The 115343-nt window shown below is 62.6% G+C and carries 103 protein-coding genes (2 of these 103 cut by a window edge); 61 read left to right on the top strand and 42 right to left on the bottom strand.

The features are described from left to right. A protein-coding gene (locus V7S54_RS25875; RefSeq protein WP_065374719.1) for a trans-3-hydroxy-L-proline dehydratase crosses the window boundary here: on the top strand, positions 1-73 show its 3' portion. The gene continues 959 nt to the left of window position 1, outside the view; only the last 73 of its 1032 coding nucleotides appear in the window; the start codon falls outside the window, past its left edge; its stop codon occupies positions 71-73. 56 nt (positions 74-129) lie between these two features. Here the strand turns inward: V7S54_RS25875 and V7S54_RS25870 are convergent, their stop codons facing one another. Further along, positions 130-750 (bottom strand): helix-turn-helix domain-containing protein, encoded by a 621-nt coding sequence (locus V7S54_RS25870; protein ID WP_083203659.1) that lies wholly within the window; start codon positions 748-750, stop codon positions 130-132. A gap of 227 nt (positions 751-977) precedes the next feature. Here V7S54_RS25870 and V7S54_RS25865 point away from each other — a divergent pair, with 227 nt between their 5' ends. From V7S54_RS25865 to V7S54_RS25795, 15 genes are all read left to right on the top strand, one after another. Beyond that, entirely contained in the window at positions 978-2555 is a 1578-nt protein-coding gene (locus V7S54_RS25865; protein WP_065374720.1) for an ABC transporter substrate-binding protein, read from the top strand. Between the two features lie 63 nt (positions 2556-2618). Continuing rightward, positions 2619-3560: an ABC transporter permease gene (locus tag V7S54_RS25860; protein ID WP_336409016.1), complete on the top strand. Its 942-nt coding sequence runs from the start codon at positions 2619-2621 to the stop codon at positions 3558-3560. Continuing rightward, positions 3557-4426 (top strand): ABC transporter permease, encoded by an 870-nt coding sequence (locus V7S54_RS25855; protein ID WP_065374722.1) that lies wholly within the window; start codon positions 3557-3559, stop codon positions 4424-4426. Before V7S54_RS25860 ends, V7S54_RS25855 begins: the two co-directional genes overlap by 4 nt. A gap of 1 nt (position 4427) precedes the next feature. After that, positions 4428-5441, top strand: coding sequence for an ABC transporter ATP-binding protein (locus V7S54_RS25850; RefSeq protein ID WP_065374723.1), 1014 nt, complete (start codon positions 4428-4430; stop codon positions 5439-5441). 2 nt (positions 5442-5443) lie between these two features. Next, positions 5444-6451, top strand: a complete 1008-nt coding sequence (locus V7S54_RS25845) for an ABC transporter ATP-binding protein (protein WP_141679420.1) — start codon at positions 5444-5446, stop codon at positions 6449-6451. 25 nt (positions 6452-6476) lie between these two features. Then, complete coding sequence (locus V7S54_RS25840) at positions 6477-8279, top strand: aminopeptidase P family protein (protein ID WP_065374725.1); 1803 nt, start codon at positions 6477-6479, stop codon at positions 8277-8279. 233 nt (positions 8280-8512) lie between these two features. Beyond that, positions 8513-9244 (top strand): DeoR family transcriptional regulator, encoded by a 732-nt coding sequence (locus V7S54_RS25835; protein WP_058325026.1) that lies wholly within the window; start codon positions 8513-8515, stop codon positions 9242-9244. 178 nt (positions 9245-9422) lie between these two features. Next, the gene (gene deoC / locus V7S54_RS25830; RefSeq protein ID WP_065374726.1) at positions 9423-10436 is read left to right on the top strand and encodes a deoxyribose-phosphate aldolase; all 1014 of its coding nucleotides are present in this window, start codon (positions 9423-9425) and stop codon (positions 10434-10436) included. 5 nt (positions 10437-10441) lie between these two features. Next, positions 10442-12826, top strand: coding sequence for an aldehyde dehydrogenase family protein (locus tag V7S54_RS25825; RefSeq protein ID WP_065374727.1), 2385 nt, complete (start codon positions 10442-10444; stop codon positions 12824-12826). Positions 12827-12959: 133 nt separating this feature from the next. Further along, positions 12960-13412, top strand: a complete 453-nt coding sequence (locus V7S54_RS25820; RefSeq protein ID WP_065374728.1) for an RbsD/FucU family protein — start codon at positions 12960-12962, stop codon at positions 13410-13412. 106 nt (positions 13413-13518) lie between these two features. After that, complete coding sequence (gene rbsK / locus V7S54_RS25815; protein ID WP_065374729.1) at positions 13519-14451, top strand: ribokinase; 933 nt, start codon at positions 13519-13521, stop codon at positions 14449-14451. Beyond that, the gene (locus V7S54_RS25810; RefSeq protein WP_065374730.1) at positions 14448-15323 is read left to right on the top strand and encodes a carbohydrate ABC transporter permease; all 876 of its coding nucleotides are present in this window, start codon (positions 14448-14450) and stop codon (positions 15321-15323) included. The genes rbsK and V7S54_RS25810 overlap by 4 nt, the downstream gene beginning before the upstream one ends. After that, positions 15320-16348: a carbohydrate ABC transporter permease gene (locus V7S54_RS25805; protein WP_065374731.1), complete on the top strand. Its 1029-nt coding sequence runs from the start codon at positions 15320-15322 to the stop codon at positions 16346-16348. The genes V7S54_RS25810 and V7S54_RS25805 overlap by 4 nt, the downstream gene beginning before the upstream one ends. Positions 16349-16389: 41 nt before the next feature. Further along, entirely contained in the window at positions 16390-17844 is a 1455-nt protein-coding gene (locus V7S54_RS25800) for an ABC transporter substrate-binding protein (RefSeq protein WP_065374732.1), read from the top strand. A gap of 84 nt (positions 17845-17928) precedes the next feature. Continuing rightward, positions 17929-19020 (top strand): ABC transporter ATP-binding protein, encoded by a 1092-nt coding sequence (locus V7S54_RS25795; protein ID WP_065374733.1) that lies wholly within the window; start codon positions 17929-17931, stop codon positions 19018-19020. A gap of 44 nt (positions 19021-19064) precedes the next feature. On the opposite strand, the gene V7S54_RS25790 is transcribed toward V7S54_RS25795, so the two are convergent. From V7S54_RS25790 to V7S54_RS25770, 5 genes are all read right to left on the bottom strand, one after another. Continuing rightward, positions 19065-19571 (bottom strand): GAF domain-containing protein, encoded by a 507-nt coding sequence (locus V7S54_RS25790; protein WP_065374734.1) that lies wholly within the window; start codon positions 19569-19571, stop codon positions 19065-19067. A 74-nt stretch (positions 19572-19645) separates the two neighbouring features. Beyond that, positions 19646-20386 carry an ABC transporter ATP-binding protein gene (locus tag V7S54_RS25785; protein WP_065374850.1) on the bottom strand — a complete coding sequence of 247 codons (741 nt, stop codon included), beginning with the start codon at positions 20384-20386 and terminating at the stop codon, positions 19646-19648. After that, positions 20383-21216, bottom strand: coding sequence for an ABC transporter ATP-binding protein (locus V7S54_RS25780; RefSeq protein WP_065374735.1), 834 nt, complete (start codon positions 21214-21216; stop codon positions 20383-20385). The genes V7S54_RS25785 and V7S54_RS25780 overlap by 4 nt, the downstream gene beginning before the upstream one ends. Beyond that, positions 21216-22121: an ABC transporter permease gene (locus V7S54_RS25775; RefSeq protein ID WP_065374736.1), complete on the bottom strand. Its 906-nt coding sequence runs from the start codon at positions 22119-22121 to the stop codon at positions 21216-21218. The genes V7S54_RS25780 and V7S54_RS25775 overlap by 1 nt, the downstream gene beginning before the upstream one ends. Positions 22122-22133: 12 nt before the next feature. Then, positions 22134-23126 carry an ABC transporter permease gene (locus V7S54_RS25770; protein WP_234793047.1) on the bottom strand — a complete coding sequence of 331 codons (993 nt, stop codon included), beginning with the start codon at positions 23124-23126 and terminating at the stop codon, positions 22134-22136. A 195-nt stretch (positions 23127-23321) separates the two neighbouring features. Between V7S54_RS25770 and V7S54_RS25765 the strand changes: the two genes are divergently transcribed. From V7S54_RS25765 to V7S54_RS25755, 3 genes are all read left to right on the top strand, one after another. Then, positions 23322-24005, top strand: a complete 684-nt coding sequence (locus V7S54_RS25765) for a helix-turn-helix domain-containing protein (protein ID WP_234793033.1) — start codon at positions 23322-23324, stop codon at positions 24003-24005. Between the two features lie 10 nt (positions 24006-24015). Next, entirely contained in the window at positions 24016-25605 is a 1590-nt protein-coding gene (locus V7S54_RS25760; RefSeq protein WP_065374739.1) for an ABC transporter substrate-binding protein, read from the top strand. 128 nt (positions 25606-25733) lie between these two features. After that, positions 25734-26162 (top strand): OsmC family protein, encoded by a 429-nt coding sequence (locus V7S54_RS25755; protein ID WP_065374740.1) that lies wholly within the window; start codon positions 25734-25736, stop codon positions 26160-26162. An 84-nt stretch (positions 26163-26246) separates the two neighbouring features. Here the strand turns inward: V7S54_RS25755 and V7S54_RS25750 are convergent, their stop codons facing one another. The 4 genes from V7S54_RS25750 to V7S54_RS25735 form a co-directional block, all read right to left on the bottom strand. Further along, positions 26247-27542, bottom strand: a complete 1296-nt coding sequence (locus tag V7S54_RS25750) for an MFS transporter (protein WP_336409018.1) — start codon at positions 27540-27542, stop codon at positions 26247-26249. Positions 27543-27665: 123 nt separating this feature from the next. Next, on the bottom strand, positions 27666-28061 hold the full coding sequence (locus tag V7S54_RS25745; RefSeq protein WP_065374742.1) for a MarR family winged helix-turn-helix transcriptional regulator: 396 nt from the start codon (positions 28059-28061) through the stop codon (positions 27666-27668). Positions 28062-28169: 108 nt separating this feature from the next. After that, positions 28170-28691 (bottom strand): hypothetical protein, encoded by a 522-nt coding sequence (locus V7S54_RS25740; protein WP_065374743.1) that lies wholly within the window; start codon positions 28689-28691, stop codon positions 28170-28172. A gap of 53 nt (positions 28692-28744) precedes the next feature. Continuing rightward, entirely contained in the window at positions 28745-29170 is a 426-nt protein-coding gene (locus tag V7S54_RS25735; RefSeq protein WP_065374851.1) for an Lrp/AsnC family transcriptional regulator, read from the bottom strand. A 92-nt stretch (positions 29171-29262) separates the two neighbouring features. Here V7S54_RS25735 and V7S54_RS25730 point away from each other — a divergent pair, with 92 nt between their 5' ends. From V7S54_RS25730 to V7S54_RS25695, 8 genes are all read left to right on the top strand, one after another. Then, positions 29263-30345, top strand: coding sequence for an ornithine cyclodeaminase (locus V7S54_RS25730; RefSeq protein WP_336409077.1), 1083 nt, complete (start codon positions 29263-29265; stop codon positions 30343-30345). 1 nt (position 30346) lies between these two features. Then, positions 30347-31318: a citrulline utilization hydrolase CtlX gene (gene ctlX, locus V7S54_RS25725; RefSeq protein ID WP_336409019.1), complete on the top strand. Its 972-nt coding sequence runs from the start codon at positions 30347-30349 to the stop codon at positions 31316-31318. A gap of 31 nt (positions 31319-31349) precedes the next feature. Continuing rightward, on the top strand, positions 31350-32153 hold the full coding sequence (locus V7S54_RS25720; protein ID WP_336409020.1) for a dimethylarginine dimethylaminohydrolase family protein: 804 nt from the start codon (positions 31350-31352) through the stop codon (positions 32151-32153). Between the two features lie 28 nt (positions 32154-32181). Then, positions 32182-32982 (top strand): transporter substrate-binding domain-containing protein, encoded by an 801-nt coding sequence (locus V7S54_RS25715; RefSeq protein WP_336409021.1) that lies wholly within the window; start codon positions 32182-32184, stop codon positions 32980-32982. 159 nt (positions 32983-33141) lie between these two features. Beyond that, the gene (locus tag V7S54_RS25710; RefSeq protein WP_065374747.1) at positions 33142-33855 is read left to right on the top strand and encodes an ABC transporter permease; all 714 of its coding nucleotides are present in this window, start codon (positions 33142-33144) and stop codon (positions 33853-33855) included. Then, positions 33855-34556: an ABC transporter permease gene (locus V7S54_RS25705; RefSeq protein WP_057249177.1), complete on the top strand. Its 702-nt coding sequence runs from the start codon at positions 33855-33857 to the stop codon at positions 34554-34556. The genes V7S54_RS25710 and V7S54_RS25705 overlap by 1 nt, the downstream gene beginning before the upstream one ends. A 37-nt stretch (positions 34557-34593) precedes the next feature. Then, positions 34594-35358: an ABC transporter ATP-binding protein gene (locus V7S54_RS25700; protein WP_336409022.1), complete on the top strand. Its 765-nt coding sequence runs from the start codon at positions 34594-34596 to the stop codon at positions 35356-35358. Positions 35359-35368: 10 nt separating this feature from the next. Then, a complete protein-coding gene (locus tag V7S54_RS25695) occupies positions 35369-36520 on the top strand; it encodes a M20 aminoacylase family protein (protein WP_336409023.1) in 1152 nt (383 codons plus the stop codon). 30 nt (positions 36521-36550) lie between these two features. Here the strand turns inward: V7S54_RS25695 and V7S54_RS25690 are convergent, their stop codons facing one another. After that, positions 36551-37927: an FAD-containing oxidoreductase gene (locus tag V7S54_RS25690; protein WP_336409024.1), complete on the bottom strand. Its 1377-nt coding sequence runs from the start codon at positions 37925-37927 to the stop codon at positions 36551-36553. Beyond that, complete coding sequence (locus V7S54_RS25685) at positions 37924-38391, bottom strand: DUF4126 domain-containing protein (RefSeq protein WP_336409025.1); 468 nt, start codon at positions 38389-38391, stop codon at positions 37924-37926. The genes V7S54_RS25690 and V7S54_RS25685 overlap by 4 nt, the downstream gene beginning before the upstream one ends. Positions 38392-38726: 335 nt before the next feature. On the opposite strand from V7S54_RS25685, the gene osmF reads away from it, so the two are divergent. The 10 genes from osmF (at position 38727) to V7S54_RS25635 (ending at position 49175) form a co-directional block, all read left to right on the top strand. Beyond that, positions 38727-39638: a glycine betaine ABC transporter substrate-binding protein OsmF gene (gene osmF, locus V7S54_RS25680; protein WP_336409026.1), complete on the top strand. Its 912-nt coding sequence runs from the start codon at positions 38727-38729 to the stop codon at positions 39636-39638. A gap of 98 nt (positions 39639-39736) precedes the next feature. Further along, complete coding sequence (locus V7S54_RS25675) at positions 39737-40906, top strand: ABC transporter permease (protein ID WP_336409027.1); 1170 nt, start codon at positions 39737-39739, stop codon at positions 40904-40906. Continuing rightward, positions 40903-41841 (top strand): ABC transporter ATP-binding protein, encoded by a 939-nt coding sequence (locus V7S54_RS25670; protein WP_065374752.1) that lies wholly within the window; start codon positions 40903-40905, stop codon positions 41839-41841. The genes V7S54_RS25675 and V7S54_RS25670 overlap by 4 nt, the downstream gene beginning before the upstream one ends. Then, the gene (locus tag V7S54_RS25665) at positions 41841-42578 is read left to right on the top strand and encodes an ABC transporter permease (RefSeq protein WP_065374753.1); all 738 of its coding nucleotides are present in this window, start codon (positions 41841-41843) and stop codon (positions 42576-42578) included. The genes V7S54_RS25670 and V7S54_RS25665 overlap by 1 nt, the downstream gene beginning before the upstream one ends. Positions 42579-42650: 72 nt before the next feature. Next, on the top strand, positions 42651-43463 hold the full coding sequence (locus tag V7S54_RS25660) for a pirin family protein (protein WP_336409028.1): 813 nt from the start codon (positions 42651-42653) through the stop codon (positions 43461-43463). Positions 43464-43704: 241 nt separating this feature from the next. Continuing rightward, positions 43705-44862 carry a Gfo/Idh/MocA family protein gene (locus V7S54_RS25655; protein WP_057249168.1) on the top strand — a complete coding sequence of 386 codons (1158 nt, stop codon included), beginning with the start codon at positions 43705-43707 and terminating at the stop codon, positions 44860-44862. A 12-nt stretch (positions 44863-44874) separates the two neighbouring features. After that, positions 44875-45759, top strand: coding sequence for a carbohydrate ABC transporter permease (locus V7S54_RS25650; RefSeq protein ID WP_058324994.1), 885 nt, complete (start codon positions 44875-44877; stop codon positions 45757-45759). After that, positions 45756-46613 carry a carbohydrate ABC transporter permease gene (locus V7S54_RS25645; protein WP_336409029.1) on the top strand — a complete coding sequence of 286 codons (858 nt, stop codon included), beginning with the start codon at positions 45756-45758 and terminating at the stop codon, positions 46611-46613. Before V7S54_RS25650 ends, V7S54_RS25645 begins: the two co-directional genes overlap by 4 nt. Before the next feature lie 37 nt (positions 46614-46650). Continuing rightward, complete coding sequence (locus V7S54_RS25640; protein WP_336409030.1) at positions 46651-47880, top strand: ABC transporter substrate-binding protein; 1230 nt, start codon at positions 46651-46653, stop codon at positions 47878-47880. 161 nt (positions 47881-48041) lie between these two features. Continuing rightward, positions 48042-49175: an ABC transporter ATP-binding protein gene (locus V7S54_RS25635; RefSeq protein ID WP_336409031.1), complete on the top strand. Its 1134-nt coding sequence runs from the start codon at positions 48042-48044 to the stop codon at positions 49173-49175. 108 nt (positions 49176-49283) lie between these two features. On the opposite strand, the gene V7S54_RS25630 is transcribed toward V7S54_RS25635, so the two are convergent. Together V7S54_RS25630 and V7S54_RS25625 are read right to left on the bottom strand one after the other, a co-directional pair. Beyond that, positions 49284-50765 (bottom strand): M81 family metallopeptidase, encoded by a 1482-nt coding sequence (locus V7S54_RS25630; RefSeq protein WP_336409032.1) that lies wholly within the window; start codon positions 50763-50765, stop codon positions 49284-49286. A 21-nt stretch (positions 50766-50786) separates the two neighbouring features. Next, positions 50787-51278, bottom strand: a complete 492-nt coding sequence (locus tag V7S54_RS25625; RefSeq protein ID WP_336409033.1) for a hypothetical protein — start codon at positions 51276-51278, stop codon at positions 50787-50789. Positions 51279-51391: 113 nt separating this feature from the next. On the opposite strand from V7S54_RS25625, the gene V7S54_RS25620 reads away from it, so the two are divergent. From V7S54_RS25620 to V7S54_RS25595, 6 genes are all read left to right on the top strand, one after another. Beyond that, positions 51392-51781 (top strand): RidA family protein, encoded by a 390-nt coding sequence (locus V7S54_RS25620; RefSeq protein WP_336409034.1) that lies wholly within the window; start codon positions 51392-51394, stop codon positions 51779-51781. A 24-nt stretch (positions 51782-51805) separates the two neighbouring features. Further along, positions 51806-52669, top strand: coding sequence for a MurR/RpiR family transcriptional regulator (locus V7S54_RS25615; RefSeq protein ID WP_336409035.1), 864 nt, complete (start codon positions 51806-51808; stop codon positions 52667-52669). Between the two features lie 21 nt (positions 52670-52690). Then, positions 52691-53467, top strand: coding sequence for an SDR family oxidoreductase (locus V7S54_RS25610; RefSeq protein WP_336409036.1), 777 nt, complete (start codon positions 52691-52693; stop codon positions 53465-53467). 22 nt (positions 53468-53489) lie between these two features. Then, positions 53490-55409: a beta-N-acetylhexosaminidase gene (locus V7S54_RS25605; protein ID WP_336409037.1), complete on the top strand. Its 1920-nt coding sequence runs from the start codon at positions 53490-53492 to the stop codon at positions 55407-55409. A gap of 11 nt (positions 55410-55420) precedes the next feature. Beyond that, positions 55421-56863: a M81 family metallopeptidase gene (locus V7S54_RS25600; RefSeq protein WP_336409038.1), complete on the top strand. Its 1443-nt coding sequence runs from the start codon at positions 55421-55423 to the stop codon at positions 56861-56863. A gap of 183 nt (positions 56864-57046) precedes the next feature. After that, positions 57047-58273 (top strand): MFS transporter, encoded by a 1227-nt coding sequence (locus V7S54_RS25595; RefSeq protein ID WP_336409039.1) that lies wholly within the window; start codon positions 57047-57049, stop codon positions 58271-58273. On the opposite strand, the gene V7S54_RS25590 is transcribed toward V7S54_RS25595, so the two are convergent. The 15 genes from V7S54_RS25590 to V7S54_RS25520 all read right to left on the bottom strand — a co-directional run bounded on the left by V7S54_RS25590 (position 58270) and on the right by V7S54_RS25520 (position 74743). Further along, positions 58270-58908: a hypothetical protein gene (locus V7S54_RS25590; protein ID WP_058326346.1), complete on the bottom strand. Its 639-nt coding sequence runs from the start codon at positions 58906-58908 to the stop codon at positions 58270-58272. The genes V7S54_RS25595 and V7S54_RS25590 overlap by 4 nt on opposite strands. A gap of 269 nt (positions 58909-59177) precedes the next feature. Then, a complete protein-coding gene (gene hutU, locus V7S54_RS25585; RefSeq protein ID WP_336409078.1) occupies positions 59178-60851 on the bottom strand; it encodes a urocanate hydratase in 1674 nt (557 codons plus the stop codon). 2 nt (positions 60852-60853) lie between these two features. Then, positions 60854-61672 (bottom strand): N-formylglutamate deformylase, encoded by an 819-nt coding sequence (gene hutG, locus V7S54_RS25580; RefSeq protein ID WP_336409040.1) that lies wholly within the window; start codon positions 61670-61672, stop codon positions 60854-60856. Position 61673: 1 nt separating this feature from the next. Continuing rightward, positions 61674-63209 carry a histidine ammonia-lyase gene (gene hutH / locus V7S54_RS25575; protein WP_336409041.1) on the bottom strand — a complete coding sequence of 512 codons (1536 nt, stop codon included), beginning with the start codon at positions 63207-63209 and terminating at the stop codon, positions 61674-61676. Continuing rightward, a complete protein-coding gene (gene hutI / locus V7S54_RS25570; RefSeq protein WP_336409042.1) occupies positions 63206-64441 on the bottom strand; it encodes an imidazolonepropionase in 1236 nt (411 codons plus the stop codon). The genes hutH and hutI overlap by 4 nt, the downstream gene beginning before the upstream one ends. A gap of 322 nt (positions 64442-64763) precedes the next feature. Beyond that, complete coding sequence (gene phnN / locus V7S54_RS25565; protein ID WP_336409043.1) at positions 64764-65348, bottom strand: phosphonate metabolism protein/1,5-bisphosphokinase (PRPP-forming) PhnN; 585 nt, start codon at positions 65346-65348, stop codon at positions 64764-64766. Continuing rightward, positions 65345-66484 (bottom strand): alpha-D-ribose 1-methylphosphonate 5-triphosphate diphosphatase, encoded by a 1140-nt coding sequence (locus tag V7S54_RS25560; RefSeq protein ID WP_336409044.1) that lies wholly within the window; start codon positions 66482-66484, stop codon positions 65345-65347. Before V7S54_RS25560 ends, phnN begins: the two co-directional genes overlap by 4 nt. Position 66485: 1 nt before the next feature. Further along, a complete protein-coding gene (locus tag V7S54_RS25555) occupies positions 66486-67193 on the bottom strand; it encodes a DUF1045 domain-containing protein (protein WP_336409045.1) in 708 nt (235 codons plus the stop codon). Between the two features lie 127 nt (positions 67194-67320). After that, the gene (gene phnE, locus V7S54_RS25550; RefSeq protein WP_065374770.1) at positions 67321-68838 is read right to left on the bottom strand and encodes a phosphonate ABC transporter, permease protein PhnE; all 1518 of its coding nucleotides are present in this window, start codon (positions 68836-68838) and stop codon (positions 67321-67323) included. Positions 68839-68847: 9 nt separating this feature from the next. Continuing rightward, positions 68848-69810: a phosphonate ABC transporter, permease protein PhnE gene (gene phnE, locus V7S54_RS25545; protein ID WP_065374771.1), complete on the bottom strand. Its 963-nt coding sequence runs from the start codon at positions 69808-69810 to the stop codon at positions 68848-68850. Between the two features lie 184 nt (positions 69811-69994). Beyond that, a complete protein-coding gene (phnD, locus tag V7S54_RS25540) occupies positions 69995-70900 on the bottom strand; it encodes a phosphonate ABC transporter substrate-binding protein (RefSeq protein WP_058324975.1) in 906 nt (301 codons plus the stop codon). 86 nt (positions 70901-70986) lie between these two features. Then, a complete protein-coding gene (gene phnC, locus V7S54_RS25535) occupies positions 70987-71829 on the bottom strand; it encodes a phosphonate ABC transporter ATP-binding protein (RefSeq protein ID WP_336409046.1) in 843 nt (280 codons plus the stop codon). Between the two features lie 262 nt (positions 71830-72091). Further along, entirely contained in the window at positions 72092-72469 is a 378-nt protein-coding gene (locus V7S54_RS25530) for a YciI family protein (RefSeq protein WP_336409047.1), read from the bottom strand. Between the two features lie 97 nt (positions 72470-72566). Beyond that, positions 72567-73694 (bottom strand): NAD(P)/FAD-dependent oxidoreductase, encoded by a 1128-nt coding sequence (locus tag V7S54_RS25525; protein ID WP_336409048.1) that lies wholly within the window; start codon positions 73692-73694, stop codon positions 72567-72569. A 95-nt stretch (positions 73695-73789) separates the two neighbouring features. After that, positions 73790-74743: a LysR family transcriptional regulator gene (locus tag V7S54_RS25520; RefSeq protein ID WP_065374775.1), complete on the bottom strand. Its 954-nt coding sequence runs from the start codon at positions 74741-74743 to the stop codon at positions 73790-73792. A 229-nt stretch (positions 74744-74972) separates the two neighbouring features. On the opposite strand from V7S54_RS25520, the gene V7S54_RS25515 reads away from it, so the two are divergent. Together V7S54_RS25515 and V7S54_RS25510 are read left to right on the top strand one after the other, a co-directional pair. Beyond that, positions 74973-76160, top strand: a complete 1188-nt coding sequence (locus V7S54_RS25515; RefSeq protein ID WP_065374776.1) for an acyl-CoA dehydrogenase — start codon at positions 74973-74975, stop codon at positions 76158-76160. Positions 76161-76171: 11 nt separating this feature from the next. Continuing rightward, entirely contained in the window at positions 76172-77356 is a 1185-nt protein-coding gene (locus V7S54_RS25510) for a CaiB/BaiF CoA transferase family protein (RefSeq protein ID WP_065374777.1), read from the top strand. A 92-nt stretch (positions 77357-77448) separates the two neighbouring features. On the opposite strand, the gene htpG is transcribed toward V7S54_RS25510, so the two are convergent. After that, positions 77449-79338, bottom strand: a complete 1890-nt coding sequence (gene htpG, locus V7S54_RS25505; protein WP_065374778.1) for a molecular chaperone HtpG — start codon at positions 79336-79338, stop codon at positions 77449-77451. Between the two features lie 361 nt (positions 79339-79699). Between htpG and V7S54_RS25500 the strand changes: the two genes are divergently transcribed. Genes V7S54_RS25500 through fabI form a run of 4 tightly spaced genes read left to right on the top strand, consistent with a single transcriptional unit; the run spans position 79700 to position 84875 of the window. Next, positions 79700-81910: a DUF3141 domain-containing protein gene (locus V7S54_RS25500; RefSeq protein WP_065374779.1), complete on the top strand. Its 2211-nt coding sequence runs from the start codon at positions 79700-79702 to the stop codon at positions 81908-81910. An 18-nt stretch (positions 81911-81928) separates the two neighbouring features. Then, a complete protein-coding gene (locus tag V7S54_RS25495; protein ID WP_065374780.1) occupies positions 81929-82885 on the top strand; it encodes a phosphate acetyltransferase in 957 nt (318 codons plus the stop codon). A 2-nt stretch (positions 82886-82887) separates the two neighbouring features. Next, on the top strand, positions 82888-84072 hold the full coding sequence (locus tag V7S54_RS25490) for an acetate/propionate family kinase (RefSeq protein WP_065374781.1): 1185 nt from the start codon (positions 82888-82890) through the stop codon (positions 84070-84072). 17 nt (positions 84073-84089) lie between these two features. Further along, entirely contained in the window at positions 84090-84875 is a 786-nt protein-coding gene (gene fabI / locus V7S54_RS25485; RefSeq protein WP_065374782.1) for an enoyl-ACP reductase FabI, read from the top strand. Positions 84876-84903: 28 nt separating this feature from the next. On the opposite strand, the gene V7S54_RS25480 is transcribed toward fabI, so the two are convergent. Both V7S54_RS25480 and V7S54_RS25475 read right to left on the bottom strand, forming a co-directional pair. Further along, positions 84904-86379, bottom strand: coding sequence for an NAD-dependent succinate-semialdehyde dehydrogenase (locus tag V7S54_RS25480; RefSeq protein WP_065374783.1), 1476 nt, complete (start codon positions 86377-86379; stop codon positions 84904-84906). Between the two features lie 221 nt (positions 86380-86600). After that, on the bottom strand, positions 86601-87869 hold the full coding sequence (locus V7S54_RS25475) for a 4-aminobutyrate--2-oxoglutarate transaminase (protein WP_065374784.1): 1269 nt from the start codon (positions 87867-87869) through the stop codon (positions 86601-86603). 227 nt (positions 87870-88096) lie between these two features. Between V7S54_RS25475 and V7S54_RS25470 the strand changes: the two genes are divergently transcribed. From V7S54_RS25470 to V7S54_RS25450, 5 genes are all read left to right on the top strand, one after another. Then, a complete protein-coding gene (locus V7S54_RS25470; RefSeq protein ID WP_065374785.1) occupies positions 88097-88909 on the top strand; it encodes a MerR family transcriptional regulator in 813 nt (270 codons plus the stop codon). Positions 88910-89235: 326 nt separating this feature from the next. Then, the gene (locus V7S54_RS25465) at positions 89236-90435 is read left to right on the top strand and encodes an acyltransferase family protein (RefSeq protein ID WP_065374786.1); all 1200 of its coding nucleotides are present in this window, start codon (positions 89236-89238) and stop codon (positions 90433-90435) included. 15 nt (positions 90436-90450) lie between these two features. Continuing rightward, positions 90451-91554, top strand: coding sequence for a glycosyltransferase family 2 protein (locus tag V7S54_RS25460; RefSeq protein ID WP_065374787.1), 1104 nt, complete (start codon positions 90451-90453; stop codon positions 91552-91554). Between the two features lie 46 nt (positions 91555-91600). Further along, entirely contained in the window at positions 91601-92584 is a 984-nt protein-coding gene (locus V7S54_RS25455) for a glycosyltransferase family 2 protein (RefSeq protein WP_065374854.1), read from the top strand. 11 nt (positions 92585-92595) lie between these two features. Next, positions 92596-94392: an ABC transporter ATP-binding protein gene (locus V7S54_RS25450; protein WP_065374788.1), complete on the top strand. Its 1797-nt coding sequence runs from the start codon at positions 92596-92598 to the stop codon at positions 94390-94392. Between the two features lie 171 nt (positions 94393-94563). On the opposite strand, the gene fba is transcribed toward V7S54_RS25450, so the two are convergent. Further along, positions 94564-95607: a class II fructose-bisphosphate aldolase gene (gene fba, locus V7S54_RS25445; protein WP_057248781.1), complete on the bottom strand. Its 1044-nt coding sequence runs from the start codon at positions 95605-95607 to the stop codon at positions 94564-94566. Positions 95608-96375: 768 nt separating this feature from the next. On the opposite strand from fba, the gene V7S54_RS25440 reads away from it, so the two are divergent. From V7S54_RS25440 to V7S54_RS25425, 4 genes are read left to right on the top strand one after another with little or no spacing between them, the layout of a single operon-like run. Continuing rightward, positions 96376-97974, top strand: a complete 1599-nt coding sequence (locus V7S54_RS25440) for a peptide ABC transporter substrate-binding protein (RefSeq protein ID WP_057248532.1) — start codon at positions 96376-96378, stop codon at positions 97972-97974. Between the two features lie 53 nt (positions 97975-98027). Then, positions 98028-98951 (top strand): oligopeptide ABC transporter permease OppB, encoded by a 924-nt coding sequence (gene oppB / locus V7S54_RS25435; RefSeq protein WP_057248531.1) that lies wholly within the window; start codon positions 98028-98030, stop codon positions 98949-98951. Beyond that, the gene (locus V7S54_RS25430; protein ID WP_057248530.1) at positions 98944-100074 is read left to right on the top strand and encodes an ABC transporter permease; all 1131 of its coding nucleotides are present in this window, start codon (positions 98944-98946) and stop codon (positions 100072-100074) included. The genes oppB and V7S54_RS25430 overlap by 8 nt, the downstream gene beginning before the upstream one ends. A 1-nt stretch (position 100075) precedes the next feature. Continuing rightward, entirely contained in the window at positions 100076-101677 is a 1602-nt protein-coding gene (locus tag V7S54_RS25425; RefSeq protein ID WP_065374789.1) for an ABC transporter ATP-binding protein, read from the top strand. Between the two features lie 87 nt (positions 101678-101764). Here the strand turns inward: V7S54_RS25425 and V7S54_RS25420 are convergent, their stop codons facing one another. Together V7S54_RS25420 and V7S54_RS25415 are read right to left on the bottom strand one after the other, a co-directional pair. Further along, positions 101765-103123, bottom strand: a complete 1359-nt coding sequence (locus V7S54_RS25420) for a sigma-54-dependent transcriptional regulator (RefSeq protein ID WP_065374790.1) — start codon at positions 103121-103123, stop codon at positions 101765-101767. Continuing rightward, the gene (locus V7S54_RS25415; protein WP_065374791.1) at positions 103120-104946 is read right to left on the bottom strand and encodes a sensor histidine kinase; all 1827 of its coding nucleotides are present in this window, start codon (positions 104944-104946) and stop codon (positions 103120-103122) included. Before V7S54_RS25415 ends, V7S54_RS25420 begins: the two co-directional genes overlap by 4 nt. A gap of 238 nt (positions 104947-105184) precedes the next feature. Between V7S54_RS25415 and V7S54_RS25410 the strand changes: the two genes are divergently transcribed. Continuing rightward, the gene (locus V7S54_RS25410) at positions 105185-106117 is read left to right on the top strand and encodes a VOC family protein (protein WP_065374792.1); all 933 of its coding nucleotides are present in this window, start codon (positions 105185-105187) and stop codon (positions 106115-106117) included. Positions 106118-106280: 163 nt separating this feature from the next. Then, positions 106281-106883 (top strand): alpha/beta hydrolase, encoded by a 603-nt coding sequence (locus V7S54_RS25405; protein ID WP_065374793.1) that lies wholly within the window; start codon positions 106281-106283, stop codon positions 106881-106883. 2 nt (positions 106884-106885) lie between these two features. On the opposite strand, the gene V7S54_RS25400 is transcribed toward V7S54_RS25405, so the two are convergent. From V7S54_RS25400 to V7S54_RS25370, 7 genes are all read right to left on the bottom strand, one after another. Then, a complete protein-coding gene (locus tag V7S54_RS25400) occupies positions 106886-107998 on the bottom strand; it encodes an ABC transporter permease (RefSeq protein ID WP_065374794.1) in 1113 nt (370 codons plus the stop codon). 1 nt (position 107999) lies between these two features. Next, a complete protein-coding gene (locus V7S54_RS25395; protein ID WP_141679415.1) occupies positions 108000-109148 on the bottom strand; it encodes an ABC transporter permease in 1149 nt (382 codons plus the stop codon). Further along, positions 109145-110875: an ATP-binding cassette domain-containing protein gene (locus V7S54_RS25390; protein WP_065374795.1), complete on the bottom strand. Its 1731-nt coding sequence runs from the start codon at positions 110873-110875 to the stop codon at positions 109145-109147. The genes V7S54_RS25395 and V7S54_RS25390 overlap by 4 nt, the downstream gene beginning before the upstream one ends. Continuing rightward, complete coding sequence (gene hlyD / locus V7S54_RS25385) at positions 110872-111879, bottom strand: secretion protein HlyD (protein ID WP_065374796.1); 1008 nt, start codon at positions 111877-111879, stop codon at positions 110872-110874. The genes V7S54_RS25390 and hlyD overlap by 4 nt, the downstream gene beginning before the upstream one ends. Next, positions 111876-112580 (bottom strand): CerR family C-terminal domain-containing protein, encoded by a 705-nt coding sequence (locus tag V7S54_RS25380; protein ID WP_065374797.1) that lies wholly within the window; start codon positions 112578-112580, stop codon positions 111876-111878. The genes hlyD and V7S54_RS25380 overlap by 4 nt, the downstream gene beginning before the upstream one ends. Positions 112581-112814: 234 nt before the next feature. Further along, on the bottom strand, positions 112815-114167 hold the full coding sequence (locus V7S54_RS25375; protein ID WP_065374798.1) for a sensor histidine kinase: 1353 nt from the start codon (positions 114165-114167) through the stop codon (positions 112815-112817). After that, on the bottom strand, positions 114164-114838 hold the full coding sequence (locus tag V7S54_RS25370) for a response regulator transcription factor (protein ID WP_065374799.1): 675 nt from the start codon (positions 114836-114838) through the stop codon (positions 114164-114166). The genes V7S54_RS25375 and V7S54_RS25370 overlap by 4 nt, the downstream gene beginning before the upstream one ends. 272 nt (positions 114839-115110) lie before the next feature. Here V7S54_RS25370 and V7S54_RS25365 point away from each other — a divergent pair, with 272 nt between their 5' ends. After that, positions 115111-115343, top strand: partial view of a phosphoethanolamine transferase gene (locus V7S54_RS25365; protein WP_065374856.1) — the start only. It continues 1480 nt past the right edge of the window; the window shows 233 of its 1713 coding nt (coding positions 1-233); its start codon is at positions 115111-115113; the stop codon falls past the right edge of the window.

Raw genomic sequence — 115343 nt, 5'->3', positions numbered from 1 at the left:
GGTGATGCTCGACCCGGCCGATCCGTGGCCGGCCGGCTATCGGCTTGCCGATACCTGGCCGCGCAAGCAGTAAGCGATATCGGAGCGGGCCGCGTTATGCGGCCCGCCTTTCGGTTTGGCGTTGCCGCCCTAGTCGTCCTTGATGATCCGGGTGGTGCCGACCCAGAGTTCGCGGGCCGGCCCGGCGCCGACATTGCGGGCGCGATGGGGCAACGAGGCTGGGAAGTGCAGCGTGTCGCCAGCCTTCAACAGATATTCCTTGCCGTCGATCTCGTAGAGCATCTCGCCCTCGATCAGGTAGAGGAAGTCCTCGCCTTCGTGGCTCGTCAGTTCGGAGGCGTAACCCTTGGGCATATGGGTGATGCAGCCGTTGAGCGCGGCGCCCGGAAAGCCGCGTTCGATCAGTTCGTAGACACGCTCCTTGGTCTCGACATTGTAGCCGGGCCGTTCGCCGGCATGCGATACCATGGAATGCCCGTGCTGCGGCGGCTGCGACAGGAAGGTGTCGACGCTGGTACCCAGCGCGTTGGCGACGTTGTAAAGCGAGATCAGCGACGGGGTGGAGATGCCACGCTCGATCTGGCTGATGAAGCCTTCCGTCAGACCGGCCTCGCGTGCCACGTCCTTCATGGTCTTGCCGATTTCCTTGCGGCGCGCCCTGAGCATTTGCCCGAGCGAGGCGGGCGTCGAGGTTTCGGGAAGGGAGGCGCCACCGGCTACTTCTGGCGCCTCTTCGATCTTCAGGGGCATGATTTTCTTTCCGCTTGACTCACGTCTATCGATGTACTTTAGTCCAGCTAAAGTTGGTTCGGCAAGCGATCAGATCGCATGCCGGCCTTCTTGAAAAGGGGAACTACAAGAACGTCTTCGCGGCAATCCGTCGGCGTCCAAAAACATTAAGAAAAATTGGATCCAATATCCAATTGAACGTGTTGAGCGCGCGATCGATGCTGGCTGCGGTCAAAAGGAGGAGTGAGATGAAACGTATATTGCCAATCATGCTCGGCGCGACGCTCGGGCTGCTTGCAGCCACCTCGGCATTTGCGATCGAACGCGGCGGCGCGATGACCTTCGCGCGCTATGACGATTCGACCGTCATCGATCCCGTTTACGCCGACCGAAATCCGGATCTCTGGATGGTGAACGGCCTCTATGAAACGCTGCTGCGCAATGGTCCCGATGGTTCGATCGTGCCAGGGCTTGCCGAAACCCATGAGGTCTCCGCCGACGGCAGGACCATCACACTGGCGCTCCGAAGTGGCCTGAAATTCTCCGACGGCTCGGATCTGACCGGTGCCGACGTCGTCTTTTCGCTCGACCGTGCCCGCGACGCCAATCTCGGCCCCTGGGCCGGCCTGCTTGGCGCCGTCGACAAGGTGACAGCCGATGGCAACAAGATTACCGTGTCGCTGAAGAACCCCGATCCGACTGTTATCTCGATCCTCGCGACCTTCAACACCGGCATCATGCCGAAGGCTGCCTTCGAAAAGGCGGCTGGTGCAACGGACCAGGAAAAGGCACGCGCCTTCTTCGCAGCCGGACCGGTAACCTCTGGTCCTTTCGTCATGAAGAGCCACGTGCAGGGCTCAAGCATGAGCTTCGAGCGCAACCCGAACTACTGGCGCCAGGGTGAAGACGGCAAGCCGCTGCCCTATCTCGACCGGGTGGAATTCCTCGTCATTCCCGATGACGCCACTCGCATTCTCAAGCTTCAGGCCGGCGAAGTCGATGCGGCCGAGTTCATTCCGTTTGCTCGCGTCGGCGAGTTGGGCGCCGACCCGAACCTGAAGATGGAGCTCTTCCCGTCGACCCGTATCGTCTACGCGCCGATCAACACGCGCGAGGCGAAGAAGGATGGCTCGAAGAACCCGCTTTCCGACATCAAGGTCCGCCAGGCGCTGAACTATGCGACCGACAAGAACGTGCTGATCAAGCTCGTGACCTTCGACACCGGCAAGCCGATGACCTCGCTGATGTCGGCGGCAACTCAGCTTCACTACGGCCCGGCGGCGCTTTATCCGTACGATCCGGAAAAGGCCAAGCAGTTGCTTTCGGAAGCCGGCCTCAGTGGCGGCTTCGAGGTGAAACTCACGACGCTTGCCGGCAGCGCCGACGATGCGACGCTGTTTACAGCCCTTCAGCAGATGTGGGCGCCGCTCGGCGTCAACCTCAAGGTCGAGCAGGTCGACAACCCGACCCGCGGCGAGAAGAACCGCTCCGGCGATTTCGACATCCACACCTATGGCTGGGCGAACGACGTCAACGACCCGGCGCAGGTGACCGGCTGGCTCGGCTACTACAAGCAGCGCCAGGCCGTCGGCACCGGTTGGAACAACCAGGAATTCAACACGCTCTTTGAAGCCTCCAACGTCGAAACCGATCCGGCCAAGCGCAAGGACGAATACAAGCGCATGCAGGAGATCTATGCGGCGGAGGCGCCGCTGCTCTTCCTGTTCGAAACGCCCTTCGCCGTCGCCGTTTCCAAGTCGATCGAAGGCTACGTGCAGACGCCGCTCGGCGCCAACGACTTCTCTGAAGCCTGGCGCGCCGACTGATAGCGGAACGATCTTTGAAGGCCGGGCGGAGACCCGCCCGGTCTTCCGTTGAAGGTTGGAACCATGCCCTCATTTTCCTATCTCGTGGCGCGGCTGTTGCAGATCATCCCGACGTTTCTGTTGGTGATGATCTTCATCTTCCTGCTCGTGCGCCTCTTGCCGGGCGATCCGGCGATCGCCATGGCCGAAGCCAAGGCGACCGATGCCCAGCTCGAACAGATCCGGCACAATCTCGGCCTCGATCAGCCGCTGCCGGTTCAGTTCCTCGTCTTCGTCAAGAACACACTAACCGGCGATCTCGGCCGCTCGATCATGCTGAAGGCGCCGGTGGCGGAGATCATCGTTGCCCGCCTGCCGACGACGATCTTCCTTGCGCTCTATTCGATCGCGCTCGCTGTCCTGCTTGCAGGCCCGCTCGCCTTCCTTGCAGCGTCGCGCGTCAACAGCCCTGTTGATGTCGCCATCCGCAGCGTCTTCCAGGTCGGCCTTTCCATGCCCGTCTTCTACATCGGGCTGCTGCTACTGACGGTGCTGGCGGCGCAACTGCGCTGGTTTCCCGTCGGCGGCTACGGCAAGACTTTTCTTGCCAATCTCTACCATCTGATCCTGCCGGCGCTCAGCGTCGCGCTCTATACCTCGGCGATCATCCTGCGCAATCTGCGCGCCTCGCTGATCGAGGTACTCGACGCAGACTATGTGCAATTCGCGCGGGCCAAAGGGCTTTCGCCGCGCATCATCATGACCCGGCACGTGCTGCGAAACGCGCTCGTCTCAACAGTGACGCTGCTGGGCCTGTCGATCGGCAACCTGATGAGCGGCACGCTGGTGACCGAGACGGTCTTTGCCATCCCCGGCGTCGGCCGGCTGATGCTGGAGGCGATCTTTGCCCGCGACTACCCGTTGATCCAGGGCCTGACACTGACCTTCGCCGTGCTCGTCTCCGTCGTCTTCCTTTTGACGGATGTCGTGCAATCCTGGCTCGATCCGAGGCTTCGCCAATCATGAGCGTGCTGACCCAAACCCAATCGCGCAAGCGGGGGCGGCTCGCTGCCTTTCTGGCCCGCGCCTTTTCCCGTCCGTCCTTTGCCGTTGGCATCGTCATCCTTGGCCTGTCGCTTTCACTCGCGTTGTTTCCGCAGGTCTTTGCGCCCTACGATCCGCTCGCCTTCGACCTCCAGGCGATCCAGCAGGGGCCGAGCCTTGCGCATCCGTTCGGCACCGACAATTTCGGCCGCGACGTGCTTTCACGGGTCATCTGGGCCTATCGTGTCGATATGCAGATGGCCTTCTTCGCGACGATCTTCGCGCTTCTGATCGGGATCACCGTCGGCGCCTTCGTTGGCTATTATGGCGGAATCGCCGACGTCATCTTCGGCCGCTGCGTCGACGCAATCATCACCTTTCCCTTCCTGGTTCTGGTGATCGCGATCGTCGCGGTGCTCGGTCCCGGCCTCGTCAACATGTATGTGGCGATCACCGCGGTGAACTGGGTCTATTACGCCCGGCTGACGCGCGCCGAAATCATGGCGCAGAAGGCCAACGACTATGCTGCCGCCGGCCGGGTGCTCGGCTATTCCGACCGACGCATCATCTTCCGGCATCTGTTGCCGAATGCGATTTCGCCGATCCTCGTCTACTGGATGACCGACATGGCGCTCGCGATCTTGCTCGGGTCGTCGCTCGGCTATCTCGGCCTCGGCGCGCAGCCGCCGTCTGCCGAATGGGGGGTGCTGATCGCCGAGGGCCGCAACTTCCTGATGACGGCCTGGTGGATGAGCCTGATGCCGGGCATCGCCATCGTCTTGACCGGGCTCGGCTTCAGCCTCGTCGGCGACGCGCTTGCCGATCTGCTTCGACCGAAAGGGCGCTGAGATGGGAACGCAAGAAAAACCCGCCGTACTCGACGTCCGGCACCTGCGCACCGAGTTCGGTACGCGAGAGCGGCCGCTGGTCGCGGTCGATGACGTTTCGTTCCAGGTAGGACAGGGCGAAATCCTCGGGCTCGTTGGCGAATCCGGCTCGGGCAAGAGCATCACGCTGCGCTCGATCCTCGGCATCGTCCGCCCGCGGGGGCGGGTCGCTGGCGAGATCCTCTGGAACGGTCAGGATCTCGTCGCGCTTTCCGAGGCGCAGCTGCGGCGCATCCGTGGCCGCGAGATCGCGATGATCTTTCAGGAGCCGATGTCGTCGCTCAATCCGCTGCTGACGGTCGGCCTGCAGATCTCGGAAAATCTCGTGGCGCATACGGATCTCGATGCCAGGGCGCGAAAGGCGCGCGCAATCGAGCTTCTCGATCTCGTCGGCATCCCCGCGGCGCGCAATCGTCTTGATGATTTCCCGCACGAATTTTCGGGCGGCATGCGACAGCGGGTGATGATCGCGATCGCTCTTGCTTCCAATCCTAAGCTTCTGCTTGCGGACGAGCCGACAACGGCGCTTGACGTTACGATCCAGGATCAGATCCTGCGGCTGATCCAGTCGCTCAGCCGCGACCTCGGCATGGCGGTGGTCCTCGTCACCCATGACATGGGGGTCGTTGCGGAGACCTGTGACCGCGTCGCCGTGATGTATGGCGGCAGGCTTTGCGAAGTCGGTCCGACGACCGATGTCATCGGCGACGCACGCCATCCCTATTCGCTGGGACTGCTGCGCTCGATACCGCGCGACGTGGCGCCGCGCACGCCGCTCTATTCCATCCCCGGCGCACCGCCGGCGCTGAACGCGCTACCGCCCGGCTGTGCCTTCTGCGCGCGGTGTCCCGTTGCCGGTGCCGAATGCGCCGATGTCCGACCCTGGCTCGAGAGCGTCGGCACCCTGCGTCAGGTCGCTTGCCATCACCTTGCAGACGCACAAACGCATTTCAGACCGCGGGAGGCAGCGCAATGACCATGCCAGCTTCAGCACACAATTCTCCTTTGCTTTCGCTACGCGCACTATCCATGCGGTTCGAGAAGCGGCGTTCGCTCTCCGACACCCTGGCCAGACGCCCACATCAGGTCGTTTCGGCGGTCAACGGCGTCGACCTGGACGTGATGCCGGGTGAGACGCTGGGCATCGTCGGGGAATCCGGTTGTGGCAAGTCCACGCTCGCGCGCCTGATCGCCGGACTGCACCGCCCAACCGCTGGCGATATCCTGTTTGAGGGCGAAAGCGTCGTCGGCCTCAAGGGGGCGCGGAGGCGGGCCTATAACAGGCGCGTCCAGATGATGTTTCAGGATCCCTATACCTCGCTCAACCCGCGCATGACCGTGCGCGACACGCTGCGAGAAGCGATATCCGTGCATCGCATGCGCGAGGGGGCCGCGATCGACCAGCGCGTGGACGAGCTGCTGGACCTTGTCCGGCTGCCTGAGGGGGCTGCCGACAAATATCCGCACGAATTCTCGGGCGGCCAGCGCCAGCGCATAGGCATCGCCCGCGCGTTGTCGCTGGAGCCGACCTGTCTTGTTGCGGATGAGCTGGTCTCGGCACTCGACGTCTCGGTGCAGGCGCAGGTCGTCAATCTTTTGATCGAGCTTCAGGACGAATTGGGCCTGACAGTGCTGTTCGTGGCGCATGATCTGCGGCTAGTGCGCCACGTCTCGCACCGCGTCGCCGTCATCTATCTTGGCGCGATCGTCGAGATCGCCCCGTCGGAGGCGCTGTTTTCGAGGCCGATCCATCCCTATTCCAAGGGGCTGCTTGCTGCCGCGCCTTCGCTCGATCCCGGCGCAAGACGTCGCGCCCCGGCGCTATCGGGCGAGTTGCCGAGCCCGCTCGCCATCCCGCCCGGCTGTCCGTTCCACGTGCGCTGCCCGCACGCGACCGAGCTTTGCCGCCGCGAAAAGCCGGCGCTGCGTCCGGTCGGTGCCGGCATGACCGCCTGCCATTTCGCCGAGACCATTGGCGACGCCTGAAACTCCACTCGATAGGGAAAGACTCATGGATACAACAGCAAGGCCGGATATCTCCGGCCGGATCGGCGCCCTGCGGCGCAAGCTTGCGGAAACCGGGCTCGACGGCTACGTCGTGCCGCGCTTCGATGAGCATCAGGGCGAATATTGCGCGCCGCACGACAATCGCCTGGCTTTCGTCACCGGGTTCACCGGTTCCGCCGGCGTGGCGATCGTCATGCGCGACCGCGCCGCCATCTTCGTCGATGGCCGCTACCAGGTGCAGGTGCGCGACGAAGTGGATCTCGACACCTTTGCGATCGAGCACTTTTACGATGCGCCGCTCAAGGAGTGGCTGAGGAACAACCTGCGCAAGGGCGAGCGCGTCGGCTTCAATGCCATGCTGCTGCCGTCGACCTGGGACGTGGATTGCGGCCGGTCGGTGAAGGCTGCGGGCGGTTTTTGGACGCCCGTCGACGAGGATCTTGTCGACGCGATCTGGGCCGATCAGCCGGAAAAGCCGCTCGGCAAGATCATGGCCTTTCCGGTTGCCTATTCCGGCGAAAGCGTCGCCGAGAAAAAGCGCCGCATCGCCGAGATGCTGGCGGAGCAGGGGGCGGATCTGCTGATCGAGGCGCAGCCCGACAACATCGCCTGGTTCCTCAATGTCCGTGGCCGCGACGTCGCCTTCAATCCCATGCCGCAATCCTTCCTGATCTTCGACCGCAACGGCAAGACGGAATGGCTGGTCGATCATCGCAAGCTGCCGAACGACCTCTCGGATTTCGAACTCGACGATGTCGCGATCGCCGAGCCGGGGCAGTTGCTTGAGCGCGTGCGGACGATAGCGGCGGGGCGCACGGCATTGATCGATCCCAGTTTCGCGCCGTCGGCGACGGCGCATGCGACGCGGGCCGCCGGCGGAACTGTGCAGCTTGCCCGAAGCCCGATCACGCTTGCCAAGATGCACAAGAACACGACCGAGCTTGCCGGCTTTCGCGATTGCCACCGTCTTGATGGCGCGGCCTGGATCCGCTTTTTCGCCTGGCTTGAACAAAATGCCGCCGATCGGGATGCGAGCGGCCGGCCGGTGAGCGAACTGGAGGCGGAGGAGCGCATCCTCGGTTACCGGCAAATGGAGGAAAGCTTCGTTGAGCCGAGCTTCCGATCGATCTCGGCGGCCGGCAGCCATGCGGCGATGTGCCATTACGCGGCGACGAGCGAGACCAGTGCGCCGATCGCGAGAGGCGGGATCTATCTGCTCGATTCCGGCGGGCAATACCTGACCGGCACCACCGATGCCACCCGCACGACCGCGATCGGCCCGGTCTGCGACGAGATCCGGCGCGCCTACACCGCCGTTCTCAAGGGGCTGATCTCCATGGTAACGCTGAAGTTCCCCAAGGGCACCTATGGCCACCAGCTTGACGCTTTCGCCCGTCGTCCCCTGTGGGATCTCGGGCTCGACTACGATCACGGCACCGGTCACGGCGTTGGCCACTTCCTTTCGGTCCATGAACAGCCCCAGCGCTTCGACCGTCGCGTCAACGAGATCGAGCTGAAGCCCGGCATGGTGACGACGATAGAGCCCGGCTATTACAAGGCCGGCGCCTACGGTATCCGCATCGAGAACCAGGTGGAGGTGGTGGACGATGGCGACGGTTTCCTGAGCTTCCGCAGCCTGACGCTGGTGCCTATCGACCTGCGGCTCGCCGACATGGATTTGCTGACCGCGGCCGAGCGGAGGTGGATCGATGCCTATCATGGCCGCGTGGTGCAGGAGTTGGACGGACTGCTCGATCAGGAGACGGTCGGCTGGCTAGCCGAACGGACGGCGCCGGTCGGAGCGTGATTGTTCCTTGGCCGTCTTTCCTTTCGCGGCCTTACATGACGGATAGCATTGTGGCGGCGGGCCGATCGGTCCGCCGCTATTCTCTTTCTGATGGGCGGTCGCTCGGCGGTCGTGTGCGGTGCCTTTCATTCAAATGTGACTCCTCTTGCTCGCACGGTACCGTTTGTGATATTTTTCACAAAGATTGTTCGGGCCGCGCAAGGCTGCAGGACTTTTCTGGCACGGAAGAAATCATGGTCAGCCGCAAGACAGCCCGCATCATCCAGCTCGCCGACGCGCTTTCGGGGCGGAGAGTTCTGCATCTGCGCGATGCTGCGGCCCTGCTTGGCGTCTCGGAAATGACGATCCGCCGCGACGTTGCCGACAATCCCGGCCAGTTCGCCTTTCTCGGAGGGCATATCGTGCCGGCGGGAGAGATTGAGCCCGATGCGCCCTATGAGCTTGCGCGCGAAGCCGACAGCCATGCGGCCGCCAAGCGCGAGGCCTGCGTCCACGCCGCCCGCCATATCCGGCCGGACGAGACGATCTTCATCGATTGCGGCACCACCTTGGAATACCTCGTCGATCTCATTCCGGAGGATTATTCAATAACGGCAGTGTGTTATTCGCTCAACGTGGCGGAGAAGCTGACGCACAAGCCCAATGTCCGCATCGTCATGCTGGGCGGCGTCTATCACCCGTCATCGGCATCCTTCTCCGGCAATTCCGGGCTGGAAACGCTCGATTCGCTCGGCATCAACGTTGCCTTCCTTTCGGCGGCGGGCGTTGATCCGGGCCGAGGGGCGACCTGCGTGCATTTCCACGAGGTGTCGGTAAAGCAGAAGGTCATTTCGCTTGCCCGCGAGAACCATCTCGTCATCGATCTCAGCAAGATCGGCAAGCTGAAGCCGGCGTTTTTCGCGCCTCTTCACGTCTTTCGATCTGTCATTACCGAAGAGGGCGAAACCCTGGTGCCGGGGCAGTAATCGCGGCTGGATCAAAAATATTACGAATTCGTCAAAATCCGGACGCTTCGCTTGACACCCTCAGTATTTGATGGAATAGTCACAAAAAATCGGTAGAAAAATAACAAAATTGACGATCTCCACGGCTGCGCCCCGGGTGTAGAGTTGTGCCGTGACAGGGAGTTCAAGGAGCCATCGCTTGGAAGACCTAGCTGTGAAGTCAGGCGCGACGAAAGCCGCGCATTCGCCGGCGGCGGGCCATAACTGGCCGCGCAACAACGGCATCGATCTCGACCTCGGGTGGGTGCTGGACCAGCGCGTCAACCTGTCTGCCGCCGAGCGCCGCGTTGCGACGCTGCCCGGCCGTCGGACGGTCAAGAAGGACGCCCAGGCCGCCTGGCTGCTGAAGGCCGTCACCTGCGTCGACCTCACCACCCTTAATGGCGACGATACGACGGAGCGCGTCAAGCGTCTCTGCGCCAAGGCGCGGCAGCCCGTGCGCCAGGATCTGCTCGACGCGCTTGGCATGGGCGGTCGCGGTATCACGACCGGTGCTGTCTGCGTCTATCATCGTTTCGTTTCGACCGCCGTCGAGGCGCTTGACGGTTCGGGCATTCCCGTCGCCGCGGTTTCCACCGGCTTTCCGGCCGGTCTTATCCCGCACGATGTGAAGCTGCGCGAGATCGAGGCCTCGGTTGCCGATGGCGCCAGGGAAATCGACATCGTCATTACCCGCGAGCATGTTCTCACTGGCAACTGGCAGGCGCTCTATGACGAGATGCGTGACTTCCGCGCCGCCTGCGGCGATGCCCATGTGAAGGCGATTCTTGCCACCGGCGACCTGAAGACGCTGCGCAATGTTGCGCGCGCTTCGCTCGTCTGCATGATGGCGGGTGCGGATTTCATCAAGACCTCGACCGGCAAAGAGGGCGTCAATGCCACGCTGCTGGTGACGCTCGTCATGTTGCGCATGATCCGCGCCTATCAGGAGCAGACCGGCCTCAAGGTCGGCTACAAGCCGGCAGGCGGCATCTCCGCGGCCAAGGACATCCTGAACTACCAGTTCCTGATGAAGGACGAACTCGGCCGCGAATGGCTCGAGCCGGATCTCTTCCGCATCGGTGCGTCGAGCCTGCTTGCCGACATCGAGCGGCAGCTCGAACACCACGTGACCGGCGCCTATTCGGCCCTCAACCGACACCCGATTGGATGATCCCGATGACCGTCGCAAGGTATTTTGACGAAATGTCCTATGGTCCAGCACCGGAAGCCGACACCGAAGCCCGCCAATGGCTGGCGCGCCACAAGGGCGAATTCGGTCACTTCATCAACGGCGCCTTCGTCGCTTCCGCGTCCGGCAAGTCTTTCGACACGAACGAGCCGGCCACGGGCAAGCTCCTGGCGAAAATTGCGCTCGGCGGCTCCAAGGACGTCGACGATGCGGTTGCCGCTGCCCGCAAGGCGCAAGGACCCTGGGCGAAGCTTCCGGGTCATGCCCGGGCGCGGCACCTCTATGCACTCGCCCGCATGATCCAGCGCCATGCGCGTCTGATTGCCGTCGTCGAGGCGATCGACAATGGCAAGCCGATCCGCGAAACCCGCGACATCGATATCCCGCTTGCCGCCCGCCACTTTTATCATCACGCCGGCTGGGCGCAGCTGCAGGAAAGCGAATTTGCCGATCAGGTGCCGGTCGGCGTCGTCGGCCAGGTCATCCCCTGGAACTTCCCGTTCCTGATGCTCGCCTGGAAGGTTGCGCCGGCTCTGGCGCTCGGCAATACCGTCATCCTGAAGCCCGCGGAATTCACGCCGCTGACGGCGCTGCTCTTCGCTGAACTCGCGTCCGCTGCCGGTCTGCCGGCCGGTGTGCTCAACGTCGTGACCGGCGAAGGCGAGACCGGCGCACTGATCGTCGAGCATTCGGATATCGACAAGATCGCCTTTACCGGCTCGACTGAGGTCGGCCGCCTCATTCGCGAACGCACGGCCGGCACCGGCAAGTCGCTGACGCTCGAACTCGGCGGCAAGTCGCCGTTCATCGTCTTTGACGATGCCGATATCGACGGCGCTGTCGAAGGTGTTGTCGATGCCATCTGGTTCAACCAGGGCCAGGTCTGCTGCGCCGGCTCGCGCATCCTCGTGCAGGAAGGCGTGGCGCCGCTCTTCTACGAGCGGCTGAAGCGCCGCATGCAGACGCTACGCGTCGGCCATCCGCTCGACAAGGCGATCGATATGGCGGCGATCGTCGCTCCCGTGCAGCTGCAGCGGATCGAAAGCCTGGTCGCCAAGGGCGTTGCCGAAGGCGCTGCCCTGCACCAGCCGTCGATCGAACTGCCGAAGGGCGGCAGCTTCTATCCGCCGACCTTGCTGACCGGCGTGCAGCCAACCTCGATCGTCGCGACCGAAGAGATCTTCGGGCCGGTCGCCGTCTCGATGACTTTCCGCACTCCGGAAGAGGCGATCCAGCTTGCCAACCACACGCGCTACGGCCTTGCCGCCAGCGTCTGGAGCGAGACCATCGGCCTGGCGCTGCACGTCGCGGCAAAGCTCGCCGCCGGCGTCGTCTGGGTCAACGCCACCAATCTCTTCGACGCGTCCGCCGGTTTCGGCGGCAAGCGCGAGTCCGGGTTCGGCCGCGAGGGCGGTCGCGAAGGCTGCTATGAATATCTGAAGCCCAAGGCATGGCTCGGCCGCAAGCTCAGGGCGGCGGTTGCCGAACCGACGCTTAAGCCGGTCGCTGGTGAGTTTGCCATGCCGACCGTCGACCGCACTGCCAAACTCTACGTCGGCGGCAAGCAGGCGCGGCCGGACGGCAATTACAATCGCAACGTTCTTTCGCCCAAGGGCAAAGTGCTCGGTGAAGTCGGCGAGGGCAATCGCAAGGATATCCGCAATGCCGTCGTCGCGGCGCAGGCGGCATCCGCCTGGTCCTCGGCAACGACGCACAACCGCGCCCAGGTCCTCTATTACATCGCCGAAAACCTCAGCGGTCGCGCCGATGAGTTCGCCGATCGCATCGCTGACATGACCGGTGCCTCTGCCGCCAACGCCAAGGCGGAGGTCGAAGCCTCGATCGCGCGCCTCTTCACCTACGGCGCCTGGGCGGACAAGTACGAAGGTGCCATTCACCAGCCGCCGCTGCGCGGCGTCGCGCTCGCCATGCCCGAAGCCATCGGCGTCGTCGGCGTGATCTGCCCGCCGGAAGCGCCGCTTCTCGGTATGATCAGCCTCGTCGCGCCGTTGATCGCCACCGGCAACCGGGTCGTCGTCGTGCCGAGCGAGCCGCATCCGCTGGCGGCGACCGATTTCTACACCGTTCTGGAAACGTCCGACGTTCCGGCCGGCGTCGTTAACATCGTCACCGGGTCGGCGATCGAGCTGGCAAAGACGCTTGCAAGCCACAACGACGTCGACGCCCTCTGGGCTTTCGGCACGCCTGAACTTTCGACGCTGGTCGAGAAACTCTCGTCCGGCAACCTGAAGCGGACCTTCGTCGATTACGGCAAGGTGACGAACTGGCTCGACCGTGACGCCGCGGAAGGCCCGGCCTATCTGCGCCGCGCGACCGACGTCAAGAACATCTGGATCCCCTACGGCGAGTAGGGGGTATCCCATGCGCGAGGCGGGGGGAGCCGGCTCGCGCGATGGAGCAATGAACGGTTAGGGAGACGCGTTTGCCCCAAGAGCAAGCGCATAGGGCGCGGCCGCGACGGCATTGCGCTTGGAGGAGGACTGTATGCTGAAGAATATCGACCCCGCTCTCAATGCCGACGTGCTGCACGCGCTGAGATCCATGGGGCACGGCGACACGCTGGTCATTTCCGATACCAATTTTCCCTCTGACGCCATCGCCCGTAAGACGACGCTCGGTACGCTTCTGCGCATCGACAATGTCTCGGCTGCGCGCGCCGTCGAGGCGGTGCTTTCGGTGCTGCCGCTCGACACGCCGCTGCAGCCTTCCGCCGGCCGCATGGAGGTGATGGGCGCGCCGGACGAAGTTCTGCCGGTCCAGCAGGAAGTCCAGGCGGTGATCGATCGCGCCGAAGGAAAGCCGGCACCGATGTACGGCATCGAACGCTTCAAGTTCTACGAGGAAGCCAAGAAAGCCTATTGCGTCATCACCACGGGTGAGACGCGGTTTTACGGCTGCTTCCTCTTCACCAAGGGCGTCATTCCGCCGAAGACCTGACGAGCCCGCTGCGCTTCCCGTGCAGCGTCCGAAAGACTGACTGAAATCGCGAGAGATTACCTGGGCACGCCGTTTCCTTGCGGTGCGGTCGCAGGGGGAGGCTTGAATGAAGACTGGTGTTTCCATCCTTGGTATTTTCGTCGCCGACACGGCCTATCTGGCGCGGCGCATGCCGGTTGTCGGTGAAACGATTACCGGCAGCGGCTTTTCCGTCGGACCAGGCGGCAAGGGTTCGAACCAGGCGGTAGCTGCAGCGCGGGCCGGCAGTCCGGTCTCCTTCATCTCCAAGCTCGGTCGCGACACCTTCGGCGAGATGGCCTTGCGCACCTATGCCGAAGCGGGCGTGACGCCGAAGATCGTCGAGATGGACGACCTGCCGACGGGGGCCGCCTTCATCTATGTCAACGACCAGAACGGCGAAAACGCCATCATCGTCTATCCGGGCGCTGCCGGTTCGATCGGGATCGATGACGTCGAGGCCGCGCGGGAGACGATAGAGGCTTCGCGTATCTTCGTCACTCAGCTGGAGCAACCCGTTGCAGCGGCCCAGCGCGCGCTCGAGATTGCGCGCGCCGCGGGGGTTACCACCGTCTTCAATCCGGCGCCGGCCGAACCCTTCCCGGATGCGTTCTACCCGCTTTGCGACTATTTGGTGCCGAACGAGACCGAGGCCGCGGCCATCGTCGGCTTCGCGCTTTCCACTGAGGATGACATCAGGCGCGCTGGCGACGTGCTGTTGAAGAAAGGCGCCAGAACGGCGCTGATCACGCTTGGCGAACGCGGCGTGCTCTATCACAACCACGACCAGTCGGTGCTCGTACCAGCGGTTGCCAGTGGACCGGTAATCGATACGACCGGGGCAGGGGATGCCTTCGTCGGCGGCTTTTCTGCAGCGCTGGCGCGTGGGCTCGCGCCGGTCGAGGCGGTGCGCTTCGGTTGCGCGACCGCCGGCATCGCGGTCACCCGTCGTGGCACGGCGCCGGCCATGCCGACGCTTGCCGAGATCGAGGCGCTGCTGGCGAGAGGGGCGGCCGCATGACGCGCAACGACCCAATCAAGCATTTCTTCATCTGGCCCGCCCTCATCATCGTCCTGCTGATCTCCATCTTCCCGCTCGTCTATTCGCTGACCACCAGCTTCATGAGCATGCGGCTTGTGCCGCCGACACCAGCCCGCTTCGTCGGCTTCGGCAACTATCTTGATTTGCTGCAAAACCCGCGCTTCTGGCATGTGGCGGGAACGACGACGTTGATCGCCTTCATCTCTGTCGGGCTGCAATACGTCATCGGTCTCTCGGTGGCGCTGGCGCTGAATTCGCGGGTCCCGGGCGAGGGCATCTTTCGCGTCAGCTTCCTGTTGCCGATGCTGGTGGCACCGGTTGCCGTCGCGCTGATTGCCCGCCAGGTGCTCAATCCGACCATGGGGCCGCTCAACGAGCTGATGTCCGCGCTCGGATTTCCCAATCTGCCTTTCCTCACCCAGACGAGCTGGGCGCTCGGCTCGATCATCGCCGTCGAGGTCTGGCAGTGGACGCCGTTCGTCATCCTCATGCTGCTTGCGGGGCTTCAGACCTTGCCTGACGATGTCTACGAGGCAGCCGCGCTCGAAAACGCCACGCCCTGGCAGCAGTTTCGCGATATCACCTTTCCGATGCTGCTGCCGATCTCGGTCGCCGTCGTCTTCATCCGCCTGATCGAGAGCTACAAGATCATCGACACGGTCTTCGTCATGACCGGCGGCGGGCCGGGGATTTCGACGGAGACGCTGACGCTGTTCGCCTACCAGGAAGGCTTCAAGAAGTTCAATCTCGGTTACACCTCGGCGCTTTCCTTTCTGTTCCTGATCGTCATCACCGTGATCGGCCTCGTCTATCTGGCGGTCCTGAAACCCTATCTGGAGAAGCACAAATGAGCGTGCGTACTCTCAAGGGAAAACGGCGCTGGCTGGCGCTCGGCGGCTGCCTGATCTGGCTCGCCATCACCTTCTTTCCGCTCTACTGGGTGTTGATCACCTCGTTCAAGACGCCGATCGCCGTCGTTGGCGGCCCGACCTATCTGCCGTTCGTCGATTTCGAGCCGAGCCTGACAGCCTGGAGCGAGCTTCTGTCGGGCCAGCGCGGTCAGTTTTTCAACACCTTCCTGGCGTCGACGATCATCGGTCTTTCGGCATCGATCGCCGCGACATTCATTGGCGCCATGGCGGCCTATGCCCTGGTGCGCTTCACCTTCCGCTTCCGGTTGCTCTCGGCGCTGATTTTCGTGGTGATCGCCTTCGGCGGCTTCCTTGTTGGGCGCAACGTGCTTGGCTACGGCCAGGGCATATCGCTGATCTGCGCCTTTGTCGCGGCGCTTGCGCTTGCGGTGATCTCAAGCCGGTTTCGGCTGCCCGGGCCGGAGCTCGGCAACAACGACATCGTTTTCTGGTTCGTCAGCCAGCGCATGTTCCCGCCGATCGTCGCCGCCTTCGCGCTCTTCCTGATGTACACGGAGATGGGCAAGCTCGGCTTCAAGCTGGTCGACAGCTATATCGGCCTGACCTTCGCCTATATCGCCTTTTCGCTGCCGATCGTCATCTGGCTGATGCGCGACTTCTTCGAGGCGCTGCCGGTCGAGGTCGAGGAAGCGGCGATGGTCGACAACGTGCCGTCCTGGCGGATCTTCTTCGGCATCGTGCTGCCGATGTCGAAGCCGGGGCTGATCGCCACCTTCATGATCACGCTTGCCTTCGTCTGGAACGAGTTTCTGTTTGCGCTGTTCCTGACCAATTCCAAATGGCAGACGCTGCCCATCCTCGTCGCCGGCCAGAACAGCCAGCGCGGCGACGAATGGTGGGCGATTTCCGCTGCCGCTCTCGTTGCCATCATCCCGATGATGGTCATGGCCGGACTTTTGAGCCGGCTCATGCGCTCCGGCCTGCTTCTTGGAGCGATCAAGTAACCAACCCGCTTTGGCATGCATTCATTCACAGGGAGGATAGAATGAGGAAATCGCTACTGGCTTCTGTATCTCTTGCCACACTCGCGATGGGGAGCGCGGGAACGGCGCTCGCCTGCGATCCGGATTACACCGGCGTCGAATTGACGGCGACCACACAGACCGGCCCATACATCGCCTCGGCGCTGCAGCTTGCAGCCAAGGGCTGGGAAGAAAAGACCTGCGGCAAGGTTAAAGTCGTCGAGTTCCCGTGGTCGGAACTCTATCCGAAGATCGTGACCTCGCTGACATCGGGCGAAGACGCCTTCGATGTCATTGCCTTTGCCCCGGCCTGGGCGCCCGACTTCACCGACTTCCTGTCGGAAATGCCGGCCGACATGCGCAAGGGCGCCGACTGGGAGGATATCGCCCCGGTCTATCGCGAACAGCTGATGGTCTGGAACGGCAAGGTGCTGTCGCAGACGATGGACGGCGACGCCCATACCTACAGCTACCGCATCGACCTCTTCGAGAACGCCGACAACCAGAAGGCGTTCAAGGCCAAGTACGGCTACGACCTGGCGCCGCCGAAGACCTGGAAACAGTATCTCGACATCGCCGAGTACTTCAACCAGCCGACCAACAACCTCTGGGGCACGGCGGAAGCCTTCCGCCGTGGCGGCCAGCAGTTCTGGTTCCTGTTCAGCCACGTTGCCGGCTATACCAGCCACCCGGACAATCCCGGCGCCATGTTCTTCAATCCGGAGACGATGGACGCCCAGGTCAACAATCCCGGCTGGGTTCGTGGCCTCGAGGAGTACATTCGCGCGTCCAAGCTAGCACCGCCGAACGCGCTGAACTTCTCCTTCGGTGAGGTCAACGCTGCTTTCGCGGGTGGCCAGGTGGCGGAATCGATCGGCTGGGGCGATACCGGCGTCATCGGCGCGGACCCGAAGCAGTCTAAGGTGGCGGGCAATGTCGGCTCGGCACCGCTGCCGGGATCGGATGAGATCTGGAATTACAAGACAAAGACGTGGGACAAGTTCGACCATGTCGTCCAGACCTCCTTCATGGCCTTCGGCGGCTGGCAGGCGGCGGTCCCGGCCACCTCGACCAAACAGGAAGCGGCCTGGAACTATATCCAGTACCTGACGAGCCCAGCGGTTTCCGGCCAGGCGGCGATCACCGGCGGCACCGGGGTCAATCCCTATCGCATCTCGCACACGACCAATCTCGATCTCTGGTCGAAGATCTTCTCCGAGCGTGAAGCGAAGGAATATCTCGGTGCGCAGAAGGACGCGGTGACCGCGAAGAACATCGCGCTCGACATGCGCCTGCCGGGCTACTTCTCCTACACGGAAGTGCTGGAGATCGAGCTTTCCAAGGCGCTTGCCGGCGAAGTGACGCCGCAACAGGCGCTCGATAGCGTCGCCGAGCAGTGGAACAAGCTGACCGACGAGTTCGGCCGCGACAAGCAGCTTGCGGCCTATCGCGCATCGATGGGGCTGCCTCAGGAATAACGACACCGCGCCCGCCCCGAGACGATCGGGGCGGGCCCCAACGTCCCGGATAGACCGGGTATCGACAGCAGCAAAGGTTTCCGCATGTCACAGGTCCGACTGGAGCAGATCACCAAGTCCTTCGGGAACGTCACCGTCATTCCGCCGCTCGATCTTCAGATTGCGGATCGCGAGTTCGTGGTGCTCGTCGGGCCGTCCGGCTGCGGCAAGACGACGACGCTTCGGATGATTGCCGGCCTTGAAACCGCGACCTCGGGTTCGATCCGAATTGGCGAACGCGACGTAACGGATCTGCGCCCTGGCTTGCGCAATTGCTCGATGGTATTTCAGAACTACGCGCTCTATCCGCATATGACCGTTGCAGAAAACATCGGCTACGGCATGAAGGTGCGCGGCACGCCCAAGGCCGAGATCGACAAGGCGGTGACGGACGCCGCCCGTATTCTCAACCTCGGCGCCTATCTCAATCGCAAGCCGAGCGCGCTTTCCGGCGGCCAGCGCCAGCGCGTGGCGATCGGTCGGGCGATCGTGCGCCAGCCCGATGTCTTTCTTTTCGACGAGCCGTTGTCCAACCTCGACGCCAAGCTGCGCATCGAAATGCGCACCGAAATCAAACTGTTGCATCGGCGTCTTCAGACGACCGCCGTCTACGTCACCCACGACCAGGTGGAAGCCATGACCATGGCCGATCGCGTCGTCGTTATGAACCAGGGGCGTATCGAGCAGGCAGCCGACCCGATCACGCTTTACGAGGCGCCCGCCAATCTCTTCGTCGCCGCCTTCATCGGCGCGCCCAGCATGAATTTCATCGAAGGGCGGCTTGAAGGCGGTGATGGCGGTTTGCAGTTCAAGGGTGATGGTGATGTGGCCATCAAGGTTCCGGAGCACCGCGCCGGAAAGCTCGGCGCTTTTGCGGGCAAGGACGTCGTCCTCGGCATCCGCCCGGAACATACGATGGCCGCGGACGCTGGAGCGCCGACCGTGAAGCTGACGGTGCGCGACGTCGAGCCGCTTGGGCCTCACACGCTGGCGCTCGGCAAGGTGGGCCAAGCCGCCTTCACGGCGCAGATTCACGCTGCGTCACGCATCGGCCCAGATGACCAGATCGAGGTGCCGATCGAGGCGGCGAAGATACACTTCTTTCTGAAGGAAACTGGCAAAGCGATCGGCCGCTGACCGGAAAGGGGGGCCGAAGGCGGTGACGCCCCCGGCCTGCCGTATTACTTCTGCTCGGCGCGCGCGGCGGCGAGGAAGGCGAGTTTCGCCGGCATTTCCAGATGCTTGGAGAGTGCGACGCGCTCAGGCGTGTAGTGATGCTCGACGTCGAGGCAGTTGACCGTGCCGAGCAGTTCGCCGCCGACAACAACCGGGATGTTCGCAACCGAACCGCAGCCGAGCGACCAGATGGTTTCATGATCGCCGAAGACCTTGGAGATGTCGGCGATGGTGTTGGCGACGAAGGTCTGGTGCGCCTTGTGCACGATGTCGAACCAGCTGTCGTAGCGGATCGGCTTGGTACCTGAGGTCGGGTATTCCTCGGGGTGCGAGGTGTAGGCGCGGCGGGCGACTTCATTGACCATGTCGACCGTCATGATGGTGAAAAGCTTGGCGCCGATCACCTGGCGGCAAAGCGTCTGCAGCGCGGTCCATACCGCATCGGCATCGGTGGTCTTGGCAATCGCCGCGTCGAATTCCGCCAGCGCGGCAGCGATCTGTTCACTGTTCATGCTATGTCCTTGGGGTTACTCGATATTGTAGAGCGGGACGCGGGCGGAGAACCACCTGCGCTTTCTGTCCCGCTCTAGTTGGCGTGCGCGGCGCTGATCTGCATCAGCTCACGCGAATAGGCATCCTTGAGGTCTCCGCGCTTGAGATCGGCGACATCGGCCACTTCGACGATACGACCCTGCCGCATGACGGCCAGCCGATCGCAGAGGAAGGAAACGACGGCCAGATTGTGGGTGACCATCAGGAAGGTCAGGTTCTGCTCGCGCCGCAGGCGCTTCAGCAGGTTGAGGATCTCGGCCTGGACCGAGACGTCGAGCGCCGAGGTCGGCTCGTCGAGCAAAAGCACCTTCGGCTTCAGCATCAGCGCGCGGGCAATGGCGACACGCTGGCGCTGGCCGCCGGAAAGCTGATGCGGGAAGCGGAAGCGGAACTTGCGGTCGAGACCGACCGAGGCCATGACCTCCTCGATCCGCGCATTGCGGTCGCCGATGCCATGGATCGTCAGCGCCTCGCCGAGCGTGGCGTCGACGGTCTTGCGCGGGTGCAGCGAACCGTAGGGATCCTGGAACACCATCTGGCACTGGCGCGAGAAGGCCCGGTCGATGCCGTGGCCACGCGGCGAACCGAGCACGGTGATTTCGCCCGTCCATTCCGGCGCCAGACCGGCGATCGCCTTCAAGACGGTCGATTTTCCCGAGCCGCTTTCGCCGACAAGCGCAAAGCTCTCGCCGTCGGCAATGTCGAGATTGACGTCGTGGGTGATCTGCACGTCGCCATAGGAGATGTCGAGATTCTTCAGAGAGAGCGCGGTCATGACTTGGCCCATGCGCTGCGGTCGAGCACCGGCAGCTCGTCCCGTGTTTCGTCGAGGCGCGGGATCGAGGCGATCAGCCCCCGCGTATAGGGGTGCTTTGCCGCCATCAGCTCGCCGGCCTTGCACTCCTCGACCACCTCGCCGGTGTTCATCACGAGGATGCGGTCGCAATAGCTGGAGACGAGGTTCAGGTCGTGGCTGATAAAGATCAGCCCCATGCCCTTGCGCTTCACCAGTTCGTCGATGATGTCGAGCACCTGGGCCTGGACGGAGACGTCGAGTGCCGAAGTCGGCTCGTCGGCGATCAGAAGGTCGGGCTCCGGGATCAGCATCATCGCGATCATCACGCGCTGGCCCATGCCGCCGGAGACCTCGTGCGGATAGAGCTTGGCGACGCGTTCCGGATCGGCGATGCGCACCGATTCCAGCATCGCGAGCATGCGGCTGTTGACCTCACGGCGCGGCAGCCTCTGGTGCGTCAGCAGCGCCTCGGCAATCTGCTCGCCGATGGTCATGACCGGGTTCAGCGAGAACTTCGGATCTTGCATCACCATGGAGATGCGGGCGCCGCGAATGGCGCGCATCTGCCGCTCGGACTGCTTCAGAAGATCGATGCCGTCGAAGATGAGCCTGTCGGCGGTGATGCGGCCTGGCGCCCGGATCAGCTGCAGGATCGAGCGGCCGGTCATCGACTTGCCGGAGCCGCTTTCACCGACGATGCCGAGGCGCTCGCGGCCGAGCGTGAAGGAGATGCCGCGTACCACCTCCAGATCGCCACGGGGCGTCGGGAAGGTGACCCGCAGGTTTTCGATTTCGAGAAGATTGCTCATCAGCGCTGCTCCCCGCTCTTCGGATCCAGCACGTCGCGCAGACCATCGCCCAGGAAGCAGAAACCGAGGCTGACGAGAATGATGGCAAAGCCCGGCATGGTCGCAACCCACCACTGGTCGAGAATGAAGGACCGGCCACGCGAGATCATCGCACCCCATTCGGGAAGCGGCGGCTGAGCGCCAAGGCCGATGAAGCCGAGCCCGGCGGCCGTCAGGATGATGCCCGCCATGTCGAGCGTGACGCGGACGATCATCGACGAGGTGCAGAGCGGCAGCACGTGGCCGAGATTGACGCGCAGGCTGGAGGCTCCCAGCAGCCGCACCGCCGATATGAACTCGGAGTTCTTGAAGGTGAGCGTTTCGGCGCGGGCGACGCGGGCATAGCCGGGCCAGGACGTAATCGCGATGGCGATGATTGCGTTCTCGATGCCCGGACCCAGCGCCGCGACGAAGGCGAGCGCCAGGATCAGCTTCGGCAGCGACAGGAAGATGTCGGTGATGCCCATGAGGATGCGGTCGACCCAGCCGCCGAAGTAACCGGCGGCAACGCCGATCACCAGGCCGGCGGGGGCGGCGAGCACGGCAACGAGCGTGACGATCGCCAGTGTGATGCGCGCGCCGTAGACGACGCGGGACCAGATGTCGCGGCCGAGTTCGTCGGTTCCCATCCAGTGGGCGCCACTCGGCGGCAGCAGGCGTTCGCCGAGCGACTGGCGCAGCGGATCATGGGTGGCGAGCCAAGGCGCGAACAGAGCCGTCAACACCAGGGCCAGGATGATGATAGCGCCGACGACGGCAAGCGGATTGCGCATCAGCGCGCGGAAGATGCGGTAGAAACGTCCGAGGCGCGCCTGCATCGGCGAGGCGGGGCTGTCGTCGATCAGCCAGTCGCGAAGTGTGGTCATGTCCGCCTCCTCTTAGCGTGCACGCGGATCGAGCACGCGATAGAGCACGTCCGAAATCTTGTTGATGCCGATGAAGACCGCACCGATGACGAGGGTCGAGCCGAGCACCGCCGACATGTCGGCGTTGAGCAGGGCGACGGTCAGGTAGTTGCCGATGCCCGGCCAGGAGAAGATCGTCTCGATCATGACGGAGCCTTCGAGCAGGCCAGCATAGGAAAGGCCGATGACGGTGATCAGCGGCACGCGGATCGGTCGGAAGGCGTGGCGCCAGATGACGAGGCGTTCCGGCACACCCTTGACCCGCGCGGTGGTGACATATTCCTGGCTCAACTGGTCGAGCATGAAGGAACGGGTCATGCGGGCGATGTAGGCAAGTGAGAAGAAGCCGAGGCAGGAGGCCGGAAGGATCAGGTGCCAGACGGCGTTGCGGAAGATCTCCCATTCGCCGGCGATGATGCTGTCGACAAGGATGAGCCCGGTGATCGGCGTCACCATGCCGTCATAGAAGATGTCGACCCGCCCCGGGCCGCCGACCCATTTCAGCCGCGCATAAAAGACGGCAAGGCCGACAAGGCCGAGCCAGAAGGCGGGCACCGAATAGCCGAGCAGGCCGATGACGCGGATGCCCTGATCGAGCCACGAGCCGCGGCGGGCGGCTGCAAAAACGCCGAGTGGGACGCCGATCAGCACGCCGAGGATGATGCCGAGTGTCGCCATCTCGAGCGTCGCCGGGAAGACGCGGGCAAGGTCCTCGATAACCGGCTTGCCGGTGGAAACCGAGGTGCCAAAATTGCCGGTGGCCACATCGCCGACATAGCTGACGAACTGGGTGATCAGCGGCTGGTCGAGCCCCATTTCCTGACGGACGCGCTCATAGACCGCAACGGGCGCGCGGTCGCCGACGACAGCGAGAACCGGGTCGATCGGCACGATGCGGCCGATGAAGAAGGTGATCGCGAGCAGGCCAAGGAAGGTTATCGCGAGTGTAACCAGGAAGCCCGCCAATGAGGTAAGGCGCTGCCGGCTCCGGCTAGGTCTGGAGGCGCGGCGTACCGGCGTTGCTGCAGTGGTGCTGTCATTTGCCACGTGGCGATTCCATCCCTCTTCGCTTGCGGTCTGTCCTGTCGATACCGCAAAAATTTGCTTGGAGTATATAAATAAGTTTGCTTAAATCAAAAAAATTTTACTGGGGAGGAAATGGTGAGCGACTCGTCGGAGGATGCGGGCTCAGCACCGGGCAAAGCCATAGGAGCAGGGCAGCCGAAGGTGGGCGCGCTGGTGCGCGCGCGACGGCGGCAGATGCATATGACGCTGCAGGCGCTCAGCGATGCGGCGGGCGTTTCCGTCGGTTATCTCAGCCAGATCGAGCGCGATCTGGCCATGCCTTCGCTTGGCACGCTGGCCCAGATTGCCCAAGGCTTGGGCGCAGAACTCAATCATTTCATCCTCGCGCCGGCGATCGACACCGGGCTTTCGCGCGCCGAGGGGCGCATGGTCTTTTCGGTCGGCGGTTCACCGGTTTCCTATGAGCGGATCGGCGCCGATTTCGCCGGCAACCAGCTTTCGAGCTTCGTCATCACCATTCCGCCAGGACACCGTTCCGAGGTCTTCAGTCATGAGGGCGAAGAGCTCGTCTACATGCTGGAGGGCGAAATCCTCTTTGGGCTCGACGGCGACGAGACCACGCTTTCCCCGGGCGACGGCCTGCATTTCCGCGGTATCCAGCCCCACTACTGGTGGAACAAAACGGACACGCCCGTGCGGCTGATCTGGACCGGCACGCTGCCGCTCTTCCGGTTGCGCGCATCCCAATCCAACGAGACCGGTACGCCGAAATCGGCGCTGAAGCCGGCGATGACAAAAACCAAGCCTCATCGAAAATAGGAGAATGATGATGAGAATGTTCAAGGCCGCGGTGTTCGCGGCGTCCCTGATGATGAGCGTAGCGCCGGCGGCGCTCGCGGAAACGCCGGCGGAAGTGCTGGTCGTGGCGCAGAACATCGACGACATCGTCAGCATCGACCCGGCCGAAGCCTATGAGTTTTCCTCGGGCGAATACGTCACCCAGACCTATGACCGCCTGGTGCAGTACGATGCGCCCGACGTGAAGAAGCTGGCGCCGGGCCTTGCCTCCGAATGGACGGCCGACGATGCCGCCAAGACGATCACCTTCACGCTGCGTGACGGTGTCACGTTCACTTCCGGTAACCCGCTGCGCGGCGAAGACGTCGTCTATTCCTTCAAGCGCGTCGTCGTCCTTAACAAGGCTCCAGCCTTCATTCTGACGCAGCTCGGCTGGACCCCTGAGAACATCGACAAGATGGTGACGGCCGACGGCAACAAGGTCACGATCAAGTATGAAGGCGACTTCTCGTCGGCATTCGTCCTCAACGTTCTCGCTGCCCGTCCGGCATCGGTCGTCGATGCTGAAACCGTCAAGGCGAACGAAGCCGATGGCGACTTCGGCAATGCCTGGCTCAAGGCCAATTCGGCCGGTACTGGTCCCTTCGTGCTGAAGGCCTTCCGCGCCGGCGAACTCTTGAACCTGCAGAGCAACCCGAACTACTTCGGCGGCGCTCCTGTCATCAAGGGCGTCATCATCCGTCACGTGGCCGAAGCCGCCACCCAGCAGCTGATGCTGCAGACCGGTGACGTCGACATGGCCAAGAACCTGACGCCGGACCAGGTGTCGGGCCTCGAGGGCAAGGACGGCATGAAGGTCGAATCCTACCCGCAGGCCGCCGTGCACTTCCTGTCCTTCAACCAGAAAAACACGGCACTGCAGCCGGAAGCCGTCTGGGAAGCCGCGCGTTACCTCGTCGACTACAAGGGCATGACCGACAGCTTCCTGAAGGGTCAGATGGAAGTTCACCAGGCCTTCTGGCCGAAGGGCTTCCCGGGCTCGCTCGATGAAACGCCCTACAGCTACGACGTCGAAAAGGCGAAAAAGATCCTCGCTGACGCCGGTATCAAGACGCCGATCAAGGTAAGCCTCGACGTCATCAACTCGACGCCGTTTACCGACATGGCACAGTCGCTGCAGGCATCGTTCGCGGAAGCTGGCATCAACTTCGAGATCATCCCGGGCACCGGCAGCCAGGTGATCACCAAGTACCGTGCGCGCACCCACGAAGCCATGCTGCTCTATTGGGGCCCGGACTTCATGGACCCGCATTCGAACGCCAAGGCCTTCGCCTATAACGAAGACAATGCCGACGACAAGTATCAGTCGACGACCACGTGGCGTAACGGCTGGGCCGTGCCGGCAGAACTCAACGAAGCGACCAAGGCAGCGCTCAAGGAAGCCCATCCGGCCAAGCGCGACGCGCTCTATGTCGACCTGCAGCGCAAGGTGCAGGAAAAGTCGCCGATCGTGATCATGTTCCAGGCAGCGACCCAGGTCGCGATGAAGGACAAGGTCGAGGGCTACGTCAACGGCGCCACCTCGGACTTCGTGTTCTATCGTCTCGTCAAGAAGAACTGATCGAGCATCGCTCTTGCGCCCTTCTTCAAAGGCGCACATATCAACGCCCTGGGCCTTGCGGCCCGGGGCGACGTGTTTCTGCCGACAGCGATAGTGTCGGTTCCGAGAATTCTGGGAAGGTTTGCGAGATGGCGGATGTGAAAGTGAGAACGCGCGAAACCGGTGCAACGGCCGTGGTCGGCAGAACCGGCTTTCCGCATGTGACCTCGGTGGCCGGGGGCGAACTCGATATCGTTACCGGCCCGTCGCAGCCGGGCTACGGCCCGCTCGATCTGCTTTACGCCTCGCTCGCAAGCTGCCTGGTCTTGAGCGCCCGCATCGCCGCCAGCCGCTACGGCGTGCTCGACCGGCTGACGGAGGTAAGCGCCAAGGTGACCGGCGAGAAGGCGCATGACGAACCCTCCCGCGTCGCCAAATTCAACATCGTCTTCGACATCAAGGGCGATTTCGACGACGCGGTCCGCCATGCGATCGCGGAAGCGGCAGAAAACGAAATCTGCACCGTCAGCAACACGATCCGCGGCAATCCGGAATTCGTGACGACGTTCGGTCACTGACGGGCATCGGCCTCAACGCCTAAAGATCAAGGGCGAGCTGCCATCGGCAGCCCGCCCTTTTTGCGTACAAGTTTGGGGAAGAACTCAGGCCGGCTGCGGTACCAGCGCTTCCGGCTGGCGCCGACCAATCGTCAGGACCAGCAGGGCAGCGACGACGCAGAGCATGCCCGCGGCGATCAGCGCCGGCGTGTAGGTTTCGAGCGACGTCCGGCTTGCGCCAGCGAGGAAGGTCGCACTGGCGGCCCCGAGCTGATGGCCGGTAAAAACCCAGCCGAAGACGAGGCCTGCGCGTTCCGGGCCGAAGCGTTCGGCCGAGAGCTTCACGGTCGGCGGAACCGTTGCGACCCAATCCAGGCCGTAGAAGATCGCGAAGATCGACAGCGTGTAGATGTTGAAGCCGCTGAGCGGCAGGAACATCAGCGAAAGGCCGCGCAGGCCATAGAACCAGAAGAGCAGCCAGCGGTTGTCGTAGCGATCGGAGAGCCAGCCGGAGCCGACGGTCCCGATGAGATCGAACACGCCGATCAGCGCCAGGAAGCCGGCTGCTGCGACAGCGGCAATACCGACGTCTCCGCAGATCGAAACCCAATGGGTCTGGATCAGGCCATTGGTGCTGAAGCCGCAGACGAAGAAGGTGGCGAACAGCACCCAGAAGGTGTTGGTCTTCGCGGCGTCGGAAAGCTCCCTGATCGGTGTCATGAGCAGCGCGCCGAAGTTCTTTGCCTTCGGTGGTGCCGGCACCACCTGTTTCGAGCCGAAGGGCGCGAGGCCGAGGTCTCCAGGGCGATCCTGCATCAGCAACAGAACCAGCGCGAAGGCCGCCATGAGGATGACGACGATCAGCGTCAGTGCCGAGCGCCAGCCGATCGTTTCCGTAAGAGACGCGAGCAGCGGAAGGAATACCAGCTGCCCCGTGGCGTTGCTGGCGGTCATCAACCCGACGACGAGCCCGCGCCGCTTGTCGAACCAGCGTGTCGCGACTGTCGCGCCGAGAACCAGCGCCGTCATGCCGGTGCCGACGCCCAGCACCACGCCCCAGATCGCGACCAGGTGCCAGAGCTCCGTCATGTAGAAGGAGGCGGCGATGCCGGCGATGATCAGGACCAGCGCCGCAGAGACGACCTGGCGCACGCCGAAGTGGTTCATGAACGATGCTGCGAAGGGGCCAAGCAGACCGAACAGGCAAAGGCGGATCGCCAGCGCCAGCGAGATCTGGGCATTCGACCAGCCGAACTCGGTTTCAAGCGGCTTGATCAGTACGCCGGCCGAGCCCATGGCGCCGGCGGTCGACAGCATGACCAGGAAGGTGACGGCGGCCACAGCCCAGCCGTAATGGATATTGCGTTTGGCTAGATAACGCGCAAGCGCCGGACCGAGCATCGTCGACTTCCTTTCGTCCGTGTTTTCGGGTGTGCGAGAGCGCTGCGCGGGCTTTCGGGGCGCAGGTCGCAGGTTGAATTGTTGTTTGGCAGTTTGCTGACGGTTCCTGGCAGGCCAGGTTGTCTAGAGCGCCAGAAGCAGGTCCTCTAGCTGGGCGGCCGCGTCGGTCCCCAGTCGCGCCTCGATCTTGTCCTGTGCGGCCTGCCAGAGCGGTGCGCCGTCAATGAGAATCCGATGGCCGTTTTCCGTAAGTTCGACAACGGCCTCCCTCTTATCTTTCCCGCTTCCGGTTGCCGCCAACCCCATTCCTTCCAGCACCTTGACGTTGCGGCTGACCGTCGAGCGCTCGAGTTCGATCTTGCGGCCAAGTTCGGTCATCGAGATCGGTTCATCGCGCGCGATGTGCCGAAGAAGGCTGAACTGGGCGAGGTTGAGGCCAATCGGTTCCAGCGCGTCGTCGTAGACCGACGTCACTCTCCGGGTGGCTTTGCGTAGAAGGGCACAGTAGCAACGAGACATAATGTGTGTATATACACGCAAATTGATCGAGTCAAGCGCCGGGGTGAGGCACGGCGCTATCGTGTGCCAGGCGGTGAAGTGATCGTGGTGGCGTTCAGGGCGCGGACCTCAATCGACGTACGGCTCAAGCTCCTTGTCGAACTCGACCTCGACGACATTGTTGAAAAGGGCGGTTGCCACCATGATGCCCGAGAAGGCGACGAGATCGACCAGTGTCTTGGCGTCGTAGCGTGCCTTCAGGCCCGCCCAGATCTCCTCGGGGACAGCATTGCTGTCGGCGACGATGGCTCGTCCGAAGGCGATCAACCGCTGTTCGTCGTCGGTCGGCGTGACCGTGTGGAAGTCGATGCCGGCATTTGCGAAGGCGCGGCGGAAGAAGCCCATCGCGATCGGCGATCGCAAGGCTTCGGAGATCGCGTGCGAAAGAAACCAGATCTCCCGGTCGTCAAGCGCCGGGCGCAGTTCCTCGCGCAGTGTGAACCATTCCGCGTAGATGCGGTGCGCCACCGGCGAGTGCAAAAGCGTGCGCTTCATGTTGGTCATGCGTCCGCGCACGCGCACCTCTTCGTCATGGGCGGCACGGATTGCGTCCGAGGCGGTGTCGTAGTCGATCTGCGGGATATGGCTCACGGGTCTTGCCTGTCTTGAATGGCGCACTCCTGGTGCGCATGTGATGGGAGGTGTCAGACGGTGCTGAGCAGAATGCTCGTTTCGCTGTTTGAGACGCCGTCGACGTCGCGCACTTCGCGCAGGATGCGGTCGAAATCGCTGAGGCTGTTGGCGCGGATTTCGGCGACCAGATCCCAGCCGCCGTTGGTCGTATGCAGCGCGTAAAGCTCGGGCAGGCCGCGCAGATATTTGATGACCTTGGTGGTGTTGCGGCCGCTGACCTCGATCATCATGATCGCACGGATGGCGCGATCGTCGTAGTCCTGCCGCACGCGCAGCGTGAAGCCGAGCACGGCGCCGCTTTCGAGCAACCGATCAATGCGTGTCTGAACCGTTGCCCTCGATACGCCGAGCACGGCCGCGATCTTGGAGTAGGGCGCGCGGCCGTCTTCTCTGAGGAGCGAGATGAGCTGGTGATCGAGGTCGTCGAAGATATGCATGAAAATTGTATAATCCGACTGCGCAAAATGCTCAATAAGGCTTTGCATATTAGGCAGGTTTAAAATTTCAACTCACTTCTTGCAAGCCTAGGCTGAATTCATCGAATTTCTCCGATGGAGTAGGTAACGTGGTTCAGTATGTCGGTGTCGGCAACGTAATCGAGCTGGTCAAATCGATCGGCATTGAGACGTTCCTTGTGGGGCTTGCGGAATACATCGAGGATGATTTCCGCCGGTGGAACGCATTCGAGAAAACCCCGCGGCTCGCGAGCCACTCGAAGACCGGCGTCATCGAGCTGATGCCGACCTCGGACGGCGAGCACTACGGCTTCAAGTACGTCAACGGCCACCCGAAGAACCCCAATGTCGGGTTGCAGACGGTCACCGCTTTCGGTGTTCTCTCCGATGTCAGCACCGGCTATCCCTGCCTCGTCTCCGAAATGACGATCATGACGGGCCTGCGCACAGCGGCCACCTCTGCGCTCGCTGCAAAGTACCTCGCTCGTCCCGATGCCCGTTCGATGGCGATCATCGGCCTCGGCGCCCAGTCTGAATTCCAGGCGCTTGCCTTCCGTGCCCTGCTCGGCGTCAAGCGGCTGCAGGTCTTCGACATCGATGCCGAAGCCGCCGACAAGTTCTGCAACAACCTCGCTGACATGGACTTCGATATCGTCGTCGCCGCGACGGCCGAGGAGGCCGTAGCCGGCGCCGACATCATCACGACGGTTACGGCCGACAAGCGCAACGCCACGATCCTCTCCGACAACATGGTCGGCGCCGGCGTGCATATCAATGCGGTCGGCGGCGACTGCCCCGGCAAGACCGAGCTGCAGGGCGACATCCTGCGCCGCGCCGATGTCTTCGTCGAATATCCGGAGCAGACCCGTATCGAAGGCGAGATCCAGCAGATGGCGCCGGACTTCCCGGTCACGGAACTCTGGCAGGTCATCGCCGGCGAGGCCGAAGGCCGCCGCAACAACGGTCAGATCACCATCTTCGATTCCGTCGGTTTTGCCACCGAAGACTTCTCGGCGCTGCGCTTCCTGCGCGACAAGATCCAGGGCACGGCGTTCTACACCGAGCTCGACCTGACGACGCAGCCGGACCATCCGCGCGATCTCTACGGCCTGTTCCGGCAGCAGCCGGCTGCCCCTTCTGAGCGGAGCGCTGCCTGAAATGAAGAGACTGTCCGTACAGGCGCCGAAGGGCGTCGTGATGATCCGCCCGCACCATTTCGGCCCGAACCCGATGACGGCCGAGGATAACGCCTTCCAGGCGACCGACGCGGCACGCCAGCCGTTGGCGATCGCCAGGGCCGCTTACGACGAAGTCAGCCGCATGGCCGATGGCCTCGCCGGTGCCGGCGTCGCGGTGCATCTCTTCGAGGATGAAACGACGACGCGTCCGGACTCGGTCTTCCCGAACAACTGGTTCTCGACCCATTCCGGCGGCCATGTGGCGATCTATCCGATGTATTCCGAAAGCCGCCAGAGCGAACGCCGCTCCGACATCATCGAGATGCTGAAGAACGAGTATCGCGTCCAGGACGTGATCGACTATTCCGGTCTCGAAAAGGACGGCGTCTATCTCGAAGGCACCGGCGCCATGGTGCTCGACCATATTGGTCGCGTCGCCTATGCCGCGCGCTCCAACCGCACCAATGAAGTGGCGCTGGAGCGTTTCTGCACCCACTTCAACTTCGAGCCGATGATCTTTGGCGCCGTCGACCGCCTGGGCAACTCGATCTATCACACCAACGTTTTGATGTGCATCGGCACCGAATTCGCCCTCATTGGTGCGAGCATGATCCCGGATACGGCGCGTCGTCATGAAATCTGCGCACGCCTGGAGGAAACCGGACGCCAGGTGATCGACCTGACGCTTGAGCAGATCGAAAACTTCGCCGGCAACGCCATCGAGCTCGACGGTGCGGACGGTCGCGTGGTCGTCATGTCGGCCCGCGCGCTCGCCTCGCTCCGCCCCGATCAGATCAAGGCGCTCGAAGTCTCCGCCCGCGTGCTCGCCTTCGACGTGCCGACGATCGAGCTTGCCGGCGGTTCCGTGCGCTGCATGCTCGCCGGCGTTCATTTGTCACGAAGAGAACCGGCCGGTACGCAAAAGCTTTACGCCGCCACATCCGATCGATAGAAGCACCTCATCCAAGCCAAAGGTCCTACAAATGTCGCAGTCACGCCCCGTCTACCAGTTCAACAACATCATCGTCCGCACGCCGTCGAAATCGGTCGTCAACGGCCTGCGCGCCGACGATCGCGGCAACCCCACCTTCGAAGGTGTGAAGGCCGAGCACGACGCCTATATCGCGGCGATGAAGGACGCAGGCGTGAAGGTGACGATACTGCCCGCGCTCGAAGCCTTCCCGGATTCGATCTTCGTCGAAGATCCGGCCCTGGTCTTCACCGAAGGCGCGATCCTCCTGCGTCCGGGTGCTGAGACCCGCGTCAAGGAAACGCCGGAGATCGAACCGACGCTGCGCGCCATGTTCGAGACGGTTCTGGACCTGCCGGGTACCGGATTTGCCGATGGTGGCGACGTGCTGACGACGCGCGAAAGCGTGATGATCGGCCTCTCGGCTCGCACCAACAAGGTCGGCGCCGAGGCGCTGCAGGCCTGCCTCACCAAGCTCGGCCGCAAGAGCGAGATCGTTGCAACGCCGGAAGGTGTTTTGCACTTCAAGACCGATTGCTCGCTGCTCGACGACGAGACGGTGCTTTCGACCGCACGGCTGGCGAAGTCGGGCGCTTTCGAGCGCTTCAAGCAGGTGATCATTCCCGAAGGTGAAGAGCCGGCGGCCAATGCGCTGCGCGTCAATGACGTCGTGATGGTCGGCTCCGACTTCCCGCGCACGATCGAGATGCTCGACAAGCTCGGCTACAAGGTCGTGCCCATGAAGACGACGGAGATCGGCAAGATCGACGCGGGCCTGTCCTGCATGTCGCTGCGCTGGTTCAGCAACACGCTCTGATCCGACGCAATCCCCGAAGAGGAACATTATGAAGACGTTGAAGACCACCCTGTTCGCAGGGATCGCCCTTTCCATGGCTGCCAGCAGCGCATTGGCCGAGGACACGCTGCGCCTCGGCATGACGCCGGAGCCCTACATGCCCTTCACACAGGTGAATGCCGGCGGCGAATGGGAAGGCCTTGAAGCCGATCTTTCCCGCGCGCTCTGCGAGAAGATGGCCGTCAAGTGCGACATCAACCAGATGGCCTGGGACGGACTGATCCCGTCGATGAAGGAAAACAAGGTCGACTTCATCATCGGCGCTTTCTCGATCACCGACGAGCGTCGCCAGGTCGTCGATTTCTCGACGCCCTATTACACCGAAGGCACCTCGTTCGTCGGCGCCAAGGCTGATACCAGCGAGATCAAGACGGCCGATGCCGCTGACGGTTCCGGCAAGATCATCGATCCGGCAAGCGTCGAGGGCAAGATCATCGGCGTCCAGACCTCCAGCGTGCAGTCGGCCTATGTCGCCAAGTACCTGACCGGCGCCGAAGCCAAGAGCTACGACACGGCCGACAATTCGGTCGCCGACCTCATTGCCGGCCGCGTCGACTACGTGCTGATCCCCGACCTCTACATCCAGACCTTCCTGAAGTCGCCTGAGGGTGCCGACTACGAGGTCAAGGTCGAAGTGCCCAAGAACGTCGTTCTCGGCGAAGGTGTCGCCTATGCCGTGCGCAAGGGTGATGCCGCCACCCTCGAAAAGGTCAATGCCGGCCTTGACGCCTTGGAAAAGGACGGCACGACCCAGAAGCTCGTCGACAAGTGGATCTTCGGCAAGAAGTAAATCGCTCTTCAAGGGCGGCGTGTGGCCTATGTTTCGCGCCGCCCTCGATCGCCAAACCGGCCGCAGCGCCGGGGCATCTTCGCAGCGACCGCTATCGCGAACTCGCCCACGGGCAGCGGCGTGAGGGCTGACGAGACAATCGGGAACAGGTAACGACGGATGGACTATTACTGGCAATTGCTTGCCTGGGGCGGCGAGGGCTGGGGCGACGATTTCGCCTGGGGCCTGGTGATGACCCTGCAGGTCTCCGTGGTCGCCTATGCGGTTGCGGTTCTCTTCGGCTTCCTCGGTACGGCCGGCAAGCTCTCGAAACACCGCGTTCCGCGTTTCCTTGCCGATATCTATACCACAGTCGTCCGATCGCTTCCCGAACTGCTCGTCATCCTGCTCCTCTATTTCTCCGTCGCGAGCGGTGCCGAGCGGCTCTTGAAGCACTTCGGTCTGGTGGCCGAGACCTTCCAGTTCAGTTCGTTCTGGGCCGCGATCATCGCGCTCGCCTTCGTCTCCGGCGCCTTCATGACCGAGGTGCTGCGTTCTGCCTTCCTCGCCGTGCCGCCGGGGCAGATCGAAGCGGCGGTCTCGATCGGCATGCCGAGGCGCAAGGTCTTCACTCGCATCATTTTCCCGCAGATGATGCGCCACGCCGTGCCCGGCATGGGCAATCTCTGGCTGTCGATCACCAAGGAAAGTGCCATCATCAGCGTGCTCGGCTCGTTCAGCGAATTGCTCTACACGGGTTACCGTGCCGCGGCCGGCACCAAGCAGTACATCTTTTTCTACGGGCTGACGGCCATCCTGTTTCTCGCGATCACGCTCGTTTCCGTCCTGGTGATCGCCCAGATCGAGCGCCGCCTCAACCGGGGGCATCACTGATGGAAACGATCTCCAACGTCATCGGCTTCCTGCCGGCGCTCATCAAGGCCACCCCGCTGACGCTGCTTTTGACGGCTGTCGCCGGCGTCTTCGGTCTGGTCATCGGCACGCTCGTGGCGCTTGCCCGGCTTTCCGGCCGCCGTGTGCTCTCGGTTCCGGCCTATGTCTTTACCTTCGCATTCCGCGGCACGCCGCTCCTGGTGCAGATCTACCTGATCTACTATGGCCTCGGGCAAATCCTGCCCGGCACCTGGGTGCGCCACAGCTTCCTCTGGCCCTATCTGCGTGATGGCCTGTGGTATGCGATCTTCGCGCTCAGCCTCAATCAGGCGTCCTACAATGCCGAGGTCATCCGCGGCGCGATCAAGGCGATCCCGCGCGGCCAGATCGAGGCGGCAAAGTCGATCGGCATGCGTTCGTCGATGATTCTCCGCCGCATCACCCTGCCGCAAGCATTCCGCTCCTGCCTGCCAGTTTTGACAGGGGATCTGATCATCCTGTTGAAGACGACGTCGCTCGCCTCGACGATCACGATCCTCGAGGTCATGGGCACGGCCCGCATGCTGCAGCGCCAGTCGCTCTTGATCTTCGAACCGCTGATTGCCGCCGGCATCATCTATTTCACCGTCGTCTTCATCCTGACGCGCGTCATGGGCGTGGTCGAGAAGCGGCTCACCCGCTACCGCACGGCGAAAGCATAACGAGGAGGCGCGCCTGGGCGCGACGAGAGGAACGAACATGGTCGCAACAGCGCTATCGGTGAAGAACATTCACAAGAGCTTCGGGTCCGTCGAGGTGCTGAAAGGCGTCTCCTTCGAGGCGAAGTCCGGCGACGTGATCTCCCTGATCGGCAGCAGCGGCTCGGGCAAGAGCACGTTGCTGCGCTGCATCAACTATCTGGAAACGCCCGATGAAGGTGAGATCTCCGTCTCGGGCGAGGTGATCCGCACCGTCAAGGGCAAGGACGGCAAGTTCCATGCCGCCGACAAACGCCAGCTCGAACATATCCGTACGCGCCTTGGCATGGTGTTCCAGAGCTTCAATCTGTGGTCCCACAAGACCATCCTCGAAAACATCATCGAGGGCCCGATCCATGTGCTCGGCATGACGCGCAAGGATGCGATCGGCGAGGCCGAATTGCTGATGGAAAAGGTCGGCATCACCCCGAAGCGCGACCACTATCCCAACCAGCTCTCCGGCGGCCAGCAGCAGCGCGCGGCGATCGCGCGCGCTCTCGCGATGAAGCCGGAAGTCATGCTCTTCGACGAGCCGACCTCGGCGCTCGACCCGGAACTCGTCAACGAAGTCCTGCTCGTCATCAAGAAGCTCGCCGAAGAAGGGCGCACCATGGTCATGGTCACGCACGAAATGTCACTCGCCCGTGATATCTCCAGCGAGGTGATCTTCCTGCACAAGGGACTGGTGGAAGAACGCGGCGCGCCGTCGCAGGTGATGCGTGACCCGCAATCGGCGCGGCTGCGCCAGTTCCTGCAGATGGCTTGAGGAGGCCCCGATGCGCGACGCCAATTTTTCTGAGTTCCTGCCCGAACTCGTCGAGATCCGTCACAAGCTGCACGAGATGCCCGAGATCGGCCTATCAGAGGTGAAGACCTCCGAATTCGTCGCCGGATTACTGCAATCCTGGGGCTTCGAGGTGACGCGCGGCCTTGCAACGACGGGCATCGTTGCGACGCTGAAGCGCGGCAACAGCAACCGCGCCATCGGCTTTCGTGCCGATATGGACGCGCTGCCGATGCAGGAGGAAACCGGTCTTGCCTATCAGAGCAAACATCCGGGCGCGATGCATGCCTGCGGCCACGACGGTCACACCAGCATGCTGCTCGGCGCTGCCTGGGCTCTGTCGAAGGACGAGAGCTTCAACGGCACCGTGCACCTGATCTTCCAGCCGGCCGAAGAAAATTTCGGCGGCGGCAAGCTGATGATCGAGGACGGCCTGTTCGAACGCTTCCCTTGTGAGCGAGTCTATGCGCTTCACAACTGGCCGGGCCTGCCGGTCGGCCAGTTCTCCAGCCGCGCCGGCGCCATGGCTGCCTCGATCGACGTACTGACGCTGACGATCAAGGGCAAGGGTGGCCACGGCGCCCAGCCGGAACTGACGGTCGATCCTGTCGTTGTCGGCTCCAGCGTGGTGATGGCGCTACAGACGCTGGTCTCGCGCAACGTATCGCCGCACCAGCCGTCTGTTCTGACGGTCGGCTCGTTCCAGGCGGGCTCCGCCTCAAACATCATCCCCGATACGGCGGTGCTCGAAATCAGCATGCGCGCGATGGATCCGACTGTGCGCAAGCAATTGCAGGAGCGCGTCGGACAGATCGCCCGCTTGCAGGCAGAGAGTTACAACGCTGAAGCGACCTTCGACTGGCAGGTCGGCTATCCCGCGACAATCAACGATGCCGAGGCGGTTGAAGACGCCCGCTCGGTGATTGGCGAGACCTTCGGCGCCGACGCCTATGTCGAATTGCCCGAGCCGCTGATGGGCAGCGAAGACTTCTCCTTCCTGCTCGAAAAAGTTCCGGGCGCCTATGTGCTGATCGGCAATGGCGACAGCAGTGGATTGCACACCACGCGCTACGACTTCAACGACGAAATCCTCGAGCGCGGGGCGACGTACTTCTACAACCTCGCGCGTGCCGCTCTGGTCTAGAGCGAGGCGGCACCGAACCAATCCGGCCGTTCACGCGGCCGGGTGCAAATCACCGAAGACCGTCGGGATCAGTTCCGCCACGGTCGGGTGGATGTGCACCGCGTGGGTGATCGTCGTGTAGGGTTTGCCGGCATACATCACGTCGAGGATGCTCTGCACCGCCTCGTCGCCGCCGGTTCCGAGGATCGAGGCGCCGAGGATCTCCTTGCTGTCGGCGTCGACGATCACCTTCATGAAGCCCTCGGTTTCGCCCTTCTCGACGGCGCGGCCGACGCGGCTCATCGGTCTGGTGCCGACAAGCAATTTGCGTCCCGATTTGCGCGCTTCGGTCTCCGTCATGCCGGCGCGGCCGAGCGGCGGATCGATGAAGAGACCGTAGGTCGAGATGCGATCGCTGACCTTCCGCGCCCCGCCATCGATGAGATTCGCGGCGACGATTTCAAAATCGTTATAGGCGGTGTGAGTGAAGGCGCCGCGGCCGTTGCAATCGCCCATCGCGTAGATATGCGGCACATTGGTATTGAGCGTTTCGTCGACTTCAATGTAACCGCGGGCGTCGGTCTTGACGCCGGCGCGCTCCAGATCGAGGTCGTCCGTGTTCGGCCGACGACCGGTTGCCAGCAGCAGGTGCGACCCGACGATTTCAGGTGCGCCCGCCGTGCAGTCGACGCCGGCGACGACATCGTCGCCGCGCTTGGCGAAGCGGATGCATTCGGCGTTCAAGCGGAACGCTATGCCCTCTTTCTCCAGGATAGCAAGAATGGCCTCGGAGACGTCCGCATCCTCGCGACCGATCAGGCGTGGGCCCTTCTCGATCACCGTGACCTCGGAGCCGAAGCGGCGGAACATCTGTGCGAATTCCAGCCCGATATAGCTGCCGCCGACGACGATCAAGTGGCGGGGCAGGGTATCGAGATCCATGATCGAGACGTTGGTGAGATGGGGCACGTCCTCGACGCCAGGGAAATCCGGCGTCGCCGCGCGTCCGCCAACGTTCAGGAAGATCTGGTCGGCCGACAGCAACTCATCGCCGACGCGCACATCGTGCGGGCCTTCGAAGCGCGCATGGCCCTCGATGACCGTCACGTTCTGCATGCCCTTCAACCAGCCTTCGACGCCCTTGCGGGAGTTGAATCTCACCGTGTCTTTGCGCGCCATGACGCGGGCGAAGTCGATGGTGATCGGCCCGGTCGTGACGCCATAGTCGGCACCCCGCCGCGCCAGATGCGCCGCATAGGCGCTCGCAACCATCGCCTTGGTCGGCATGCAGCCGGTGTTGACGCAGGTGCCGCCGAAGTGCTTGCGCTCGATGAAAGCGACGGTCTTTCCCGCTGATGTTAGCCGGCCGGCCAGCGAAGGGCCGGCCTGGCCGGCGCCGATGATGATTGCGTCGAAATGTTTCGTCATGACACCGAGGACACCACCCAGAGTGCGAGGAGAACGGCAACGACATCCTCAAGAAGCGCGATCGGCAGATCCTTGCCGCCGATGGCCGCAACGAGGCGCTTGCGGGCTTCGTAGCCGCCGAGGGTTCCGATGACAGCACCGATGACGCCGGCGACCAATCCGCCAAGCATAGCACCTGCGGCCGTTCCGAGCACGGCACCGCAGAAGCCGCCGCTGACGATGCGCGTGCCGAACTGTTGCGGTACCTTGCGGCTCGGCGTGCTCGGCAGTTGGTCGGTCACAAACTCAACCAGGGCCAGAAGGCCAAAGATATAGGGCGTGAAGCGAAAGCCCATGAAGGCTGCCCAGGTGCCGGCGAGCGGCAGCCAGCCGGCTGCGGCTGCAATGCTGACGGCGGCGGGCGCGGTCATGGCGCGAAGGCCGGCGACCACGCCGATGAGTAGCGCGAGAAGATAGATCGACATGAATTCCCCGAACGTTCGCCGGGCGAACCCAAGCCACTAGCCCCCAAGCGGTTCGGGTCGAGCGGCATCGCAACCAAGAGTGAAAACCGATGTTTCTGGCGGGCCTCTGTCAGAGTGGCCGACAACACGACCGATTGCAACGGCCAATCACGCACCGCCTTCCTCGGTAGTCTAGTCTTTCGATCGCTTTAGTCGCGGACGAAATTTTTTGTCCGCCACAGTCTCTGCGTGCAACCCTATTTTTTGCCGGGGGCTGACATATATGGAATGGCTTGCCCCGACGCGGCGGACTTTCCGTGATCAAACTTGCGGAGCGAATTTCGAGGGAGAAACCCATGCGCCTGACCAGACTGCTTATCGGAACTGCCTTTGCTTTCACGTTGACCGCCGCCGCCGCCAGTGCCGATGTCGTCGTCTCCTCCAAAATCGACACCGAAGGTGGCGTGCTCGGCAACATCATTCTTGCCGTGCTCAATGCCAACAACATCAAGACCGTCGATCGCGTCCAGCTCGGCGCGACGCCGGTCGTGCGCAAGGCGATCACCGCGGGTGAGATCGACATCTACCCGGAGTATACCGGCAACGCCGCCTTCTTCTTCGAAAAGGCTGACGACCCCGTGTGGAAGGATGCCGCCAAGGGCTACGAGGCCGCCAAGAAGCTCGACTACGACGCCAACAAGATCGTCTGGCTGACGCCGTCGCCGGCCAACAACACCTGGGCGATCGGCCTGCGCAAGGAAGTTGCGGATGAGAACAAGCTGAAGACGCTCAGCGACTTCGGCAAATATGTCGCCGGTGGCGGCAAGGTCGTGCTGGCCGCTTCGTCTGAGTTCGTGAATTCGGCCGCCGCTCTCCCGGCCTTCCAGACGACCTATGGTTTCACCTTGAAGCAGGATCAGCTGATCACGCTTTCCGGCGGTGACACCGCGGCGACCATTGCGGCTGCTGCCAACCAGACGAACGGCGCCAATGCGGCGATGGTTTATGGCACCGATGGCGGCATCGCACCTTCTGGCCTCGTCGTGCTCGAAGATGACAAGGCGGTCCAGCCAGTCTACCAGCCGACCCCGATTATTCGCGAGGCTGTGCTCAAGGAAAACCCGCAAATCGAGGAACTGTTGAAGCCGGTGTTCGAGAAGCTCGATCTCGTAACGCTTCAGGACCTGAACGGCCGCGTGCAGGTCGGCGGCGAACCGGCCAAGGCGGTTGCCGAGGATTTTCTGAAGAAGAATGGCTTCCTGAAGTAGGTTGACGGATAACCGGAACGCTGGTCCGATGGCTGGCGTTCCGGGGTGTGCCTGCAGGTGCCGAAGTCGCGCCGGCACAGGCGGGGAGGGAATGTGGTTTGAGAGAACTCCGCTTTGACAAGCTCGGAGCGATCATCGCGGCCTTGGCGCTTGGCGGCGCCTTCATCGCGCCTTTTGCAACGTTTCGTGCCAATCGCATCGTCGCCGGCGAGGCAAAGACGATCGTCGAGGCCTTGCCGCAGCCCTGGAGCGCGGCAGTGCTGCTGGTGATCTTTGCCGGCGTGCTCGTGGCGGCCATGCGCTCGACGGCCACTCTGCGCCTTGTCGCAGCCTTCGCAGCGCTGGCCGGGCTGGCGCTCGGCATCGGCGTCGCGGCCGGCCACCTGACGCCTGAGGGCAACACCTATGCTCGCGTGTCGCCTGCTTCCGGTTTCTGGGTCATGCTCTTTGCTTTCGGGCTGCTGGCAGCCGATGCACTGACGCGATTGCGCCCGGCCCCCATCGTGCGCATCGTGGTGCTCGTCGCCGTGCTCGCCTTTGTCGGGATGCTTTTGCTTTCCGGTACCTGGGATGGTCTCTCGATCCTTAGGGAATACGCGAGCCGGGTGGACACCTTCTGGGCGGAAGCCCGCAAGCATGTGACCTTGGCGCTCGGCTCGCTTGTGACCGCGACCATCGTCGGCATTCCGCTCGGTATATTGTGTCACCGCGTCGCCCGATTGCGCGATGGTTTGCTGGGCGTTCTGAACGCGATCCAGACGATACCGTCGATCGCGCTGTTCGGCATTCTCATTGCACCGCTTGGCTGGATCGCCGCGAATGTTCCGGGCGCTGCCTCGATCGGCATTCGTGGCATTGGAGTTGCGCCCGCCTTCGTCGCGCTGTTCCTCTATTCGCTGCTGCCGGTGGTCGCCAATACCGTCGTCGGCTTGGCCGGTGTTCCGAGGGATGCGAATGACGCAGCCCGCGGCATCGGCATGACCGATTGGCAACGGCTGGTCGGCATCGAATTTCCACTGGCCTTTCCGGTGATCCTGACCGGCATCCGCATCGTGCTCGTGCAGAACATCGGCCTGGCGACCATCGCTGCCCTCATCGGCGGCGGCGGCTTCGGCGTCTTCGTCTTTCAGGGCGTTGGCCAGACGGCGATGGATCTCGTGCTGCTCGGCGCCGTCCCGACCGTGGTGCTCGCCTTTGCGGCGGCGATCGTGCTCGACGCGATGATCGAAATGGCCACACCCAACACCAGGCAGGCAGAGGCCGCATGATCGAAATCGAAAACATCACCAAGCGCTATGGCGAGACGGCTGTCGTCGACGACGTCAGCCTGACGATCGCACCGCGTACCGTCACCGTCATCGTCGGTACCTCCGGCTCTGGCAAGACGACGCTATTGCGGATGGTCAATCGGCTGGTGGAGCCGACTTCGGGGACGATCCGCCTCGACGGTGAGGACAACCGTGCGCTGCCAGGCTATGAACTGCGCCGCCGCATCGGATATGCGATCCAGGGCCACGGCCTGTTTCCGCACCGTACCGTCGCGCAGAACATCGCCACGGTACCGACGCTGCTCGGTTGGGAGCGCGCGCGTATCGACGCCAAGGTGGACGAACTTCTCCAACTGTTCCAGCTCGATCCGGCCGCCTTCGGTCCACGCTTTCCGCATGAGCTTTCCGGCGGTCAGCAACAGCGTGTCGGCGTCGCCCGGGCGTTGGCTGCCGAACCGAAAGTCCTGCTGATGGACGAGCCCTTCGGCGCACTCGATCCGATCATTCGCGCCAAGGCTCAGGATGATCTGCTCGCCATTCAGAAGCACTTCGAGACGACGGTCATTCTCGTCACCCATGACATGGAGGAGGCCTTTCAGCTCGCAGATCGCATCGCCGTCATGGACAAAGGCAAAGTGGTGCAATATGCGACGCCCGCCGAAATGCTGATCAAGCCCGCGACCCCGTTCGTCGAGAGCCTGATCGGGGTCAGCGAACGGCCTTATCGGTTGCTCGCGATCGAGCCGGTCTTGAGCGCCGTCGAACCAGGGTCAGCAGACGGCACAGCCATATCGAGCACGCTCAGCCAAAGGGAGGCGCTTGCCGAGCTGCTCTGGTCCGGACGGAGCGCGCTGCCGGTGGCTGATCCCGCGGGGGCAATCATCGGCAAGGTCAGCCTCGAAGGGCTGGCGAAACGGGCAGCCGGGCCAGTCTGATGCCGAAACTATCGACGCTTTTTCGCTTGGGAGTTTTCCTGGTTTTGCTCGCCTTCCTGCTGCAGCCGCAATGGTTCGAACCGTTGCTGCGGCCGCTGGTTCAAGCGAATGCGCCGGTGATCTACAATCAGGGCAGCCTGTTGCAATTGACGTTGCTGCACCTGCGCACCGTCGCCATCGCAGTGTCTGCTGCCGCATTGATTGCGCTTGCTTTGGCAATATTGGTGACGCGCGAATCCGGGGCCGAATTTCTGCCGCTGTCGCGCAGCCTGGTCAACATCGGCCAAACCTTTCCGCCGGTGGCCGTTCTGGCGCTCGCCGTTCCCATCTTCGGTTTCGGTGAAAAGCCGACATTGATCGCGTTGTTTCTCTATGGCCTGCTGCCGATCTTCGAGAACGCGCTGACGGGGCTGACGACATTGCCGCCATCTGTCATGGAGGCGGCGCGCGGTGCCGGCATGACAGGCGGCCAGCGGCTCCTGAAGGTGGAGCTGCCGCTGGCGATGCCGGTGATCCTTGCGGGCATCCGACTTTCGGTGGTCATCAGTCTGGCAACGGCCACGATCGGATCGACGGTCGCGGCGAAAACCCTCGGCGAAGTGATCATTGCCGGCCTGCAATCGAACAACCTGGCTTTCGTCGTTCAGGGTGGCCTGATCGTCGCGACGCTTGCGGTGCTGCTGCACGACGGATTGCAGGCGGCCGAACGAAAACTCGCTGCCCGAATGGGCCGATGAGGCGCCGTCGGAAGGCGGGGAACCCGGATCACCGGCCGTGCCAAATGTCGATGGCGCGTGATAGAGTGATCCATGCTCTACCGCGGCGCCAAAAGTCCTCTTGTCAGGGATATGGGCGGGTTCAAGGCCAGGCTCAACATGCCCGGTTGGCTGCTGCCACGGCCGCGTGATCACGGCTACGGCCCTCTGGCAATGGTTGTTGAGACGATCCTGGACCCGGGCAGGCTGGTCGCCATGCACGAGCACCGGAACGATGAAATCCTGTCATGGGTGCCGGCGGGTGTCATGCGCCACGATGACCGCGCTACCGGGAAACTGGTGATGGACAGCGGGCACATTATGGTGATGAACGCGGGAAAGAGCTTCTGGCATTCGGAGGAGACCCTGCCGAGTGATCCACCGCTGCGGATGCTCCAGATCCTCGTGCGTCCTCGCGGTCTCGATCTTCCACCGACCATCCAGCATGGCCCCATCGCAGTGGCACCGGTCAATCAATGGAGGCATCTTGTCGGGCCGGAAGGTGGCAGGGCACCTTTTTTCGTGCGCAACAACGTCGACTTTTTCGATCTCCGGCTCGAGGCTGAGACAAAGGTTACGTTTCCGCGGGCGGAGGGGCGACACCTCTATTTCTATCTCTTTTCGGGCTCGATAAGGGTCGGAGATATCGCCTTCGGTGAGGGGGATCAGGGGATATTCCTGTCGGACGACGCCCTGGAGCTATGCGCCACTCGCAGCTCGCTGATCGTTGCGTTCCTGATCGAGCCGAGCGCGCGCGCCGCGCGGCAGGGGACGGTTGGTGACCATCCCAAGATACCGCGACCTTATCTGGCGCGGCCTTTGCTGCGGCTGCTGCACTGGCGAAACCGGCTGCTCGGAAAGGGCTGAACTGATCAGAAGTCAACCACGCAACGTGCAGTGGTCTGGACCGCTTTCTTCCTGCCGTAGAGTTGCGGATTACACACCCTTTTTAGTTGTCCATGAAATGCCTGCTTCCTCGGCATTTGCTTGTCGTATGAAAATGAATTTCACAATTTTACAAAATATGCGGATTTGAGTTGACGGCCTGAAAAAACTGTCCCAGTCTGCGAAAATAAATTACGCCAAAAGGCAGGGGAACAGGACGAGCATGAAAGTCGGCATCATCGGACTCGGTTTCCGTTTGGGTTATCTCGGCTATGTCTTCAAGGCCATGGACGAGAACTTCGAGATCGCCGGCTACGTCGATCCGAACCCGGCTGGTCTGTCCACGCTCACCGAAAAAGGCATCTCGGCCGGCAAGGCTTACGCGACCCCCGAAGAGCTGATCGCCAACGAGAAGCTCGATCTCTTGATGATCGGCTCGCCAAACCACATGCACCTCGATCATATCCGGATTGGTCTCGAAGCCGGTCTCAAGGTGTTCAGCGAGAAGCCGATCGTCACGACGGTCCAGGAGAGCCTGGAACTCGCGGGGCTGATGGCGAAGTTCGGCCATGAGCGCCTGATGGTCGGTCTGGTGCTGCGCTATGCGCCCATGTATCGCGACCTGCGCGCGGCCCTTGCGGAAGGCAAGCTCGGCCAGGTCGTCTCGATCGAAGCGTCCGAGCATATCGAGCCCTATCACGGCGCCTTCTTCATGCGCGACTGGCGCCGCTACGAGCGTTATTCCGGCAGTTTCATGCTGGAAAAATGCTGCCACGACCTTGATCTCTACAATGGTGTCGTCGGCGCGCGGCCGGAACGGGTCGCGAGCTTCGGCGGCCGCAAGAGCTTCATTCCCGCCAACGATCCGGCCCGCGAAGGCATCAACGACCTGGAACTCTTCCATCGCAAGCCGAGTGGCTGGATGGGGTCCGACAAGGTCTTCGACAGCGACGGCGACATCATCGACTACCAGGTGGCGATCGTCGAATACGCCAACGGCGTCGGCATGAACTTCCACACCAATCTCAACGTGCCGGACCAGTTCCGCCGCTTCTGCATCATGGGCTCGCGCGGCATGGCCGAGGGCGATTTCATCCGTGGCTATTTCGACGTTCACGAAATGCTGACCGGCAAGAAGGTCATCGAAAACAAATACGCCGCCACGGAACTGTCGCAGCACTACGGTGCCGACGAGCAGATGGCGACCGATATCATCGGCCACGTTCGTGACGGCCGGCCGCTGCCGGTTTCGACGCTCGATGCGCTTGAAGCGGGTATCCTGGCTCTTTCGATGGACGAGGCGCGGCGCAAGAAGAGCGTCATAGATCTCCGGCCCATCTGGGACCGTTTCGACGAAGCCCTGCATTCGCGCGCAGCGTAAGGGGAGGTGGGGATGAGTGTTCAACGCAGCACGGTCATCTTCGCCTGGATCCTGCTTCTTCCCGCTGTCCTCTACGTCACGGTGATCGTCGCCTATCCACTGGTCGACACCTTCATCCTGTCGTTCACGGACGCGTCGCTGAAGAAGACGACCAACTGGGTCGGCTGGGCGAACTACGACAAGATCTTCAACGAGACCTTCGCCGAAGTCATCTTCCGGACCTTCATCTGGACCTTCTTCTCGGTCTCGATCAAGATGATCATCGGCGTGTTCGGCGCAACGATGCTGAACGCCGCCGTGCCCGGCCGTGCGCTCTTCCGCCTGCTCACCATGCCGCCATGGATCGTGCCGATGGCGATCGGCATCTTCATGTGGGGCTGGATGTACAATGGCCAGTTCGGCATGATCTCGGGCGTGCTGCAGAACCTGGGGCTGTCCAACGGGCCCATCGCCTTCCTCGCCCACGGTTCCACCGCCTTCTGGGCGACGATCATCACCGACGTATGGATCGGCGTGCCGCTGGTGACGCTCTATATGCTGGCGGCGATGCAGGCGATCCCGCAGGATCTCTATGAGGCCGCCTGGACGGACGGAGCAGGGCGCCTCTATCGCTTCCGCCGCATCACCCTGCCGCTCTTGGTTCCGTCGCTAATCACGATGTCGATGCTGTCGCTGATCGCGACCTTCAATTCCTTCGACATCATCTGGATCCTCACCCAGGGTGGCCCCAACGGTGAGACCACCACGATGATCATCGATACCTACCGTACTGCCATCGGGTCGAAGAAATACGGCGAAGGCGCCGCGCGTGCCGTACTGATCTGCATCTTCCTGTCGATCTTCTGCTTTGCCTATTTCCGGGTCACCAGCCGTCTTGCCGCGGGGGAACAGAAATGAACCAGCCTGCCATGATCAACCGCTATCGCTGGTACGAGCTCCTTGGCATCTATGCTGGCATTTTCGTCTTCCTGTGCTTCATTCTGGCGCCCTTCGTCGAAGGGTTCCTGGTGTCGTTGAAGCCGCTCGGACTGTTGTTCTCCTCCCCCTATCGCTTCTGGCCGCAAAACGGCTCGTTTGCCGCCTACTCGACCATGTGGGTCAGCGTGCCGGGTTTTGCCCGCTACATCTTCAATTCCTTCTTCATCTCCACCATTGTGACCGCCATCGTGCTGATACTGGTGATCCCCGCGGCCTATGCCTTTGCTCGCTTCAATTTTCGCGGCGCCGGGCTGCTGCTTGGTGCCTTCCTCGCCGTCAACATGTTTTCGGGCGCTGTGCTGCTCATCCCGCTGTTCCGTCTGATGCGCACTTTCGGCGTGCTCAACACCTATCTCGCGATGATCGTGCCGGGCGTTGCCTTCCTGATCCCTTCGGCGATCTGGCTCTTGCGCACCTACATGATGCGCATTCCGCGTGAACTGGACGAGGCCGCTTTCGTTGACGGCGCCAGCCACTTCTATACGCTGCGCCGGGTGATCCTGCCGATCGCCATGCCGGGCATTACCGTGGTGGCGATCACCACCTTCATCGGCGCCTATGCCCAACAGTTCATCTATGCCCTGACCTTCAATTCCAAGAGCGAGTACATGCCGCTGCCGGTCGGCCTCTTCGCCTATTTCGGTCGCCAGGAGGTGGTCTGGAACGAGCTCATGGCCGCGAGCTTCGTCGGCATCGCGCCGGCTGTCGTCGTCATCTTCCTCCTACAACGATATCTCGTCAGCGGCCTGACCGCGGGCGCGGTGAAACAATAAGACTTAAGTCAACCACCAGAGAACGGGAGCATAAAACGTGTCTATTCATTTCAAGACAGGGGTACTCGCCCTGGCGCTGCTCGGTTCGACCGCGCTCGGCGCTGTCACCGCGAAGGCGGCCGACCAGGAGATCAGCTGGATCTACTGCGGCGACACCATGGACGCGGTACACGCGAAATACATCAAGCAGTGGGAAGAGAAGAATCCGGGCTGGAAAGTCACGCCTGAGGTCGTCGGCTGGGCCCAGTGCCAGGACAAGGCCACGACGCTCGCCGCCGCCGGCACGCCCGTTGCCATGGCCTATGTCGGCTCGCGCACGCTGAAGGAATTCGCGCAGAACGAGCTCATCGTTCCCGTGCCGATGACGGAAGACGAGAAGAAGACCTACTACCCCAACATCGTCGACACCGTGACCTTCGACGACAACCAGTGGGGCGTTCCGATCGCGTTCTCGACCAAGGCGCTTTACTGGAACAAGGACCTGTTCAAGCAGGCCGGTCTCGATCCGGAGAAGCCGCCGAAGACCTGGGCTGAAGAAATCGAGTTTGCCAAGGCGATCAAGGAGAAGACCGGCATCGCTGGCTACGGCCTTCCGGCCAAGACCTTCGACAACACGATGCACCAGTTCATGCACTGGGTGTACACCAACAATGGCAAGGTGATCGACGGCGACAAGGTCGTCATCGACAGCCCGCAAGTGCTGGCAGCACTTCAGGCTTACAAGGACATCACGCCCTATTCCGTTGAAGGTGCCACCGCCTACGAGCAGAACGAGGTTCGCGCCATCTTCCTCGACGGCAAGGTCGGCATGATCCAGGCGGGCTCCGGTGCCGCTACGCGCCTGAAGGAAACCAAGGTCAACTGGGGCGTCGCGCCGCTGCCGCTCGGTCCTGAAGCCAAGGGCGAGGGCACGCTGCTCATCACCGACAGCCTGGCGATCTTCAAGGGCTCGGGCGTCGAGGAGAAGGCGATCGAATTCGCCAAGTTCATCACCTCGCCCGGCCCGCAAGGCGAATACGAGCTCCAGGGTGGCGCCGGCCTGACGCCGCTGCGGCCGTCGCCGATGGTCGACGAGTTCGTCAAGAAGGATCCCTACTGGAAGCCGTTCATCGACGGCATCACCTATGGTGGTCCCGAGCCGCTCTTCACCGATTACAAGGGCTTCCAGAACGTCATCATCGAGATGGTCCAGTCGGTCGTGACCGGCAAGGCCGAACCGGCCGACGCTTTGAAGAAGGCGGCCGGAGACCTCGAAGAGTACAAGTAAGGCCATCGGGGCCGCGAACTCTGCTGCATGTTTCCTTAAATCCTGGCGGGTTGAAGGACAAAAACATGCAGCAATTCAAAGTGCTACAGCGTGGGGTTCGCGGCCCTTGCTTCGTTCTGCTATAAATGAGCCGCTTCTCGCCGGTGGCCGGAGACAGTTTCTTGGGACAGCTCAATCTCAATCGGATTCAGAAATTCTACGGGACTTTCGAGGTGCTGAAAGGCATCGATCTCGAAGTCAGGAACGGTGAGTTCGTCGTTTTCGTCGGACCCTCCGGTTGCGGCAAGTCGACCTTGCTCAGGATGATAGCCGGTCTCGATGAGGCCAGCTCGGGGGACATCCTGATCGAGGGCAAGCGCGTCAACGACCTGCCGCCGGTCAAGCGTGGTATCGCCATGGTCTTCCAGTCCTACGCGCTCTATCCGCACATGACCGTCTTCGAGAACATCGCCTTTCCGCTTCGCGTGGAAAAGATGGCCGAGGAGAAATTGAAGGCGAAGGTGGAGCATGCTGCGCGCATCCTGCACCTTGATCAGCGCCTGCAGCAGAAGCCCGGGATGCTTTCCGGAGGCCAGCGTCAGCGTGTCGCGATCGGGCGAGCGATCGTGCGCGAGCCGAAGATCTTCCTCTTCGACGAGCCGCTTTCGAACCTTGATGCAGCACTTCGGGCGGACATGCGCATCGAACTGGCGAAACTGCACCGGCAATTGCAGGCAACGATGATCTACGTCACGCACGACCAGGTCGAGGCGATGACGATGGCGGACCGGATCGTCGTCCTCAATGCCGGGCAGATCGCCCAGACGGGCGCCCCGCTCGAGCTCTATCATAAGCCAGCCAATACCTTCGTTGCCGGCTTTATCGGCAATCCGAAGATGAACTTCCTGCCGGTCACCTGCAAAGGCGTCAGCGACGCCGGCGTCGAGGTCGACTACAAGGGGCAGACGGTGGTCATTCCCGTCAACCCGCAGAGCGGCCTTGCCGGGCGAACGCTGACGCTTGGTGTTCGGCCGGAGCATATCACGCTGGGAACCGGAGACCTGACCCTCAAGGTCACGCCAACGGTCATCGAACGGCTCGGCGCCCATACGGTCGCCTATGCGGCGATCGGCGGCGAGGGCGAGAACTTCTGCGCCATGTTGCCGGGAACGGCCGCAATCCGGCCGGAAGAGACGATCCAGACCGGTATCAAGGTTGCGGATTGCCACCTGTTCGACGAGGCGGGCCTTGCGCTCGTACGCCGCGTCGAACTGACCGACATCGACATGGGCGTGCTCGATCCGGCAGCGGCGTGATCGTTCAGGAGCAAAGAAAAAGACCGCTGTCTTACGAGAGACAGCGGTCTTTTTTGTCGGTGTACTAAGCCCGTCGTACCGGTGTCGGCGAGACGCGATGGCCGCACTCTAGGCGCGGTTTAGGCCACTCCCTTCTGCATGCGGATCGGCGACCTTCGGCCAGATGTTCTTCGGTGCCCGCTTGTAGTCGGTCTTTGCCGGATTGTTCGGATAGGGCGTGCCGGCCGAGCAATAGAGGATCTCGGACGCGATCTTCGAGAACGACGCGTAGAAGTGATTGGTCGACTTGATGACCAGGATCTTCTTCGTGGTCGGATCGATGCCCATCACCGAAAACAGGCTCGGGTCGAAGCTCTGCGCGCGCGTCGAGTTGAGGATGATGTCGATGCCGTTGAAATGGATGTGAGCCGCATCTCCGAACGGGGCAAAGCTCTCGCCGAAGCGCATCTCGGCGTCGCGCACCAGCTTGACCACCTTGACCGTGCCATCGACCGGAGTACCGGTTCCAGGAGCCGACTTGGCGCCGAAGCGCAGCGGGATCTCGGCACCTTCGCCGGCCGCCATGCAGATCTGTACTGCCATCGGGTCCCATATCGTCCCGACCGCAACATCCGTTACGCCACGCGCCAGAAGCTCCAAGAGCAGCATCGTCGCGTCGCCGGCGGTGCCGCCGCCCGGATTGTCCCAGACATCGGCGATCACGACAGGACCCTTCGACGCAGCGAGCGCCTCGGAAACGGCCTGCTTCTCGTCGATCTGCGGCATGATGAAGGTTCCGCGGTGGGAGAAGAGTTCGAGACCCAGCTCCCGCGCGAGGCTCGCGCCCTTCTCCGGCTTGCCGTTGGTGACGGCAAGCAGCTTGGTGCCCATTTCCGGAACGTCGCCGGCCATGAAGCCGTGGATCACGGAAAGCGAAAGAACATCCGCATCTTCTTTCTCGATGCGCATGAGCTTGTCGACGAAGGAGCGCATGGGATCGCGTGAGGTCGGGTAAACGTCGATCATCCGACAGTCGAAGATCGACATGACGGGCGTGACGCGCCCTTCGAGCGTATCAACCACGATCTTCCAGAGATCTTCAGCACGATCGACGAAGTCGGTGTGCGGGAACTCCTTGAAGTAGACGAAAAAGTTCGACGCTGCGGCGCGCTTGGCCGTCAGGTGGCTATGGGGGTCGAGCTCGGCGCAGACGAGGATGTCGGGGCCGACGATCTCGCGGACGCGCGTCAGCAGATCGCCCTCGGTGTCCTCGTAGCCGTCGGCGACCATGGCGCCGTGCAGGCCGAGCACCACCGCATCGACGGGCATCGCTGCACGAAGCTGGCCCAGGATTTCGTCGCGCAGACTCTCATAGGTCTCGCGGTTGACGAGGCCGGCCGGATCCGCCCAGGTCGCGGTTCCTTCGATCAGTTCCCAACGCTTCGCGGCACAAACCTGTCGGCCGACCGTGATCGGTGCGGTGCAAAGCGTCGGCGTCTCCGGATGCTGCCCCGGAGGGGCATAGAGCGAGGCTTCGAAGGCCCGGCGGTCGATGCAGATCGGTGAGAAGGTATTGGTTTCGGTCGCGAGCGCCGCTGTGAAGATCCGCAATGCCGTTGCCTTTTATGTCGCTTAAGCCGGACCCATCGGGTTCGGCAGGTAACCGGTGAAACCGGCGATCTTCCAGCGCCCTTCATGCAGGCGGCAGTAATAGACGGTCTGCCACTTCAGGACATCGACGCTGCCGTCCTTCTTCTTCAGGCTGCCATCGAACTTCTTGCGCGCCAGCGCCTGGTCACCGTTGATCTCGATGTCCTCGAGCGTCGTGGTGGTGAAGATCGCGGTCCGCGGATCCTCGGCAAAGCTTTGCGTCGCAAAGTCCTTCGCCTGGCGCAGCCACTCGTCGCGATAGGCGGCGAGCGAAGGGAAGGTCAGCCGCCAATTGTCGGGATTTGTCTCGCGGCGGCCGTCGATGCCGATGAAGCTCTCCCCGACGAAATCATCGGCTACCAACGACCAGTCGGCGGCGAGGAAGGCATCGATGTCGCGGTGGACCAGCATCTCCCAGATCGAATGGCGTGCCGTGTCCGAGGAGGGGAATGGATTGAGGAAAGGATCCCGCATACTTGCGCCCTGGATTGAAATTCTTTTCATGAATGGCGTTTTTCGCTAGTCAAATTCAGCTTTCTATGGTCACTTGTCAACGATCAAAGAAAATAATTTGCACGAAGGCTGACATGACCATCAAGAGATATGGTGCGGAACAGGTTGGTGCTGGCGGTAAGCCCTTGCCGTTCGCTCGCGCCGTCGAGGCCGATGGCTGGCTCTATGTTTCCGGCCAGGTCGCCATGGAAAATGGCGAGATCATCGAGGGCGGGATTATTCCGCAAACCCACAAGACGATCGCCAACGTGCTGGCCATCCTGAGCGAAGCCGGCTACGGTCCGGAACACGTGGTTCGTTGTGGTGTCTGGCTCGACGATCCGCGTGATTTCTGGACATTCAACAAGATCTACCAGGAGTATTTCGGTGCTCATCCGCCGGCGCGGGCCTGCGTCCAGTCGTCGATGATGGTCGATTGCAAGGTCGAGATCGACTGCGTCGCCTACAAGCCGAAGGAAGGCTGATCCCAAGCGAGGCTGAAGCAGGCGATGGACATCTTCGCGACACTACAGGAAGAAAAAGGGCGGCTTTCCCAATCGGAAAACCGCATTGCCGACATTCTCCTAAACGACTTCGAATTCGCGGTGAACGCGTCCATCATCGAGCTGGCGAGCAAGGCGGACGTATCGCCGCCAACCGTCACTCGCTTCTGTCGCCGGCTCGGCTGCGACAGCTTTTCGGATTTCAAGGTGCAACTCGCACGCACCGCCTATATCGGCATGCGCTACCTGAAGCCGGAGCCAAAAAGCCGCGAGACCGGCGACGTTGCTCAAGATATCATCACCAAGTCGCAGAACGCGCTTTTTCTGCTGCATCGTTCGCTTGACTTGGCGGCGATTGAGCAGGCGGTCGAGCGGATCGCTGCAGCGGAAATGATCTACGCCTTTGGTTCCGGCGGCAATTCCTCGATGATCGCCGGCGAGTTGCAGAACCGGCTGTTCCGCTACGGTCTTCGCATCACCTCCAGTTCCGATCACAGCATGCAACTGATGATGACAGCGGCGGCGCGGCCGACCGACGTGCTCATCGGCTCGTCCTTCTCCGGCCGCAACGCCGAGCTCGTGCGCGCTTTTACGCTCGCCCGCGACCTGAAGGTGCCGACGATCGCGCTGACACAGAGTGGCAGCCCCGTGGCGGCCGCCGCCAGCATCACCGTTCCGGTCGATCTGCCCGAGGGCAACAACATCTACCGCCCCACGTCCACCCGCATCGCCTATCTGGCGCTGCTCGATATCCTCTCCAGCCTCGTCGCCTACCGGGTGCAACCCCAGGCGACGACCACACTTCGGCGCATCAAGCAGCAGCTGGTCACGCACCGGGACGGTGACGATCGACAGCTTCTCGGAGACTGACGTGCCGCGAAAGGTCAGCGCATGACGCATTCCCTCGCGATCGTAACCGGTGCAGCCGGCGATATCGGCCGCGCTATCGCGCGCAGACTTTCCGATGATCACGACGTGATCCTGCTCGTCGATATCGATGCGGACGCCGCTGAACGGGCGGCGCGCACGCTCGGCGACGACAAGCGCTTCGTGGCCGTTGCCTGCGACGTGACCGACGCGACAAGCGTTGCGGCGATGGCCGCGACGGCGGCAAGCCGGGGGACGGTTCGCACGCTCGTCAACAATGCGGGTGCGGCCCGTGCTGTCAGCCTGCACGATACGACGCCGGAAATCTGGCGCATGGACAACGCGCTGAATCTGGAAGCAGCATTCCTCTGCTTCCGCGCCGTCGAGGACATGCTGAAAGAGACGGGCGGATCGGTGGTCAACATCGCCTCGGTCAATGGCATGAACGTCTTCGGCCATCCGGCCTATAGCGCTGCCAAGGCCGGCCTGCTGCATCTGACCCGACTGATCGCGGTCGAATACGGCAAGTTCGGCATCCGCTCGAATGCCGTGGCGCCCGGCACCGTGCGGACCCAGGCCTGGGAGGCGAGGGCAGCGGCGAACCCTGACGTCTTCGAGGAGGCATGTCGCTGGTATCCGCTGCAGCGGATCGTCAACCCTGATGATGTCGCCAATGCCGTGCATTTTCTTGCCGGGCCGCTGGCGGCCGCCATCTCGGGCGTCTGCCTGCCTGTCGATTGCGGTCTTACCGCCGGCCAGGCGGAGCTGGCCCGCACATTCTCGCAATCAAACCATTACTGACCTAAGCATTCGGAGGAAGAGCATGCAGCCGGTTTCCTATCGTCTCGAGGCGTCTTGGCAGCCGGATGGCAGGCCCTTTGGTCGGTTCACCTTCACGCTGTTCAATTTCTCCGGCGTGCCGCTTTCCGGTTTCAGGATCGTCTATACGTCGCTGACGCGCGTCATCGACCCGAAGGATTGCGACAATGCCGTGTTCCAGCGCCGCAACGCCAATTTTCATGAGTTTGCGCCGCCCGAGGGACTTGCGATCGAGAACGGCGGAAGCTGGACTTTCACGGTCAGCGGCCTGCACCGCAATGCGCGCCACTGCACCGACGGTGCCAAGTCCGCTTATCTGACGCTTGCCGACGGCCGACACGTCCCGGTCGCCGTATCGGATTTGCTGCTTGAGAACGCCGTTAGCGAGCCGCCGCCGGTGCGGCTGCCGGAAGGAAAGCTCGATCAGCCCTATGCGCTGCAGCCCTGGCCGGCGAAGCTCGAGCTTCGGGCTGGAACTGGTTTCCCGGTCGTTCTCTATCCGGCCAGTGGCGCCGGGCTAGACGACATTGCGGCGGTCGATGCGGTCCTGTCGATGTTCCATCGATTGTTTCCCGCGGCGCACGCGCCCTTCAGCGTCGCGGCATCGAAACAGGGGCGGCCGGTCGTCTTCACGGTGGATGCCGGGTTGGCGGCAGAAGCCTATCGCCTTGAATTCTCCGAAGCCGAGATTCGCCTGAGCTACGGCGGCAGCGCGGGTCGGCAATACGGTTTGACGAGCCTTGCCCAGCTTCTGGACGGGGCACGCAACCATCCCGGCAAATTCCGCTTTCCGGCGAGCGGCACAATCTCGGACAAGCCTCGCTACGGCTGGCGCGGTTGCCATCTCGATGTCTCCCGCCAGTTTTATCCGGCAGCCGATGTGGCGCGGCTGATCGATATTCTCGCCTGGTTCAAGCTCAACATCTTCCACTGGCACCTGACGGACGACGAGGCTTGGCGACTGGAGATCAAGGCATTTCCGGAGCTGACGACGCTTGGTGTGCTGCGCGGCCCGGATGAGCCGCTGCTGCCGCAGCTCGGCAATGGTGCGGAGCCCGTCGGCGGCTTCTACAGCCAGGCGGACGTCAAGGCGATCGTCGCTCAGGCAAGCGCACTTCATATCGATGTCGTGCCGGAGATCGACATTCCCGGCCACAGCACGGCCACCCTTGTCGCGTTGTCCGATCTGACCGATGGCCAGGAGGCGCCGGAGAGCTACCACTCGGTGCAAGGTTATCCGAACAATGCGCTCAACCCGGCCGTCGCCTTCACCTATGAGTTCCTCGAGAAGGTGTTCGACGAGATGGTCGAGCTCTTTCCGAGCAAGTACCTCCATATCGGCGGCGACGAGGTGGCGAACGGCTCATGGCTTGCTTCGCCGCTTGCCAAGAAGCTGATGGAGCAGGAGGGCATTTCCGGCACCTTCGCGCTGCAATCCTATTTCCTGAAGCGGGTGAAACAGATGCTGACGGCGCGCGGCCGCAAGCTTGCCGGATGGAACGAGGTGGCGCATGGCGGCGGTGTCTCGACCGAAGATACGCTGCTGATGGCCTGGGAACGGCCGGAGGTTGGCATTGAACTCGCGCGCGAAGGCTATGACGTGGTGATGACCCCCGGACAGGCCTATTATCTCGATATGGCCCAGGCCGATGCGTGGCAGGAGCCCGGCGCCAGCTGGGCCGGTACCGCGACGCCGGCGCATACCTACGGCTATGAGGCCGAGGGTGAATTCCCCGAGGAGCTGAAGCCGCGCCTCAAGGGCGTCCAGGCCTGCATCTGGTGCGAGCACTTCCTTTCGCGCAGCTACTTCAACCGCCTGGTATTCCCGCGGCTTCCGGCGATTGCCGAGGCGGCATGGACGCCGAAGGCGGCAAAGGACTGGCTGCGCTTCGCGGCCATCGCTCCGCTCAGCCCCAATCTCTAAGAGGAAAGCCCATGCGCATCGCCGTTGGTGGCATCCACACTGAATGCAGCACCTATTCGCCCGTCCTGATGACGGAAGAGGACTTTCGCGTGCTGCGTGGGCAGGGGTTGCTGGAGGCCGAATACTTCAGCTTCATGAAGGCCGAGGGCGTCGAGCATCTGCCGCTGCTCCATGCCCGCGCCGTCCCCGGTGGTCCTGTTTCGCGCGCGACCTACGACGCCTTCAAGGCGGAGTTCCTGGAAAAGCTCAGCGAAACCTTGCCGATCGACGGGCTCTATCTCGCCATGCACGGCGCCATCAAGGTCGATGGCATCGACGACGCCGAGGGCGACTGGATTTCGGCAGCCCGGGCCGTTGTCGGTCCCGATTGCCCGATTGCCGCAAGCTACGACCTGCACGGCAATGTCAGCCAGAGGATCATCGATCAGCTCGATATCTTTGCCGCCTATCGCACAGCGCCGCATATCGACACGCCGGAAACCATGACCCGCGCCTGGTCGATGCTCGTGTCGGCGCTCAGAGACGGAACGCGTCCGGGTATCGCCTGGGCGCCGGTTCCGGTGCTGCTGCCCGGCGAATGCACCTCGACTGAAGACGAGCCGGCGAAATCGCTCTACGCTCAACTGCCGGAGATCGATAAGCGGCCGGGCATTCTCGACGCCAACCTGATGGTCGGTTACGTCTGGGCCGACGAGCCGCGGGCGACCGCCTGCGCGGTCGTGACCGCCACCGATAAGGCCGCAGCCAAGCAGGCGGCAAAAGAGATTGCCGCGGGCTACTGGGCTGAACGCAGCAACTTTCGCTTTGGCCCGGTGACCGGACCGCTCAACGAGATGCTGGATATCGCCGAACAGGCGACGACGACGCCGATCATTCTCGCCGACTCCGGCGACAATCCGACCGGTGGCGGTGTCGGCGACCGAGCCGATGTGCTGAAGGCGCTGCTGGCACGCGGCTGGCGCGGCGCCCTGATCGCCGGCATTACGGATCGGCCGGCGGTGGACGCCTGCTTTGCCGTCGGTACCGGCGAAACGCTGATGCTCAAGATCGGCGGCAGCCTCGACCCGGCAAGCCCCTGCGCCGAAATGTTGGCGGAGGTCGTCAGGCTCGACGATCCAGGGGCGGAGAGGGAGCGGCAGGCGGTGGTGCGCGTCGGCGCCATCGATATCGTCATTGCCGCGCGCCGCAGGCCCTATCACAATATCGAGGATTTCCGTCGGTTGGGGCTCGATCCCCAGGCCGTGCGGCTGCTCGTCGTCAAGTCGGGTTATCTGTCGCCCGAACTCGCGCCGATCGCCAATCCCAATCTGATGGCTTTGACCGAAGGCGTCGTCAATCAGGGCATCGCCGGCCTTGCGAGCTTGCGCCGTCAGCGGCCTGCTTATCCGTTCGACCAGGACTTTGCCTTCGAGCCAGTCGCCCGCTTCTCATCCCGTTGGTCGAGCGGCGGCTGAGGCTTTACTATCTGTAATTTTCCTACCCGAATTTCGGGTGGGCTCTCCTCTGCAGCGCCGCACGTCGTTCAAGACGCGTCAGGTCGCTGTAACGCTCTAAGTTACTGCATGTTTGTCCTTAACTCGGTCCCGATTTAAGGAACCATACAGTGCCCTTCACCCGCTTCGCGGACACGTTCTAGCATGACTTCCACCATACTTAGCGCCATGCGCAACCCGGCCATGCGGATCAGCATGCTGGCGATCTTCCTGTTTGGCTTTGCGGGTGCTGCAACCTCGCCCTATCAGTCGGTTGTCGGCATCAACGAACTGGGTCTCAGCGACGCCATCTATTCGCTGCTGATCCTTCTTGCTTCGACCGTGAACGTCATTGTCAGCGTCTCGATCGGTATCCTGGCGGACCGCGTCGGCAACTATCGGGTGCTGATGTCGACGGCGATCCTCTTCGGCGTCGTCGGCTACGGCATCGTCTATGTTCTGCCCTACCAGACGAGCTTCATCGTCAGCGTGCTTTTGCTGCTGCCGATCTACGGCGCTCTCTACACCCTGCTCTTTGCCAATGTACGCGGTATCGCGCGCCGCATGAGCGGCCACGATGCGGCGTCGCTGACGACCGGCGCTCGTGCGGCCATATCGGTGTCTTGGGTCCTAGTGCCCGGTTTGGTCGGCTTCGCGCTGGCGGGCGGCGAAAGCATGCTGCCGGCTTATCTGGTCGCCTGCCTTGGTTGCCTCGCCAATCTGCTGATTGTCTATTTTTCGTTGCCCAATGAAGGCGGTGCTGACGCTTCGCTCGGCAAGCGGCTGTCCTACTGGACCTCGTTCCGGGAGATCCTGACGCCGCGCATCTTCCTGCGGGTGATTGCGGTTGCGACGATCACGTCGACGCTGCACGTCAATGCCGCCGTGCTGCCGCTGATCATGACCGACGAGATCGGCGGTAGCGTCACCGATATCGGCATCATCGTCGGCATCGTCGCCTTCCTGGAAGTCGTCTTCATTTTCGTCTGGGCGCGCATCCAGTTGAGCCTGGTGCCGTTCAAGGCGCTGGCGTTGGGGACGGCTATCTACATCGGCTACATGGTGCTGCTCGGCTTTTCCAATACCACCTGGCAGATCTACGCGCTCACGCTCATCAGCGCCTTTGGCGCAGCCGCGCTGATCACCATCCCGATCAGCTATCTTCAGGACCTGATTGCCGACCGGCCGGGATTGGGCAGCTCGCTGCTTGCCGTGAACCTTTTCCTGAGCGGCGGGCTTTGCGCCGGGCTTTTTGCGCTCGGCACCCGGATCAGCAACTATTCCGGGACGGCGCTGCTCGGTGGTGTTGCAGGATTTGCCGGGTTGTTGCTGCTGATGGTGCTCGATGGCGATAGAAAAGGAAAGAGGACGGTCAGCCGCGAACCGGGTTAGTCCCAGGGCTCATCAACAAATTTGCAGGTCAATGTGGTTTGGTTGTCTTGGAGACATCTCTTCTTTTGATCGACGAGGATCATAATCCTCGCGAAGAAGCGCGAGAAGTCGGCCTTGCTGGAGTTAAAGGTGGCTATCCCCAGCGCATGCGCTTGGGCCTGAGCCACGCAGGTCGCCAATTCCTGATCGGGGACATCGCTGTTTGCAACGACGACGGCTCGGTCAAACCGCCCTTCCGCAGAATAGTTTACGGCAGAGGCGCAGTTTCCTGCGCCGCTTCCTGCGGTGTCGTTGAGCAATTTGCTGTAGTAGGGGTCGAAGCCGAAATCTTCAATTTTGCGAACGTCGACCCGGCCATTCTGGACGACATCTTTTCTGAATATCACGCCGATGGTGTTTCTTCCGAGGCCTGGTTGAGCTCGCACCTCAATTCCGGCAGTGATGGCGAGCATTTGAATTGTTGAGAAGACCACGTCCCTCTTCTTGGTCTCCCCTTGGCTCATTCCGACGCCGATATACTCCGGGAAGGCGGTAAAATGCCGCTCTCCGTTGCGAACAGGGCCGAAGAAACTCACGTTCTGGGCGACCGAAGACGAAGCAATAAAGACGCTCGTAAGAAGCCCCACGGCAAACATAGGATGTCTAATGGTTCTTCTCTTGTTTCTGCCCTTACACATGAAGCCTTCTCATAAACAATCAGCGCTCGCTTGAGCGAAAAGAGATCTTCTGCAACGCGTCGTCAGCAACGCGATGGCATCACTATTTTTCTAGCATTGCGATCAACAGTTGCAAGGCGCCGAAGCAAGGAAGACGCAGTCCCGGTACTTGTCTCATCAAAAAGTGATAGGGGCGCCTTTCGGCGCCCCTATCAGCATTTCCGTTGAGTATGTCAGTCGAAAGCGTATCAGTTGCCGAGGATACCCGGCAGGCGCAGGCCCTTGTCCTTGGCGCAATCAAGGGCGATGTCGTAGCCCGCATCGGCGTGGCGCATGACGCCGGTCGCCGGGTCGTTCCAGAGCACGCGCTCCAGTCGCTTGGCCGCATCATCCGTGCCATCGGCGCAGATGACGACGCCCGAGTGCTGCGAGAAGCCCATGCCGACGCCGCCGCCATGGTGCAGCGACACCCAGGTGGCACCCGAGGCAGTGTTGAGGAGGGCGTTCAGCAGCGGCCAGTCGGAAACGGCGTCCGAGCCGTCCTTCATCGCTTCGGTCTCGCGGTTCGGCGAGGCGACCGAGCCGGAGTCGAGGTGGTCGCGGCCAATGACGACGGGGGCCTTCAGCTCGCCGTTCCTGACCATTTCGTTGAAGGCGAGGCCGAGACGATGTCGGTCGCCGAGGCCGACCCAGCAGATGCGCGCCGGCAGGCCCTGGAAGGAGATGCGCTCGCGCGCCATGTCCAGCCAGTTGTGCAGATGGGTGTTGCCGGGGGTCAGTTCCTTGACCTTGGCGTCGGTCTTGTAGATGTCTTCCGGATCGCCGGAGAGAGCCGCCCAGCGGAACGGTCCGATGCCGCGGCAAAACAGCGGGCGGATATAGGCCGGAACGAAGCCCGGGAAGGCGAAGGCGTTTTCAAGGCCCTCTTCCTTAGCGACCTGGCGGATGTTGTTGCCGTAGTCGAAGGTCGGGATGCCCATGTCCTGAAAGGCGATCATCGCTTCGACATGCTCGCGCATCGAGGCGCGTGCGGCCTTTTCGACAGCCTTCGGGTCGCTCTCGCGCTTGGCCTTCCACTCGGCCATGGTCCAGCCCTTCGGCAGGTAGCCGTTGACCGGGTCGTGTGCCGAGGTCTGGTCGGTGACCATGTCGGGGCGGATGCCGCGGCGAACCATTTCCGGCAGGATTTCAGCGGTGTTGCCGAGCAGGCCGACGGACTTCGCTTCGCCGTTTTTCGTCCAGCGGGCGATGATCTCCATCGCCTCGTCCAGCGTCTCGGCCTTCTCGTCGAGGTAGCGGGTGCGCAGGCGGAAATCGATCGAATCCGGGTTGCATTCGACGGCAAGGCACGAGGCGCCGGCCATGACGGCAGCGAGCGGCTGGGCGCCGCCCATGCCACCGAGACCACCGGTCAGCACCCACTTGCCCTTGAGGTTGCCGCCATAGTGCTGGCGGCCGGCTTCCACGAAGGTCTCGTAGGTGCCCTGAACAATCCCTTGCGTGCCGATGTAGATCCACGAGCCGGCGGTCATCTGGCCGTACATGGCGAGACCCTTCTTATCCAGCTCGTTGAAATGATCCCAGGTCGCCCAATGCGGCACGAGGTTGGAGTTGGCGATGAGAACGCGCGGCGCATCCTTGTGGGTGCGGAAGACGCCGACCGGCTTGCCGGACTGCACCATCAGCGTTTCGTCGTCGTTCAGGTCCTTGAGCGTCTCGACGATCTTGTCGAAGTCGGCCCAGGTGCGCGCCGCGCGGCCGATGCCGCCATAGACGACCAGTTCGTGCGGATTTTCCGCAACGTTCGGGTCGAGGTTGTTCATCAGCATGCGCAGCGGCGCTTCGGTCAGCCAGCTCTTGGCGTTGAGCGTCGTGCCCTGGGGGGCGCGCACGTCGCGAATGTTGTGGCGCGGATTGTTCATGGTCATGCCTCGCTCCCTGTCTGTCTCTTGAGGTCAAATGCGATGGTTTCGATGCGGTTCAAAATGGCTTTCAGCGGTTCCCGCAGCAGTGCCGAACGGGCGGCATCGAGCGTGAAAGGCGGTTCTTCGGCGGCGAGATGGGTCGATTGCGCGAGTTCCATCTGGATCGCATGCACGCCGGTTTCCGGGCGACCATAGTGGCGGGTCGTCCAGCCGCCCTTGAAGCGGCCATTGAGAATGCTGTTGTAACCTTCTGCTGCAGCTGCGATATCGGCAGTCGCCCTTTCAATCTCGGGCGCACAGGTCTTGCCCATGTCGGTGCCGATATTCAGATCCGGCAGCTTTCCTTCGAACAGGAACGGGATGTGCGAGCGGATCGAATGGCAGTCATAAAGCACGACGACGCCATGGATCGCCTTGACGCGCTCGATCTCGGCGGCAAGCGCCGCATGATAGGGCGCGTGGAACGTCCGGAGGCGTTCGGCGATATCGGCTTCGCTTGGCGCCTCTCCATCCTTCCAGATCGGCTTGCCGTCGAAATCCGTTTCCGGGATCAGGCCGGTCGTGTTCTGGCCGGGGTAGAGGCTGACGCCGGCGGGATCGCGGTTCGCGTCGATCACGTAGCGATGGAAGGTGGCGCGAACGACGGTCACTTCCGGCAGCAGGCCGTCATAGAGCTGATGGATGTGCCAATCGGTATCGGCCAATATCCGGCCGTTGTCGTTGAGCCGATCCCAGATCGCACCCGGCACGTCAGTGCCGGTGTGCGGAAATCCGAGGATGACCGGGGAGTTTCCCCTTTTGACTTCAAAGACCGCCATCTCACGCCTCCAGGCCAGGCAGGATGCCGGTTGAGATCGCGGCGCTCAGGCGGCCGGAGGCGATAAGGTCGCCGGCGGCCTTGAGATCGTTGGCCATGTAGCGGTCTTCCTCGATCGTCGGCGAGACGGCGCGAAGGGCAGCCGCCGCTTTCTGGAGTTCGGGGCTCGTCGCCAGCGGCGCGCGGAATTCAACACCCTGGACCGCGGTCAGCGCTTCGATGCCGATGATCGAGAACAGGTTTTCGGTCATCTGCAGCAGGCGGCGGGCGCCGTGGCAGGCCATCGAGACGTGGTCTTCCTGGTTGGCCGAAGTCGGTGTCGAGTCGACCGAGGCCGGGTGCGAGAGCTGCTTGTTCTCCGACATCAGCGCAGCGGAGGTGACCTCGGCGATCATCAGGCCGGAGTTGAGGCCCGGCTTTTTCGCGAGGAAGGCCGGCAGGCCGTAGGAGAGTGCCGGATCGACGAGCAGCGCGATGCGGCGCTGCGAGATGGCGCCGATCTCGCAGACGGCAAGCGCGATCTGGTCGGCGGCAAACGCAACCGGCTCGGCGTGGAAGTTGCCGCCGGAGACGACGGAATTGTCCGAAAGAACCAGCGGATTGTCGGTGACGGCATTGGCTTCAGTTTCAAGCACACGCGCGACCGAGCGCAAGAGATCGAGGCAGGCGCCATCGACTTGCGGCTGGCAGCGGATGCAATAGGGATCCTGCACCCGCTCGTCGCCTTCGATATGGCTTTCGCGGATGGCGGAGCCGGCAAGCAGCGCGCGCAGGGCGGCAGCCGTATCGATCTGCCCGCGATGACCGCGCAGCGTGTGGATATCGGGGTGGAAGGGGGCGGACGAACCCATGGCCGCATCGGTCGACATGGCACCGGTGATCAGCGCGGCCTGCCCAGCGCGATGCGCGCGGAAGAGACCGGCAAGGGCCAGCGCCGTCGAGGTCTGGGTGCCGTTGATCAGAGCCAGGCCTTCCTTGGCGGCAAGGATCACCGGCTTGAGGCCGGCAACCGCGAGCGCTTCGGCGCCGGACATGCGGCGCCCTTCGAAGAAGGCTTCGCCGTGCCCCATCATGACCGCCGCCATATGCGCAAGCGGCGCCAGATCGCCGGAAGCACCAACCGAGCCCTTCTCGGGAATGACCGGGATGACGCCCTTTTCGAGCATGGCTTCGATCAGCCGCACGAGTTCGAGGCGGACGCCGGAGGCGCCGCGGCCGAGCGAAACGAGCTTCAGCGACAGGACGAGGCGCACGACGTTTTCGGCGAGCGGCTCGCCGACGCCGCAGCAATGCGACAGGATCAGATTGCGCTGCAGCGTCGCGACATCGGCGCTGTCGATCTTGATCGAGGCGAGTTTGCCGAAGCCGGTGTTGATGCCGTAGACCGGGGCATTGCCGGCGACAATTTCGGCGATGCGCGCTGCGGCCTTGTTGATGCCAGCGTCAAAGGACGGGTCGAGACGGGCCGGCTCGCCGGTCCAGTAGATGGTTTCGAGGTCGCGAAGGGGCACGGAGCCCGGATGTAGAATGATGGTCATTGACCGATCCTTTGCCCTCTGAAGATGCGTTCATGAAGCGGGTTGAAACCGATGCGGTAGACGAGCTCGGCGGGATCCTCGATGTTCCAGAGCGCGAGATCGGCCGACTTGCCGACCTCGATCGTTCCGGTTTCAGCGAGCAGGCCGAGCGCGCGCGCGGCTTCGCGCGTCGCACCGGCGAGGCATTCGGCCACCGTCAGCCGGAAGAACGTCGCCGACATGTTCATGGTGAGAAGCAGCGAGGTCAGCGGCGAAGTGCCGGGGTTGCAATCCGTGGCGATCGCGATCCGTGCGCCTGCGTCGCGCAGCGCCTGAACCGGCGGCAGGCGCTCTTCGCGCAGTGCGTAGAAGGCGCCAGGCAAAAGCACGGCGACCGTGCCTGACTTGGCAAGGGCTGCGGCACCTTCTGCGTCGAGATATTCAAGATGGTCGGCCGAAAGGGCGCCGTAGGACGCTGCAAGCTTTGCACCGCCAAGGTTCGACAGTTGTTCGGCATGAAGCTTCACCGGCAGGCCGAGTGCCTTGGCGCGGTCGAAGACACGGGCGATTTCCACGGTCGAAAAGGCGATGCCCTCGCAGAAACCGTCGACGGCATCGACCAGCCCCTCGGCATGCGCCGCATCGAGGCCCGGCAGCACGACATCGGTGACGTAGTCACCGTTGCGGCCCTTGTAGTCTGCCGGCGTCGCATGCGCGGCGAGGTAGCTGGTGACGACGCGGACCGGGCGGAGCGTTTCCAGCTTGCGGGCGGCGCGCAGCATGTTGAGCTCAGCCGTCACATTGAGCCCGTAACCGGACTTGATCTCGACTGTCGAAACACCTTCGGAAAGAAGCGTGTCGAGGCGCGGCAGGGCGCTTTCGACCAGCTGATCGACGCTCAGCGCATTGGTCGCCTTCACCGAGGAAACGATACCACCGCCGGCGCGTGCGATCTCCTCATAGGTGGCGCCTTCGAGCCGCATCTGGAATTCGCGGGCGCGGTTGCCGCCGTGCACGAGATGCGTATGGCAATCGATCAGAGCCGGCGTCATCACGCGGCCTTCGCAGTCAATCGTTTCGAGGCCGCCTGCGAGGTTGGCCGGCAGATCGCGATCGGGACCCGCAAAGGCGATCCGCCCATCGACGACAGCAACGGCCGCATTCTCGACAAGCCCGGCGCCTTCGCTCAGCGTCACAAGGCGCGTGTTGCGCCAAACGCTGGATGTCTGCTTGCGGGTCGAGATATCGTTCATGAGGTCGCCTCCACTGGATATAATGTATATACATATTAATTCGCTCCACAAGAGGAAAATCGTGTGGCGGGAGGAAAAGAACAGGGTGGAAAGGCTAAGAAAAGAGGCGCGGCGCTGTTCAAAAACATGAGCAAGCGGCTTCAACAAATTGATTCTGTGGGGCAACTTTTGCGTGACGTGGTTTCGAAGCGCGCGAACGCAAAAAAAAGCCCCGAAACCGGAATTTCGGGGCGCTTGTCAATTGATCGTCAGGAAAGATATCCGGCCGAAAGCCCTGCCATGTCGATTCGAGAGGCGAGGCTGACGGTACCACTCGCTCCCGTCAGGCGGCGTGGTCCGCCTTGATGCGCAATCGTTCCACCAGGTCGACGAAGCGGGTGCCGGCGATGTCGAGCCTGCCGCTATTGTCGATGACGCTCACACCGGGCCCCGACGTGACGTCGGGCGCCTGGCGGCTCAGCCGTCGCAGCACCTCTTCCTCGCTCTCGCGGCCGCGTTCGGCAAGACGCTTCGCCAGCACCGGTGCCTCAGCGGTGACGACGACAACCGCGATATCGCCGAAGGCTTCGCGGAACGCCGGTAAGGCACCGCGGCTGCCGTTGACGATCGCCGTCATGCCGTTCCGGACATTATCGAGCACCACGGAGGGGATGCCGTATTTGAGGCCATGCGCGTCCCAGAAGACGGCGAAGGCTCCGTCCATCTGCATGTCGACGAATTCGGCTTCGGACACGCTTTCATGCACCTCGCCGCCGGCATCCGACGGGCGGGTGATGACGCGGCGGACGAAATGCACGTCGTGACAGTCGCCAAAGTGCCGGGCCGCAAAGCCCATGACGCTGTCCTTGCCGGCGCCGCTTGGGCCAACGACGACGACGAGGGCGCCGCTCTTCTCGCTCGCGCTCATGCGACACGCCGCCCTTCGCGCCAGACGGAGCGCACGACCGGAATGCCTTGCCTGCGGTGGACGCGGGCGATGTCTGCGCGCAGGCCGACTGCAACGCGGCCGCGGTCGTCAAGGCCGACGGTGCGCGCTGGAGTCGAGGTCACCATCGCGATCGCCTTCGGCAGGTCGATGGTTTCGACTTCGTCGGAAAGAACGAAGGGCGCGTGGATCAGGCTGAAGGGCACATAATCCGATGACAGCACGTCGAGCACACCACGCTCCGCCAGGTCGCGGGCGGCGATGTTGCCTGAGTGCGACTTGCCGCGCACGATGTTCGGCGCGCCCATGAGCACGCTGAGGCCCGCCCGGTGCGACGCTTCGGCAGCTTCGAAGCTGGTCGGGAACTCGGCAAGCTTGATGCCGAAACCGATCGATTCTTCGACGTGATCGACGGTCGCGTCGTCATGGCTGGCAATCGTGATGCCCCGGGCGGCGCAGGCCTCAGCCAGCGCGGTGCGGTGCGGGCCGGCATATTTCGCCGAAAGCGCCTGCTGACGCTCGACGAAGCGGGCGAATTCCGCGTCGGAAAGTCCGCGCTTGGATTTGTAGTAGAGCGTGTACTGATCCATCGTCTGGAACTGACGCTGGCCGGGCGCATGGTCCATCAGCGAGACGAGCTTGACCTGCGGGTCGTTCTGGAAATCCTCGTAGTGGTCGAGCACGTCGGAGGTCGAGACTTCGCAGCGCAGGTGGATCAGGTGATTGGCGCGCAGGCGCCCTTCTTCCTTCGCTTGCGCCAGCGCGTCGGCCATGCTGCGCATCTCGCCCTTCTGGAAGCCGCCATCTTCGTCGGAGCCGAGCCGAAGGCAGTCGAAGACCGTGGTGATGCCTGAGGTTACGACCTGCGCGTCATGTGCCTGGATCGCCGCGATCTTCAGCCAGCGCACGCCGGGGCGCGGCGAATAGTGGGCTTCGAGATGGTCGGTGTGCAGCTCGATGAGGCCCGGGATCAGATAATCGCCTTCGAAGTCTTCGCCGCTGGCGACCGTTCCCTCGGAGATATCGGCAATCTTGCCGTCGCGGATCAGCACCGAACCGTCGAGGATACTGTCCTCGAGGACGATGCGGGCGTTGGTCAAAACCTGTTCTTTGCTCATCTCATGCGATCTTTCGTTGGGTGTCGCTGCCGAGCGGCAGCAGGGAGCGGACAGTAAAGGGGGCGCCGCGCTCCGGTTCGACGAAGAGCGCGACTGACGTTACGTGAAGTGGTTTGCCGATATGATCGGCAAAGGTGGTTTCGAGCGCCGAGCGCATGACGCCGCTGGTCTCGGCAGGGACCGGTCCGGTCAAAGTCAGATGGAACTGAAATTCTTCGAATACATAGGGATAGCCCCATTCCCTCAGGTAACGCCTCTGGCGTTCCGGGAGGCTCTGCGGCTTGCGCCGGGCGAAGTCCACCTCCGATAGAGGCGCGCGGAACGGGTCGAAGCGGTGAACGGCATCTTCGGCCAGATCCTGCAGTTCGGCAGAGGGAGCGGACGGCACCAGGGCAAAAAACGGACCGAGCTGGTGCAGGACGATTTCGGGGATTTCGAAGGGGTCGAGGTCAGCGGCGAAGCATTCGAAGATGCTGAGGAGCTCGTCTTCGTCGCGGCCCTCGGCAAGCTCGAACGGAGCCTTCAGCGTTCCGTGGAAACCGTAGCGTCGCGGGTCCGCTGTCAGTGTGCGTTGCGTCGCCTCGTCGATCCCGGCGATCGTCGGAAGAGCGAGGTCCTGGCCGGTAAAGGCGTCACGGCCAAGCCAACGGGACGCGGTCTGCGACAGCCGGTCGTCCGCCGGCGGCGCGAAATAGATTGCATAACGCACGGTCTTCACTTTCTTGTAGCGACCGGCCCGCCGGGGAGGCGGGTCGATTTTTTGCGGGATGCGATGCGCAGCTAGCCGATTTCCATGACAACATCATGATGGCGGACACGCAAATGCTTGGCTGTCGTCAATGTGCCTTGCGACCCATCAGGCGCGAACGGCACGCGTTCGAGATGCTGTCGAAAATAAAGACAACCAGCAAGATCAGAAGCACCATGTAGGCGACATTTTCCCAATCGGAATTGGTGCGCATTGCTTCCCAGAGCTTGAGACCGATGCCGCCTGCGCCGACGGCGCCGATGATCGTCGCCGAACGGGTGTTCGATTCCCAGAAGTAAAGCGCCTGGCTGGCAAAGACCGGCAACACCTGCGGCAGCACGCCGAAGCGCTGTACGGCAAGTGGCGCAGCACCCACCGACTTCACACCCTCACGCTGCTTGTCGTCGATGTTCTCCAGCGCCTCTGAGTAGAGCTTCCCGAGCGTTCCGGTGTCGGTGAAGAAGATCGCCGAGATACCGGCAAGCGGTCCGGGGCCGAAGGCGCGGGTGAAGAACAGCGCCCAGATGAACATGTCGACCGACCGCAGGAAGTCGAAGAAGCGCTTGACCAGCTGATTGGTCATGAAGCTTGGCGTGATGTTGCGGGCCGCGAGGAAGCAGAGCGGGAAGGCGATCAGCGATGCAAAGAGTGTGCCGACGAAGGCCATGACGACGGTCTGCAGCAGCTTCGTCCAGACATCCAGATGCTGCCACTCGGCGTTATAGAGGATGTTGTTCCAGGCAAGCGAGAGGTTCGAGCGGGATGGATCGATGCGCTCGCCGGATATGATGAGCGAGGCGACCTCGCCATAGCTCTTGCCGAAGAAGGGCGAGTTGGTGTCGAAGAGGAAGTTCGCCCAGCCGAAGAAGCGGTTGCGGACGGAGACCTCGTCGCCTTCGACTTCCGCCCAGCCGGTGGCGCCGAATGCAAGCACGATCTTCTCGCCCGGACGCTTCTGCGTCGCCCAGGAGGGCAACGTGCCTTGCGGCGTCACCATGTCGGCGCCATCCACGGCCATCACCAGGGTCTCGCCGCCATGGGTCGCCTTGACCAGGCTGTCGGCGATCTCGATCCTGGTCGAGCGGTCATAGGTGACGACGACCCGGGTAAGCACTTCCTCCGTGCGGGTTTCGACGCGGTTCTGAGCTTCGGCCGTGGTCGTGCCGCCGAGTGCTGAACCGGGCGCCATGAAGCTGAAGGACGAGCTTGCCCTCGGCCTTGCCGCCTGCATCGTCGACGCCGGAATTTCCACGCGGCGCGTCACCGTCTCCTTGTCGAGTTCCACCCAATCCGGATTGGGATTAGGCCCGAGCGGCGAATTGCGCTGATAGTTGAGGCTCATCGTCCGGTCCGGCGCGATGTGAATCTCCGGGCGCACCTCATAGGACACCCAGTCGGCGAGATAAGTGCCGGCGATACCCCAGTTGGCGTTGCCAAACACCTGACCGATCGAGAAGAACCACCAGCTGAAGATGAGATAGACGACAATGCCGCCGGCGATCGTTGCCGTGCGTACACGCTTGGAGGTCGAGGATTTCAGGAGCTCGGGATGGCGGGCCGCGATCGCGTCCATCTCCATCGGGCTCAGTCGTGTGGTCGTGGTCATAGCGCGCACCTACTGGGCAAGCTGGAAGGCCTGTTCGCCAACGAGGCGACGGCGAAGCCAGGCGGAAAACTGGTCGACGGCGAAAATGGTCGCGAACAGCAGGATGACGATCGCAAGCGTTTTCGCCTGGTGGCCCTGGCCGATCGAAAGGCGCAGCAGCTCGCCGATGCCGCCGCCACCGACGGCGCCGATGATGGTCGAGGCGCGCACGTTGATTTCGAGGCGCAGCAGGAAGTAGCTGGTGAAGTTGGGCAGCACCTGCGGCACCATGCCGAACCAGACGCGCTCGATCCAGTTGCCGCCCGCGGCACGCAGGCCTTCATCCGGTTTCATGTCGGCGTTTTCGACCACCTCGTAAAAGAGCTTGCCGAGCGCGCCGACCGTGTGGATCGAGACCGCGGCGATCGCGGGAATGGGGCCGAGCGAGAGGATGGCGAGGAAGAAGCCGGCAATCACCACTTCCGGAAAGGCGCGCAGGATCTCCATGATCCGGCGAACGGTACCGCGGATCCAGGGATTGGGCATCAGGTTGCGCGCTGCGAAGAAGCAGAGCACGAAACCGAGTGCCGTGCCGATGATCGTCGAGAAGATCGCGATGTTCACGGTCTCCAGCATCTTGTGCACGTATTCGGGGATATAGAAGCCGTCGGTCAGGTACAGCCGGCCGTCCGGGTAGTTGTATTTGAAGCTGCCGTCGTCATAGGGCGAGGGCAGGTCGAACATGGCACGGAAGATCTCCAGCCCGTTACGTGGTGCGAGATCGCCGACGAAGTCGAAGAAATGCGGCAGGCGATCAAAGAACTTGCCGGCGTTGGAATCGTTGGCGAACCAGAGCGAGCCCGAGAGCGCCAGGAAGAGGATTCCGAAGCCGAGCCAGGAGTAAAGCCGGCGGCGGGAACTCAGTTCCTGCCAATGGCGCTCGATGACGGCGCCGTTGTCGCTCAGATTCCGCGGGAGCAGGGAAGTTGCCATGACCGTTCCGGCTCGCGCCGGCCTCTATGGCATTTCAAGGAAAAGCACGAAGCGGCTTTCCGTCAGGAAATGCGTGAAAACAAAGCGGTAGGGTATGGTTGAAGGGCTGGTGTCGAGCAGCACCCGTTCAAACAGTGAAACGCTGGCCGTTTGGGCGGCCAGCGTTCCTGGAAGATGCGGTCTATCAACCGCCGATCGTTGCCTTGCGGGCGTCGATGATCGGCTTGTAGAAATCGGAGTTGACTTCGGTGTAGCCGGTGAAGTCACCGCCCTGGATCGCCGAGAAGCAGGCAGCGTCGGTCTTCGGCAGGTCGACCATGAACTGCTTGAACTTCGCCTTCATGTCGTCGTTCATCGAGGTGCGCACGACGATCGGGCCGTTCGGGATCAGCGGTGACTTCCAGAGCTCGACGAGGTCGTTCATGTCGAGGATGCCCTTGTCGACCATCTTCTTCAGGTTGCCCGAGGTGTAGCCGTCCTTGAATTCGCCGACGCCTGAGCCGAAGGTCGTGCCGGCATCGAAGGTGCCCTTGACGACTTCGAGAACGAGGTTTTCGTGACCGCCGCCGAAGCCGGTTTCACCGAAGAATTCCTTGACCGGCGCGCCGATCGCTTCCGGCAGGGTGACGAGCGGGACGAGGTAGCCCGAGGTCGAGTCCGGATCGGCGAAGCCGAGCTTCTTGCCCTTCAGGTCTTCGAGCTTGGTGATGCCGGAATCCTTGCGGGCAACCATGATCGAGTGGTAGCCGGTCGAACCGTCGGTCTGAACGGTCGTCAGGATCGGCTCGACGGCGTCAGCCTTGGCGAGGTAGATCTTGGCATATCCGGAAGCGCCGAGCTCGGCGTAGTCGAGCGTGCCGCCGAGCAGGCCCTGGATAACGCCGTCATAGTCGGCAGCCGGGAACAGCGAGACCTTCTCGACGCCGATGGCAGCCGGCAGCTTGTCGACGAGGCACTGGAAGTTGCGCAGGCGGTCGGCTTCGTTTTCGCCGCCGAGAATGCCGATGCGGAATTCCTTGAGGTCTTCAGCCTGGGCGTGGCCGACGAGGGCGAGGAGCGCGACGGCGCCCAGCAGAGCTTTCTTCAGCATAAGGTTCTCCCGTGTGTCCGGCTTGGCCGGATCCTATTCGGTTTCAAAGAGGTGCCCTTGACGCGGGCTTTCGATCCTGGCGGGCGTCAGATGCCGGCCAGTGCCAGCGGCTTGAGGCCGGCCGATGCCGTTTCTTCCTGCGGTTCGGCCGCCGGAATGTTGATGCTGGTGGAGGTCATCGATTCCTCGATGCCCGTGTCGGCGCCGTAGATCTCGGCAACCGCTGCCGACGTCAGGTCCTTCGGCTGGCCGTCGAAGACGACGCGGCCGTGCGCCATGCCGATGACGCGTTCGCAATAGTTGCGCGCGGTATCGAGGGTGTGAAGGTTGGTGATGACCGTGATGCCGTCGCGTTCGTTGATGTCGCGCAACGCGTCCATGACGATCTTGGCGTTCAGCGGGTCGAGCGAGGCGATCGGCTCGTCGGCGAGCAGAACCTTCGGCTGCTGCATCAGCGCGCGGGCGATCGCCACGCGCTGCTGCTGACCGCCAGAGAGCGTGCCTGCGGGCTGAAGTGCAGTCTGTTCGATGCCGAGGCGCTCGAGCGCGCCGATCGCCATGATGCGTTCTTCGCGGGTGAACATGTTGAGGATGCTTAAGACCGTCGAGCGGTGATTGAGGCGACCGAGCAGAACGTTGGTGAGCACGTCGAGGCGCGGCACCAGGTTGAACTGCTGAAAGATCATGGCACAGTCGCGCTGCCAGTTGCGCAGTGCAGCGCCGCGAAGTGACGACACTTCCGCGCCGTCATAGACGATCGAGCCTGAAGACAGGTCGACGAGGCGATTGATCATGCGCAGCAGCGTCGACTTGCCGGCGCCCGAGCGGCCGATGACGCCGACCATCTGACCCTGGGGGATGTCGAAGGTAACCGAACTCACGGCTGTCTTCTTGCCGAACTGGCGGGTTACACTCTTCAACTGAAACATTTCTAGCAGGTCCTCTTGCGGGGAGACCGGTCATCGGTATGACACCTGCCATATCGGCGCTTCATGAAAGCGAAATGTCAGTTTGTTGTAAGTTCTGTTACAGTTCACACCTGCGCGGGCTGGGTTAATCAAAAGTGAACGGCATCGCGCAGGCGGGTGCCCGGCTGCTCACCACCGACGGGATCATCAGCCTGATTTGGAGCTGATCAGGGGCAGTCGCCTGATCGCGTCCTGGCACAATACCGCCGCGTGATTCCTGGCTCTACGGTCCAGGCTCCAAGGTCGCCCCCGGAACATAGAGCGCGATCGGTCGGATCTCGTAGATCGCCGTTGGATTGCTGCGCCGCAGGTCGCGTGCCGCAGCGATTGCTGCCTCGAGCGTCGGGAAGTCCACGACGTAGAGGCCAAGGAGATGCTCTTTGGTTTCAGCGAAGGGGCCGTCCGTGACGATGCCTTCGCCCTGGCCCCTCAGCGTCACCGCGCCTTCGGCAGGCCCGAGCCGCGCCGCCGGTCCGAAAGATTTCTGCTGAACGAAGCGATCATGCACCTGGAGCAGATCGGACATCAGGGCCGCGTCCTCCTCCTCGCTCCAGGATTCGACGACGCCTGCCGTGTGATAAGCCAAGATCGCATAATACATGAGCCGTCCTCCCGGACGTATTCCTGTCAGGTTTCGCCCGCGGCTTCAATCGGCTTGCTTGCATCCTTGGCCACAGGCGCAACCGCCGCCACGCAGACTAGGTCTCCAGGCGCGCCGGGCTGAACTTCGAGGGATCGAGACCGACCGCGTCGAAGCCTTCCGGCGTCGCGGCACCGATGACGAGGTTTGCGGCGAGCGCGCCGAGCGCCGGTGAGGTCAGGATGCCGTAGCCGCCCTGGCCGGCAAGCCAGAAGAAATCCGGCCGGTCGCGGGCAAAGCCGATGACCGGCAACTTGTCGGGTGAGAAGCTACGCATGCCGGCCCAGCTCTTGAAGATGCGGCGAACCGGTACGGTCGTTGCCTCTTCGATGTAGTGCGCCGCCCAGGCGACGTCGATTTCCTCGGGCTGGACGTCGGCCGGCTCGCAAGGGGTGGCGTCGGCCGGCGAGGCGAGCAGCCGCCCGCCCTCGGGCTTCATGTAGAAGTCTTCATCGATCTCGTTGATCTCCGGCAAGGTGAGCGCATCGATGCCTTCGGGGAGATCGACGGTGATCGCCGTGCGGCGATGCGGCACGATGCCGACGGGGGCGACGCCGAACAGGTCGGCAACCGGATCGGCCCAACCGCCGGCGGCGTTGACGATCGTCTTTGCGCTGACATCGCCGGCACTTGTCGTGAGCACCCAGCGGTCGCCATCGCGACGCGGCGCCAGCACGTCCGAGCGTTCGACGATCGTGGCGCCATGCCGGCGGGCGCCCCTGACGTAGCCCTGCAGCAGATTCTCGACCTCGATGTCCCAGAAATGCGGATCGTAATAGGCCGCGGCAACGTAGTCCCTACGAAGGATCGGCACGCGCGCGATGGCCTCGTCGATGGTCAGCCTTTGGATTTCGGCATTGGCGCGACTTTCCTCGGCGAAAACCTCCTCGAAGCGACCAGTCTTCTCGGCCGTGGCGATCATGACACCGCCGCGCTGCTTGAGCAGCGCCACCTCCGAGAACCCCTCAGGCGGATTGTCGAAGAAGGACTTGGAAATCGCTGCAAGCGCGCAGACCTCCGGCGTGTTGTAGCGCAGCACGAATTCTGCGGCCGAGCGGCCGGTGCTGTGATAGCCGAGCCCTTCTTCCCGCTCGATCACCACGACGGAGCGATGTGGTGCCAGGAAATAGGCGAGTGACAGGCCGGCGATCCCGCCGCCAATGATCGCCACATCGTAGTCCCGCATGCCCTGCCTCCATTGGTTGTTGGCCGGACCATAGGCAAGCTGCCATCCGCGTTCAAATTTATAACCGGAAAGGTGACTATCAATCCTGATGATGGTCAGACCATCTCATCGAAACAGTGGTCGAGTGGTTCGGTATCGGCGATATGGGCGAGAAACGCAGCCTCAGCCGGATTGAGGATCGCGTTCGGGTTGGAAATGCGAAAGACATCGGTCGTCGGCAGGTCGGTGTAGGGCGGCAACTGCCAGAGCTGGCCTTCGGCCACGGCGGGTGCGGCGAGATGATCGGGCAGCATGCCGATGCCGACATTGGAGGCGATCAGCCGCATCACCTCTTCGACATTGCAGGACACGGCACGGACCTGCTGGCCGAAGGACCCGACGGCACGCACCGCCGTCACCGAGTTCATGTGCTGCCCGCCAAGCACGTCGGCGATGAAGGCGATATAGGGATTGCCCCTGAGATCGTTGAAGTCGACGCCTTGAACGCCGAACAGCGGATGATCGCGGCCGCAGTAGAGCGCGTAGCGTTCGCGTACATGGAAGCGTTTGTTGAGCCAGTCGGGTATGTTGCCGTCGCAAAGGCCGATGGTCGCGACGTTTCGCTCGACGGCGCTTAGAACGTCCACAGTCGTCGCGACAGTGACCGATAGCGTCACCTTTGGGTGCAGATGGAAGAAACGTTCGAGCTTGCGGTCCCAGGCAGGGTTGTGGGCGTGGCTGACGGAGTGGATGTTGAGGTGGCCGGTGATCTCTTCGCCGGCGGTCTCCAGAACGTTCGGCAGCCGGATCACCGCGGCGAAGATATCGCGGCATTGGGCATGCAGGCGGGCGCCGGCATCCGTCAGGTTGAAGCGCCCGGGGCGGCGGTCGATGAGCTTCTGGCCAACGGTCTGCTCCAATCGCTTCAGCGCCATGCTGACAGCCGGCTGCTGCAGGAGCAGGCGGTTTGCGGCGGCCGTGATGCTGCCTTCCTCGACTAGCACGACGAAAGTGCGCAGCAGATTCCAGTCGAGATTGTGGGCGAAGCGTTCGAGGCGGTCATTGGCCATGGTCGTGGCTTGCTTCTGATCTCTGGCGTTGCACTGGCCATTCGCTCCACGGTGGTGGCCCGAAGGACTTGAGTTCTTGTCGTCATATTTCAGCGATTTTGCAACACAGGGGTGCCCCGGTCGGACGCAGGGCCATTCCCTGAACGCATGAGGCGGTGCCTCAATTTCGTTTGAAACGGCATGCACCCCTTGCGATAACATGAGCCGAATAATCCGATGGGAGAGAAACATGGCCGGCAAGACGCAATTTCAATGGGATGATCCGTTTTTCCTCGACGATCAGCTGACCGAGGACGAACGCATGATCCGCGACACCGCGCGGGCCTATGCGCAGGAGCGGCTGCAGCCGCGCGTCATCGCTGCCTATCGCGAAGAGTCGACCGATCCGGAAATCTTCCGCGAAATGGGCGAACTCGGCTTGCTCGGTGTGACCGTCTCGGACACCTATGGCGGCGTCGGCGCGTCTTACGTCGCCTACGGTCTTGTCGCCCGCGAAGTCGAGCGCGTCGACAGCGGCTACCGCTCGATGATGAGCGTGCAGTCTTCGCTGGTCATCTATCCGATCTATGCCTACGGCTCCGAAGAGCAGAAGCAGAAGTATCTGCCGAAGCTCATCAGCGGCGAGTGGATCGGCTGCTTCGGCCTGACCGAGCCGGATGCCGGTTCGGACCCGGCCGGCATGAAGACCCGCGCGATCAAGACGGAGAGCGGCTACCGCCTCGTCGGCTCGAAGATGTGGATCTCCAACGCGCCGCTCGCCGATGTCTTCGTCGTGTGGGCGAAGTCGGAAGCCCATGGCGGTGCTATCCGCGGCTTCGTGCTCGAAAAAGGCATGAAGGGCCTTTCCGCCCCGAAGATCGCCGGCAAGCTGTCGCTGCGTGCTTCGATCACCGGCGAAATCGTCATGGACAATGTCGAGGTCGGCGAAGAGGCGCTGTTGCCGAATGTGGAAGGCCTCAAGGGTCCGTTCGGTTGCCTCAACCGCGCCCGCTACGGCATTTCCTGGGGTGCGCTCGGTGCCGCTGAATTCTGCTGGCATGCCGCGCGCCAGTACGGCCTCGACCGCAAGCAGTTCAACCGTCCGCTGGCTCAGACGCAGCTCTTCCAGAAGAAGCTTGCCGATATGCAGACCGAGATCACGCTCGGCCTGCAGGGTTCGCTGCGCGTCGGGCGCCTGATGGACGAGGGCCGCATGGCCCCGGAAATGATCTCGATCGTCAAGCGCAACAATTGCGGCAAGGCGCTCGATATCGCCCGTATGGCCCGCGACATGCACGGCGGCAACGGCATCTCCGAGGAATACCAGGTCATGCGCCACATGGTGAACCTCGAGACCGTCAACACCTACGAGGGCACGCATGACGTCCATGCGCTGATCCTCGGCCGCGCCCAGACCGGCCTCCAGGCCTTCTTCTGAGCGGCGCGATCATGGAAGCGCCACTGAAGGGCATTCGTGTCCTGGAACTGGCCCGCATTCTCGCGGGCCCCTGGATCGGCCAGACGCTGGCCGATCTCGGTGCCGACGTCATCAAGGTGGAAAGCCCGGCCGGCGACGACACCCGCACCTGGGGCCCGCCCTTTGTCGCGGGCGAGGATGGCGAGAAGCTCGACGCCGCCTACTTCCACGCCTGCAACCGCGGTAAGCGCTCCGTGGTGCTCGATTTTACGACGGAGGAGGGGCAGGAGGCCGTGCGCCGCCTTGCCGCCCAGTCGGACGTCCTGCTCGAAAACTTCAAGGTCGGCGGGCTCGTCAAATATGGTCTCGACTACGAGAGCCTGAAGAAGATCAATCCGAGGCTGATCTATTGCTCTGTCACGGGCTTCGGCCAGGACGGACCCTATGCCCACCGGGCTGGTTATGACTACATCGTCCAGGGCATGAGCGGTATCATGGACCTGACCGGCGAACCGGACCGCGAGCCACAAAAGATCGGCGTCGCCTTCGCCGACATCTTCACCGGCCTTTACGGGGTGATTGCCGTCCAGGCAGCACTTGCCCAGCGCGAGCGCACCGGCGAGGGACAGCAGATCGACATGGCACTGCTCGACTGCATGACCGGCGTTCTCGCCAACCAGGCGCTGAACTTCCTGGTTTCCGGCAAGGCGCCGCGCCGGCTCGGCAATGCCCACCCGAATATCGCGCCCTATCAGGTCTTTCCGACCTCCGACGGTCATCTGATCATTGCGGTCGGCAACGATCGGCAGTTCGTGAAGTTCTGCGCATTGCTGGGGCGATCAGATCTCGCGACCGACGGACGTTATCTGACCAATGCGCTGCGCGTGCAGAACCGCGACACGCTGACACCCGAACTGACGGCCGAGACCGCGAAGATCGAACGCGACACGCTTTTGAAGTTGCTGGAAGATGCCGGCGTGCCCGGTGGGCCGATCAACACCGTCGCCGACGTCTTTGCCGATCCGCAGATCGAGCATCGGCAGATGCGGGTGGATACGCCGCACTCGGGCGCTGCTGCCGGTACCTCGCCGGGTGTCAGGACGCCGATCCGCTTTTCAGCGGCCGAGCTTGCACTGAACCGCGGCGTACCGCGGCTTGGAGAGCACACCGACGAGGTGCTGACCGAGATCGGGATGCAGGTCCCGAAGGCGGGCTAACGCAAGGTGAAGCCCAAGACGCTTGTTAAGACGACACCTGAATAAATAGCAAAAAGCCCCGGAAATCCTAGAGATTTCCGGGGCTTTGCGTTTTAGGCCTTGAGTGCGCGGTTGAAGACGCGCGACAACCGTTCGGCAAAGGCGCGTGGATCCTGCGGCTTGTCGCCATCGAGCACGCGCGCCTGGTCGAGCAGCAACTGAACGGCATCCGTTCGGAACGCTGTATCGCCGGCGGGGCTGGCGGCCATCGCGGCGATCAGTGCGTGGTTCGGGTTGACTTCGAGGATCGGCTTGGCCGCATCATCGAGACGGCCGGCACCCTGAAGCATCTTTTCAAGCTGGCGATCCGGACCGTGCTCCGGCGCGACCAGGCAGACGGCGCTTTCCGTCAGGCGGTCGGAAGTGCGGACATCGGAGACCGCTGAGCCCAGCGTCTCCTTGGCGAAGGCAACGAAATCGATGACCAGCTGGCTGGCCTGCGGCGCCTCTTGCTTGTCGCCTTCAGACTTGGCGATATTGCTGAGATCAGCCGCCCCTTGGGTGATCGACTTCAGCGGCTTGCCGTCGAAGTCCGGAGCCGAGGTTACCCAGAAGCTGTCGACAGGATCGGTCAAGAGCAGCACTTCGATGCCGCGGGCGCGGAAGCCTTCGAGTTGCGGCGAGGCCTTGAGCTGGCCGAGATTGTCACCCGTCAGATAATAGATCGCCGACTGGCCTTCCTTCATGTCCTTGACGTAGTCGGCGAGGCTGCGCTGGCCTTCATCCGAGGTGGTGGTACGGAAGCGTGATAGAGCGATCAGCTGTTCGCGGCGCTCGTAGTCCTCGTAGATGCCTTCCTTCAGCACGCTGCCGAAGTTTTCCCAGACCTTGTCGAAGGTCTCTGGCTCGCTTTCCGCCAGCTTCTCGATCGCGGTCAGCACGCGGTTGGTGACACCCTTGCGGATGCTCGCGAGCAGCGGGCTTTCCTGGATCATTTCGCGCGAGACGTTGAGCGGCAGGTCCGAGGTGTCGACGAGGCCGCGCACGAAGCGCAGGTAGCGCGGCAGCAATTCCGCCTCGTCGGTGATGAAGACGCGTTTGACGTAGAGCTTCATCCGGCCCTTGCGGTCCGGGTCGAAGAGGTCGAAGGGCTTCGAGCCGGGCACGAAGGCAAGTGCTGTATATTCGTGGCGGCCTTCGGCCCGGAAATGCACCGTCAGGGCCGGATCGTCATATTGCCCGGCGACGCCACGGTAGAAGTCGGCGTAGTCTTCCTTGGAAATCTCGCTCTTCTGCTTGGTCCAGAGGGCCGTGCCGTCGCCGACGGAAACCGGCTCGGCTCCGGGCTTCTCGACGATCGAGATCGGCACCGGCACATGGCCGGACTGATCCTTGACGATGCGCTCGACGGTCCAGCGCGACGTGTAGGTCTTGGCGTCCTCCATCAGATGGAGCGTGATGCGCGTACCGCGCGCCGGAGCGTCGGCGAGTTCGGCGGCAGCAACGGTGTAGCTGCCCTTGCCGTCGGAAGACCATAGCCAGGCATGTTCGGAGCCTGCGCGGCGCGACACGACATCGACCTTGTCGGCGACCATAAAGGCGGAATAGAAGCCGACGCCGAACTGACCGATAAGCTGTGCGCCTTCCTTGCCCTGAGCGGCCTCGATGCGCTCCATGAATGCCCGCGTGCCCGAGCGGGCGATCGTGCCGAGCGCTTCGACCAGTTCATCACGGCTCATGCCGATGCCGTTGTCGTCGACGACGAGACGGCTGTTTTCCTCATCGAGCGTCAGCGTGATGCGGGGGGTCGGGTCTCCGGCAAGAAGCTCGGGCGAGACGATCGCTTCGTAGCGCAGCTTCTCGCAGGCGTCCGCAGAGTTCGAAATCAGTTCGCGGAGGAAGACGTTCTTGTCGGAATAGACCGAATGCACCATCAAATGGAGCAGTCGCGCCACATCGGCTTCGAAGACATGTTTCTCTACGGACATTTCGGTTTCGCTCATCGCCTTGGCAACTCCTTGTGCTTTGCGCCCCAATTGGCAAGCTGCGTCCAGAATTTCAAGGGTCGTCTTGCACGGTACCCATTTCTGTATGATGCTGCACTGCGAAGGAAAGCTGAACACTGGCCAACGTATGCTCCTTCCACGGGGTCCAAGGCGACGGTTCGCTACGACGACAAATCGCCGTAACACTCCAATGTTATGCTCCTGCGACCTGAGCAGACGTTCTTGGGTCACCTATGTCGAGTTATACCGCAGCTCTGCCACCCGTCTCTTTGACTAAAGTCAATGCGAGACGAATTGCATTGTTCTATTGGCTTCAAGCAGCGGGGCCGGCCTTCAATCGCACCGAGGAGTGGACATTATGCCCAAGCATTCCACCATCCCGACAATACCGACATTCGCCGATGCCTATTCCTATTCGCTTGATGCCTGGCAGCGCTCGGTTCTTTTTCTTGACGTGATGCGGCAGCGCGGTGCGCAATATGAGGAGCACCGGACGCAGACCGCTCCGAACGTGCTGGAGTTCGAGGTTCAGCTTGTGCGTGACGGACGCACGCTCGGCCGGCCGGTGAACTATGCGTTGGTCAGTATCGTTCCACCCGACGGGGTCGCGATCGATCCATCGAAGCGCCCCTTCGTCGTTGTCGATCCCCGTGCGGGTCACGGGCCCGGCATCGGAGGTTTCAAAGCAGACAGTGAGATCGGCGTGGCGATGAAGGCCGGCCATCCTTGCTATTTCATAGGCTTCCTTCCTGATCCGGTTCCCGGGCAGACGATTGAGGATATTGCTCTTGCAGAAGCCGTGTTCCTCGAAACCGTCATCGCTCGCCATCCGGATGCTGACGGCAAGCCCTGCGTGATCGGCAATTGCCAGGCGGGCTGGGCCGTGATGATCGTTGCTGCGCTCAGGCCGGAACTCTTTGGTCCGATCATCATTGCCGGCGCGCCGCTTTCCTACTGGGCCGGCGTCAAAGGGCAAAACCCGATGCGCTATTCCGGCGGGCTCCTCGGCGGCAGCTGGCTGACGGCGCTCACCGGCGATCTCGGCGCCGGCGTCTTCGACGGCGCCTGGCTGGTTCAGAATTTCGAAAACCAGAACCCGGCCAACACGCTTTGGACCAAACAATACAATCTCTATTCGAAGATCGACACGGAGGCCGCCCGCTACCTCGGCTTCGAACGCTGGTGGGGCGGGCACGTGACGCTGAATGCCGAGGAAATGCAGTTCATCGTCGATGAGCTGTTCGTCGGCAACAAGCTTGCGGCTGGCGAAATCCGGACGTCCGATGGCACCGCGATCGATCTACGCAACATCCGTTCGCCAATCGTCGTGTTCTGCTCGAAAGGGGATAACATCACCCCGCCGCAGCAGGCACTCGACTGGATCCTCGATCTCTACGACAGCGTCGACGAGATCCGCGCCTACGGCCAGACGATCGTCTACACCGTGCATGAAACGATCGGACATCTCGGCATCTTCGTGTCCGCCGGGGTCGCGCGGAAGGAGCATGACGAATTCGCGTCCAACATCGACCTGATCGACGTGTTGCCGCCCGGCCTGTATGAGGCCGTGCTGACGCCGGCAGCCGATGTGAACGAGGGACGCGAACTTCTCTCTGGTGAATGGCTGATGCGTTGCGAGGCGCGAACGCTGGAGGACATCCGTGCGCTTGGCGGCAACGATATCGAGGATGAGCGGCGTTTCGCTGCCGCGGCAAAACTGTCAGAAGTCAATCTGTCGCTCTACCGCACCTATCTGCAGCCGATGGTCAAGGCAGCGGCGACGCCACCTGTCGCGGAGGCGATGCGGAACATGCATCCGCTGCGCCTGCAGTATGCATTGTTCGGCCCGGACAATCCGTTCATGGCCTGGACGGCGGCTCTTGCAGAACAAGTGCGGCAAAACCGCGAACCTGCGGCTTTAAACAATCCATTCATTGCGTGGCAGGAGGCGCTGTCGCAGCAGGTGGTGGACGGCCTGGATACCTGGCGACGGATGACGGAGTACGTGTCCGAGCAGACCTTCCACACAATTTACGGCGCCCCGGCTCTTCAGGCGGCACTCGGTGTGGATGGCGCCCAGGCTCCGCGCAAGGCAGCAAAGAGCCTGCTGCATCAGGAACTTGTTGACGCGCGGATCGCAGACCTTAGGGCCAGGATGGCAGAGGGTGGCACTTGCGAAGGTCTCGCCCGGGCGCTGATCTTCGTCGGCATGGCGCGAGGCGGTGCCGACGAACGCGGCCTAGAGGCGGTTCGGCGACTTCGACGCGCTCATCCGGATGCCAAGCAACTGGATCTCGCCACGTTCAAAGCGGTGCTTCGGGAGCAGTATTTCATGCTGCTGATCGACGAGGATGCTGCCCTTGCGGCGCTTCCAAAGCTGCTGCCGGAAGCGATCGAGGAGCGTCGCGCCGCCTTTGCCGCTCTTCGTGAGGTCCTCGATGCCTCCGGCGCGCTGACAGGTCTTGCGGCCGAGCGGCTGCAACGGGTGGCGACGCTGTTCCGGCTGGACAGCGAGCCTCCGGTGGCGATCAACGCTGACAAGGTCGTCCGCAATCGTGCCGCATCCTGATCGAGAAGGAGCTTCGACATGTCCGAGGAAACCGCACTGCCGCTTGAGCAGTCCAAATACGATCTCCTGATTGCCACCGCGCGAGACGAAACGCCGGCGGTCACCATCGTCGCGCACCCTTGCGACGAAACCTCGCTGCGTGGCGCACTTGAGGCAGCCGAGACGGGATTGATCAAGCCCGTGCTCGTCGGCCCGGAAGCGAAGATCCGCAGCGTCGCTGCCGAACACCGGCTCGACCTCGGCAACTCAGAGATCGTCGACGTGCCGCACAGCCATGCGGCGGCGGCGAAAGCGGTGGCCATGATCCGTGAGGGCCGCGGCGAGTTGCTGATGAAAGGAAGCCTGCATACGGACGAGCTGATGCGGGAAGTTGCAGCCTCCGCAACGGGACTCAGGACCGATCGACGGATCAGCCACGTCTTCATCATGGATGTGCCGGGCCATGCCGAGACGCTGTTCATCACCGATGCCGCCATCAACATCTTCCCGGACCTCGAGGCCAAGCGCGACATCGTGCAGAACGCCATAGACCTCTGGGTCACGATCGGTCTTGGCGAGCCGCGCGTCGCCATTCTTTCGGCTGTCGAGACTGTGACGACGAAGATCCCATCGACGATCGAGGCGGCAGCGCTTTGCAAGATGGCGGAGCGCGGCCAGATCACCGGCGGCCTGCTCGAAGGCCCGCTTGCCTTCGACAATGCGATTGATCCGGAGGCCGCGCAGATCAAGGGCATAAAGTCTCCCGTTGCCGGCCGGGCGCAGATCCTGGTGGTGCCTGATCTTGAGGCCGGCAATATGCTCGCCAAGAACCTCACCTTCCTGTCCCATGCCGACGCCGCCGGTATCGTTCTTGGCGCCCGCGTGCCGATCGTGCTGACGTCCCGGGCGGACTCCGTGCGCACGCGTCTCGCCTCCTGTGCCGTCGCCTCGCTCTACGCGGCGCGGCGGCGCGCAACGCAAGTCGCGGCGGTGTAGCCATGGATGCGCTTCTCGTCGTCAACGCGGGATCGTCCAGCCTGAAGTTTCAGGTTTTCGGGATCACGGATGCCGGTCTCGAACGCCGGGTGAAGGGGCAGATCGGCGGCATCGGTACTCGACCGCGCCTGCAGGCGAAAGCGGCCGACGGAACCGTGCTGGTCGATCGCAACTATGAAGCCGACGTCGTCGGCGACCTGCCGGCGGCCATCGCCGCGGCGCGGGACTGGCTGTTGACTCTTCAGGGCTTCACCTTGCGTGCGGTCGGTCACCGGGTGGTACATGGCGGGCCCGACTATGCCGAGCCGGTGCTCATCGATGCGACAGTGCTGGATCGTCTGGCGAGCTACCAGGATCTTGCACCGCTGCACCAGCCCAACAACCTCGCGCCGATCCGGCAGGCCATCGCGATCAATCCGGACGTGCCGCAGGTCGCCTGTTTCGATACCGCTTTCCATCACGGCCACCCGGAAGAGGTGAACTGCTACGCCATGCCGCGCAGCTTCTATGACGAAGGCGTTCGGCGCTATGGCTTTCACGGCCTCTCCTACGAATACATCTCGGAGCGTCTGCGCGACGTGGCGCCGGAGATGGCGCTTGGCCGCGTCATCGTTGCGCATCTCGGCAGTGGCGCCTCGATGTGTGCCCTCTACAACGGCCACAGCATCGAGAGCACCATGGGCTTCACCGCGCTCGACGGCTTGCCGATGGGAACGCGGCCTGGCCAGCTCGATCCGGGCGTCGTGCTTTACCTGATCCTCCAGCGCGGCATGAGTGCCCAGGCCGTTTCGGATCTGCTCTATCATGAGGCAGGTCTGAAGGGGCTATCCGGTGTGTCGAACGATATGCGCGATCTTCTCGCAAGCGAGGACCCGCATGCCAAACTCGCTATTGATCACTTCATCTATCGCAGCGGGCTCAATGCCGGGATGCTCGCGGCCGCGCTCGGCGGCGTCGACGCTTTCGTCTTCACGGCGGGCGTCGGCGAGAACTCCGCTCAGATCCGTGCCCGCATCGCGGACAACCTCGCCTGGCTCGGCGCGGAACTCGATCCGGCCGCGAACGAGGCGGGTGCCACGCTGATCTCGACGCCTTCAAGCCGCGTCGCGCTCTACGTCATCCCAACCGACGAGGAACTGATGATCGCGCGCCACACGCTGGCGCTCCTTCGAACTCGTGCAGCCTGATCCATCGGAGACAATCCATGTCCATTCCTGTCGCCAAGGCCAAACTTCTGGATGGCCGCAAAGGTCTGATCGTCGGCATTGCCAACGATCGGTCGATCGCCTGGGGCTGCGCCCGCGCCTTTCGCGCCTTCGGGGCGGAGGTGGCCGTCACCTATCTGAACGACAAGGCAAAGCCCTATGTGGAACCGTTGGCGCGTGAAATCGAAGCGCCGCTGTTCCTGCCACTCGACGTGGCCGTTCCGGGCCAGATGGAAGCCGTGTTCGAGGAGATAGAGAAGACCTGGGGAGAGCTCGATTTCCTCGTGCACTCGATCGCCTTTTCGCCGAAGGATACGCTCGGCGGCCGCGTGGTCGACGTGCCCCGCGAAGGGTTCTTGAAAACCATGGACATCTCCTGCTGGTCCTTCATCCGCATGGCGCATCTCGCCGAGCCGCTGATGAAGAACGGCGGCACGCTTTTCACCATGACCTATCATGGCTCACAGGTGGTGGTGGAAAACTACAACATCATGGGCGTCGCCAAAGCGGCGCTCGAAAGCGCAGTCCGCTATCTGGCAGCCGAACTCGGCCCCAAGGGCATCCGCGTCCACGCGATCTCGCCTGGAGCTCTTGCGACGCGCGCCGCCTCCGGCATCCCGGAGTTCGACGCGCTGCTCGAAAAGACCAAGGTCAAGTCGCCATCCCGCGAACTCGTCGACATCGACGATGTCGGCGTTGCGACGGCCTTTCTGGCGCATGACGCCGCCCGGCTGATAACGGGGCAGGTGCTCTATGTCGACGGCGGCTACCACATCATCGACTAGCCGCCCGCCGCCGCTCAGTCTGCATGGGTCAGATGTTGCCCATGCAGAGGTACTTCATTTCCAGATAGTCTTCGAGGCCGTGACGCGAGCCTTCGCGGCCGATACCCGATTGCTTGATGCCGCCGAAGGGAGCGGCTTCCGACGACATGCGGCCGGTGTTGATGCCGACCATGCCGTATTCCAGCGCCTCGGCCACATGCCAGACCCGCTTCAGGTTCTCGGCGTAGAAATAGGCGGCAAGCCCATAGATCGTGTCGTTGGCCTCAGTGATTACCTGCTCGGCCGTCTCGAAGCGGATGATGGGCGCGATCGGGCCGAAGGTCTCTTCCTGGGCGACCCGCATGTCGGTCGAGATGCCGGTCAGGACCGTCGGCTCGAAGAAGGTGCCTGACGCCCCGATCCGGTGGCCACCGGCGCGCACCCTGGCACCCTTGGAGACCGCGTCGGTAACATGGGCCTCGATCTTCTCGATCGCGTGCTTGTCGATCATCGGGCCGATGGTGATGCCCGGGGTGAAGCCGTCGCCGACGGTCAGTTCGGCAACTCGGCTGACGAATTTCTCGGCAAAGGCGTCATGGACGCCCGACTGCACATAGATGCGGTTGGCCGAGACGCAGGTCTGGCCGGCATTGCGAAATTTCGCCTGGATGGCGCCGTCCACCGCCTCGTCGATGTCCGCGTCGTCGAAGACGATGAAAGGGGCGTTGCCGCCAAGCTCCAGGCTGACCTTCTTGATCTGGTCGGAGCATTGCCGCATCAACAGCCGCCCGACTTCGGTCGAACCGGTGAAGCTGATCTTGCGCACCTTCGGGTTGCTGCAGAGCTCGCGGCCGATCGCGGCACCTTCCGAGGCATAGAGCAGGTTGACGACGCCCGTGGGGAAACCGGCCTTTTCGGCGAGCACGAACATGGCGCCGGCAACGAGCGGGGTCTGCTCGGCGGGCTTCAAGACGATGGTGCAGCCGGCGGCAAGGGCCGGCGAGATCTTGCGGGCGACCATCGAAGCCGGGAAGTTCCACGGCGTGATGGTGCCGACGACGCCGACGGGCTGCTTGATGACAAGCATGCGGCGGTCGTTGGCCGGCGCTGGGAAGGTCTCGCCATAGATGCGCTTCGCCTCTTCCGCGTACCATTCGACGTAAGCCGCGGCGTGCAGCACTTCGCCCTTCGATTCCGCGATCGGCTTGCCCATCTCGGCGGTCAGGATCGCCGCGAGATCGTCGGCATGTTCGACGATCAGGTCATGCCAGCGCCGGAGTACCGCGCTCCTGTCCTTGGCGGGCTTTGCCGCCCAGAGAACCTGCGCCTTTGCCGCGGCTTCGATCGCCCCATGCGCCTCTTCTATCCCCATGTCCGGAAGGGTCGCCAGCAACTCCCCGGTCGAGGGGTTGAAGACGTCGAAGGTTGCGCCGGTCCAGCCTGCGGCGGCATGTGCAATGGTGTGTAGCGGCGCGAACAGTTCGGCGGCGCGCAGGTGCTTGGTCAAGGCGGGGGTCAAGGTCATTGGCGGGCATCCTCCGGCGATGGTCCGCCGGGAGGCGGCAGACCCGCTTTTGCTTGTTCTTGCGGGTGCCGATCGACGTCGGCACCCGAGCTTCACGCGTCTGAATAGACGCGCCAAGTCGCTGTAGCACTTTGAATTGCTGCATAATTTTGTCCTCAAGTCGATCCCGATTTAAGGAATTACGCAGCAGGCAACCGCGTTAGCGGTCGCCCGGTCGGGCGTCAACCACGCGCCGCGAGGATCGACGCTTCGAGAATGTCGAGCGCTTCGGCGAAGACTTCGTCCTGGATGGTGATCGGCGCCAGGAAGCGAATGACGTTTCCGTGCACGCCGCAGGTCAAGAGGATCAGTCCCTTTTCCAGCGCGATCAGGCGAACCTTGTTGGCGAAGTCGGCGCTCGGCAGGTTGGTCTTCACGTCGTTGAACTCGACGGCATTCATGAAGCCGGGGCCGCGGATGTCGACGATCTCGGGTGCCTGTTCGCGGATGGCGGCAAGGCGCTGCTTGAGCCGGCCGCCGAGCTGTTCGGCGCGTTCGCACAGCTTCTCCTCGGCGATGACATCGAGCACCGCATGGGCGGCGGCGATACCGAGCGGGTTGCCGCCATAGGTGCCGCCAAGACCGCCGGGGGCCGGCGCATCCATGACTTCGGCGCGGCCGGTGACGGCGGCGAGCGGGAAGCCGCCGGCAAGGCTCTTGGCCATGGTGATGAGGTCAGGGGCGACGTCGTGATGGTCCATCGCGAACATCTTGCCGGTACGGGCAAAGCCGGTCTGGACCTCGTCGGCGATCAGAAGAATGCCATGCTGGTCGCAGATTTCGCGCAGCGCCTTCATGAAAGCGGCGGGCGCGGGGTAGAAACCGCCTTCGCCCTGCACCGGCTCCAGGATGATCGCGGCGACACGGCCCGGATCGACATCGGCGGCAAAGAGCTTCTTCAGCGCGGCGAGCGACTGTTCGACGGTGATGCCGTGCAGCTCGATCGGGAAGGGGGCGTGGAAGACATCTCCCGGCATCGCGCCGAAGCCGACCTTGTAGGGAACGACCTTGCCGGTCAGCGCCATGCCCATGAAGGTGCGGCCGTGGAAGCCGCCGGTAAAGGCGATGACCGCCTGGCGACCGGTCGAAGCGCGGGCGATCTTGACGGCGTTTTCGACAGCTTCGGCGCCGGTGGTCACGAAGATCGTCTTCTTGGCAAAGTCCCCGGGCGTCAGCGCATTGAGGCGCTCGGCGAGGTGCACGTAGGATTCGTAAGGCACGACCTGGTGGCAGGTATGGGTGAAGCGATCGATCTGCGCCTTGACCGCTTCGACGACCTTGGGATGACGGTGACCCGTGTTCACGACCGCAATACCGGAGGCGAAGTCGATGTAGCGATTGCCTTCCTTGTCCCAGATTTCCGAGTTTTCCGCGCGATCGGCGTAGATCTGGGTGGTCATGCCGACGCCGCGGGAGATGGCGGCGTTCTTGCGGTCGGTGAGGCTGGTCATGGCGCGTTCCTGTCACGTCTGGAGTTAATATATTGCATTTTTTCTGCAAGTTTATTCTGGAAGTGGTACACCTTTCACAGTCGATTGCAAATCAAATTTGGTGATCGAGACAACACGGGCGCTGATGCGCTGTCCTTGTCAGATCTCAATCGTGACGGGTAAGGTTGCAAACACGTCGGAGCCGCACGGATTCGTGCAGCGCCGGCGGGCGGTAAAGGGAAATTGGAATGGGCGCTGTGCGCTACAAGGTTGCCGAGGCGGCGCGTCTGGCGGGTGTCTCCGCTTCGACGTTGAGGTTGTGGGAGACGCAAGGGTTGGTCGTGCCCGAGCGCTCGCCGACGGGACACCGGCAATATACGGAGGGCGATCTTGCTCGGCTGAAGCGCATCGCCTGGTTCCGGGTGGAACGCGGCCTCAATCCGGCAGCGATCCGCGAGGCGCTCGAGGCGGAAGGTGCCGGTGACGATCAGGCCGGGACGACAACAGGGGATGGTGCCGACAATCAGGTCGGCCGCAAGCTCAGAAGCTTGCGGCACGCAGCCGGCAAGACGCTCGAGCAGGTGGCCGGCGATATCGGCATCGCCGCATCGGTGCTCTCGACGCTGGAACGCACCTCGCAGGGTGTCTCGGTGGCCGTCCTGCACAACATCGCGGAATACTTCGGAACCACCGTTTCGAGCCTCTCCGGCGAGGAGGAAGCGGATGCGCGGGCCGTGGTGCGAGCCGGCGAATGGCGGACCTGGCCGCGCACGACGCCCGGCGTCACCGTGCAACTGTTGGCCGACGGCCGCAACCAGATGGATTGCCACCGCTTCGTGCTGGAGCCGGGGGCTTCCAGCGAGGGCGCCTACCGGCATGAGGGCGAGGAGTTCGTCTATGTTCTCTCGGGCCGGGTCGAGTTCATTCTCGACAGCGACCAGTTCTATGACCTCGGCGTCGGCGACTCGCTCTATTTCGAGAGCAAAAGGCGCCACGCCTGGACGAACCGGCACGACGGTGAAACCGTCCTTCTTTGGGTCAATACGCCACCGACATTCTAAGCCCCGGTCGACTTGAGGCGCTTTCGTTTCTGAAACAATACAAGCGCTTGCGGCCTCGGCCGGGCGGCGGTGACCGGCGCCTCGGTCGTCACGGTCGACCGCCCGCAGGCGAACTCGGCGCGCTGCCGCCATCCCAGCGGTCAAAGTTTGGCCCTATTCGACCCTAGAGTTTTAGGGGCCGCCTTCAATGCGTCGTGCGACCGATCAGACCTTTCACGCTTCTCTTGAAGCAAATGGCAACCTCGCGGCAAAAATCGTAGCTGACCAGAGAGTTGGCTCCACAAGGAACAGGGCCCGCAAGGGTCGGAACTCCGAGGGGATGTTCAATGTTGAATACGCGCGACCGTCAGTTGGACGGGTTGCGGGCCGCTGCCGTTTCCATGGTTCTGTACGCGCATTTTTTTGCCGCGGACGATTCCCATTGGGGACACATCGGTGTGCGGCTGTTCTTCATTCTCAGCGGCTTTCTGATCACGCGGCTATTGCTTGACGCCCGTTCCGCCGCTCAGTTCGAACCGGCGACGGCTCTCAGATCCTTCTACGCGCGCCGTGCCTTGCGTATCTTCCCACCCTATTTCGGCATGCTGGGCGTCCTGTGGCTCTTCAACCTGGAAGGCGCCAGGGAAGGCTGGGTCTGGCACGCGCTTTACCTCTCGAACTTCTGGTACGCGGTCAAGGACGCGTGGACACCGTGGGTGCTCTGCCACACCTGGAGCCTCAGCATAGAAGAACAGTTCTATATCGTCTGGCCGCTTCTCGTTCTGCTGACGCCGCGCCGTCTGCTCGGGCGGCTTTGTGTCGGTGTGATTGCCTGTTCGCTGGCCTACCGCTTCTATTGGCCGCTCACAGGGGGACCCTCGCTCGCGCGCGACCTGCTGCCGCCGGCCTCGATGGATGCGCTGGCGGCGGGTGCCCTCCTGGCCGTCCACCGATCGCATGCCACAGCTTGGCCGCGATGGATGGCGGCCAGTTGGCTGCCGCTTTCCATCCTGTCGCTCGTCCTCCTTTGGGCGCGCTCGACTGCAATGGGGCCGGTGCCCGATTGGCTGGTGTGGATCGGCCTTGAAGTTTCGCCCCTGGTTCCGCTTGCAATGTTGGTGGGCAGCGCCTCCGCCGGGTTCCGCAACGATTTCGGCAGGGCGCTCGAACTCCCACCGCTGACGGCGCTCGGGCGCGTCAGTTATGGCGTCTACCTGTTTCATCCGGTCGTGCTGGCGCTGGTCGTCAAGGCGCAGGCGTGGATACCGGTCAATGTTTCCGAACAGGGCTTCGGGCGTTTGCTCGTGGCCGGTTTCGCCACTTTGGTCGTCGCGGCCGTCTCCTGGCTCGCCTTCGAGAAACCGCTCAACGCCCTGAAACGGCACTTCCCCTACCTTCGCGCAGGCAGCCGGCAGAGTAAATCGGCTCCAAATGCCGGAAGCTCTGTCGACTGGCTGCAGGGGAAAAAGGGTGAGCGGCCGCAGCCGACCTATCGCGCGGACAGCGCTGGCCGGGAAAACGCGCTTCATGCGTCAGATCTGCAATAACGTTCGAGAATGCCCATGACCGTTCCGTTGGTTTCCATCCTGCTGCCCGTCTACAACGCTGAGCCCTATGTGGCTGCGGCGCTTGAGAGCATTCTGAAGCAGGATTATCGACGGCTGGAGATCATCGCTATCGACGACGGTTCGCGCGATCGTTCGCTGGAAATCATGCGACGCTATCAGCAGGCGGACGACCGCATCACCATCGTCTCGCGCGAAAATCGCGGTCTGATCGCGACCTTGAACGAAGGCCTCACGCTGGCGAAGGGCGACCTCATTGCCAGAATGGACGCGGACGATATTTCCTATCCCTCGCGACTGTCACGCCAGGTGTCGCTGTTCCGGCGGCAGCCGGAGCTTGCTCTGTGCGGCTCGGGTATCGACACGCTGCTTGGCGACCGTATCATCCGCGGCACGCCCAACCCGATCTATCAGCCCGCGAGCCTGCGGGCGCTGTCGAAGTTCTTCACGATCTTCATCCACTCGACCGTCGTCTTCAACAGGCGCGTCATCCCGCAGGATATGCTGACCTATGATGCGCATTACGTGCATGCGGAGGATTTCGATCTCTTCCGAAGGGTTGCCGAGCGTTTTCCGGCCGTAATGATCGACGAGGCGCTGATCGCTTACCGCATTCACGGCAACAGCGTTACGAACACGCATAAGCGCCAGATGCGCCGCACGCATTTGCAGATCGTCGCCGAAAATCTCGAACGCGAAGAACTTTGCGACGGTCCCTCTGCCTTCAATGATATCGGCCTCGCAGTGACGTCCGAAACGATAGGGCGAGCCGCTGCGTGTATTCTCTCGCTTGAGGCCAGGGTCTCGGCGCTTCCTGCGGAAACCCGCGCCGGATACGAGGCGGGCGCGCTGAATTTCTTCTATTTTCTCTATCAGCTCGTCAGCGACGAGCGGCGGCCGGAACTCACCCACGAGTTTTTGACGCAGACGAGAAAATGGGGGCTCATCCGTCGCCGGGAACGATATGGCCTAATCGCCGGCGCTCGAGTGCCATGGTGCAGCCGCATGACGTTGGCTGCTTCAAGCCGGCTGGATGCCTTGTCGCGGTATCTGCAATCCGTGCCTGCGACGAGCGTCCTTCCGCAGCAAGGGATGCGCTAGCATGACCGTCGAGGGCCTGAAGTGGACAGCGGCGGAACGCAGCGACATGGTGGAGACGCCACGGCCGTCGTCGCCCCCCGCACGCAACGCGCTTTTCGCAAGCTTTATCGTCTGCACGCGCAATCGTGCGGCGGCGCTCGAGACCTGCATCCGATCGATCGAGACAGTTTGTGGCATCCATGCTGCCGGCCGGTGCGAGTTGATCGTTGTTGACAACGGTTCGACCGATGACACGCCTGAACGCATTGCCCGGATGGTTTCCGCTTCCCCGCTGGCAATCACGCACCTCATCGATACCCGACCGGGCCTCGCTGCCGCGCGCAACACAGCCATGGCACGCGCCCGTGGCGGCATTCTGGTTTTCATTGACGACGATTGTGAAATCGACACGCACTATCTGCGTGACCTGGAGCGCCACTACGCAAGCGGCGAAAGCGGAATCATTCGCGGCGGCCGCGTGGAACTCGGAGATGCCAGAGACCTGCCCTTCACGATCAAACGATCGAACGCGCGTGAGCGGTTGACGTGTGACATTCATCCGGGTGGCTTCGTCTTGGGCTGCAACATGACGATGCATCGCGAGGTCGCGCTGCGTGTCGGGGCCTTCGACGAACGCTTCGGCGCCGGCACCTCCCTGCAGTCGGCCGAAGACACCGACTATCTGCTGCGCGCCTACAGGCTCGGTATCCCGATCGAATATGTTCCCGACATGCTCGTCTTCCACCACCACGGCCGACGTACCCGCCTGGCAATCGAGAGGCTTCACCGCAACTACAGTTTCGGCAACGGCGCGCTTTGCATGAAGCATATCCGCACGACACCGTGGTTGCTGCGGCATTTCTGTTGGACCGTCCGGTCGGCGATCAGGGAAGTCTTCGGCGGCCCCCGGTTCGACCCCGTCCTGCACCTGTCGCATTGGCCAATCGTTTTCATGAACCTGCTCGGCGCTCTCAAGTTCATGAGCCTGTCCGTCGCCGAGCGGACAACGGGCCCGGTCGAACAACGGGCCCGAGAGCAACTCCAGCGCTGAGGACGGCCGCGATGTTCAGAATTCTCTTGCCGAGCCTGCAGCTGTTGCGCAATGCACTGGATGGCCAGAAGCGTCTGCTTCCGCTCGTGGTGGTCCTCGGCCTCTGCAGCGCGGCACTGGAGGGCGTCGGTATCGGCCTCATCATTCCCATGCTGGGCATCATTGCCGGCGACCAGGATCCGGCGGCACTGAGCGGCGTCTCCTCTCTTTTCCAGCAGGTCGGATCGGGACTGGACGATCGCGAAAGGCTGATCGTCATCGCCGCTGCTGCCTTTGGGCTGATCTGTCTCAAGAACGTCCTGGCTTTTGCCAACACGGTGCTTGCCACCTTCATCTACGGCAAGGCTGGCCACGCGATCCGAAGCGCACTGTCGGGTCAGCTGCTGCGCATCGGCTACCCGTTCTTCATGAAGGAGAATCCCGGGCGCTTGCTCAACATCATTTCGAACGAGTCCTGGCGAGCATCCGACGCGATACAAACCGTACTTGCGGCCCTTGTAAATGGCGCGGCCGCCGTCATCCTGCTCGCGTTCCTCCTGCTTTTGTCCTGGCAGATGACGTTGTTCGTGGCGCTCGGCCTCGTTCTCGTGCAGCTCGTACACTACGTCCTGTCCGCAACCCTCACGGGGCCGAGCCGCGATGTCACCTCCTTCAACGGCGAGCTGGCGGCACGCATGCTCCACCTGGTCCACGCCGGCCGCCTGATCCGGATATTCGGGCAGGAGGCGCGGGAGAAGGCCGCGTTCGATGGGGCGTCGGATTCGGTCAGGCGCGCCGCCTTCGCACTACAAGCCCGCCAGGGCATGCTGCCACCGCTGACCGAGACGCTCCACTCCGCTCTCTTCCTTGGCGTGGTCGTCAGTGCCTGGTCTGCCGGCATCAGTTTTCCTGTGATCGTTGCCTTCGTGGTTCTGCTCTATCGTTTGCAGCCGCATGTGCGTGCCTTGCAATTGTCCTGGAGCCAGATCCAGGGCTGGAGCGGCTCGCTGGAGGAGGTGCATTGGTTGTTGGACTCGTCCGGCAAGCCGCGGCCGCCGGAGGGGAGGGAGCCTTTCAGCGGGCTGCGGCAGCGGCTGAGATTTGATGACGTCACTTTCCGCTATCCGAGCTCGGATTCCCGAGACGTCGTGCTGCAGTCGGCGGCTTTCGAAATCCGAGGCGGCCGTTCGACGGCGCTTATTGGCCGGTCCGGTGCCGGCAAGACGACGATCGTCAATCTGCTATGCCGCTTCGTCGAGCCGGATGAGGGCAACATTCTCGTCGATGATGTCCCGCTGAACCGAATCGACCCGGTGCAATGGCGAAGCCGGATCGCGCTCGCGAGCCAGGACCTGGAACTGGTTGATGGAACGATCCTGGAGAACATCACCTATGGCCGGGAGGCGACCACAGCAGCCGAAGTGGAGCATGCGGCCAGGATGGCCGAAGCGCATGGCTTCATCGAAGGCTTGCCGCAGGGCTATCAAACCGTCGTCGGCTATCGAGGTGCCAGCCTTTCGGCGGGGCAGCGGCAGCGGGTCGCGCTCGCCAGAGCGCTGGTGCGTGATCCGGATATCCTGATCCTGGACGAAGCCACCAACGCGGTCGACGGGCTATCGGAAGCGGCCATCGTCGAGACGCTGAAATCGAGAGCGGGACGTCGCACGACCATCGTCATCAGCCATCACCGCAGCACGATCTCGTTCTGCGACGAGGTCGTCATTCTCGGCGGCGGCCAGGTGAAAGGTCAGACAGCTTTTGCCGACGTGGCCGCCTTGAGCATGGACCAGCTTTATGAGCACGAAACCGTGGAAAAGCGTCGGGCTTGAGAGGGGCCTTGTCTGCGTTGTCTCCGGTTCGCTTGGCCGCTCCCAGCCTTCGATGATCGAAACGAAACCGGCGCGCGGCCGTATGATCACGGGCCGCGCGCCGGTTTGTTTCTCATAGGAATAGGCCGCCCGCTTCAATAATGTAAGCGGAAAGCGTGCGGGTCCTCGGGATCAGGCTGCCGCGTAGCGCTTTGCCATTTCCGGCAGGCGCAGCGTGCGGATCTTGGAGGCCTTGCCGGCGGTGCGGAAGGCTTCGAAGCGCTCCTTGCAGACCTCGGTCATCAGCGCGGTTGCCGGCTTCAGGTAGTTGCGCGGGTCGAAATTCTCCGGGTTCTCGGCGAAGTTCTTGCGGATCGTGCCGGTCATGGCGAGGCGCAGGTCGGTGTCGATGTTGACCTTGCGCACGCCAAGCGGGATCGCCTTCTGGATTTCCGAGACCGGAACACCCCAGGTCGGCTTCATCTTGCCGCCATAGGTGTTGAAGAGATCCTGAAGATCCTTCGGCACCGACGACGAGCCATGCATGACCAGATGCGTATTCGGCAGCTTCTTGTTGATCTTGGCGATCGTCTCGATCGACAGGATGTCGCCATCGGGCTCGCGGGTGAACTTGTAGGCGCCGTGGCTGGTGCCGATCGCGACGGCCAGTGCATCGACGCCGGTCTTGGTGACGAAATCGAGCGCCTGGTCCGGATCGGTCAGCAGTTCCTCGCGCGACAGCTTGCCTTCGAAGCCGTGGCCGTCTTCCTTGTCTCCGGCGCCGGTCTCGAGGTTGCCGAGGCAGCCGAGTTCGCCTTCGACCGAAACGCCGGCCGCATGCGCGATCTTCACGACCTCTGCGGTGACGGCGACATTGTATTCATAGCTGGCGACGGTCTTGCCGTCCTTCTCCAGCGAGCCGTCCATCATGACGGAGGTGAAGCCGTTGGTGATGGCCGAGATGCAGGTCGACGGCTGGTCGCCGTGGTCGAGGTGCAGACAGACGGGGATATGCGGGTATTCCTCGGCAGCACCCAGGATCAGGTGGCGCAGGAACGCATCACCCGCATAGGAACGGGCGCCGCGGCTTGCCTGAAGGATCACCGGACTGTCGGTGGCATCGGCGGCGCGCATAACGGCCTGAATGTATTCGAGATTGTTCACATTGAACGCCGGCAGCGCGTAATCGTTCTCCGCCGCATGGTCGAGCAGTTGCCGCAATGTGATCAATGCCATTCGGTATTCTCCCTTGGTGCTCGGCGCAGCCTTCCCGGTGCGCCACAAAAACAATCCGGCTTGAAGCGCCGCATGAACATCATCGCAGGCAAGCGATGGCCGGAATTTCCGTGCGGCGTGACAGCGCGCGCGAATTGGTCGCGCCCACCGAAGTCAGGCGCACAATAGTTCATCGAAGTGGTTTGACAACCGGGCAAAAGGCAGGTTGCCAGAGGTCGAAACGCGCTTCAATCGATTTTACTGTGGACTGGATGCAACACCTTTCCGGTGAACTGGTTTCACTTTCTGGTGGTGCCTTTGAGGGGAGGAGGGCAAGAGTCGCATTTGCGACCTGTGCGTGTCTATTTCGTACTGCACACCATACCGGTCGAGTGCGCGGTGGAAACAGTCTGTCTACATGAAGTGAGGGGTTCGCAAGAAGATTGCGGCGAACGGCGCCATTCTTTGCGCACATTACGTAAACTGCCGGCAAAATTCACAAAGTTTGCACGGTCGATGATTCGACGGTGGCTGCGGCCGTGTTTTGTCGACAAAAATTGCCGACCTAAAACGTTGCAGGAGATTTCCCGAAATTGCCCTGCTTCCGTCACACGTCCGTCGCAAAGGCGACGAAAAGAATCGCAAACGAAATACAACCTATAGGATAGAAGGAATTCTGTCCTATAGATAAAGATGCAGACAGCCGCAGAATCCGCCTTGCGTTTGAGGACGATTTGCACTTCTCTCCTGCGATCACAAACCCAAAACAAGGGGAAGGAGAGAAACAAAATGGCATCACTGAAACTCAACCTTAGCGCTGCCGCGCTGATCGGTTCGCTGCTCATCGGAGCAAGCCCGGCGCTCGCCGAAGCTGTCCTGCATCGCGGCAATGCGGGTGAGCCGCAAACCCTGGATCAGGCCCATACCTCGATCAACATCGAAGCGTTCATCCTCAAGGACCTCTACGAGGGCCTGACGATCTATGACGCCGCTGCCAAGATCGTCCCAGGTGTCGCTGAAACGTGGGAGCTTTCGGACGACGGTACGGTCTACACCTTCAAGCTGCGCGCCGATGCAAAGTGGTCGGACGGTTCGCCGGTAACGGCAGAAGACTTTGTCTTCTCCATCCGCCGCGTCGAAGATCCGAAGACCGCGGCCGGCTATGCCAACATTCTCTTCCCGATCAAGAACGCCGAAAAGGTCAACAAGGGTGAACTGCCGACCGACCAGCTCGGCGTGAAGGCTGTCGACGAAAAGACGCTCGAAATCACGCTTGAGCGCCCGACCCCGTTCTTCCTGGAACTGCTGGCGCACCAGACCGCGCTTCCGGTCAGCAAGGCAAGCGTCGAAAAGAACGGCGCTGACTTCGTCAAGCCGGGTGTCATGGTTTCGAACGGCGCGTTCACGCTCGCCGCCCACGTTCCGAACGACAGCCTGACCGTCGTCAAGAACGCCAACTATTGGGATGCGGCCAACGTCAAGCTCGACAAGGTCATCTTCTACCCGATCGACGACCAGGCCGCTTCGGTTCGCCGTTTCGAAGCCAAGGAAATGGATCTCGTCTACAACTTCTCGGCTGATCAGATCGGGCGTCTGCGCACGTCCTACGGCGATCAGGTCCATGTTTCGCCGTCGCTCGCGACGTATTATTACGCCTTCGACACCCGTCAGGAGCCCTATAGCGACGTGCGCGTCCGCCAGGCTCTGTCCATGGCCGTCGACCGCGACTTCCTCGCCAAGGAAATCTATGCCGGTTCGCAGCTCCCCGCCTATTCGATGGTCCCCCCGGGCATCGAAAGCTACGGTGAGCCGTCCAAGGCCGAGTTCGGCACGCTGTCGCAGCTCGACCGTGAAGACAAGGCCGTCGCCCTGATGAAGGAAGCCGGCTACGGCGAAGGTGGCAAGCCGCTCGATATCGAGTTGCGCTATAACACCAACCCGAACCACGAGCGTGTTGCGACCGCTGTCGCCGACATGTGGAAGAACACCTTCGGCGCCAAGGTGTCGCTGGTGAACCTCGACGTGTCCTCGCACTACGCCTACCTGCAGGAAGGCGGCAAGTTCAACGTTGCCCGTGCCGGCTGGCAGGCGGACTACGCGGACGCAGAGAACTTCCTGGCACTCAGCGTCGGCTCCAACAAGACCTTCAACTACGGCCACTTCGAAAACGCTGAATTCGACGGCCTGATGAAGAAGTCCTACGACGAGCAGGATCCGGCAGCCCGCTCGAAGCTGATGCATGAAGCAGAAGCGCTGCTGATGAAGGAACAGCCGATCGCTCCGCTTCTGACCCAGGCCGACCTGTGGCTGGTTGCCAGCCGCGTCAAGGGCTGGGCGGACAATGCTCCGAACGAGCACCTCAGCAAGTTCCTGAGCATCGCCGAATAACGAACAGAGACGACGCGCGGTAACAGGCCGCGCGTCGCCTCCGGAGCACGTCCATGATTTCCTTCATCCTTCGCCGATTGGCGAGTGCGGTGCCGACCTTGTTTATCGTCGTCACCATATCCTTCTTCCTGATGCGGTTCGCCCCTGGTGGCCCCTTCAACCTCGAGCGTCCTCTTCCGCCACAAACGATGGCGAACCTGATGAAGACGTATCAGCTCGACCAGCCCCTTTGGCGCCAATACACGCACTATCTCAGCAATGCTGTGACCGGCGACTTCGGCCCGAGCTATGTCTATAAAGACAACAATGTCGCTGAATTGATCAGCAAGGGTCTGCCCTATTCGATGGAGCTCGGCTTCTACGCGCTGTTGCTTGCTCTCATCGGCGGCGTGACTGCCGGCACGATCGCCGCGCTCAGGCAGAACAGCATTCTCGATTTTGCGATCATGTCGGTCTCGACGATCGGCGTCACCGTGCCGAACTTCGTTGTCGGTCCGGTGCTCGTGTTGATATTCGCGGTCGGCCTTTCGTGGGTTCCCTCCGGCGGTTGGGGTGATGGATCGTTCCGCTCCCTGATCCTGCCGATGATTGCGCTGGCACTGCCGCAGGTTGCGGTTTTCGCGCGCCTGACACGCGGATCGATGATCGAGGCGCTTCACACCGACCACATCCGAACCGCCAGGGCCTACGGCCTACCTGCGCGAACGGTTGTGGTGACCCACGCGATGCGCGGCGCGATGCTGCCGGTCGTGTCCTATCTCGCACCCTGTGCCGCGGCGCTGCTGACCGGTTCGGCTGTCGTCGAGACGATCTTCACCATTCCGGGTGTCGGCCGTTACTTCGTCCTCGGCGCGATCAACCGCGACTATACGCTGGTGATGGGCACGGTCATTCTCGTTGCAATCTTCGTCATCGTTTTCAATCTCCTGGTCGACATTCTCTACGGCCTGCTCGATCCGAGGGTTCGCCATGACTGATATCGTCCAGACCCCGGTGGTGACACCGGAAACCAAGGGGCGCAGCCTCTTCCAGCTCGCCGCCATGCGCTTCAAGCGCAACCGTGCCGCCATGGCCGGTTGCGTGATGCTGGCACTGATCGCGCTGTTCTCGTTCTTAGGTCCGCTGTTTGTGCCGCATACCTATGACCAGGTGTTTCCGTCATACGTCACGAAAGCCCCCAGCCTCGAGCCGCGGCCCGACGTTTCGACGTTGCAGGGGGTGATGGAAGGCATCGCGACCCGCGCCCGCGTCACGCTCAAGGAGTTCAATCTCGAGGGTGAGACCTTCACCGCGACGATCACCTCGGAACAGCCGATCGATGCGCGCGCAACGCGCTATTTCGATCGCGCCAACGAGTTCCGCGACACCCAGGTGGTGGCAACGGAAGATGACGGCCGCACGCTGAAAGTGACCGGTCAGGTCGACCGGGAATACTTCCCCTTCGGCACCGATTCCAACGGTCGCGATCTTCTGGTCCGCGTCATGCTCGGTGGCCAGATCTCGATCGCCGTCGGCCTGCTGGCGAGCCTCGTTTCGCTCGGCATCGGCGTCGTCTACGGCGCGACATCGGGCTATATCGGCGGCCGCGTCGACAACGTCATGATGCGACTGGTGGAGATCATGTATTCTCTGCCCTTCGTCTTCCTCGTCGTCGTTCTCGTCGTGTTCTTCGGTCGCTCGTTCATCCTGATCTTCCTGGTGATCGGGGCGGTGGAATGGCTCGACATGGCCCGTATCGTGCGCGGCCAGACGCTTGCGCTCAAGCGGCGCGAGTTCGTCGGCGCCGCGCAGGCACTCGGCCTGACCGATTGGCAGATCATCCGCCGGCACATCATCCCCAATACGATCGGTCCGGTCATCGTTTTCGTGACCGTCGTCGTGCCCAAGGTGATCCTGCTCGAGAGCTTCCTCTCCTTCCTTGGCCTCGGCGTTCAGGCGCCGCTGACGAGCTGGGGAGCGCTGATCTCGGAAGGCGCAAACAACATCCAGTCGGCGCCGTGGCTGCTCATCTTCCCGGCCATCTTCTTTGTCCTGACGCTGTTCTCGCTGAATTTCGTTGGCGACGGCCTGCGCGACGCGCTCGACCCGAAGGATCGCTGACATGGCAGATACCAAGGAAACCATCCTGGCCGTTCGCGGCCTCAAGGTGAACTTCTCGACGCCTGATGGCACGGTGGAAGCGGTCAAGGGCATCGATCTCGACGTCCGTACCGGCGAAACGCTTGCGGTCGTCGGCGAGTCCGGCTCCGGCAAGAGCCAGACGATGATGGGCATCATGGGCCTGCTCGCCAAGAACGGTGAGGTCACCGGCTCCGCGCGTTACCGCGGACAGGAGCTTGTGGGCCTGCCACCAAAGGCGCTGAACCAGGTGCGCGGTGCGAAGGTCACAATGATCTTCCAGGAGCCGATGACGTCGCTTGATCCGCTCTATCCCGTCGGCCGCCAGATCGCCGAGCCGATCGTGCACCATCGGGGCGGCACGTTCAAACAGGCGCGGGCGCGCGTGCTTGAACTGCTTGAGCTCGTGGGCATCCCGGAACCTGGGCGCCGCATCGACAGCTATCCGCACGAGCTCTCGGGCGGCCAGCGCCAACGCGTGATGATCGCTATGGCGCTCGCCAACGAGCCGGATCTCCTGATTGCGGACGAACCGACGACGGCACTCGACGTGACGATCCAGGCGCAGATCCTCGATCTCCTGAAGTCGCTGCAGAAGCGCTTCGGCATGGCGATCGTGCTGATCACGCACGACCTCGGCATCGTCAAGCACTTCGCGGACCGCGTTGCTGTGATGCGCCGCGGCGAGGTGGTGGAGAGAGGCACGACGGCTGACATCTTCGAGCGGCCGCAGGCCGACTACACGAAGATGCTGCTTGCAGCCGAGCCGAGCGGTCGCAAGGCGTCGCCGGCCGACAGCGCGCCGATCATTCTCGAAGGGCGCGACGTCTGTGTCGACTACCAAATCGGCGGCGGTCTATTCCGTGGCGGCAAGTCTGTCTTCCGTGCGGTGGATAACGTCAATCTGCGCCTGCAAGAGGGACAGACGATCGGTGTCGTCGGCGAGTCCGGCTCGGGCAAGTCGACGCTCGGACGCGCGCTCCTAAGGCTCCTGCCGAGCAGTGGTCACTACCGCTTCGGGACGAAGGATATTTCCAGCTTCGATCGTGGGCAGATGCGGCCGCTACGTCGCACCCTGCAGCTCGTCTTCCAGGACCCGTACGGTTCGCTGTCGCCACGCCGTACCGTCGGCGAGATCATCACGGAAGGCCTGCACGTGCATGAGCCCGAGCTCAGCCGTGCTGATCGCGACCGCCGGGCGTCAGAAGCGCTGAAGGAAGTGGGGCTCGACCCTGCGTCCCGCAACCGCTACCCGCACGAGTTCTCGGGCGGCCAGCGGCAGCGTATCGCGATCGCCCGCGCAATGATCCTGAAGCCGAAGGTCGTCATTCTCGACGAACCGACCTCGGCGCTCGACCGCTCGGTGCAAGGTCAGGTGATCGAACTCCTGCGTGACCTGCAGCGCTCGCATGGGCTCTCCTACATCTTCATCAGCCACGATCTTTCGGTGGTGAAGGCGATGTCGGACTATGTGATCGTCATGAAGAACGGCAAGATCGTCGAGGAAGGCGAGACGGACGCGATCTTCGAGGCGCCGAAGCAGCCCTATACCAAGACGTTGATCGGCGCAGCCTTCAACGTCTGAGCCGGTAGCCAGCACCATTGACGGGGACGCGAGCGATCGCGTCCCCGTTTTCGTTTGCGGTCATTCCGGTTCTGATGCCCGCTCTGTCTAGAGCTCGCCTTCGGCGGGGAAATCCGCCGCGACGAGTTTCTTGTCGAGCCCGAACTTTTGCATTTTCTCGTAGAGCGTCTTGCGCGAAATGCCGAGAGACTCGTAGACCGGCTTGAGGGCGCCGCCATGCGCGGCAATGGCGCTGGCGATGAGACCCTTTTCATAGGCTGCCACCTTATCGGCAAGCCGGCCGCTATCTTCCTTCGCGGCATCGAGCGGTGCTGAATCAAGCCCGAGCACCAGCCGCTCGGCGGCGTTGCGCAGTTCGCGCACATTGCCCGGCCAGTCGCGCTCCGCCATTTCCGCCAGCATGGCTTGCGAGACCTCGACTTCATCGCGGCCGTAGCGCGCCGCGGATTCCCTGACCAACTGCAGAAAGAGCAACGGGATATCGGCGCGGCGCTGGGCGAGCGAGGGAACCCGAAGCGTTGCGACATTGAGGCGGTAGAGCAGATCGGCGCGGAAGCGCCCAGCAGCAACTTCCCTTTCGAGATCGACCTTGCTGGTGGCGATGAAGCGCACATCGAGCGGCACGACTTCGTTCGATCCGAGGCGGGTGATGACGCGTTCCTGGAGGACGCGCAGGAACTTCGCCTGAAGGTCGAACGGCATCGAGCCGATCTCGTCGAGCAGGATGGTGCCGCCGCGACCATGTTCGAATTTGCCGTAGCGTGGGCGGATGGCACCAGGAAAGGCGCCGGGCTCGTGGCCGAAGAGTTCGCTCTCGATCAGGTTCTCCGGCAGGGCCGCGCAGTTGATGGCGATGAACGGGCTGTTGGCACGGGCGCTAAGATCATGCAGCGTGCGGGCCAGCACCTCCTTGCCGACGCCGGTATCACCGATGATCAGCGTGTCCGTGTCGGCCGCGCCGATCGCGCGGATACGATAGCGCAGATCGACCATGACCTGGCTGCGGCCGGGGAGCCGCTGCTCGATGTCGTCGCGTTTGCCGGCGACGGCTTTCAGCCGGCGGTTTTCCAGAACGAGCGCGCGCCAGTCCAACGCCCGGCGAATGGTGCCGGCGAGCATCTGGGCCGCGAACGGCTTCTCGACGAAATCATAGGCGCCTTCGCGCATCGCGCGCACGGCAAGCTGAACGTCGCCGTGGCCGGTGACGAGGATGACCGGCACCTCGGCATCGATCTCTCGGATGCGCTGCAGCAGCGTCATGCCGTCCATGCCGGGCATGCGGATGTCGCTGATGACGACACCGGCGAAGCTGTAGCTGATGAATTCCAGGGCACGTTCGGCTGCGGCGAAGGCATCGACGCGGAAACCCGCGAGTTCCAAAGCCTGCGCACTCGAATGGCGCACCTCCTCTTCGTCGTCGACGAGCAGGATCCGGCTCTCGATCATTCGGCAGCCTCCCGGGCATTGCTGTTTTCAGCGGCGAGTTCGATCCGAAACTCGGCACCGCCTTCCGCAAGGTTTGTTGCGATAAGACTGCCGCCGAAATCCTTGATAATGTTATAGGAAATCGAAAGGCCAAGGCCCAGCCCCTTGCCGACGCCCTTTGTGGAAAAGAACGGATCGAAGATGCGCTCGGCAATCGCCGGCGCGATGCCCGGTCCCCGATCGCTGACCGTCAACACCACCTTGTGGTCTTCCTTTCGAGCGCGAAGGCGAATGGTCCGGTCATCAAGTCCTTCGACCGCATCGGCCGCATTGGAGATGATGTTGACGAGCACCTGCTGCAGGCGGACTGAGCCGGCACGGACGACGAGCGGCTTATCGCCGAGATCGATGTCGATGGTTGCCGCTGCGGCCTTCAGCCGAACCGATACGATCTCCATCGTATCGCGCACAACCTCCTCGACCGGAACCGGCCCAAGCTTCTCATTCGGCTTGCGGGCGAAATTTCGCAGATGCTTGCTGATCGCCGCCATGCGGTCGACGAGCCCGGAGATCCGGCGGATATTGTCGGTCGCCTCGTCGGAGCGGCCACGTTCGATCAGCAGGGCCGCGCTGTCGGCATAGGTCTTGGCGGCGGCAAGTGGCTGGTTGAATTCGTGCGAAAGGGCCGCGGACATTTGGCCGAGACCTGCCAGTTTGCCGGCCTGGATCAGATCGGCCTGCGTCCTGCGCAACTGCTGTTCCGTCAGGCGACGTTCGGCGATCTCCTCCTCGATCTGGGCGTTGACGCGCGCGAGGTCGGCGGTGCGTTCGTCGACACGGCGTTCGAGTTCGACCTGCGCTTCTGCCTGCATTGAGATGCGTTCGTTGAGCCGAGCACGCCGTTGCAGAACAATGGCCACGCCAAGGCCCGCAAGACAGATCAACAGCAGAGCTGCTGCAACGGTGGTCAGCGCTTGCGTATAGGCAGACGCCGTATCCACGAGGACATTCACGGTCCAGTCGGCATCCGGCATATATTGCGAGAGCACGAGATATTCGCGGCTCGAACCGCGGGAGGAGACGCTCATGAAGCGGTGGTCGGACGCGTTGCTCTCTGCCATGGGCAGCGGACGCAGGGTGGCGTCGGCGTACCGCCTCGAGGCTTCGGTGCGCGCGAGGCGGTCTGAGGTCAGCGGCAGGATAGAGGAATAGAGCCAGTCCGGGTCGCCGGACATGAAGATGATGCCTTCGGGATCGGAAACGAAGATCCTGTATTCCCCGCCCTGCCAGGAGGCTTCGATGCTTTCGACATCGACCTTGAAGACGATAACGCCGCGGATTTCGTCGCCGATCTGGATTGGCGAGCCGAAATAGTAGCCGCGCTTCAGCGATGTGGTGCCAAGCGCATAGAACCGCGACTGCTGTCCGCGAAGCGCTTCCTGGAAATAGGGTCGGTAGCTGAAGTTCTGGCCGACGAAGCTCGTCGGCCCGTCATAGTTGCTGGCAGCGATCGTATCGCCGTCCGGCGTGATGACATAGATATCGGAGGAGTGGAGCAGCGCGTTGATGTCTTTCAGATAGGTGTTCACCGCCTCCCTCAGTCGCCGATCACGCGGGCGGGTGACCAGTTCCTGAACGTCCTCGTGATCGGCGATCAGTGCTGGCAGCGCCTGATAGCGGTTGAGGTGACCATCGAGCGCCGTGACGGCGAGCCGGAGAGCGGTGGTGGCTTGAGCGGTTGCCTCGCGCAGATAGCTGTCTGTCGTGACCGCATAGCCTTTCCAGGCCAGCATGGTCGCAAGCAGCGGCAGCAGCAGGAATCCAAGAGCCAAGCGATAATTCACAGGTGTCCGCGCGCCTCCTCGCGTGCTTACGGCAACATGCCGCGAGCCGATCTTATGCATCGGCGCAACCGGTCACAAGCGCAGCGCTACCAGGCACATGATTGTTGACGAGTTTCCGGCGTCGTCAATGAAATGTTGACAATGCGTTTGGCCGCCGCCGTCTTTCGCCGACGGCCGGATGAGCGCATCTATGACCCAACGGAGCGCCCGGTGGCGCCGGAGAGAAAGGATCACGGCAATGCTCAATCAGATCAAGGGTCTGCATCACGTCACTTCGATGGCCGACGATGCGCGCGAAAACAACCTGTTCTTCACCAAGTCGCTCGGCCTGCGTCGCGTCAAGAAGACGGTCAACTTCGACTCGCCGGATGTCTACCACCTCTATTACGGCGACGAAGCCGGCACGCCCGGCACGGTCATGACCTATTTCCCCTTCCCGAACATGCCGCGCGGCCGCGCCGGTACCGGCGAAGTTGGGACCACCGTCTTCTCCGTGCCCGAAGGCTCGCTCGGCTTCTGGCGGGATCGCCTGACGGCATCGGGGGTCTCCGGTCTCAAGGACGAAGAAACCTTCGGCGAAAAGCGGCTGAACTTTGCCGGCCCTGATGGCGACGGCTTCGCGCTCGTCGAGGTCAAGGACGACCAGCGCGCGCCCTGGACGGAAGGCGGTATCTCGGCGGATCATGCGATCCGCGGCTTCCACTCCGCCGCACTCCGTCTTCGCGATGTAGGCGCGACGGCCGAACTGCTGAAGTTCATGGGCTATGAGGAGCTTGACCGCAAGGACGGCGTCACGCGTTTGATCGTGCCTGGCGGCAACGATGCGCGCGTCATCGACCTCGAGACGATGCCGAACATCGGTCGCGCTTCCCAAGGCGCCGGTTCGGTGCATCATATCGCCTTTGCCGTCGAAAACCGCGAAAAGCAACTGGAAGTGCGCAAGGCGTTGATGGACACCGGCTACCAAGTCACCCCGGTCATCGACCGCGATTACTTCTGGGCGATCTACTTCCGCACGCCGGGCGGCGTGCTGTTCGAGATCGCCACCAACGAGCCGGGCTTCGACCGGGACGAGGATCTCGCTCACCTCGGCGAGGCGCTGAAGCTGCCGCAGCAGCACAAGCACCTGCGTCCGATCCTGGAAAGCCACCTGCAGAAGATCGACGACTAACACGTCAATGCAGGGAGGGCTCGCCGTTGCGGCGAGCCTTCGGCACCGGATTGTACGGAAGAACGGTTCACAGTTTCGTCGAAACCGCGAATCTAACGCTTTGAAATCAGGCAATCTTGGACGGGTGTCTACCCCTATCCGGAAATTGCTTCAGGAGACAAAAATGGTCGATCATGGCTACGTTCACAAACTGAAGGCCGGCAAGCCCGGCCAGCCGATCTTCTTCGTCTTTCACGGGACGGGCGGAGATGAAAACCAGTTCTTCACCTTCGCGTCCGAGCTTCTGCCCGATGCGACGATCGTCTCGCCGCGTGGCGACGTGGCGGAATATGGGGCTGCGCGCTTCTTCAAGCGCACGGGCGAGGGCGTTTACGACATGGCGGATCTTGCACGCGCCACCGAGAAGATGGCCGGTTTCGTCAAGGCATTGGCCGCGGAGCATCAGGCTTCGGAGGTGATCGGCCTTGGCTATTCCAACGGCGCGAACATTCTTGCCAATGTGCTGATCGAAGACGGTGTCTTCGACAAGTCGGTGCTCATGCATCCGCTGATCCCGTTCCGGCCGAAGGACAACGCGGGCCTCAAAGGGCGCCGGGTGTTGATCACGGCCGGCGAACGCGATCCCATCTGCCCGGCGCCGCTGACGCAGGCCCTGGCAAACTATTTCCAGGGGCAGGGCGCCGTCACGGAAACCGAATGGCACCCGGGTGGCCACGATATCCGGCAGAACGAGGTCGCCGCGATCGGTCGTTTCCTGAAAGGTTGACGCTATTCCAGCCGGCGGCGGAACAGCCATGAGGCGGCCGAGAGGGTGACGATGGCGATCAGCAAGAGCGGGATCGTCTGGCGCACCACCTCGACCGCCGGAATGTCCTTTAGGAATACGCCCTTCACAATTACGAGGAAGTAGCGCAACGGGTTGACGTAGGTGATCGGTTGCAGCCACGAGGGCATGTTCTCGATCGGCGTCGCGAAGCCGGAGAGCAGCATTGCCGGCACCATGAAGAGGAATGCACCGAGGATCGCCTGCTGCTGTGTCATCGACAGCGCCGAGATGAACAGGCCGAGACCGACGACGGCGGCCAGGTAGAAGACCGCGCTGCCGTAGAGCAGGAACAGCGAGCCGCGCAGCGGCACGCCGAAGATGAAGACGGCGGCCAGGATGTAGATGGTGATGTGGAACAGGCCGATCATCATCGGCGGGATCAGCTTGCCGATCAGGATTTCGTGGGTTCGAAGCGGTGAGACCATAAGCTGATCGAAAGTGCCGAGCTCGCGTTCGCGCGCGATCGATAGCGCGGTGACGATCAGGCCGATCAAAAGCGCGATGCTCGCCACCAGGTTCGGCACCATGAACCATTGATAGGTGAGGTTCGGATTGAACCAGTTGCGCGCAACGACGGTGACTGCGTCGGACGCCATCCGCTTGCCTGCGGGCGTCTCGGCGGCAAGCGTTCCGACGATGCGACTGAGATAGCCGGAGACGATCTGCGACGCGTTTGAGCGGCGCCCGTCGAGGATGATCTGCACCTTTGCCGGCCGGCTCCCCTCAATATCGCGCGAGAAGGTGGGGCCGATTTCGATCGCGGCTATGACCTCTTGGGTGTCGATCGCCACGCGCACCTCGTCGGGGCTGTTGGTGAAGCGGATGCTGCGGAAGGTCGGCGACCCCTGGATCTCCTGGACGAGATCCTGGCTCCAATGGCCGTTGTCGCGGTTCAGCACCATGACGTCGACATTCGTCACTTCCAGCGTTGCTGCGTAGGAAAACACCAGCAGCTGCATGATCGGCGGCACGATCAGCACGGTGCGTCCCTTGGGATCACGCAGCACCGCCAGCAATTCCTTAACGATCAGCGCTTTGAGCCTTGTCCACCACATCTCAGCCAATCCTCTTGCGGGTGCTGCGGGCGGCGAGTGCGAAGAAGACGCAGCCGATCAGGAGCATGACGGCGATGGCACGCGTGAACATCGGCCAGATGTCGCCGGCAAGGAACACGGTCTGCAGGCTTGGGATCAGATAACGCGCCGGCACGATGAGAGTGATCCATTGAATAACCGTCGGCATCGAATTGATTTCGAAGAGAAAGCCGGAGAGCAAGAACGCCGGCAGAAAGGCTGAGATCAGCGCGAGCTGCGAGGCGAGGAACTGGTTCTTGGTCGCCGCCGAGATCAGCAAGCCTTGGCCGAGCGCCGGCATCAGGAAGGTTGCCGAGAGCGCATAGAGCGCTGCGATCGAGCCGCGGAAGGGGACGCCGAAGAGGAAGACGGCAAGCAGAACGCAGAGCGTCATCGAGGTGAGGCCGAGGATAAAATAGGGCAGCAGCTTTCCGGCCAGGAGTTCGGCGGCCGAGACGGGCGTCGCCATCATCGCCTCCATCGTGCCGCGTTCCCATTCACGGGCAACGACGAGCGAGGTGAGCAGCGTGCCGACCAGCGTCATGACGATGGCGATCGACCCGGGCACTAGGAAATTCCGGCTGGTCAACTCCGGATTGAACCAGAAGCGCTGCTCGGCGGAGATTGCCGGCGGTCGGCCGGCGCCGTCGCTCAAGCGCTGGCGCTCCCAGTTGGCAAGGGTCGCCTGGGCGTAGTTCTGCACGAAGTTGGCGGTGTTGGGGTCGGAGCCATCGACGAGCACCTGCAACGCCGGATGGCGCCCGGCGGCATAGTCCGCCGTAAAGCCGGCCGGGATCACGACGATGCCGCGCACGCGGCCGAGCACCAGGTCCTCTTCGAATTCGCGCCGGTCGCGGCCGACCGTCACCTTGAAATAGCGTGACGCCTGGAAGCCGGCGGCGAGGTCGCGGGTCAGCGGCGCTTCCTCTTCGATAACGAGGCCGACGCGGGTCTGCGTCGTATCGAGCGAGACGCCGTAGCCGAAGAGAAACAGCAGGATCATGGGCAGCACGAAGGCGATCAGGATGCTGCTCGGATCGCGGACGATCTGGTAGCTTTCCTTGCGCACCAGCGCGGCAAAGCGACGGGCTCGGGCGGCCCGGCTTTCGATGTTGGCGGATTGCGCGCTCATGCCGCCTCCTTTTCCTCCGACCCCTGGACCAGGGCGATGAAAGCATCTTCCATCGTCGGGTCCGGAAGCTTGTCGCTGGCGACCTGCGCCTTCAGTTCATCCGGCGAGCCGAGCGCGATCGACCGGCCGCGATAGATGAGCGAGATACGGTCGCAATATTCGGCCTCGTCCATAAAGTGGGTGGTGACGAGCACCGTCACGCCCTTTTCGACCAGCCCGTTGATATGGGTCCAGAACTCGCGCCGGGTGATGGGGTCGACGCCGGAGGTCGGTTCATCGAGGAACAGCGCTTCCGGCTCATGCAGCACGGCGCAGGCAAGGGCCAGCCGCTGCTTGAGGCCAAGCGGCAAATCCTTGGCCGACATGTCGAGCAGCCGGCCGAAGGCGAAGATGTCGACCATCAGTTGAATGCGTTCGCGCTTGCGCGTGCCGGAAAGGCCGTAGACGCCGGCAAAGAAACTGAGGTTCTGAGCGACGCTTAGGTCGCCATAGAGCGAGAACTTCTGCGCCATGTAGCCAAGCCGGTTGCGCGCCTCAGCCGCGTCGCGGCGCAGGTCGAAACCGGCAACGCGGCCTTCGCCGGCCGACGGTTTCAGCAGGCCGCAGAGCATCTTGAACGTCGTCGATTTGCCGGCGCCGTTCGGGCCGAGAAGTCCGAAGATCTGGCCGCGCGGAATGTCGAAGGTGATGTCGTCGGCGGCGGTGAAGTCGCCGAAGCGTTTCGTCAGGCCGTGGGCCTCGATGACCGGCTTGCTGTCTTCTATTGTGAAAGGTGTCTGCGTTTCCGCCAGTTTCGAGCGACCGCCAGGCCCACCGCCGAGCATGTCGATGAAAGCATCCTCGAAGCGGGGCGGCGTGGTCGTCACATCAGGCGCCGACGTGCCGTCGTCCGGTGTTGCCGGTTTGGTGCCCGGCTTCATCACCAGGCGGATCGCTTCACCCTGAATGACACCGTCGACGACGTCGTCGTCATCGAGCAAGCGCGCGAGCTTCTGGCGGCGCCCATGCCCGATGCCGGAAACCTTGAAAACGCGGTCGGCGACCCGAGCGGTCAGCTCGGCGGGGCTGCCGGCAAACAGCAGCTTGCCCTCGTTCAGCAGCAGAACGCTGTCGCAGGCCTCGGCTTCGTCGAGATAGGCGGTCGACCAGACGACGCCGATCCCCTCGGCCGTCAGGTTCTCGACCATTTTCCAGAGGTCGCGGCGCGAGATCGGATCGACGCCGACACCCGGCTCATCCAGGAGAAGCAGGCGAGGCTTGCGCAGCAGTGCGCAGGCGAGGCCGAGCTTCTGCTTCATGCCTCCGGAGAGTTTGCCGGCAAGCCGCTCGGTAAAACGCTTGAGATCGGTGAATTCCAGCAACTCGTCGAAGGTCGCGGCACGCTCGGCGAGCGGCAGCCCGCGCAAGTCGGCATAGAGGTTAAGGTTCTCTTGAACGGACAGGTCTTCATAGAGGCCGAAGCGCTGCGGCATGTAGCCGATCGCCGCCTGGATGTCGGCGGCTTTGGTCACCGTATCGAAACCGAGGACCTCGACCTTTCCCTCGTCCGGCACCATCAGCCCGGTCATCAGCCGGATCAGCGTGGTTTTTCCTGCGCCGTCAGGACCGACGAGCCCTGTGATCCGTCCGCCGAGGATTTCGCCATCGATGTGGTCGAGCGCCGGCGGGGCATCGCCGAAACGCTTGACCACGTCCACGATCCGGACGAACGGCGCGTTCTCGTTCATCGTTTTGCCTCTGCGGCTGCAGGCAAGTGCACCGTCACCGGCATGCCCTGCCTGAGATCGGGACCCGGCTTGTCGACCACGATGCGCAGGCGATAGACGAGATCGGTCCTGAGCTCTGGCGTTTCCACCGACTTCGGGGTGAACTCGGCGACGGGCGAGATAAAACCCACCGTCGCCTTGTAGGGGCGATCCGGCGCGCCGTCCGACGTGATCTCGACAGCCATGCCCGGATGCACCCGGCCAAGATCCGGCTCTGCGACATAGGCCCGGACCCAGACGGGTTCGTTGAGCGAGACGACATAGACCATGTCCGAGGGCGCGACGATGGCGCCGACTTCGCGCACCCGGGACAGAACCGTGCCCGCGCTTGGCGCGAGCAGGCGGGTATCGGCAAGCGACGTGCGGGCACTTTCGAGCTTGGCTTCGGCTGCGAGCACCTGTGCCTGACCCGCCTCGATGTCCTCGATCCGGCTTCCCTCCTCGATGAGCGCCAGCGCCTCGCGGGCGGAGGTGGCGCGTGCAGCGGCGGCAGCCCTGTTGGCGCTTGCCTCGTCGAGGTTGGCCTGAGAAATGGTGCCGTTCGGACGCAATTGCCGCGCGCGTTCAAAGGCAAGGTTGGCATTTTCCAGGTCGGCCAGACGTTCCTCATGGGTAGCGCGCGCCTGGGCGATTTCGGTCGGGCGGGCGCCCGCCTTCAATTTTGCAAGATTGGCCTTGAGCGCGCCGAGTTCGGCTCCCGCTGCGGCCACCGCCTGTTCGAATGGAACGGCGTCAAGGGTCGCGAGGACATCGCCGGGCTTCACCGCGTCGCCTTCGTCGACGCCAAGGCTCGCAATACGGCCATTGACGCGGAAGCTGAGAGAGACTTGGCGGATGTCGACATTGCCGTAAAGAACCGAGGCTCGCTCCGTGCCAGTCCAGCCGAGCCGCTGGGGGACGTCGAACCACCAAGCGCCGGCTGCGGCGCCAGCGAGCATTAGAAGGGCGATTGCCGGCTTGTTCATGGCTGGCCCTCCTTCTCGCCGCCAAGTGCCGCGACAAGCTCGGCGACGTGCCGACGCAGAATGTCGAGTTCGTCGGGGCCAACGGCCTGCCAGTTCATCTGCCGGAGCATGGCCGCATGGGCCATACGGAAGACGAGGATGCTGCCGACGACGGAGAGGGTCCTCAGCCGGACATGTTCGGATTGTGGCGGTTCACCGAGAATGGTCGCAACCAGCCTGCCGGCCATGCCGATCATCGGCCCCATGACGTTGGTATAGACCCGCTCGAAGGCTTCGGTCGGTTCCATCTGTTCGCGGATGATGAAACGCGCCCAGCTCTCGGACTGCCGGCTGACGAAGATCGCGATCATGTGTTGCGCCACCTGGGTCAAGAGTTCGCGGGCTTCCTCAGCCGACATCGCCTTGCCTTCGCCGTCGAGGCGGGCAAGACGCTCGAGGATTGCGTTTCTGAGATCGCCGACATGTCCAACGATAATCGAGGCAAGATGCTCGGCGGCAGCAATGTAGAGGCCTTCCTTGCCGCCGAAATAGTAGGGGATCGCCTGCAGGTTCACGCCGGCAGTCTCGGCGAGCATCCGCGTGCTGGCGCCATCGAAGCCGTAGCGGCCGAAGACATCTATGGAACTCGTCAAAAGCTTCTCACGCGTGATGTCGCCGCGTTCCTGCTTGGATGTTTGGGTCGAGGTTTTGTTTTTCATCATGTTCTCAAATTACATCATTCCATTGATTAAGTCAATCGAATGAATTTGTGGTTCGCGGTTGCGCGGCTTCTGGTCCGCGCCATGGGCGGATGAGCGAAACGTTCGCGGCTCACGGGAGAGCGAGGTGTAGGTTGGCTGTGATTTGGCCATATGGCGCAGATGGTTGCGCATGGCGCCTAAGGACGGCGCGCGATCACAAGGGGATGGGGGAGGATTTTCTGCCGGAATTGGCGCCTAGACTGCGGAAGAGAAGTCTATCGAGATCTTGGTACCGCGCTCCGGGGCCGTATCGACCGCGACGGTCGCCTGGTGGAGTTCGCTGATTCGCCGGACAATCTTCAGGCCGAGCCCGAGCTGACCGGAACTCTTCACGTAGCCGAGATCCTCGTGGTGTTCGGGCAAGTCGACGAGCCCATTGCCATTGTCCTCGACGGAGACGACCGGGCCGGGACCGCAGGCGAGAACGATCCGCGTGCCCGGCGGATTGTGCTTCACCGCGTTCTCGATCAGGTTTCGCAGCATGTTCTCGACGAGCGCCGGGATCGCGGTGACCGGTGGCGTGCCTTCGTCGACGAATTCGAGCGACTTGTCGTGGTCGAAGACGAACGGCGCGATGGCTTCCGCAACGGCGGCTCCGATTTGCGACAGGCTGGTGCGCTGGTAGGCGGAGGGATCGACTGCATCGGCCCGCGCCAGAGAGGTGAGCTGCTCCAGGATATGGGTCAGGGCGTCGAGGTCCCTTTCGGCATTGCGGGCCCTTGGGTCGTTAATGCGGCTCAGTTCCATCTTGGCGATCGAGACCGGCGTCCGGATCTCGTGGGCGATCGAGGACGAGAACAGCTTCTGCGACTGAATGAGATCGGCAACGCGCGTGAGCATGCGATTGACCGCGGTGACCAGGCGGGCGATCTCCTGCGGCATCCGCGTCAGTGGCAGGCGTGCATTGCTGTCGCGCGGGTCGAGTGCATCGGCTGCCTGGGCCGCCATGGCGACGGGTTTCAGCGCGCTGCGAATGGACCAGATCGTCGCACCGATGACGAGACAGAACATCAACGTCATCGGTACGATCATCGAATCGAACATCTCATGCAGCAGGGCGCCGTACATGAAGCCGTTCGGATCGTTGAGGATCGCAAACTCGATGAGCACGGTGGTCCCGCTCCGTTCGAAAGACTGGCCGCCGGCGACGCTGAAGGGCTTTCCGGGAGCGATCAGCCGCTTCCAGAACTGCGGTGCATCCATGTTGATGGGCAGGAAATGCTGGGCGCATTCGCTCGTGCAGTTCGAATAGACGATCACGCCTGAAGCTGTGCGGATGCGCAGGAAGATCGAGCCATCGTCGTCATGGCGGTCCTGATAGCGCTCGCGCATCTCGTGATTGGGTTCGTAGCTCGCCACGCCATCGCGGACCTGGACATAACCGGCCAGGTTTTCGGTTTCCTGCTGGAGCATGAGCACGCTGAGCTTGTCGTCGTCGAACCAGTAGTCGGCAAAGACAACGCCGATCTGGATCGCCATGGCAATCAGCGAAAAGGCGATGATGCGGCGGGCGACGATGCCGATCAGCGACGGGTTGCGGGGCTTCATGAGGCGCGCCTGAGCAGATAACCGATACCGCGCACGGTCTCGATCTGTACGCCGGTGTCAAGCGGCTGCAGGCGCTTGCGCACGCGTGATACCGCGAGCTCGAGCGCATTCGGCGTCACTTCCTGGCCATATTCGGAAAGCGCCGTTTCGAGTTTGCGCTTCGGCACGACGCGGCCGACTTCCCGCATCAGGATTTCCATCAGCGAACGCTCGCGCGGCGGCAACGGCACCACGATGCCGTCACAGGTAAGGTCTGCGGTCGCCGGGTCATAGCGCAAGGCGCCCGCCTCCAGCACCGGCTGGACCGCTTGCGGGTTGCGTCTCAGCATCGCACGGCAACGGGAGAGAAGCTCCCGATGATGGAATGGCTTTACGAGATAGTCGTCGGCACCGGCATCGAGCCCGGCAATACGCTCGTCGACTGATCCCTTGGCGGTGATGATCAGCACAGGCAGCCCCGGATAGTCGAGCCGGAGGCGACGAAGCAGGGACAGGCCGTCGCCGTCGGGCAAGCCGAGATCGAGCAATACGAGATCGTGCTCCCGCCCGGCGATTGCCGTTTCGGCGTCCGCAACGGTTGAAACGGAATCGAGGCGCCAGCCAGCGTCCCGCATGGTTTCTCCGACCAGTTCTACCAGTCGCGGGCTGTCTTCAACCAGGAGCAGGCGCATTGAATCGTCTCGATATTACAGGGGCCGCTGCCGACCATATGGGCTTTCGCTTGGGCTGCCAACTCCCGGTCGCAATGCCCACCACCGCGTGCATGAAGCGGGCATTGAGCAATCTTGACGGGGTTTCGACAGCTTGCACGTCGTATCTCGACCGGTGAGGGGGAGGGTGCAACTGAACAGGTGGCCGCATTGCGGTCTCCACTTCCACTGAATGCTCGCGCCTGTATTGACCATCTCAGATGATCGCGCAGTCGCCGCTGGAGACGACCGCATTGATTATTTCGAGAATTCGCCGGCCAGAGATCGGTAGTATCGCTCTGAGCGCGCTCGTCAGCGCCTATCTGCTTGTCGTCGCCAACAATTCCTTCTGGACGCATACATTCGCCTATTTCAACGATTCCGTTGTGGCGCTTGTGTCCTTTAGCGCGGCACTTTGCCTCCTGACCTTTGCGGGGCTTACGACCGCCTCAGTCAAATATGTGATGAAGCCGGTGTCGATCTTCCT

The sequence above is a fragment of the Ensifer sp. CCNWLY38 genome (assembly GCF_037120565.1).
GTDB classification, from domain to species: Bacteria; Pseudomonadota; Alphaproteobacteria; order Rhizobiales; family Rhizobiaceae; genus Ensifer; species Ensifer adhaerens_H.
Note: the sequence above shows the minus strand (reverse complement) of the source record. Positions and strands in the feature narration are given on the sequence as shown.

Excerpts from the sequence above, each read along its gene's own strand:
- phnC (WP_336409046.1), bottom strand. The coding sequence starts at position 71,829 with ATGTTTCAGTTGAAGAGTGTAACCCGCCAGTTCGGCAAGAAGACAGCC.
- V7S54_RS25860 (WP_336409016.1), top strand. The coding sequence starts at position 2,619 with ATGCCCTCATTTTCCTATCTCGTGGCGCGGCTGTTGCAGATCATCCCG.
- V7S54_RS25390 (WP_065374795.1), bottom strand. The coding sequence starts at position 110,875 with ATGAACGAGAACGCGCCGTTCGTCCGGATCGTGGACGTGGTCAAGCGT.
- V7S54_RS25440 (WP_057248532.1), top strand. The coding sequence starts at position 96,376 with ATGGCATCACTGAAACTCAACCTTAGCGCTGCCGCGCTGATCGGTTCG.
- hutI (WP_336409042.1), bottom strand. The coding sequence starts at position 64,441 with ATGAACGATATCTCGACCCGCAAGCAGACATCCAGCGTTTGGCGCAAC.
- V7S54_RS25610 (WP_336409036.1), top strand. The coding sequence starts at position 52,691 with ATGACGCATTCCCTCGCGATCGTAACCGGTGCAGCCGGCGATATCGGC.
- V7S54_RS25400 (WP_065374794.1), bottom strand. The coding sequence starts at position 107,998 with ATGTGGTGGACAAGGCTCAAAGCGCTGATCGTTAAGGAATTGCTGGCG.
- V7S54_RS25510 (WP_065374777.1), top strand. The coding sequence starts at position 76,172 with ATGGAAGCGCCACTGAAGGGCATTCGTGTCCTGGAACTGGCCCGCATT.
- V7S54_RS25750 (WP_336409018.1), bottom strand. The coding sequence starts at position 27,542 with ATGCTCGGTCCGGCGCTTGCGCGTTATCTAGCCAAACGCAATATCCAT.
- V7S54_RS25690 (WP_336409024.1), bottom strand. The coding sequence starts at position 37,927 with ATGACGAAACATTTCGACGCAATCATCATCGGCGCCGGCCAGGCCGGC.
- phnE (WP_065374771.1), bottom strand. The coding sequence starts at position 69,810 with ATGGCAACTTCCCTGCTCCCGCGGAATCTGAGCGACAACGGCGCCGTC.
- V7S54_RS25785 (WP_065374850.1), bottom strand. The coding sequence starts at position 20,386 with ATGACCGCGCTCTCTCTGAAGAATCTCGACATCTCCTATGGCGACGTG.
- V7S54_RS25865 (WP_065374720.1), top strand. The coding sequence starts at position 978 with ATGAAACGTATATTGCCAATCATGCTCGGCGCGACGCTCGGGCTGCTT.
- V7S54_RS25500 (WP_065374779.1), top strand. The coding sequence starts at position 79,700 with ATGCCCAAGCATTCCACCATCCCGACAATACCGACATTCGCCGATGCC.
- V7S54_RS25495 (WP_065374780.1), top strand. The coding sequence starts at position 81,929 with ATGTCCGAGGAAACCGCACTGCCGCTTGAGCAGTCCAAATACGATCTC.
- V7S54_RS25600 (WP_336409038.1), top strand. The coding sequence starts at position 55,421 with ATGCGCATCGCCGTTGGTGGCATCCACACTGAATGCAGCACCTATTCG.
- V7S54_RS25760 (WP_065374739.1), top strand. The coding sequence starts at position 24,016 with ATGAGAATGTTCAAGGCCGCGGTGTTCGCGGCGTCCCTGATGATGAGC.
- V7S54_RS25455 (WP_065374854.1), top strand. The coding sequence starts at position 91,601 with ATGGTGGAGACGCCACGGCCGTCGTCGCCCCCCGCACGCAACGCGCTT.
- V7S54_RS25460 (WP_065374787.1), top strand. The coding sequence starts at position 90,451 with ATGACCGTTCCGTTGGTTTCCATCCTGCTGCCCGTCTACAACGCTGAG.
- V7S54_RS25780 (WP_065374735.1), bottom strand. The coding sequence starts at position 21,216 with ATGAGCAATCTTCTCGAAATCGAAAACCTGCGGGTCACCTTCCCGACG.
- rbsK (WP_065374729.1), top strand. The coding sequence starts at position 13,519 with ATGAAGACTGGTGTTTCCATCCTTGGTATTTTCGTCGCCGACACGGCC.
- V7S54_RS25625 (WP_336409033.1), bottom strand. The coding sequence starts at position 51,278 with ATGCGGGATCCTTTCCTCAATCCATTCCCCTCCTCGGACACGGCACGC.
- ctlX (WP_336409019.1), top strand. The coding sequence starts at position 30,347 with ATGAAGAGACTGTCCGTACAGGCGCCGAAGGGCGTCGTGATGATCCGC.
- osmF (WP_336409026.1), top strand. The coding sequence starts at position 38,727 with ATGCGCCTGACCAGACTGCTTATCGGAACTGCCTTTGCTTTCACGTTG.
- V7S54_RS25430 (WP_057248530.1), top strand. The coding sequence starts at position 98,944 with ATGACTGATATCGTCCAGACCCCGGTGGTGACACCGGAAACCAAGGGG.
- fabI (WP_065374782.1), top strand. The coding sequence starts at position 84,090 with ATGTCCATTCCTGTCGCCAAGGCCAAACTTCTGGATGGCCGCAAAGGT.
- V7S54_RS25710 (WP_065374747.1), top strand. The coding sequence starts at position 33,142 with ATGGACTATTACTGGCAATTGCTTGCCTGGGGCGGCGAGGGCTGGGGC.
- V7S54_RS25405 (WP_065374793.1), top strand. The coding sequence starts at position 106,281 with ATGGTCGATCATGGCTACGTTCACAAACTGAAGGCCGGCAAGCCCGGC.
- V7S54_RS25820 (WP_065374728.1), top strand. The coding sequence starts at position 12,960 with ATGCTGAAGAATATCGACCCCGCTCTCAATGCCGACGTGCTGCACGCG.
- V7S54_RS25825 (WP_065374727.1), top strand. The coding sequence starts at position 10,442 with ATGACCGTCGCAAGGTATTTTGACGAAATGTCCTATGGTCCAGCACCG.
- V7S54_RS25840 (WP_065374725.1), top strand. The coding sequence starts at position 6,477 with ATGGATACAACAGCAAGGCCGGATATCTCCGGCCGGATCGGCGCCCTG.
- V7S54_RS25845 (WP_141679420.1), top strand. The coding sequence starts at position 5,444 with ATGCCAGCTTCAGCACACAATTCTCCTTTGCTTTCGCTACGCGCACTA.
- V7S54_RS25700 (WP_336409022.1), top strand. The coding sequence starts at position 34,594 with ATGGTCGCAACAGCGCTATCGGTGAAGAACATTCACAAGAGCTTCGGG.
- V7S54_RS25650 (WP_058324994.1), top strand. The coding sequence starts at position 44,875 with ATGAGTGTTCAACGCAGCACGGTCATCTTCGCCTGGATCCTGCTTCTT.
- oppB (WP_057248531.1), top strand. The coding sequence starts at position 98,028 with ATGATTTCCTTCATCCTTCGCCGATTGGCGAGTGCGGTGCCGACCTTG.
- V7S54_RS25465 (WP_065374786.1), top strand. The coding sequence starts at position 89,236 with ATGTTGAATACGCGCGACCGTCAGTTGGACGGGTTGCGGGCCGCTGCC.
- V7S54_RS25490 (WP_065374781.1), top strand. The coding sequence starts at position 82,888 with ATGGATGCGCTTCTCGTCGTCAACGCGGGATCGTCCAGCCTGAAGTTT.
- V7S54_RS25660 (WP_336409028.1), top strand. The coding sequence starts at position 42,651 with ATGCTCTACCGCGGCGCCAAAAGTCCTCTTGTCAGGGATATGGGCGGG.
- V7S54_RS25665 (WP_065374753.1), top strand. The coding sequence starts at position 41,841 with ATGCCGAAACTATCGACGCTTTTTCGCTTGGGAGTTTTCCTGGTTTTG.
- phnE (WP_065374770.1), bottom strand. The coding sequence starts at position 68,838 with ATGACCACGACCACACGACTGAGCCCGATGGAGATGGACGCGATCGCG.
- V7S54_RS25595 (WP_336409039.1), top strand. The coding sequence starts at position 57,047 with ATGACTTCCACCATACTTAGCGCCATGCGCAACCCGGCCATGCGGATC.
- V7S54_RS25520 (WP_065374775.1), bottom strand. The coding sequence starts at position 74,743 with ATGGCCAATGACCGCCTCGAACGCTTCGCCCACAATCTCGACTGGAAT.
- V7S54_RS25380 (WP_065374797.1), bottom strand. The coding sequence starts at position 112,580 with ATGATGAAAAACAAAACCTCGACCCAAACATCCAAGCAGGAACGCGGC.
- V7S54_RS25745 (WP_065374742.1), bottom strand. The coding sequence starts at position 28,061 with ATGTCTCGTTGCTACTGTGCCCTTCTACGCAAAGCCACCCGGAGAGTG.
- V7S54_RS25375 (WP_065374798.1), bottom strand. The coding sequence starts at position 114,167 with ATGAAGCCCCGCAACCCGTCGCTGATCGGCATCGTCGCCCGCCGCATC.
- V7S54_RS25525 (WP_336409048.1), bottom strand. The coding sequence starts at position 73,694 with ATGCGGGACTACGATGTGGCGATCATTGGCGGCGGGATCGCCGGCCTG.
- V7S54_RS25590 (WP_058326346.1), bottom strand. The coding sequence starts at position 58,908 with ATGTTTGCCGTGGGGCTTCTTACGAGCGTCTTTATTGCTTCGTCTTCG.
- V7S54_RS25420 (WP_065374790.1), bottom strand. The coding sequence starts at position 103,123 with ATGATCGAGAGCCGGATCCTGCTCGTCGACGACGAAGAGGAGGTGCGC.
- V7S54_RS25530 (WP_336409047.1), bottom strand. The coding sequence starts at position 72,469 with ATGTATTATGCGATCTTGGCTTATCACACGGCAGGCGTCGTCGAATCC.
- htpG (WP_065374778.1), bottom strand. The coding sequence starts at position 79,338 with ATGAGCGAAACCGAAATGTCCGTAGAGAAACATGTCTTCGAAGCCGAT.
- V7S54_RS25425 (WP_065374789.1), top strand. The coding sequence starts at position 100,076 with ATGGCAGATACCAAGGAAACCATCCTGGCCGTTCGCGGCCTCAAGGTG.
- V7S54_RS25695 (WP_336409023.1), top strand. The coding sequence starts at position 35,369 with ATGCGCGACGCCAATTTTTCTGAGTTCCTGCCCGAACTCGTCGAGATC.
- V7S54_RS25620 (WP_336409034.1), top strand. The coding sequence starts at position 51,392 with ATGACCATCAAGAGATATGGTGCGGAACAGGTTGGTGCTGGCGGTAAG.
- V7S54_RS25720 (WP_336409020.1), top strand. The coding sequence starts at position 31,350 with ATGTCGCAGTCACGCCCCGTCTACCAGTTCAACAACATCATCGTCCGC.
- V7S54_RS25870 (WP_083203659.1), bottom strand. The coding sequence starts at position 750 with ATGCCCCTGAAGATCGAAGAGGCGCCAGAAGTAGCCGGTGGCGCCTCC.
- phnD (WP_058324975.1), bottom strand. The coding sequence starts at position 70,900 with ATGCTGAAGAAAGCTCTGCTGGGCGCCGTCGCGCTCCTCGCCCTCGTC.
- V7S54_RS25790 (WP_065374734.1), bottom strand. The coding sequence starts at position 19,571 with ATGAACAGTGAACAGATCGCTGCCGCGCTGGCGGAATTCGACGCGGCG.
- V7S54_RS25835 (WP_058325026.1), top strand. The coding sequence starts at position 8,513 with ATGGTCAGCCGCAAGACAGCCCGCATCATCCAGCTCGCCGACGCGCTT.
- fba (WP_057248781.1), bottom strand. The coding sequence starts at position 95,607 with ATGGCATTGATCACATTGCGGCAACTGCTCGACCATGCGGCGGAGAAC.
- hutH (WP_336409041.1), bottom strand. The coding sequence starts at position 63,209 with ATGACCATCATTCTACATCCGGGCTCCGTGCCCCTTCGCGACCTCGAA.
- V7S54_RS25685 (WP_336409025.1), bottom strand. The coding sequence starts at position 38,391 with ATGTCGATCTATCTTCTCGCGCTACTCATCGGCGTGGTCGCCGGCCTT.
- V7S54_RS25410 (WP_065374792.1), top strand. The coding sequence starts at position 105,185 with ATGCTCAATCAGATCAAGGGTCTGCATCACGTCACTTCGATGGCCGAC.
- V7S54_RS25795 (WP_065374733.1), top strand. The coding sequence starts at position 17,929 with ATGTCACAGGTCCGACTGGAGCAGATCACCAAGTCCTTCGGGAACGTC.
- V7S54_RS25560 (WP_336409044.1), bottom strand. The coding sequence starts at position 66,484 with ATGAGCAAAGAACAGGTTTTGACCAACGCCCGCATCGTCCTCGAGGAC.
- V7S54_RS25775 (WP_065374736.1), bottom strand. The coding sequence starts at position 22,121 with ATGACCACACTTCGCGACTGGCTGATCGACGACAGCCCCGCCTCGCCG.
- V7S54_RS25670 (WP_065374752.1), top strand. The coding sequence starts at position 40,903 with ATGATCGAAATCGAAAACATCACCAAGCGCTATGGCGAGACGGCTGTC.
- V7S54_RS25800 (WP_065374732.1), top strand. The coding sequence starts at position 16,390 with ATGAGGAAATCGCTACTGGCTTCTGTATCTCTTGCCACACTCGCGATG.
- V7S54_RS25850 (WP_065374723.1), top strand. The coding sequence starts at position 4,428 with ATGGGAACGCAAGAAAAACCCGCCGTACTCGACGTCCGGCACCTGCGC.
- V7S54_RS25615 (WP_336409035.1), top strand. The coding sequence starts at position 51,806 with ATGGACATCTTCGCGACACTACAGGAAGAAAAAGGGCGGCTTTCCCAA.
- V7S54_RS25735 (WP_065374851.1), bottom strand. The coding sequence starts at position 29,170 with ATGCATATCTTCGACGACCTCGATCACCAGCTCATCTCGCTCCTCAGA.
- V7S54_RS25810 (WP_065374730.1), top strand. The coding sequence starts at position 14,448 with ATGACGCGCAACGACCCAATCAAGCATTTCTTCATCTGGCCCGCCCTC.
- V7S54_RS25805 (WP_065374731.1), top strand. The coding sequence starts at position 15,320 with ATGAGCGTGCGTACTCTCAAGGGAAAACGGCGCTGGCTGGCGCTCGGC.
- hutG (WP_336409040.1), bottom strand. The coding sequence starts at position 61,672 with ATGGCGGTCTTTGAAGTCAAAAGGGGAAACTCCCCGGTCATCCTCGGA.
- V7S54_RS25605 (WP_336409037.1), top strand. The coding sequence starts at position 53,490 with ATGCAGCCGGTTTCCTATCGTCTCGAGGCGTCTTGGCAGCCGGATGGC.
- hutU (WP_336409078.1), bottom strand. The coding sequence starts at position 60,851 with ATGAACAATCCGCGCCACAACATTCGCGACGTGCGCGCCCCCCAGGGC.
- V7S54_RS25450 (WP_065374788.1), top strand. The coding sequence starts at position 92,596 with ATGTTCAGAATTCTCTTGCCGAGCCTGCAGCTGTTGCGCAATGCACTG.
- V7S54_RS25655 (WP_057249168.1), top strand. The coding sequence starts at position 43,705 with ATGAAAGTCGGCATCATCGGACTCGGTTTCCGTTTGGGTTATCTCGGC.
- V7S54_RS25705 (WP_057249177.1), top strand. The coding sequence starts at position 33,855 with ATGGAAACGATCTCCAACGTCATCGGCTTCCTGCCGGCGCTCATCAAG.
- V7S54_RS25855 (WP_065374722.1), top strand. The coding sequence starts at position 3,557 with ATGAGCGTGCTGACCCAAACCCAATCGCGCAAGCGGGGGCGGCTCGCT.
- V7S54_RS25715 (WP_336409021.1), top strand. The coding sequence starts at position 32,182 with ATGAAGACGTTGAAGACCACCCTGTTCGCAGGGATCGCCCTTTCCATG.
- V7S54_RS25370 (WP_065374799.1), bottom strand. The coding sequence starts at position 114,838 with ATGCGCCTGCTCCTGGTTGAAGACAGCCCGCGACTGGTAGAACTGGTC.
- V7S54_RS25395 (WP_141679415.1), bottom strand. The coding sequence starts at position 109,148 with ATGAGCGCGCAATCCGCCAACATCGAAAGCCGGGCCGCCCGAGCCCGT.
- V7S54_RS25645 (WP_336409029.1), top strand. The coding sequence starts at position 45,756 with ATGAACCAGCCTGCCATGATCAACCGCTATCGCTGGTACGAGCTCCTT.
- V7S54_RS25470 (WP_065374785.1), top strand. The coding sequence starts at position 88,097 with ATGGGCGCTGTGCGCTACAAGGTTGCCGAGGCGGCGCGTCTGGCGGGT.
- V7S54_RS25480 (WP_065374783.1), bottom strand. The coding sequence starts at position 86,379 with ATGACCTTGACCCCCGCCTTGACCAAGCACCTGCGCGCCGCCGAACTG.
- phnN (WP_336409043.1), bottom strand. The coding sequence starts at position 65,348 with ATGAGCGCGAGCGAGAAGAGCGGCGCCCTCGTCGTCGTCGTTGGCCCA.
- V7S54_RS25475 (WP_065374784.1), bottom strand. The coding sequence starts at position 87,869 with ATGACCAGCCTCACCGACCGCAAGAACGCCGCCATCTCCCGCGGCGTC.
- V7S54_RS25755 (WP_065374740.1), top strand. The coding sequence starts at position 25,734 with ATGGCGGATGTGAAAGTGAGAACGCGCGAAACCGGTGCAACGGCCGTG.
- V7S54_RS25515 (WP_065374776.1), top strand. The coding sequence starts at position 74,973 with ATGGCCGGCAAGACGCAATTTCAATGGGATGATCCGTTTTTCCTCGAC.
- hlyD (WP_065374796.1), bottom strand. The coding sequence starts at position 111,879 with ATGAACAAGCCGGCAATCGCCCTTCTAATGCTCGCTGGCGCCGCAGCC.